Source organism: Clostridium lundense DSM 17049, from assembly GCF_000619945.1.
Taxonomy (GTDB): Bacteria; Bacillota; Clostridia; order Clostridiales; family Clostridiaceae; genus Clostridium_AO; species Clostridium_AO lundense.
Genome location: NZ_JHVC01000001.1, coordinates 634,385 through 749,727, shown reverse-complemented (window position 1 = coordinate 749,727; position 115,343 = coordinate 634,385). Strand labels below are relative to the sequence as shown.

Here is a 115,343-nt window from a genome sequence, read left to right as displayed (position 1 = left end):
AACTATAGAACAACTTTAGATAACCAATCAACAGAAAGGGGCCGATGTCTATGGATAATACAGCAGATAAAAAAGGTTTTATAAGAAAAATAGTAGATGAAGTAAAGTATATTTTTGGAGCGGATAAATAACCGCTCCTTATTTCTATAGAGTTCCTTGAAATTTGTTGGCGAATTTTGCTAAAATAATTTATGTATTATAAGATTATATAAGAGGAAGAAAGAGATTTTTGATGGCAAAAGTAATTAATTTTAATAAACAACAAAAACAACAATCTTCTAAACCTGATTGGACACCGGAAGAAATTAAGACTAAAATACAGCCATATGTTGATTATTTAAATAAGCCAAACAAAGTATTTTATAGTAAAAAGGGAGATAAGTGGACAGAAGAGGAAAATGAGCAATTCAAGAGGTTAGTATTTAAATATACTGTAGAGTGTTATAGTTGTACAGCCATGGCAGAGGAGTTCAAAAAGTATTATCCGTGGCGCTCTAATAACAGCATACTTGCTAAAATATCTGATATAAGACAGAGTTGTTATGAAGAGCTTGAGGATTTTTATTTTAAGGTAGCTTATTGTCTGCCTATTACAAAAGATGCACAAATGCATTATAGTGCAGGTAAAATCGAGTTTGGAAGTTACTTGCAAAATAGGATGTTACAAATGGCTGGACTCATTGAAGGGACAGAATTAGAAGACGAAAACAAGGAAGATATACAGATACGAGAAGATAATTATGAAAAAAAGGCGACCTGGACTTATATTTATAAAAAAGAGAGAAAATATCATAAAAAAATAACAACGCAAGAAGCGGCGGAATTGTTAGAAGCTGAAATCGAAGATATAAATAAAATAATAGCAGATTTAAGTATAAAAGAACTTAATACAAAGCATTTATTACAGATAGCTTTAAAATTAGATAATCAGGTTGGGGAGATAGTTAGGATAATGCAAGATTATGATGAAGATACATTAAAGAGACGGATAAGGGCTGCAAAGGCTTATAGGCAACTATATTGTAGCCAAACTCTCTTCCGTTGAGAATAGTCTACCAATATTCTATTTTTTATAAATAAAAGATTAATAATACACCGCCTTATTATAGGCGGATTTACTTTTTGCACAAAATTGTTCTAAATTTTTACGTATTATGTTAAACTAATAGATAAATATAGATATATATATTTACATATAAAATTATTCGTAGCAATATATTTATTATATTAGATACAAAGGAGGATATTGATATTTATGGGCGATATTAAATATATAAATCCTAATTTTAAACATATTTACAGTGTAGTTTCACTTTTTTCGGGAGCTGGCGGATTAGATATGGGACTGCATAATCAAGGCTTCAAGACTATTTGGGCTAATGACATAGATGTGGATGCTTGTGAAACACACAAGGCTTGGTCTGGGTCAGATGTTGTATGCGGAGATATAGGTAAGATAGGTTTTGATACTGTTCCAAAATCTGACATAATTGTGGGAGGTTTTCCATGCCAAGGATTTTCGCTGGCCGGTCCACGTAAGATTGATGATAAGCGAAATACTTTATATAGGTATTTTGTTAAGTTGCTTGGTATTAATCAACCTTATGCCTTTATTGCGGAAAATGTTAAGGGAATTTTGACTTTAGGAGACGGAGCAATAATAGAGGCAATCATCGAGGATTTTTCGGAGCGTGGTTATGACGTATATCCAAACTTGGTCAATGCCGCAGATTATGGAGTTCCTCAAGACCGTTGGAGAGTGCTTATGGTTGGCTTCAGAAAAGATTTAAAAGTTAAAAGATTTGAATTTCCAAAGCCTTTTAACTATAAAATGACACTCCAGGAAGCGTTGCGTGATTTGCCCAAACCAGGCACACATGATATTTGTAATGCCTCATATTCAAGTCGTTTTATGAGTCGTAATAGAAAGAGAAATTGGCATGAGGTAAGTTATACAATTCCTGCAATGGCAAAGCAAGTTCCCATACATCCTGAAAGCCCAGATATGATAAAATTAGATACAGACTTGTGGAAATTCGGGGATAACGGAGTAACTAGGAGATTAAGTTGGCAGGAGTGTGCTGCTATACAGACATTCCCACAGGGGATGTATTTTGCAGGCAACCTAACATCCAAGTATAAGCAAATTGGGAATGCTGTGCCTGTAAAATTGGCAGAGGTTGTAGCTTCTGCTGTACATGGAGAATTAGATAAGTGTATATATGGTGAAAAAAGAAGTGTATTGGAAGTGTTGTAAATGGCTATTCAAACAAAGACCGGAAAAGGCTTTGAGTATGCTTGTCTTAAAGCCTTTGAAGGATATTTAAAAAGTGAAAATAATGAAGTAGAAATATCTGATAATGGAGCTGTGTCTAATGCTAAATCAGATTATTGCAATCTATCTTTAGATTTACAATCCAAAATGGATAAGGCTGCACAGGCAGCAGTAAGAGTTATTGTTCGATTAGAACCACTACTTCAAAATTCTACAGGCAATAAGTTATACCTTACATTACAAGCTGACAAAAAAGGGATGGAAGGTGACGTAAGGGATGTACTTGCTATCCGTAAAGACAAGGATTGGGAGATAGGAATAAGTTGTAAACATAATCACGCTGCAGTTAAGCATTCCAGACTTTCAAAAACATTAGATTTTGGTGATAAGTGGCTGGGAATACCGTGTTCAGATACATACTTTAAAGAGATCGAACCGATTTTTGATAGACTAACAGAATTAAAGAAAAATAAAATTGAGTGGAAAGCAATTCCTAGTAAAGATGATAATGTATATGTGCCGATTTTAAATGCTTTTGTGAAAGAATTAAAGAGATTAGAAGCAGAATATCCAGAGATTGTTCCGCAAAGATTTTTAAGCTATCTATTAGGTGTTAATGACTTCTATAAAGTTATTAGCAAAGAGAGTAAAAAAGTTACTCAAATTTCCGTTTTTAATATGTATGGCACTCTTAATAGAAGTGCTGGCAAAATAAAACCACAAACTGTAATTCCTAAATTAGTGTTGCCAACAAAGTTTTTTGACATCAGCTATAAGCCAAGATCGAAGAATACTATAATTGCAACCTGTGATAATGGCTGGACTGTTTCAATGCGAATACATAGTGCAGCTACATTAGTAGAATCTAGCCTAAAATTTGATGTTAATTTAACTGGTATTCCACCAGCATTATATACGCATCATGAGCCGTGGTAAAAAGAAGATGGTACAAGCTATCTTCTTTTATTTTTATGATAAAATAAAAATATGGAGGTGTTTGAAGATGTATATAAATAAAAATACAGATAAAGAGCCACTTGTGAAGGTCAAGCCACCAACAACTGCATTAAAAAAGATGATAATAGAAAAATTGCCAGAGATGAATCGAGAATATAAGGATAGATTATATAAACGAATAGTAAGTGTTGCAAAAGGAGAAAAATAATTTATATTAGTTTCTATTAATATGAATTAGTTATTATTAATTCCCATTAGTTTCTATTAATACGAACTAATCTTAAAAACATCTTCTAAAAACGTTTTTGGTTTTTAAAAGCCTACAGTCTTTAGAAGATAATAATAGATATATTATCTATTCGGAGAAAAACGAATTAATATAGATCTATTTTGATGCAATCGTCTTTAATAACGTATTTTAGTCAATAAATCGTGTTTTTGGTTATTTTATAGTCTGTATTATTTTTATCTATTCTTAAATCTAAATATTTTTTTAATCTATCTTTTTATCTTCGTCAACATCACGTTGACCTTCTTAAAAAATAAAAAGAGGTCGAAAGACCTCACTACATTAACGGGATAGCAAATTCCAATACTGCCTGTCCAATCCATCCAAGTAAGGATGGTATTTTTTTACTTACTGTCCTTACTCCGCTCTTTGTTGTGTAAGATAAATTTACTGTATCTATAACTCCTGATCTTACTCTATTTATGTTATATGTGAAGCCATCTCTGCATTGTACCAATTTAGTATCTACTACTCTACCTCTGTTTGTTGTCTTATCCATAGGTTTTATCATATGAACCATCTCCTTTTCTTATCCATAGAATTATCTATTTTTACTGGTTGTCTTACTCATAGGTTTAACAGCACATTTTGCTCCGTTATCAATAGTTTTTATTATATTTTATATCTATATTATACCATTCGAGTAATTTTAAGTCAATTTTTATTCAAAAAATATTGCAAGAAAAACTTGACTTTATATTTCATCTTTTTTTACTATGTATATAAAGAAAGAAACAGAGAGGTGATGCGATATGAAAAAAGAGAATAAAGTATGGACACTTATATCCCCTACTTGCCACGAAATTCTATTCAAAATAGCAGAAGAGAAAAAAATACCTGCCACGAAGATTGTGTTAAATACTGTGTTTAATAAATTACCAGATAAATTAGAGGATGATTACCTATTTGTAACTGAAGGAGCAAGAAAGATAGTTATAACTTTAAATGATAAGGAATATGAGCGTATAACAGAGCTTGTGCAAAAAGAAAATGTAAAACCAAGTAAATTTTTAAGAATGGTTATTTACACATATCTAAAACAAGGTGGATATATAGAGTAAAATTAGACTTTGTCTGTACGATAGTGCTATTATAATCTCAAGAAAAATATTTCAAAAAATTTTGCAGAAATACTTGATTTTGCAGAAAATCTTATCCTAATATGTATACAAGATAAGGAGAGGCGGTTACTCCTACCGCCAATACATAAGGCTTTTTTATAAAGCATGATAAAAAAGTAAAGGGAGTGGTATGTATGTTAAAAGAATTAACACTAGAACAATTTACGGAATTATACAATGATATAATAGACAATACAAAAGATAGAGAATTTACAAGTATAACTAAATTATATTGTTACGAAGAATATGCCAATGATTATGAGCATAAATGCGATGATGATTGCTATAGTGATGCACTCGCATATGAAATAAATAGAGTTATAAAATTAATAAAAATATATGAGTTTATATGTAACGCAGATAGTGATGATGGAGAAACTGATTTATATAACGATAACACATCACTCGGCGGTGGTATAAGTTTCCTAAATACAGATATTATAACTAATTATTACTATATATCTGATATTGAAATTGAGCTTACGATTAAAATAAAAACTTTTTGTATAATAGATAATAGTGTAATACAAACAAAAAGTACAATAGATGTATATATGGTAGACGATCGAGGAAAAGAAATATCTTTAAAAGAATTAAAGAAGAAGATAGACGAAGAATAACGGGGCTTTGAATTAAGCCTCTTATACATAAACCACATCTCATAGCAGTAATGCAGTACATATCTGACCTGACCAGTCAGATTAAAATATAAGATAAAAGGGAGCGTGGTATGTATGAGATTATTTAAAGATCAAATCGAAACTTATAATATGATAATAAACAAATATAATACTATTTTTAACGGAGATAAATTAGATTTTAATTACGTTGTCAATAGTGCAGTAGCAGAGCTACTTCAAAGTGATTTTAATTTTGAAAACCTAAAAAACTATAACTACTATACAAAAGGTGGCAATAGTTGGGCATATAAATATGTAAAACTAAATTACGATTTATGGAAGCAGATAGCAGAAAAATTGGATTTTAAAAACCTTCCTAAAAACATCCAGGAAGATAAAGTAGATAATGTTATTAACACTGCTCTATCTAAAGCAACTGACCTAAAGTGGAGATTAAGAAAAGAAGTCATAGATGCTTGGGATAATACCAATAGTGAAGAAATTGATGAGTATGATAAAGATATAATAAGTTGGAAGAAACAAATACTAGATAAAAGTTGGACAATAGATAGATTATTACTGATATTAGATAAATTTAAAATGATAGATAATTTAGCTTTTGGCGAAGATATGATAAAAATTAATTGTCCTTCTTGCGGACACGAAGATTTTGCAGTCTTTTTAAATAAAAATGGATCTGTCCTAGTTAATTGTGTTGGTGGTAAGTGTAATATAGGTACAGGAGATATATGGCAAATATTTGGTGATGATGGAAGTATTGAAACTATAATAGATGAGGTATGGGATACATTAAAAAATTGTAATGATGCGGATATTAATAAAATAAAGAATGGAGATTATGCAGTAAAAAAGTGTAGTTCTTATGCTAATAAATATCTACCAAGTATTGTTGGCAACTGCGTAGAAAAATACAATTATATGTATAAAAAAGGATTTACTAAAGATGTTTTAATAGAGTGTGATGTATTGTACAGAGATGATACTGTGAATACATGGAATAATAAAACAGGAGCAAAAGAAATTAATGATTTTAGATATAGAATATGTTATGTTATAAAAGATTTGAAAGGGAATATAGTTGGGATTCAGGGAAGAAGTATTTTTGACAATGATGCTGACAGGGAATGCTTTGTAAAAAATGACGAACATTACAAAAAAGTTTATTGGAATAGTTTCAAATATAATAAGGATGACTGTGCAAAAAAACGCAAGGAAGAAAAATTTAAAAAATTATCTCAAAAGGTACTATCAACGTCAGGATTTAACAAAAGTCAACATCTATACCTTGCTTATAAATATGTAGGCATGGAAGGTATAAAGAAAGTCGTAATAACAGAAGGTCCAAAAGATGCTATCAAAGTATATGCACAAAAATTTAGTGATATAGCTGTAGTTAGCAGTTTGGGAAAAGATTTATCTTCTGCACAGGTAGAGATACTAAAAAAAGTATTTGGACTTGATGTAGAAATCGTAATGGCTTATGACGGGGATGAGGCAGGCAAAAAAGGAAACATACATGCTTATAATAGATTAATAAAAAAAGGATTTAAAAAAGTGTCTTTTGTGCAGTATAAGAGTTGGAAAGATTTTGGAGATATAATAGTAAAGACAAAAACAGCAGAAAGTAAGATAATTTCAGGAATGATTAATAATGCTCTATCATTCGATGATTACAATAATAGTAAATATAGTAATAAAGTAAAGATAGTAAATAAAACAGATAAAAAGAATAATAATGATGGAAAAGATTTTTGGACTGCACAAGCAGAAGAATGGAAAAATGAGAGTGATGATACTACTCACAACGGAACACAATTAGCAGAGCCATCAGTGGCAGAAGCAATCACCTTCGATGCAAACGCAGAAAGAACAGCAGATTGGTTTTCAACATTAATTAAACTTGCAGAAAAAGAAGCCGGGAATTTTGTAATAGATATAGATGCAGAAGTAGCAAGTTTGCAGGAAAATGGTAAGGAAGAATTGTTTAAAGAGTTTGTTAGAAGATACGGAGAATTACCTTACAATATTTTACTAATAATTGCAAGAGTAGAACAAAAAATAAAAGCAAGGGAGATGTTGTTAGCGAGATTCAGGAAGCAAGCAGTTAATGTTGCAGATGATACTGATGATGATAATTTTATCCCGCTTTAAATAGTTTAACCTACCTTTTTAGGTAGGTTTTATTTTATATAAGGTATGGACTTTGTGGCTAATCGGCGCTATAATCATCATAAAAATAGGAGGTGTTTACATATTATGTATGATGATTTTGAGAAAGCTATAAATTACAATGAAATAATAAGTAGGATTGTAACTCTAGCAAACAATCTTAATAGTCCGGCAGATTTCGGAAGTAATGTGGCAGAAATTTTAAAAGATAATGAGTTGATAAGTCCGGAAACCTACTACATTGTAACCGGTCAACTATAGCCATCCTGCTTTTTAAAGCAGGATTTTAAATCAAAAATAACACATCCTATGTACTCTTTGTTTGACTACAAAAATTTGCTAACAATTCTATACTATACAGTGAATTTTTAAAGAATATTTGTTAAATAAGAGAAAAATCACTAATCATTGCGTGATAGGTGATTTTTCTCTTTGTTTTGAAGTTCTATATTCAGCCTACTGAAAGCTTGAAAGAGGATTTTGCTGCATCACTGAAAACAGATATTAACATTGTGAAGATATTTGACATTTATAGGGTAAGAATAAACATCTCAACCTTTCCATTCCATTTGAAATTGTGAAAAATTTAGATGATGAATGTACAAAATTAGCGGTTACAAATGCCAAAAACTTGGAAAAAAGCTAAATCAGGATATATCATCATTTTACGTTATGGGTTTAACTTAATACTGATGTTATTATTAAATTATCAAATCCAACAAGGTAATTTTATTTGGCAAATTGAATTTGGAATACAGCCATAATATAATATTATTATATTTATCAAGATATAAAAAAGAGAATAGTTAAGATACCTGCATCTTTGTGCATGAAATGTCGGTTTTGCAATTTCTATTTCATGTATATTAAATATAGAAAGAGGTGAAGGCATGGACTGGTTGGAGAGAATGAATCGTGCATTGGATTACATTGAAAGTCATCTAGATGACGAGATAGATTATACCAAAATTGCAGCAGAAGCGTACTGTTCAGAGTATCATTTTTCAAGAATGTTTTCCTCTATTAGTGGCATTTCCCTTTCAGAATATATTAGGCGTAGACGGATAACACTTGCTGCTTTTGAAATTCAAAAAACTGATATTCGTATTATAGATGTTGCCATTAAATATGGATATGAATCTCCTGACTCATTCGCACGAGCTTTTCGTAAAATACATGAAATAAAGCCATCTGAAGCTCGTAATAAAGGAGTGCAATTAAAAGCCTTTCCACGAATCTCTTTTCAAATATCTATTAAAGGGGATGTAGAAATGGAGTATAGGATTGAGAACCTTGATTTTGAATTAAGAGTAATAGGTAAAAGTAAAAGAGTAAAGACAAGCAGAGCATTTAAAACAATTCCAACACTTTGGAACTGTGCGAAAAAAGATGGATTTATGCAAAAGTTGATTGATATGTCATGGGAAAATCCAAAATGTAAGCTTGAAGGCATTCTAGGAATATGCGGAAAAGAGGCAGCAATTACAGATGAAGAATTTGACTACTTTATGGGAATAAGATACGAAGGTGAGGTTCCTAATGATATGGAAACTCTTATAATTCCACAAAGCACATGGGCAGTTTTCCCTAATGTTGTAGATGCATGGAAACGTTTATATTCAGAATGGATTCCTACTTCAGGTTATGAACTTGCTAATTTACCATGTATTGAATGTTATTATGGTCCAAAACATAAGCCAAGACATGAGTTATGGGTTCCTGTTATCCCTAAATAATTATAAAAAATTCATTGGGTAAAAGGATAAAGCTGACACATCCTATGTAGTCTCTATTGGACAACTAAGATAGTGTAACGACAACCCAATTGATAGTTGATAGGGATGGTTTAAACAGCAATGTTTAGACCATTTTTTCAATATTTAAGTTATCTAAAATAGAAGGAATTTATTGTTTGCCAAGGCACGATGATCAAATATACTGCATTGCATACTCACATCGTTAGGTTTCACAATTACCGAGAAACATAATGTTTAAGGTGGAATAAAATTCAACAAAGGCAACTAAATATTTAGTTTCCTTTGTTGAATGGAGGTCTAATAACTATAACCAGAAATTACGGAGGCCACCCCATCCCCACGGATGTTAACAATTAAATATTTCTCTACTGCGTTTAAATTATCTGAAGAAATTAAATTTGTTAAGGAATGGTAATTTTCTTCTAATATTAGTTTATTATAACTTATAACTTCCATTTGTATTTTTAAATTTACACCAGCTATTGGATTTGTTTTAGTACCATAATTTATTGGATCACTAGCAGTAACATTACAAGTAATATAATATCCGGGATTACAAAATATCGCCATTGGAGAAACAGTTGCATCAGCTAAATAGTGACCAGTAGAGTTAAAGATTCCATGAGAGTTATAAGAGATATAGAAGGATACTCCAGCTATGATGTTGTTATTTGCATTTATAAAATTAAATTCAAAAGGCCCATACTTCTTTGAAGTAAAATCTTCCATATCGAACCAATTTACATTTGGAGGTAAAATTGATACGGAAATTGGATTAAAAGCTATATTTGAATTTATAGGTTTAATATCACATTTGGACTCAGTTGTTTTTATTACAAAAGAATCACAGTTATTATATTTCATGGTTTTTTCCATATTCAATTTATATTCACTTTCCTTAATAATTAAATTTTTAAAAGTAAATAATGTTATAATTAAATATTGAGTCTTTTTTATTAAAATAATAGTTTGTATAATATATATTATGACAACAAAAATTCAACTGTGATTGATTAAAGAGACAATTTAAATCTTTCCTAAAAAGTATTATAATTTTATAACTAAGATTAAAATAGGTAGAGTTTATTCTACCTATTTAGAAAATGTAAAATAGTATTCTTCAGTATCATTATTTATTGTTTTAAATTCATATCCTAAATTTTTATAATATTTTATTATGCTAGGCAATACTTTTGCGGTATTTTCGTTGCAAAAATTACAGTGCATAAGAACTATAAGAATTGGAGAAGCTCTAGTGCAGCTTTTGGCAATAGATAATAATTCATCTGGAGAGAGGTTAGGATAAGTACCATCAGACAAGCTAATATTCCAATCATAAACTTTGAAACTGTTATTATGCAGCTTTTCTAAAAAATCTGAGTCTAGATGTCGCATACTTCCCCCAGGGAATCTTATGATAGTAGAAGTATATCCTGTAACACTTTTTACTTTTTCTCTGGTTGTAATCATTTCATTTATAAAAATTTCTTCAGCAGAGTATAATTTTTTATAATCATGTGAATAGCTATGAAGGCCAATACTATGACCTTCTTTATATATTCTTAATAAGATATTCTCTTTATTTTGAATTTCTTTTCCAACTACAAAGAATGTGGCTTTTACATTATAATTTTTTAAAATATTTAAAATTTCATCTGTTACTATATAGGCTGGACCGTCATCAAAAGTTAAATAAACTAATTTTTTATGATTTAAATAGACATTTATATTAGGTGTGTTTATTACATTAGAATTTGCTATAGAATAGTTTGTATTAAAAAAATTATAGGAAAACATAAAATCACCTTTTAAAATTTTATTATATATTAATATATGTGAGAAAAAAATATTGATGTTAAATATAAAAATAGGCAGAAATAAACTCTTCCTATTTTTTAAATTTATAATAATATTCTTCACATTCATTAGTTAGAGGTTTAAATTCATAGCCTAAATCCTTGTAATATTCTATTATTTTCGGAAGGGCTTTTACTGTATTTTTATTATTAAAATTACAGTGCATAAGAACTATAAGTCTTGAATAACTTTTCCTATACTTTTTGGCATTATCTAACAATCTATATGTAGATAAATTAGGATTTACTCCATCGCATAAGTTGACATTCCAGTCAAATACTTTTAAATTATTTTTATGAAGTTTTTCTAAAAAGGCTGAATTAAGGTGTTTTGCACTACCACCAGGAAATCTTATTATGTTAGATGAATACCCTGTAATATCTTTTACTTTTTCTCTAGTTTTAAGCATTTCATCTATAAATATTTCTTCACTAGAATATAATTTTTTATAGTTGTGAGAATAAGTGTGAAGACCAATACCATGACCTTCTTTATATATTCTTAATAGAATATCTTCTGTTCCTTCTATTTCTTTTCCCACTACGAAGAAGGTAGCTTTTACATTAAACTTTTTTAAAATATCCAATAATTGATTTGTTACTACATGAGTTGGGCCGTCATCAAAAGTTAAATAAACTATTTTTTTATCATCATCAATGTCAACTACACTTTTTATATCAGAATTATAATTTTTACTATAAACATCCTTATTAATGGTAAATTTATAAATTACAGAAAATATTACTATTAAAAAAAGTATTATATAAAAGTTTAATCTTCTTTTACTAATAACATTGTTCTTCAATTGAATTCATCTACTTTCTAATTTATTATATATTTTATCTTATATGGACTAAATGAAAGTTTATATTTTTGTCACCCCAACCTAAATCCCAAGGAACATGATATCTATCTGTGGTATGAGAATTTATCAATGGATATCCATGGGAATCAAAACCTGTTATTACAGCAAAGTGATCTATATCGTGCCCTTTAGCATAACAAATTAAATCACCAAACTCTAATTTTTGAACTATGCCTAAGGGACAACTTTCTGTAGGAAGAGCAAGTTGCTTGAAAGTTCCTTTTTTCACTAAAGAGCCTTTTCCGCTATATATTAAGTAATTTCTAAAAGCATCTGCATTAACCCAAGCACTACTTCCTTCTCCACCGCCATATCTATGATATGTGCAATACCAATTTCCATCTTGTCGGAGTCCTCCAGCTTCTTTATCACCTAATACTTGAGAGGCATAATTAGTACAATCGCCACCAATTCCATTAAAATCCTTATATTTTTTATTATATTTATAATCTGATCCTTCTTCTAAGGAAGCTCCGCAATATTTATCTGCATATTCCACAGCACTGATTCTATTATATCTGCCAGCACTAATATTATTTAGGTCTCTGGGACAATTTGGTAAATCATATATTTCTGATTTAGAAAGATCTATTTGTTTTATATCTCTAGTATAAGCTTTTAAGCCATCTTCAAAACAGTCAGTGTACCAATCTGTGTATATAACCCAATTGTCATCCTTTTTTACTAAATCAACAGTATGTCTTATGCCTACTCCAAAAGAATTTATTATGGGAGTTTTATCTTCTTTGTACATATAATCAAACTTATAAATTTCCTTTAAAAGTAGTCTAACTCCATTTTTTTTAGTATTATAAGCTTTATTTAATATTACAGAGGAATTTATATTAGTAAAAACAATTCCTCTTTGGTAAGCCCATTGTTTTAGATATTTTACTCTTTGTACTTCATGCTCTAATGCCCACTTACCATATTTTTGTGAAGTGTCAAAGTATTGAGGTAAGGAATTTAAATCACCATTTAAAAGCACTTTACATCGGTCGCCATATATTTTTTCAATTTCTTCCTTGAATTCTTCTTTATTTGGAGAAAACAAAGGGAAATTAGAAATGGTACTAGTTGATTTTATATAAAAGCTACAATATAGAGAAATAAAAATAATTAACAATATATAGGTTATATGTTTATGCCGTTTTTTCATAAGTAAATAGGCACCTCCTAAACTTACAATTAAGAAAATTACCTTATCTTCATATATTGTTACCTAAAAATAATATTTTAAAGGTTAAATGTTTTGGTAAATTCTAAAATTTTAGATTAAAAAAGTGAAACCTTTAATATATTTTAATAATGGTATTAATTGCATCATGAGGTGAATTTTTAAAATGAAACAAAATAATGTATTAAAAGAGGTTATAGATATATCATTGCCAGTAATTGCTGAAATGATAGCTTATAATTTTATGAATATATTTGATATCATGATAATAGGAAATTTTGGCGGAAGTAGTATGGTAAGTGCTGTAGCTTTAAGTAATGAAATTATAGATACTTTTTATAATATAGTAATTTCTTCTGCGTTGGGAATTTCCGTAACCTCATTAATAGCTAGAAGTACTGGAAGAAGGGATTTAATAAGCGCAAAAGAATACGCCTTTATAGGAATGAAAATTGGAATAATATTTTCAACTATAATAGGATCTGTTTTATACATATTCAGTAATGAAATATTACATTTTTTTAAAGCTTATGGAAGAGTCCTTGAATATGGCGACATTTATATTAAGATAATAGCCATATCTTTATTGCCTAGCTTATTTGTAAATATTTTAAATTCTATATTAAGAGGAATTGGAAATACAATAACTCCTTTTAAAGTGTCTATAATTATTTCAGTTAGTAAAGTATTTTTTGATTTTATTTTAGTATTTGGGGTGGTTTTCAAGAATTTAGGAATAAAAGGTGCAGCTATAGCTACATTAATTTCTCAATTTATTGGAGCAATATATTTATTTTTATATGTTATAAAAAATTTTGATATATTTGATATAAGAGTTAAATTTAAAATAAAAAGCAGTTATAAAAAAGTTAAAAGAATACTTTTTATAGCAATTCCTTGTTTTTTTGAGGAAGCGTCATATAGTATAAGCAGGTTGATTTGTACTTCAATGATAATGGGATTAGGAGCTGCTTCTGTTGCAGCAAACCAAATAGCAAATAATATAGAAGGATTATCGGTTATGCCAAGTGTCGGCATAGGTATTGCGGCTACTACTTTAGTTGGAATAAAGGTAGGAGAGAGAGATTTAAAGGGAGCAAGAAAATATGCATATCAATGTAGCCTTCTTTCCCTTGGGATGATTTCGTTTTTTTTTATACTATTTATAACAATGCCTAATTTATTAGCGGAAATGTTTATAAAAGGAGGGGAAACACAGGTCATAAATCTTACAGCTGCATGTCTACTTATTGGTTCTATAGAACAGCCATTTATAGCTATTTCCAATGTATTTTGTGGTAGCTTAAAGGGAATGGGAGATGCAAAAGTGCCATTTATAATATCTTTAATTAGTGGTTGGTTTATAAGATTGCCATTAACATTTTATTTTATATATTGCTTAAAAAAACCAGTTACTTATATCTGGTGGATAACTAATCTACAATGGGGTGTTGACGGAATTTTAATGTATATTTTCTTTAGAAAAAAATTTAAAAATTATAGAAGTAATTATTAATGTATGTTATTTTATGATAAAATAAAAGAAGATAAAAAATAATGTGTCTAACACTAAGGAGGACCTAATATGAAAATTGATAGCATAGATGTTGCAAAGGCTTCTGTTCAAATGGCCATATCTTCAAGGGAAGACGAAAAGGGATTGGAAGAAAACTTTAAAAAGAAAGGTATAATAACTGTAGCAGTTGATGTAGGTGGAAATTTAAATAATTCTATAACTAAGATTGTAGAAAGAGCATTGGTGGCATCAAAAAGATGTGGGCTTATAAAAGATTATCATGTGCATGACGGAGCAGTAGCAGGTGCAACAAGGGAGGCTATAATGCAGGTGTCTACTAAGGCAAATGGTTTAAATGTAGGTGGAAAAATAGGTATAGCTAGGTGTGGAGAGCATTTAAGTGTATGTATATTTATGAGTATTGGACTTTTACATTTAAATGATATCGTAATAGGACTAGGACATCGTTCTATACCAGATTTATATTAAAATTTTTAAAAAGTGTATTGACAAAATATGAAAGATGTTATAAAATATTCTTCAATAACATTAAGGTTAGTTGGTAGTAAAGTAGGATTTGAAAATAGTAGTATGGTAGTTTAAATATAGTAGTATGGTAGTTAGGTAGGGAATATGGAAGTTAGCTTTAATTTTGTTTAATTAAAGTTTATTTGGTATTGCAACTCTCCCTATGGAGAGTTTTTATTTTACAATTAAATATTTTAGGAGGATGGTAGTATGGTAGGAAAGAAAAAAGTGGGAGTATTACTTTCACTAGTATTAAGCATTTCATTATTTGGAGGTTGTTCAAAATCTCAAGGAACAACAAGTTCTCTAAAAGACAAAAAGGTAGTAAAGATTGGTATTAGTCAAATTGTAGAGCATCCAGCGTTAGATGCTGCAAGAAAAGGTTTTGTAGATGCATTAAAAGAAAAAGGATATGAGGATGGGAAAAATATAAAGATAGATTACCAAAATTCCCAAGGAGATATGCAAACATCTCAGAATATCGCTCAAAATTTTGTATCTAATAAGGAAGATTTAATATTTGCTATAGGTACGCCTTCAGCACAAAGTGCTTTTAATGCAACTAAAAATATACCAATTGTTATTACTGCAGTAACTGATCCGGTTAAATCAGGTCTAGCTAAATCTATGGAAAAACCCCAAACTAATGTAACAGGAACTTCAGATAAGACACCAATGAAAGAACAATTTAAATTATTAAAGACATTAATACCAAAGGCTAAAAATATAGGTATTATGTATAATACCAGTGAAAGAAATTCTGAAATTCAATTAAAAGATGCAGAGGTTATTTCTAAGGAGTTTAATTTAAATGTGATCTCCACTGGAATTACTAATGTCAATGATATACCCCAATCTTTAAATTCTATAATTGGGAAAATAGATGCTTTATACCTAATTACAGATAACACAGTGGCTTCTTCAATTCCACTACTTACAAATATTTGTTATAGCAAAAATATACCTATATTTGGTGGAGAAAAAGCTCATGTGGTTTCAGGAGCTATAGCTACTATAGGTATAGATTACTATAAATTAGGAGTACAAACTGGAGAAATAGCAGTTAAGATTATAAATGGAAATATTCCCCAGGAAATACCTTTTACTACATTAAAGGATATGGAACTAGTTATAAATGAAGATGCAATTAAAAAGTTAAATATTCAAGTTCCAAAGGATGTTTTAGAAAAGGCTGAAAAGGTAAAAGGAGGGGTAAAATAATGGACATATTGATAAATATATTAGAAGGTGGATTTATATTTTCTATAGCTGCTATAGGAGTTTATATTACTTATAAAATTTTAGATTTTCCAGATCTTTCTGTGGATGGTACCTTTCCTTTAGGAGCTGCTGTAACTGCCCTATGTTTAATGAAAGGAATAAATCCAATACTTGCTTGCTTAATTTCATTTATAGCAGGTGCTATTGGTGGAATGATAACGGGAATATTACATGTAAAGTTAAAAATAACGAATTTACTATCTGGTATTTTAGTTATGATAGGGCTTTATTCTATAAATTTAAGGATAATGGGGAAATCAAATATTCCTCTTTTCGGTAAGAGCACACTTTTTTCAGGTAATATTATGCCATTAGCCATTATTTTTATATTTGCATTAATATCTAAAATATTGCTAGATTTATTTTTAAATACTAAGCTAGGATTTTTATTAAAGGCTGTAGGTGATAATGAGGAATTAGTTACTTCTTTAGCTGTTGATAAGGACAAGATTAAGGTGTTAGGTTTAATGATATCTAATGGACTTGTAGCTATATCAGGATCAATAATGGCTCAATACCAGGGATTTTCAGATGTGGGAATGGGTACTGGAGTAGTAGTAATGGCTCTAGCAGCAGTAATTATGGGAAATTCAATTTTTAAAGAAGGTAATATTTTAAGAGGAACTACATTAACTATAATAGGTGCTATAGTTTATAAAGCTTCTGTAGCATTAGCATTAAAGCTTGGCTTACCGCCTACAGATTTGAAACTTATAACTTCAGTTATAGTAGTGGTAGCTCTTTGGATTAATAATAAAAAGTTTAATTTTAAGTTTAGTAAAAAGTCTTCTTTAGGAGGTGAAGCCATTGTTAGTAATAGAAAATCTATGGAAAGCGTTTAATAAAGATACAATAAATGAGGTAATGGTTTTTAAAGGTCTTAATTTAAAGGTTAATAATGGTGACTTCATTACCGTAATAGGAAGTAATGGAGCAGGAAAATCAACATTATTAAATATAATATCTCAGGGTATAAAAGCAGATGGTGGTAAAATTATATTAGATGGAATAGAGATGAATAAAATTCCTCAGTATAAATGTGCCGAGCATATAGGCAGGGTTTTTCAAAATCCTTCTATGGGTACTGCATCTAATATGACTATTTTAGAAAATATGTCCATGGCTTATAACAAAGGAAAAGGATTTGGACTAACCTCTGGTATTGATAAAAAAAATGTTGAGATATTTAAAGGTATGTTAAAGGAAATAGATTTAGGATTAGAGGATAAGTTAAATAATAAGGTGGGACTTTTATCAGGGGGACAAAGACAGGCGCTTTCACTTATTATGTCCGTAATGAAGAAGCCAAAATTATTACTATTAGATGAACACACTGCTGCATTAGATCCAAAAACTGCAGAAAAGATAATAAAGATAACAGAAGAGATAGTTAATGAAAATAATATTACTACAATAATGATAACTCACAATTTAAATTATGCTATAAATTTAGGAAATAGATTAGTAATGATGCATAGAGGAAATATTACTTTAGATTTAAATGGCGAGGAAAAGAAAGAATTGACTGTAGAAAGATTACTAAAGTATTTTGGTGATCTAAAGATTAAAGAAGAATTAAGTGATAGGGTAATGTTTTCTTAAACTATTTATTAAATTAAAAGTAGGCATACAAAATAATATGTCTACTTTTATATTGCAGAAATGTATACTTAAATAGTTGACATAGTGTTGACGGAGAAATATAATATAAAATATATCCCTTTTATTGGTGTTTCTGATAAAAGAGATTTAGTTAAAAAGTATAACCTAATTGCAAGGAAGTTTCTAAGCAAAAGGGAAGGAAAAAACATAATTATATTACATAGTTTTTATAATTTTTTGTGGTTAATTTTAGTGTAATATATAGACCTTCCAGTTTTTTGCTGGGAGGTTTTTTTGTTATACCAAGTTAAGAGTGAAAGGTAATAGTAAATAATAATGGATAATTTTTCTTCATTAGCATTACGAAAAATTTTTAAAAATAACTTTTTAAAATAATGCTGAAAATTTAATTTTAAATTTAAGTTTTTCTGTAATGTCAATGGAAAAAAAGTTTCCTATACTTTTCACCATTCACTATAACAACGTGCAGAGGAGGAATGAAATTATGAGTATGGAGAAAAGAGTAGGTGTAGTAGGTATTGTAGTAGAGGAGTTTGAAAGTGCAAGTAAAGTAAATGAAATTCTTCATCAATTTGCAAATATAATTGTTGGAAGAATGGGAATACCTTATAAAGAAAAAGAGATAAGTGTGATTTCATTAATTGTAGATGGAACTTCAGATGAGATAAGTGCTATGACAGGAAAACTTGGAAAGGTCTCAGGAGTAAATGTTAAATCTGCTATGACAAAAAAATAATATAGGAGTACATTTATGAATTATAAAGAAACAATAGACAAAGCAATTTTAGGTGGAATTTTATCACAGGATGAAATGGTAATTTTATTGAAACTTACAGAGGATAAAGTAAGTTATTTATTCAACAAAGCAAATGAAATAACTGAAAGATATTGTGGAGATAAAGTTCAGATAAGAGCTATCATTGAGTTTTCTAATTTTTGCAGATGTGCTTGTGCTTATTGTGGTTTAAATTGTCACAATTCCAATATAAAAAGATATAGGATGTCTTTAGATGAAATTATTAATACTGCAAAAGAAGCATATATTGCTGGATATAAAACTGTAGTGCTGCAATCAGGTGAGGATTTATGGTATACAGAGGAAAAGATTTGTTATGTAATTAAAGAAATTAAGAAGATTGGAGATATAGCCATAACTCTTAGTATAGGTGAAAGAGATTTTGAGGAATATAAAGCATTTAAAGAAGCAGGTGCTGATAGATTTCTAATAAAACATGAAACAGCAGACGAAGATTTATATAACAAATTGCATCCACATTCTTCTTTCCAAAACAGAATAAAGTGCTTAAAAAATTTAAAAGAATTAAATTATCAAGTTGGCAGTGGCTTTATGATAGGTATTCCAGGACAGAGCTATGAAACTATAGCAAAGGATATTATGTTATTAAAAGAATTGCAGGTGGATATGGCTGGAATTGGTCCTTTTATTCCTCATCCACAAACTAAATTAAAAGATGATAAAAAGGGAGATACTTTCTTAACTCTAAAGGTATTGGCTTTAGCTAGAATTATTTTAAAAAATACACATCTTCCAGCTACTACTTCTTTAGGGGTTATAAGTTCTAATCATAAAGGTATAGCATTTAGCTGTGGGGCTAACGTGATTATGCAAAAGGTAGAATCACATAAATACAGAAGATTATATGAAATATATCCTAATAAAGCTAAGGTAGAAAAGACAATAAAAGAAGAAAGAAAAGAACTAGAAAATTATATATTAAGTATAAATAAAAAAATATCATTAGGTAAGGGAGATTCATTTAAGAAAAAAATTTAAATAAAGGAGAAATTATTATGAAGGAATATAGAGCAGAGGAATTTATTGTACATTCAGAGATATTAGATTCAATTAATCAAGGAGAAGCTAAGGCTAAAGATTTAAAATATGTAAAGGGAATATTAGATAAGGCTAAAGAATGCAAGGGATTAACACATAGAGAAGCAGCAATATTATTGTCTATAGAGGATAAGAACATATTGGAAGAGATGTTTAAAGCTGCGAGATATATAAAAGAACAAATATATGGAAAAAGAATAGTATTGTTTGCTCCGTTATATGTAAGTAGTTATTGTGTAAATAACTGTGAATATTGTGGGTATAAGCATTCTAATAAAGATTTTGTGAGAAAAAAATTAACTATGGAAGAATTAGAAGAAGAAGTTAAAATATTAGAATCTCTAGGACATAAAAGATTGGTTATAGAAGCAGGAGAGGATGATGTCAACTGCTCATTAGATTATATTTTACAGTGCATAGAAAAGATATATTCTTTAAAATTTGATAATGGAAGTATTAGAAGGATAAACATAAATATAGCTGCTACTTCTGTGGAGAACTATAAAAGATTAAAAGAAGCGCAAATAGGAACATATATATTGTTCCAAGAAACGTATCATAAAGAAACTTATGAAAAATTACATCCACAAGGACCAAAGCATGATTATAATTATCATACTACAGCTATGGATAGAGCAAGAGCAGCAGGGATTGATGACGTAGGTATTGGTGTATTATATGGTCTTTATGATTATAAATATGAAACAGTATCAATGCTTCTTTGTGCAGAACATTTAGAAGAAGCTACAGGAGTAGGACCGCATACTATTTCAGTGCCAAGACTTAGAGCTGCAGAAGGGGTTTCCTTAGAAAAATATCCTCATATTGTGACTGACGATGAGTTTAAAAAAATTGTTGCAGTATTAAGGCTTGCAGTGCCATACACAGGAATGATTTTATCTACTAGAGAGGAATCTGAGTTTAGAGATGAAGTTATTGCTTTAGGTATATCTCAAATAAGTTCAGGATCTTGTACTGGAGTAGGTGGATATGCTAATGAAAATTCTAAAAAAGATAATGGAGAAAAACCTCAATTTCAGGTAGGAGACCATAGATCACCATTACAAATCATTAAAAGCTTATGTAATGATGGATATATACCAAGCTACTGTACTGCATGCTACAGAGAAGGAAGAACAGGAGAAAGATTTATGAGACTTGCGAAGACAGGACAAATCCATAATGTTTGTCAGCCTAATGCATTACTTACATTTAAAGAATTTTTATTAGATTATGGTGATGATGAAGCAAGAGCTTTAGGTGAGAAGGTTATAAAAAAGGCATTATTAGAAATACCTAATGAAAAGGCAAGAGAAGCAGCTGCAGAAAAACTTAAAAGAATTGAACAAGGAGAAAGAGACTTAAGATTTTAAATGTAATAAGGTATACAGGAGGAGGTATTTATGCAGGACACACCAAAGGGAAATAGATTGCATATAGCCATATTTGGTAAAAGAAATGCTGGTAAATCAACTATTATAAATGCTCTTACAAATCAACAAATTGCTATTGTTTCAGATAAGGCAGGAACTACTACTGATCCCGTTTATAAGGCTATGGAACTTTTGCCTATAGGGCCAGTTATGATTATAGATACTGCTGGATTAGATGATTTTGGTGAAGTTGGAGAGCTTAGAATAAATAAAACAAAACAGGTTATGGATAAAACAGATTTAGCTTTATTAGTATTTACAGCAGAAAATGAAGAATTAATTTTAGAAAAACAGTGGTATGAAGATCTACTTAAAAGAAATATTCCAGTAATTGGAGTAATAAATAAAATAGATAAAGCAGATATAGATGAGGAGTATTTTAAAGATAAATTTAATATACCTTTTGTAAAAGTTAGTGCTAAAGACAAAATTAATATAAATAAATTAAAAGATACTATAATTGAAAAAGCTCCTTTAAATTTTGAAAGAAATACTTTAGTGGGAGATATTATAAAACCTAAGGATATAGTTTTATTAGTTGCTCCCCAAGATATACAAGCACCTAAAGGAAGGCTCATTTTACCTCAGGTACAAACTATAAGAGATATTTTAGATAAGGATGCTGTTGTAATTACAGTAAAGGATTCAGAGTTAGAATACTTTATAAATAAATTGAATTTTAAACCAGATTTAGTTATAACAGATTCTCAAGTTTTTAAGAAGGTAAATGAAATAGTTCCTAAAAGTATACCTTTAACTTCATTTTCAATACTAATGGCTAGATTTAAAGGAGATTTAAATACTTTTATAGAAGGATCTAAGGCCATAGATTCATTAAAACCAGGAGATAAGGTACTTATAGCAGAAGCATGTACACATCATGCTCTAAAAGGTGATATAGGAAGAGAAAAAATACCTAAATGGCTTCAAGAAAAGGCTGGAGGAGAACTAAAAATTGAAGTTAATGCTGGTTCGGATTTTCCTGAAGATATACAAGACTACAAGCTTATAATACATTGTGGTGCATGCATGTTTAATAGGAAACAAATGATAAGTAGAGTGATAAAAGCTAAAAATTATGGCGTACCTATAACTAATTATGGTATAGCTATAGCATATATAAATGGAATACTTAAAAGGGTTACTGAAGTATTTCGCGACATAAAATAATATATTTGGAGGTAACTTAAATGAATAATTCACAAAAATTAGTAAGAACAGCTCTATTATTGGCATTAGCCATAGGAGTTCAGGCTATAGGCAGAAGTTTTCCTCAAATAAGTCAGATATTTGTAGGTTCTGTGGTTAATGCAGCATTAATAATTGCCGCATATAGCTGTGGAATGTCTTGGGGAATACTATTAGGAGCTTTAACTCCAATGCTTGCTTGGATAATAGGGCAGCTTCCTGGGCCAATGGCACCTTTTGTTCCTTTTATAATGATAGGTAATGCTATATTTGTTATTTTCTTTAGCATAATGAAGGATAAAATTGAAAGTTTAAAATATATTGGCGTGGTTATTGCTGCTTTTATAAAATATGCATTCCTATCTCTTTCTGCTAGTAAATTAATATATATATTTAATTTAGGTATACCTAAGAAAGTTGCTGCTAAATTAGCTGTTATGATGGGAGTACCTCAGCTAATTACAGCTTTAATAGGAGGTTTTATAGCTATAATATTAGTAAATGCTCTTGTGAGAAGAAGAGTGATATCATAAAATTATTAGAAATATAAAATCAGATACAATTACTCTAAGTAATAAGAAAGAGCCTAAAATGATTTGTGGGAAACAATCATTTTAGGCTCTTTTAATAATGAAATTATGCAAAATAACTGTGTTTAAATAGAATTTAAGCATAGTTATTTTGCATAAATAATTTAATGGAATATTTTTAAATTTAACAATAAATATTTTTTAACTTTCAAAAGTACATTGTATTGAAATAATTTTATTCATATGTTAAAATATTTCTATACTTGTAAATCGATTACAGAAATAGCATATAAATATAAAACAAGGATGAAAATGTAAGAAATATGCTATTAAATTTATTATGGGGGGATAAAAAATATGGTTGAATCTAATGTAGAAACAAGAAAAGAAAAAAGCAAAGGTCTAGGTGGTTTTCTGGATTGGGTTGAAAGGGTTGGTAATAAAATGCCCCATCCAGCTGCAATTTTCGTTATATTAAGTGTAATAATAATAATTATATCTGACCTTTGTGCAAGAACAGGTGTAAATGTTCAATTTACTATGGTAGATAAAGTTAATGGAGGAACAAAATTAACAAATGTTAAAGCAGTAAGCTTACTTACGGCGGATGGTATAAGATATATTTTTACCAGCGCAGTTACAAATTTTACTTCCTTTGCACCATTAGGAACAGTATTGGTTGCTATGCTTGGAGTAGGTATGGCAGAAGAAACTGGATTTATACAAGCTTTGCTTAGAAAAACAGTAATGAGTACACCTAAAAAATTAATAACAGCAATAGTTGTGCTTCTTGGTGTTATGTCTAATATAGCATCAGATGCAGGGTATATAGTTTTAATACCTTTAGGTGCTTTGGTATTTTTAAGTTTTGGTAGACATCCAATTGCAGGTATGGCTGCAGCATTTGCAGGAGTATCTGGTGGATTTAGTGCAAATTTACTTATAGGAACTACAGATCCATTACTTGGAGGTATCACTACTGAAGCTGCTAAACTTATAAATGCAGGTTATAAAGTAGAACCTACGGCGAACTGGTATTTTATGTTTGTTTCAACTTTTTTAATAACAGCTATAGGTACATTTGTAACAGATAGAATAGTAGAGCCAAGGCTCGGAACTTATAAGAAAGCATCATCTGAAGATATAACTAAATTAACTGATAAAGAAAAGAAAGGGTTAAAATATGCCAATATAGGTTTTTTAATTTTTTTAATAGTTATATTAGCGCTAGTTGTGCCATATAATGGAATACTTAGAGATCCTAAGACACATAAAATTATAGGACATACACCATTTATGGATGGAATTGTCCCAATTATAGCATTATTCTTCTTTATACCGGGGGTTTGCTATGGAATTGCATCTGGTAGTATTAAGAATAATAAAGATGTTGCTAGTTCATTAGGTAAATCTATGAGTAAAATGGGAGGATATCTTGTTTTAGTTTTCTTTGCATCTCAGTTTGTTGCATATTTTGGTAAAACTAATTTAGGAACTATATTAGCAGCAAAAGGAGGAACATTCTTAGAATCTACAGGTTTAACTGGTGTACCACTTATAATATTATTTGTTTTACTTTGTGCATTTATTAACTTATTTATGGGTTCAGCTTCAGCAAAATGGGCAATAATGGCACCAGTATTTGTACCTATGTTTATGCATATAGGATTCACGCCAGAATTCACTCAGGCAGCTTTTAGAGTAGGAGATTCATGTACTAATATTATAACTCCTCTTATGTCATATTTTGCATTGATAGTTTCTTTTGCTGAGAAATATGATGAAGATGCAGGTATAGGTACATTAATATCAACAATGTTACCATATTCAATACTATTTTTAATAGGTTGGAGTGCTTTACTAATATTATGGTTCTCTTGTAAATTACCATTAGGACCTGGAGTAGGAATTTTTATGTAATAAAAATATAAAAAGATGGCTAAAATTTAGCCATCTTTTTATATTTTATAAGAAAGCAGATAGTCTATTGTATGTATCTAAATTTTCACATTGAATTAAATTATTATTTATAGCTTTCAAAAGGGCATTAGATAATATTTCAGCCATTGAATAAACATGATAAAGTCTAGTTTGTTGAAGTATATATTCATTTGCAGATTTTATGGAAGAATATCTATTTACTATAGCTTTAATAGCAATATCACCAATAGAAAGATTTTTAGATCTCAATGCAGTTGCAGGAAATATAGAGCCTTTTTCAATAGTAATTTTGCCTATATTGTCTCTATCACCTAAAGAAGCATCTATAGCAATAATAAAATAATCTTCATAATTACATCTAATATATTTTATTGTTTCTTTTAAATTATTATAATGAACTATATTTTCTAGATCTCCAATTACAGTGCAGGGGCAATTATTTCTTCTTAGTAATGTGCCTGTTAAAGGACCAAATGAATCACCAGTACACATATCTGTACCTATACATAATATAAGGATTTTTTTTTCACCATTTATCATATTAAAAATATATTTAGAAATCTCGTTAACACTATCCTCCTTAAAAGCATAAAAGTAACTAGCATCCATAGATAATTCCCCCTATAAAAAATAAATAATCATATATTAATTATACCATTATATTGAATAAAAATATTGTCTTAATATTGGATGTTTTCTATGTTTTAAGACAATTAAATATATTTATTTTAAATTAGTTCATTAATGCTTACGAAATAATAATTTTTATAAGTATGAGGGGCTGTCTCAAAATGAATTTTAGATACATTAATATTAGATTTTAATATAAAATTTAATCAATATATTGTATTATTTTTTGTTTTGAGACAGCCCATCATAAGTTAATTAGTGCCTGTTACAAAAAAGTGCTAGAACTATAAGAGGAAGTATTAAGTTATTTGAGGTACCAAATAAGTTTCCGGAACCATAATTACAACAATTATTACAGCAGCTAGGTGCACATTTACATTTTTCTTTATATTCATATTCATAACAACAGCCTTTATGCTTGTGTCCCATATATATCCCTCCTTTTTATATATGTTAAAAATATTAGAAAGGATATCTGGGTTAATATAATATATTCAGGACTAAGTAATTTGTGAATATATTATATTAAATAAAATAGAGCACATAATAATTATTATGTAAATTTATTTTTAATGTAAACTTAATTTATGTTAATTCATCTATATTTGTTTACATAATAATTATTATGTATTATATAAAAATTGTAAACAAATCAACTTTTATATAACAAAATAAAAATAATTTAACTAAACAATTAATAAAAAAAACGAAACTGGGAATGCTTAGTTTTAGGGGGACTTTACTTATTAGTAAGGCTCCTTTTTTATATATAAAACCTGTTGAACATTGTCGCAATAATTAAAAGATTGTAATTGTATAGCTTATATCAAAAAAATGTGGTAATATAATGTGTGGTGTTCTAAAAAGTAATATTTAAAAAAGAAAACATTGAGATGGAAGTGATATTTTATGAAAGATTTTATTTATTGTTCAACAGCAATATTTCAAATTTCGGTATTTGTAATAACCATGTATTATTTAATATTGTCTTTATTTGGATTATTTAAGAAAGAAGACTTAAGCGCTAGTATGCATAAGCCAGAAAAAAAATTTGCGTTACTTGTAGCAGCGCATAATGAAGAAACAGTTATCAGCAGTATAATTGATAGTTTAAAGTCCTTAGATTATCCAAAAGAGCTATTTGATATATATGTAATAGCTGATAATTGTACTGATAATACTGCTAAAATTTCAAGAGAAGCTAATGTTAATGTATTTGAAAGAAATGTACATGATAAAAGAGGTAAGGGTTATGCTTTAGAATGGATGTTTAACAAAATTTTTGCTATGGACAAAAATTATGATGCTATAGCTATATTTGATGCAGATAACTTAGTATCAAAGAACTTTTTAAAAGAAATGAATGGCAAGCTTTGTGATGGATATAAAGTGGTTCAAGGATATATTGATAGTAAAAATCCAAATGATTCATGGATAACACAATCTTATTCTATATCATTTTGGACTGCAAATAGATTATTCCAATTGGCAAGAACTAATTTAGGATTATCTAATCAAATAGGTGGTACAGGTTTTTGTGTAAATACTGATATTTTAAAACAATTAGGATGGGGAGCTACCTGCCTTACAGAAGATTTAGAGTTTACTTGTAAACTAGTATTAAATGGTCATAAAGTTGGTTGGGCTCATAACGCTATAGTATATGATGAAAAACCATTAACCTTGAAACAATCATGGAATCAAAGAAAAAGATGGATGCAGGGATTTGCAGATGTAGCTTCTAGATTTTTTACAAAATTACTTAAAAAATCTATAAAAGATAGAAATTTTACTGCATTTGATTGTGCATTATATACTGTTCAACCATTCGTTACATTATTATTAGGTGTTTCTGCAATATTAACTTTAGTTCAAAATAGTAGTGCAAAAGGGCTGCATATTTTTGTAATCAACTTTTTATTTAGTCCAATTGTTTGGAAGGTATTTAGTATTCTTCAATTTTTATTTACACCTTTCATTATGGTTATTGAAAAAAAATTATCTAAAGGAATGTTCATTTTATTTTGTATTTACTCCTTAAATATATTCATTTTCACATATATATTTGGAAGTAATCCTAAATCTTATGAAATAGTTTTAGGTAATTTAATCTATATAGGAATGTTTATAGTATCATTACTTATTTTAAATAAAAAACATTCAATTAAAATTTTTATATGGTATTTATTATATGGTATATACACTCTTACATGGATTCCTATTACTATACAAGGAATAATAGATAAGAACAATAAAGAATGGAGCCACACAAAACATACTAGAAGTATTAGTATACAAGAAGTAGAATAATTAAATTTAGTCAATATTTTAAAATTTTGAAGAAAAAATTTAAAATATTGACTTTTTTCGTTCATGGTGTTAACATATAAAACATAAAATTTCATAAAATACTGCGTCCATATAATTCTGATAATAAGGTTCAGAAGTTTCTACGAGAAGCCGAAAATTTCTCACTATGGGTGAGTCTGTTTTGGTATATATTAGATTCTGTTAACGGATTTGCTCACATCCTTAACAGATTTTTTTTATTAAAATTTAATTACTAAGGAGGAAAATATGAATTATAATCATTCAAAAAAAGAACAGAAATCATTTTTAAATTCATTTTTTAAACTTTCCCAAAATAATACTAATGTAAAAAGAGAAGTATTAGCTGGTTTTACTACATTTATTACTATGGCATATGCACTGCTTGTAATTCCTAATGTACTAAAGTTTTCTGGAATGAACTCCCAAAATCTAAAAGGAGATGCTGCAGCTTCACTTTCAGCTTTAAATGATCCGGTAGTAGCATCTGTTTTTGCTGGAATGTGTATAACTTCAGCTATTGGAACAATTCTAATGGGTGTATATGCAAATTTACCTTTTGCAGTTGCTCCAGGAATTGGATTAACTGCATTTTTTACTTATAGTGTTTGTTTAACTTTAGGTTATACATGGCAACAAGCTTTAGCAGCTGTATTTATATCTGGACTATTATTTATACTTATTACTGTAACATCCATAAGGGAGAAAATAGTGGATGCACTTCCACATAATTTAAAAGTTGCTATAACTGGAGGTATTGGATTATTTGTTGCTTTAATAGGTTTTAAAAGTGGTAGTATAATTGTAGCCAACCCTTCCACATTAATAAGTTTTGGAAGCTTTACAAATCCACATACGATATTAACTTTAATAGGCATTATTACTATGGTAATATTTATGGCAAGGAATGTTAGAGGCGCCATGCTTTTATCTATAATAATAACTACTTTAATAGGGATTCCAATGGGAATAACTAATATAAATGGATTAAAATTATTAAGTGTTCCATCAAGTATATCACCTACATTCTTAGCTTTTGACTTTAAAGGGCTTTTAACACATAATGGAACTGGGTTGATTGGAGCATTAACAAGTATATTTATGGTTGTGCTTACTTTTAGCCTTGTAGATCTTTTTGATACAATAGGAACCTTAGTTGGTACAGCTCAAAAGGCTGACATGATATTACCTGATGGAAAAATTAAAAATATGAAAAAAGCACTTTTAACCGATGCTATAGCTACTACAATAAGTTCCCTTTTTGGAACAACAACTACTGCAACGTATATTGAATCTGCTGCTGGTATAGCAGAAGGTGGACGAACTGGTCTTACATCTGTAGTTGTTGGTATATTGTTCGTGTTAGCCTTATTCTTAGGTGACTTAGTTGGAATTGTCCCAGCAGAAGCCACTGCTCCTGCACTTATTATAATCGGTTCTCTTATGATGAGTGCTGTTAAAGAAATTAATTTTGATGATTTAACTGAAGCTATTCCTGCTTTCTTTACCATAGCAATTATGCCTTTTAGTTATAGTATAGCAAATGGTATTGCCGCTGGAATAATATTTTATCCTGTAATGAAATTAACTACAGGTAGACATAAAGAAGTACATCCTATAATATATATTCTTGCAGTTTTATTTATATTAAGGTTTTTATTGTTACCTGAATAAAGTTTAGGGTTTGTCTCGAAATGAATTTTAGACACAATATATTGATATTTCAATCTCAATATATTGTGTTATTTTTTTATTTTGAAACAAACCCTTTTTGATTTGTTGAATTACTAAAATCTTACTAGGATATATAAAGGAATTATACTATAATGTAATATGTACTTAAATTCAATCTAGTGAGGTGTTATTTATATGAATCCTGCCATAGAAAATATTGGACTAGAAAAATGTACAAGTTGTTTTGCATGTTTTAATAGATGTAATTTAAAAGCTATAAAAATGAGTTTAAATAAAAGAGGATTTTATTACCCTATAGTAGATAAAGATAAATGTATAGAATGTAATTTATGTAGCAATGTTTGCCCTGTAATAAGAAATACTAATAAAAATAGAAAAAAAGATGACTTAAAAGTTTACGCAGCATACACTCTAAATGAACATCTAAGAATGTTAAGTTCCTCAGGAGGGTTATCATCTGAGATAGCACAATATATATTAGATAGAAATGGATTAGTTTTTGGTGCAACTTTTAATAAAGATTTTTTAGTTGATCATATAGAAATCAGAGATAAAGAAGATTTACAAAAAATTATAGGTTCTAAATATATACAAAGCAATATTCATTTAACTTATAACAGAATAAAACGTATAATTGATGAGGAAAATAAGAATGTCTTATTTATTGGACTTCCTTGTCAAGTTGCAGCTGTAAAAAAAATAGTAAACAGTGAAAAATTAATTACTATAGATCTTATATGTCACGGAGTTCCATCTATTAATGTATTCAAAAAATATTTAATGGAAAAATCAAAAGGTAAAAAAATAGTTAGTTATAATTTTAGAGATAAAAAATTAGGCTGGACCAAAGGAAGAGTAAAATTAGTTACAGAAGATGGTTTAGAATATACCAGTATAAAAACTGAAGACCCATTTTTTAATGGATTTATATGTGATTTATATTTAAATACAAGTTGTTATGATTGTAAATTTTCATCAGTCCCAAGAACTGGAGATATAACTATAGGAGACTTTTGGAAAGCACCAGAAGAGATTGTGGATGAAAAAGGAATTTCTTTAGTAATATCAAATAATGAAATAGGAGATACAATACTAGAAAATCTAAAAGTGAATAATAAAATATACTTAAAAGAAAGTTCTTTAGACAATGCTATAAAAGGAAATCCTAGAATAGTTAATGGTAATCTAAGAATTAGAAAGCATAGAGAAGATTTTTTTAGTGATTTAGATATAAATGATTTTAATTACTTATTCAAAAAATATATAAAACCATTAAAAAGAAATGTTTATGATGAAGACTAGAAGGAGTGCTTATATTAATGGAGGAAAGATTACAAAAATATATGGCAAGGTGCGGAGTTGCTTCAAGAAGAAAATGTGAAGAAATTATATTAGAAGGTAATGTAAAAGTTAATAATAAAGTTGTAAATGAATTAGGTTTTAAGATTAATGCTGAAATAGATAAAGTACAGGTATACGGCAAATATATAAGTCCAGAAGAAAATAAAGTCTATATTGCTCTTAATAAACCCGAAGGATATGTTTGTACAGTAAAGGATGAAAAGGGTAGAAAAACAATATTAGATTTAGTCAAAGTTAATGAAAGAATCTATCCTATTGGAAGATTAGACTACGATACTTCTGGATTAATATTATTAACTAATGATGGGAATATATATAATAAGATAATTCATCCTAGAGAAGAAAAAAATAAAAAATATATTGCAACAATAAAAGGAATTCCATCAAAAGATGAAATTGAAAAATTTGAAAATGGTATAGATATTGGAGATTATATAACTGCACCATCAAAAATTAACATACTTTCAAAAAACAATGGAAATGCAAAAGTTTCTATCATAATACACGAAGGTAAGAATAGACAGATAAGAAGAATGTGTGAAAAAATTAATCATCCGGTTATAAATTTAAAAAGAGTATCTATTGGTAATGTTAAATTAGGTGATCTAAAACTTGGTGAATGGAGACACCTAAAAGATAATGAAGTAGAATATTTAAAATCTCTTTAATTTTTAGAAATAAATTAAAAATTAACTATAGAATATTACAGATAAAACCAAAAAATATATTAGAGGACATATACTTTTTTCAAATGAATGAATGATGAAAATTATTTCATTCATTTTTTATAATTTATGTATGTTTAATTTTATTTAAATATGGAATTAAAATAAATACAACTTTATTAGGAGGATGTAACATATGAAAAATGATTTAGAGTTAATTGGTGTTAAGGAATTTGAATATTACGAAGATATGTATCTAGTTGTAGACTTTTTAAATAAAAATTTAAGTAAAAAGAATTTAGCATTTGGCTTATCCGAAAAAGATGGTAAACAATTGTTAACTATTTATAAAGAATTATAGTAAAAATTGAAAGAAATATTGATAATATGTTCAATAGATGTTAAAATGAAATAAATGTTGCATGTTTAAGGGGATATGGAGAAAGGATTGGATTTAAATGGAAGATGCAAAACAAGATTTAATGCGTACTATACAAACAAGATTTCCTAGACTTAGTAAAGGTCAAAAGTTAATTGCTGAGTATATATTAAAACATTATGATAAAGCTGCATTTATGACAGCTGCAAAATTAGGTATTAGTGTTGGGGTTAGTGAATCTACTGTAGTTAGATTTGCTAATGAATTAGGTTTTAGTGGTTATCCTAAATTACAAAAGGCATTGCAAGAATTAATAAAGAACAAGCTAACTACAGTTCAAAGAATAGAGTTATCAAATGACTTTATAAGCCAGGAAAGTGCATTAAAAAGTGTATTGAAATCTGATATGGAAAATATCAGAGCAACTCTAGAAAAAATTAACCATAATACCTTCGATAATGTTGTAAATAATATATTTGCAGCAAAAAGAATTTATATAGTGGGTCTTAGAAGTTCAACAGCTATAGCTGAGTTTTTAGGTTTTTATTTAAATCTAATACTTGATAATGTAAAGGTTATAGGTTATGGTGTAAGTGATATATTTGAACAAATGCTAAATATATCTGAAGAAGATTTAGTAATAGGAATTGGATTTCCAAGGTATGCAGCAAGAACTATTGAAGCTTTAGATTATGCTCAAAGCAGAGGAGCAAATGTAGTAGCAATTACTGATAGTTTACTTTCACCACTAGCAGCTAGAGCAGATAATACATTAATAGCTCAAAGTAATATGGCATCTTTTGTAGATTCATTAGTTGCACCGCTTAGTGTAATAAATGCATTAATAATTGCTGTAGGACTTAGAGAAAAAGAAAAAATTTCTTCCACATTTTCAAAACTTGAAAGAATATGGGAAGATTATGAGGTTTATTCCTATAAAGAAAACAGAGCAGACTAGAAATAAACGGACCTTACTTAGGGTTCGTTTTCTTGTTTAGGAGGTATAAAAACGTGGCTAAAGTAATAGTAATAGGCGGAGGACCAGCAGGTATGATGGCAGCAATAACCGCTGCTGAAAAACATAAAGTAACTTTAATAGAAAAAAATGATAAGTTAGGCAAGAAACTATTTATTACAGGTAAAGGAAGATGCAATGTTACAAATGGAAAAGATATAGGAGAATTCTTTGATTACATACCTGGTAATTCACAATTTTTATATAGTTCTTTATATACTTTTACCAATGAGAATGTAATGAATTTTTTCGAAAAACTAGGAGTAAAACTTAAAGTTGAAAGAGGGGATAGGGTTTTCCCTGAATCTGATAAATCATCAGATATAATTAGAGCTTTAGAAAAAGAACTTATTAAAAAGAATGTAGAAATTTTATTGAATAGTGAAGTAGAAGAAATTATAGAAAATAATAAAGAGATATCTTCTGTTAAATTAAAGAACGATAAGATAATAAAAGGTGATTATTTCATCATGACTACAGGAGGAATATCCTATCCCCAAACTGGTTCTACTGGTGATGGGTATAAATTTGCAAAAAAACTAGGCCATTGTATTATAGATTTAAAACCTTCTCTAGTACCATTAGAAATTGAAGATTCTTGGGTAAAAGACTTACAAGGGTTGTCATTAAAAAATGTAGAGTTGAGTATAAAGAATTCCAAAGGCAAAACTATCTATAGTGAATTTGGAGAAATGTTGTTTACTCATTTTGGTATTTCCGGTCCTATAGTATTGAGTGCTAGCAGATTTGTTAAAGAGAAGGAATCATTCCATGCTATAATTAATTTAAAACCAGCATTAAATGAGGAAGAATTAGATAAGAGAATACAAAAAGATTTTGCGAAATATATTAATAAAGATTTTAAAAATTCTTTAGAGGATTTATTACCTAAAAAACTAATTGATATAATAATTAAATTGTCAAATATTCCTGAAAACAAAAAAGTAAATTCTATTACTAAGGAAGAAAGAAAAAATTTAGTTAATTTACTTCACAATTTAACTTTAAAAGTAAAAGGATTAAGACCTATTGCGGAAGCTATAGTAACTTCAGGTGGAGTATGTGTAAAAGAAGTAGATCCATCCACTATGAAGTCAAAAATAATCAATAACTTATATTTTGCAGGAGAAGTTTTAGATGTAGATGCATATACTGGTGGATATAATATTCAAATAGCTTTTTCTACAGGTTATTTAGCAGGTACAATGGTAGGTGAAAAGTAATGTATGCAATAAGGGGAGCTACTACAATTAGTAAAAATAGCTCACAAGAAATAAACATATGTTCTATAGAGTTATTTGAAGAAATTATAAAAAAGAATTGTTTAAAGCTTTCAGATATAGTTTCAATTATTTTTTCTTGTACAGAAGACATTACAAAAGACTATCCAGGAAAATTTATAAGAGAATACTATAAGTTAAATAATGTAGCAATTATGCATTTTAATGAAATGAAAGTAGATAATTCATTAAGTTATTGCATTAGAATCCTTATATTATGTAATGGAGAAAAAGATAAGATTAATTATGTTTATTTAAGGAATTCAAAATCATTACGTAAAGATTTGCTTAATGAATCAAATGATTCTTAGCTTTAGTAGCATCTGCTATCGTCTACCTATAAAGGTTGGGAATTGCGAATGGTAGCTATCGGATAAAAAGTATATAAAATAGAGGAATTTAATATTTTTTATAGAATATAAAAAATATATGTTAAAGAGAAAGGAAGTTTAATATTGAGAATAGCTGTTGCAGTTGATGGGCCTGCCGGTGCAGGAAAAAGTACCATCGCAAAAATTTTAGCAAAACGATTTAATTTAATGTACATAGATACTGGTGCAATGTATAGGGGAGTAACACTACTATCTAGAAGAAATAATATATCTCCGGACAATATAGAGTCTTTATGTAATTTAGTAAAATCTTTAGAAATGCATTTTTTAGAGAATAGACTAATTATTAATGGAGAAGATGTCAGTGAAGAAATAAGAAAACCTGAAATAAGTAATAATGTATCATTATACGCTGCAGTACCAGAAGTAAGGGAACTTCTAGTTCACCTACAAAAGGAAATGTCTAAAAAATATGATGTAGTTATGGATGGAAGAGATATAGGAACAGTCGTTCTTTTTGATGCTCCTTTTAAATTTTACTTAACTGCTTCACCAGAGATAAGAGCAAAAAGAAGATATGATGAATTAATAGAAAAGAATGTAGATGTAGAATATAATAGCATATTACAAGATATAATAAAAAGAGACTTTATAGATACCACTAGAAAAGTAAATCCATTAAAAAAAGCGGAAGATGCCATTGAAATAGATACTTCAAATTTAACTATAACTCAAGTAGTAGATAAAATGTCAGAGTATATTAAAAAAGTAACTGACTAATAGATGAAGGTGATTTTATGAGTATAGTTTTAGCTAAAAATTCCGGTTTTTGTTATGGTGTAAAAAGAGCTGTAGATATGGCTATAAAAGCTAAAGAAGATTTCAATAAAAAAATATATACTTTAGGACCTATAATACATAATAATGATGTGGTGACTTTATTAAAGGGAAAAAATATATTTCCCATTGAGATTGATGAGATAGATAATTTAGCAGAAGATGATGTAGTTATTATAAGATCTCATGGTATTTCACTAGATATTTTAAATAAGTTAAAAAATAAGAAGGTTAATATTATTGATGCTACTTGTACTTATGTTTCAAGCATACAAAAAAAAGTGCAAAAATATTATTCCGAAGGTTATGCTATTTTAATAGTAGGTGACAGAAGCCATCCCGAAGTAGTTGGAATTAATGGATGGTGTAATAATTCGGCTATAATATCTAGAGATGGCAGTGATTTAAAAGACCTACCAAAAAAAATTTGTGTAGTATCTCAAACTACTGAAAAAGAAGATCACTGGGAAAATGTATTAGGTAAAGTAATAAAAGATTGCAAAGAAATTTTGGCTTTTAATACTATTTGTAGTGCTACAGCAGTTAGACAAAAGGCCGCAGAAGAATTATCTAAACAAACAGAGGTTATGATAATAATTGGTGGTAAAAATAGTTCAAATACAACAAAACTTTTTGAAATATGCAAAAGAAACTGTGCAAATACAATTCATGTAGAAAATGCAGGTGAAATACCTGATTATATTACAAATAAAAAAGATTGTATAATTGGTGTTACAGCAGGAGCTTCAACACCTGATTGGATTATAAGGGAGGCTGTTAGTAAAATGAGTGAAGATAAAAACTTCGAACCAAATGAGCAATTAGAGTACATGAAAAAAAATGATACTCAAATATCTATAGGGCAAATAGTAGAAGGTGAAGTTACATCTGTAAATACTAGTAACAAAGAGGCCTTTGTGAATATAGGGTATAAATCTGATGCATTACTTCCTCTAAGTGAAATAACTAAAGAGGATAATGCAGAAATGGAAAATTTAATAAAAAAAGGTGAAAAAGTAAAAGGTAAAATAATTAGTTTAGGTTCTGAAATGAGACCACCAATTATTTCAATTGTAGAATTGAGTAGGGAAGATGCTTTAAAAGAAGTTAGAGAAGCTTTCCAAAATGGTACTATATTAAATGTAAAAATTAAAGAAACAGTAACTGGTGGATTAGTATCTCTATATAAAGGTATTGTAAGATTATTTATACCAGCTTCGCATATTGAACTAAAACATGTAGAAGATTTAACAGAATACATTGGAAAAAACTTTGAAGTAAATGTAATAGAACTTGATGAATCTAAAAATAGAACAAGAATAGTAGCTTCAAGAAGAGAAATATTAAAAGAAGAGAAAAAAATACAAGAGGAAGAAACTTGGAGTAATCTAGAAAAAGACACCGTAGTAGAAGGAGAAGTTAAGAGATTAACTGATTTTGGAGCTTTTGTTCAAATAGGTGAAGTTGATGGATTACTACATGTATCTGAAATGTCATGGGGTAGAGTTTCAAAGTCTTCTGATGTATTGAAAATAGGAGATAAAATCAAAGTTTATATTCTTGATATAGATAAAGAAAATAAAAAACTATCATTAAGTCTTAAAAAATTGCAAGAAAATCCATGGAACAATGTAGATATAAAGTATCCATTAGGTAGTATCGTTTTAGGAAAAGTAGTTAGGTTCTCATCTTTTGGTGCCTTTGTAGAATTAGAACCTGGCGTAGATGGATTAGTTCATATTTCTCAAATAAGCCATAAGAGAATTGAAAAAGCCGAAGATGCTTTAAAAATAGGAGAGAATATTAAAGCTAAAATTGTTAATGTAGATAAAGAAAATAAAAAAATAGGTTTAAGTATAAAAGAAGTAAATGATATTTAAATTTATGTATATTTTAATAAAAATGCGTGTATTATAAGATAAGATACACGCATTTTTATATTTAAACTAGACTAATACCATATTATATAAAGGGAATATAATTTATCCAATTAGCACTTATATATCATAGCATTTTAGAGTATTCTAAAGAAAAACAGATGTATTACCATCATAGTATAAAATATTTGAAAATTACAGTCAAATATATTGACTTTTTTAATATATTTGATAAAATTTATTTGTTAATTCATTTAATGAAGGAGGTAATATTATAGAATGAAAACTTTAGGACGTCACATATTAGCGGAAATATATGGTTGTGATAAGGAAATGTTAGATGATAAAGAATATATAGAAAGAACTATGGTAAATTCTGCTTTAAAATCTGGTGCAGAAGTAAGAGAAGTTGCTTTTCACAAGTTTAATCCTCAAGGAGTAAGTGGAGTTGTTATAATTTCTGAATCTCATCTTACAATTCACACATGGCCTGAACTTGGATATGCTGCAGTAGATGTATTTACTTGCGGCGATACTGTGAATCCTTGGGATGCTTGCAATTACTTAACTGAAAAATTTAAAGCAAAAAATATGACAGCTACAGAAGTAAAAAGAGGAATTTTTGAACAGCCTGTATCTGTCAAGGTTTCTAATATATAAAAAGGCCATCAAAATAAGATGACCTTTTTTATTTTAATGTAATATTTTCTCCTATAAATAATATAATTTATTAGATACTAATAGGAGGGAATTTATGGGTGATAGAAAATTAATTCAATATATAGATGAACTTACGGATAAAGAAAAAAATATGATAAAAAAAGTATTGCTGAATTATGATTTTAAAATACATGATATAAATAAAGTTAGAAGTGCCTATAAGATAAATACTAATCAAGGTCCCATATGCCTAAAAAAAATAAATCACAGTAAAACAAAAGCTATTAATGGAAATACTTTAGTTGAAGAATTAGAGAAAAATGGTTTTTATTATACCGCTAAGTTCTTTAAAACTAAGGAGAACTACCTTTTTGTTAAACATAAGAAAATGTTTTTTTATGTAACTGAATGGATCGATGGAGAAGAATGCGATTTAAATGATATAAACGAAGCATGTATTTGTGTTAAGCTACTTGCTAAATTCCATATTGCTACTAATAAAATAAGTACAAAAAAATTAAAGATAAAGAACAATCTTAAAAACTGGCCTAGAATATTTACTAATAATTTATCTGATTTAGAAAGATATAAAAAAATAATAGAAAAGAGAAGATTTAGAAATGATTTTGATATTCAGTATGAAAGCTATATAGATGATTTTTATAATAGGGGGGTAGCCGCACTGCAAATGTTAAATGCATCAGATTACTATGCTCTTTCAAAAGAAGCTAGTGAAAAAAGAACCATATGTCATGATAGCTTTTATTATCAAAATATAATAAAGAAAGATGATGAATATTATATTATTGATTTAGACAGTATAATTATTGATTTGCAAATAAATGATTTAGGAAAACTTATAAGACGCCTTATGTTTAAAAAAGAATATCAATGGGATTTTAATAAAGCTAAAGTCTTAATAGAAGCGTATAATGAAGTAAACAGGCTTAAAAAAAGCGAATTAGAAGCAATGCTTTCTATGATAGCCTTTCCGCATAAGTTTTGGAAGCTAGGAAAAAAAAGATATATTAAACATAAGAGTTGGAGTGAAGCTAAATATATTAATAAGTTAAATAAGTTGGTTAAATATGATGATTTACAACAAAAATTCTTAGAAAATTATATAGATTATGTAAATGAGTATACAGATTGATTATTAGTTGACTAGAAAATTTAAAAGTTTTATACTTAATAAATAAATAATTATACTTTTGAGGAATATTATGTGTAAATGTATAAGATTAAATAAAAATAATATTGAACAGTTTCAAATTTTAAACAATAATCGATTAGGATTTAATAAACTAAATGATGACTTTTTTTCATGTTATAATAGTAGTAACATAATTCAAAGGTTGTTTTTAAAAAGAACTATTACTTTACTTATAAGTGGTAACAAATGCGTTGGCTATATATGGGCAACCCTGAAAGATAAGGACTCCTATATAATTAATTCTTTAAATGTATATAAGTGCTCAGATGAAGAAAAATATATTTCATTACTTCTAGGTAGTTTAAAAGTAGGATATATTGCATCTTATACCTGCGAAAGTAATGGTCGTAATATATATGCATTAGAGAAGGCAGGTTTTAAAAAAATTCATGGAACTGTTAAAATGGAATTATGTATGGAGGAGAATTTTAATCCTGAAATAAATAATGAAGTTAAATTTAAAATTTTAGAAAAAGGCAAAGAAGAAAATATTAGATGTGTTATTCAAAATGAAGTATTTAAAAACGATACAAGAATTCCTATTTCCATAAGAGATATATACTTTGATCAATGCCAAAACTATTATTTCGATGATGGTGCTATTTTTATAATGAAAGATAAAGCATATATAGGTTACGGCCAAATTATATTAGATAATGGTATACCTATAATCGTTAATGTTGGTATACTAAAAGAATATAGAGGAAAAGGGTATGGTAAAGCATTAATTAATTATTTATTAAAATTAACAAGTAAATATAAATTCAATAAAGTTTTAATAAATGTAGATTGGAATAATAAAATAGCTTTAGAATTGTATAAAAAATGTGGTTTTAAAATAATTACTGAACAATATGATATGGAAACAATAATATAGGATAGACTTTTATTAGTTTTAAGTCTATCCTATTATTATTTTCCTAAAATATTTTATTATATTCTTCTAACCCTTTATTTAATATTATTAATGCTTCCTTTAAATCATCACTATTTATACAATAAGATAATCTAACTTCGTCTTTTCCTAAGCCATTAGTAGCATAAAAGCCTGCAGCTGGTGTTATCATAACAGTTTTATTATGGTAAGTGAAGTCTGTTAAAAGCCATTTAGCAAAATGTTCTGATTCTTTCACTGGCAGTTTTACAATTATATAAAATGCTCCTGAAGGTTTTTCACAACTTATACCTGGAATGCTCATTAAACCTTCAAAAAGTATATTTCTTCTTTTTTCATATTCCTTATTTACTTTGGTAAAATATTCTTTAGGTACATTTATTAGATTTGTTGCACCTACTTGATCTAGAGTAGATACACTTAATCTTGATTGACAAAGTTTTAAGAACTGATGAGACACTTCCTTATTTTTGGAAGCTATCATTCCAATTCTAGCTCCACAAGCACTATATCTTTTAGATATACTATCAATAAGTATAACTCTATCTAAAATATCTTTCATAGACATAAAAGAGGTATATTCCAACCCATCATATATAAACTCTCTATAAACCTCATCTGCAAGAATATAAAGATTATGTTCCTTTGCAATATCTGCAAGTAATCGTACTTCTTCTTTTGAATAAACTACTCCAGTAGGATTTCCGGGATTTGAAATAAGTATGGCCTTAGTATTTTTACCTATAATGCTTACTATATCTTCTTTGCTTTTCAGATGAAATCCATCTTCTCTATAAGTTCTAAAGGATTTTATATTAACCCCTGCTAGTGTGGCTATATTATTATAATTAGTATAATAAGGTTCAGGTACTATTATTTCATCACCATAATCACATATAGTCATTAGAGAAAATAAAATTCCTTCACTAGCTCCATTAGTAATATAAATATCTTCTTTATCAAAATCTATATCTATTCCTTTATAATATTTAACAATAGTTTCTATTAAATCCATGATTCCTTGAGAATTTTCATATTTTAGTGTTTTTCCTTTATAATTGTTTACTGCTTTAAAAAATTCTTCTGGTGTTTCCACATCAGGTTGACCTATATTTAAATGATATACTTTAATTCCTTTCTCTTTAGCCTCGTTTGCAAAAGGAATTAATTTACGAATTTCAGAAAACTTCATATCCATAATTCTATTAGATATATTCATTAGACAGCCCCTCCTATTTACCCAATATTAATATTTATTAAAATATATTATACTATAATTTATTTATATGTAATTCATACAACTATATTAATCATTGAATTAATTTTAATATCTACATAATTATATTAAAAGAACCACTAATAGATGTATTTGTATATATAGTGGTCAAACAATATATTAAATAGTGTATAATTTAATTTTTTATATTATTTTTTGAATATTTTATATAAGTAAGTTATCATATATACAATGTTTTTATTTTAAATATGACAAAATTCAATAAAAAATAGATAAAGAAGCTAAAATATAGTATAATGTAGGATGTTAAATTATTAAAAAATGTATATGAGGTGAAAACAAATGAATAATGAAAAAGGTTTATTTTATATAGAAACTTGGGGTTGTCAAATGAATGAAGAAGATTCTGAAAAGCTATCTGGTATGCTAAAGAAATTAGGATATTCTAGAACAGAAGAAAGAGAAGAATCTGATATTATTATTTTTAATACATGCTGTATTAGAGAAAATGCAGAATTAAAGGTATATGGAAATTTAGGTGCTTTAAAAAAACTTAAAGAAAAAAAACCGGACCTTATAATAGCGGTATGTGGCTGCATGATGCAACAGGAAGGTATGGCAGAGGCTATAGTTAAGAAATATCCTTTTGTAGATATACTTTTTGGAACTCATAATGCACATAAATTCCCTGAATACTTAAATAGGGTAAAACAAGAAGGTAAATCCTTAGTAGAAATATGGAATAAAGAAGAAGAAATAGTAGAAGGTCTTCCTATTGATAGAAAGAGCAGTGTAAAAGCATTTGTTACTATTATGTATGGCTGCAATAATTTTTGTACTTATTGTATAGTTCCATATGTTAGAGGAAGAGAAAGAAGTAGAAATCCAGAGGATATAGAAAATGAAATTATAGAACTAGTTCAAAATGGATATAAGGAAATTACATTACTTGGTCAAAACGTAAATTCCTATGGTAAAGACTTAGTTCCTGCTATGGGTTTTGGTGATCTTTTAAGAAGAATAAATAAAGTAAAAGGATTAGAAAGAATAAGGTTTATGACTTCTCATCCTAAAGATTTAACTGATGATGTAATTCTTGCTATAAAAGAATGTAATAAATTATGTGAACAAATTCATTTACCCGTACAATCTGGTTCTAGTAAAATTTTAAAGAAAATGAATAGACATTATGATAGAGAACAATATTTAAATCTTGTAAGAAAAATAAAAGAACAAATACCAAATGTTGCATTAACTACAGACATAATTGTTGGTTTTCCTGGAGAAGAAGAAGAGGACTTTGTAGATACTTTAACTTTAGTAGAAGAGGTAGGTTATGATTCCGCATTCACATTTATCTATTCCAATAGAAAAAACACTCCAGCAGATAAGATGGAAAATCAAATTAATGATAATGTAAAACATGATAGATTTAATAGATTAATAGAAGTAGTAAATAGAATTTCCGCTGAGAAAAATAAAGAGTATGATGGCAAAGATGTAGAAGTATTAGTGGAAGGTGAAAGTAAAAACGACGAAGAAAAATTAACAGGAAGAACAAGAACAGGTAAGCTTGTAAACTTTACTGGTAATAAAGATAATATAGGAAAGTTAGTAATGGTTAAAATAACAAAAGCTCAAGGTTTCTCTTTAATAGGAGAAGAAATATAAACAGAGTTCTTGGTTTCAGCAGGAGTAAAAACTCCTGCTGAAGCTTAGAAATCGTTATCCAGGGACGTACCCGCTCTTTACTCCCAATTTAAAGAAGATGGGAGTATTAGAGCGGGTAGTCATCGGATAAAAAAAGGCTCTTTATAAAGAGCTTTTTTTATAGAATTATTCAATTTATATTGAAACTAAAAATTATTTGATATATAAAGGAGAGTGAACAAATTGGGTCTTACTCCAATGATGCAACAATATTTAGAAGTTAAAGAAAAATGTAAAGACTGTATACTTTTCTTCAGACTTGGGGATTTCTATGAAATGTTTTTTGAAGATGCAGAAGTTGCTTCAAAAGAACTAGAGTTAGTATTAACAGGAAGAGATTGTGGTCTGGAAAATAGAGCTCCTATGTGTGGAATACCTTATCATTCCGCTAATTCATATATAATAAGACTTATAAACAAAGGATATAAAATTGCTATATGTGAGCAGCTAGAAGATCCTGCCTTAGCAAAAGGTATTGTAAAAAGAGATATTATAAAAATAATAACTCCTGGAACTTATACAGATACAGCATTCCTTGAAGATAACAAAAATAACTACATAATGAGTTTTTATATAGATGGGAGTAATAGTTTAGGTATATGTTTTTGTGATATATCCACAGGCGAATTTTTTGCTACTGATTGTAACTATAATGAAAGTATACTTCTAGATGAAATTTCTAAATATAATCCTAGTGAAATATTAGTAGAAGAAAAAACAGATAAAACTATATTAGATGCAATAAGCAGCAGATTTAACGTAGTATTTACAAGTGTTGATAGTAGGGATTTCTCCTTAGAAGATACTTTAGAAAAACAGTTTTTTAATTTTAAAAAAGGGGATTATACCAATTCTTTAATAAGAAGCGGTAACTCTTTAATAAATTATATACTTAAAACACAAAAGACATCTTTATCTCATATAGATAAATTTCAATACTATAATATAGTAGATTTTTTATCCGTAGATATAAATACAAGACGTAATTTAGAACTTACAGAAACCTTAAGAGATAAAACTAAAAAAGGCTCCTTACTTTGGGTTTTAGATAAAACCAGCACTTCCATGGGTGGAAGGCAGCTAAGAAAATGGATTGAACAACCACTAATTAATAAAAACATGGTAAAAAACAGACTAGATGCAGTGGAAGAATTACTAAATAGTTTATCTCTACATGAAGACTTAAAAGAAAGTCTAAAAAATATATACGATATTGAAAGAATTGTAGGTAAAATCTCTTCCAAAAGTGTTAATGCTAAAGAATTACTTTCTTTAAAAAATTCTATAGAAAAGTTGCCAAATATAAAAAACATAATGAAAGATTTTAAAAGCAATTTATTAAATAATATGTATGAATCTCTAGATGAACTCAAAGACATTTATGAACTTTTAGATATATCTATATTTGATACTCCTTCTTTATCTGTAAAAGAAGGTAATATAATAAAAGAAGGATATAATGAAGCTATAGATGAATTAAGAAAAGCAAAAGCTCATGGTAAAGAGTGGATAGCTAATTTAGAAAATAAGGAAAGAGAATTTACAGGAATTAAATCCTTAAAAGTAGGGTATAATAAAGTTTTTGGGTACTATATAGAAATAACAAAATCTAATTTATCCTCTGTGCCGGAAGGAAGATATATAAGAAAGCAAACTTTGGCTAATGCGGAAAGATATATAACGCCTGAATTAAAGGAAATGGAAGACAAAATACTTGGGGCAGAAGAAAAACTTATAAACCTAGAATATGAAGTATTTGTAGCAATAAGAGATGCCATTGAAACTCATATAGATAGAATGAAAAACTCAGCAGAGATAATTGCTAATTTAGATTGTTTAAGTTCCTTAGCTACTGTAGCAATGGAAAATAATTATTGTAAGCCGGAAATTGTGGATGGAGATGAAATAACAATAAATGAAGGAAGACATCCAGTTGTAGAAAAGATGATCCCTACAGGAAATTTTGTGGCCAATGATACATTTTTAAATACAGAAGATGAGGAACTATTACTTATAACAGGACCAAATATGGCAGGTAAATCTACATATATGAGACAAGTGGCTTTAATTACTATTATGGCTCAAATAGGTAGTTTTGTTCCTGCAAAAATAGCTAAAATATCTATATGTGATAAAATATTTACAAGAATTGGTGCTTCTGATGATTTAGCTGCAGGGAAAAGTACTTTCATGGTAGAAATGTGGGAAGTTTCAAATATATTAAAAAATGCTACTAATAAAAGTTTAATATTATTAGATGAAGTAGGTAGAGGAACTAGTACCTTTGATGGTTTAAGTATTGCTTGGGCGGTTATAGAATATATATGCAACAATGAAAGCTTAAGATGTAAAACTTTGTTTGCTACACATTATCATGAGTTAACTGGATTGGAAGATACAATAAAAGGAGTAAAAAATTATTCCGTACAGGTAAAGGAAATAGATAAGGACATAGTATTTTTAAGAAAGATTATAAGAGGGGGAGCAGATCAGTCTTATGGTATTGAAGTAGCAAAGCTAGCTGGTCTACCTGAAATTGTTATTAAAAGAGCTAAAGAAATATTATCCTCCATTGAAAAGGATAAGAGTAACAATATAGATGTTAACGATATAGTTAAGGATAACATATCAGAAGTAGCTATAGATAAATCCATTACTAAACCTAATGATGAATCTAAGGATGATATAAAAAGTAATAATTCTATAATTAAAGAAGATAGTTTACAATTAGATTTTACAGATATTGAAAAAAATAATTTAATAAAAGAAATAGCTGATATTGACATAATGAATATTACTCCTTTTGAAGGTTTTAATAAACTCTATGAAATTATAAAAAAAGCCAGATCCATTTAAAAGGTGGGGAATTTTTTGAGTAGAATTAATTTATTAGATAAAGATACTTTTAACAAAATAGCTGCAGGAGAAGTGGTAGAAAGACCCTTCTCTGTAGTTAAAGAATTAGTTGAAAACAGCATAGATGCTGGAAGTAAAAATATAATAGTGGAAATTGAAGAAGGAGGACAAAAGCTAATAAAGGTTACTGATGATGGTTCAGGAATATTTCCTGATGATATAGAAAAAGCCTTTTTAGCCCATGCTACTAGTAAAATAGAAAAAATAGAAGACGTTTTTGTATTAAATACTATGGGTTTTAGAGGGGAAGCTTTAGCTAGTATATCTTCTGTATCAAAAACTCTCTTAAGAAGTAGAGTAGAGGAATTTAGCTTTGGTAAAGAAATATATATAGAAGGCGGTACTATAGAGTATATAAGAGAAACAGGAGTGAATATAGGTACTATAATAGAAGTTAGGGATCTTTTTTACAATGTACCTGCAAGACTGAAATTTTTAAAGTCAACCTCTAGAGAAGCTTCCTTAATATCTGATATAATTCATAGATTGGCTTTGGCTAATCCAGAGATTTCCTTTAAATTAATAAATAATAATAAAACTGTATTAAATACTTATGGCACCGGTAATATAGAGGATGTAATAAGAACCATATACGGAAAAAACACTATAGATAATATAATTAGTTTTGAAGAGTATAATGACATTTTATCTATATATGGTTATATAGGTAATGCGGAAATAAGTAGAGGAAGCAGAAATAATCAAAGTATATTTGTAAATAGAAGATATATAAAAAATAGACTTATTACTACAGCGGTAGAAAATGCTTTTAAATCTTTTTTAACAGTTAATAAATTTCCTTTCTTTATAACATTTATAGATATTTTTCCTGAGTATGTAGATGTTAATGTTCATCCTACAAAAACTGAGATTAAATTTAAAGATGATAGAATGATTTTTAGCTCGGTTTTTAATGGAGTACATAAAGCTTTAAGAAATAGTCTTGTGGATTCTTTTAGTATAGATATAGAAAATAGTACAGATGATATCTCCTCCAAAGAGGTAATGAAGGAAGATTTAAAATTTGAAACTGTACAAAAAATCCAACTTCCAATAGATTTAAAAGAAGATAAACCTAGTAGCTTTGCAGATTTATATAATGGAAAAGACAAACCTGACACTAATAATTATGATGTAAATCCAATTTGTAATAGCAGTTTTATTAATGAAAAGAAGGATTGTTCTAAAGATTACTCTATGGAAGAAAAAAATGAAGTGTTAAATAAAGTAGAAAATGTTAATAAAAAGGATATTATAAGTGTTATGAAAACTGATGTACCAATAGAGCCAAAACCTATTCCTCTAAAAGAAGAAGTACCTATAGCTAAGTTTAGCAAGCTTAGGATAATAGGGCAGTTTAATAGCACTTATATTTTGGCACAAGCGGCTGAAGACTTATATATTATAGATCAACATGCTGCTCATGAAAAAATACTTTTTGAGAAATACAGATTTAATATACAAAATGGTGGAGTTAAGTCTCAAGTATTATTAACTCCTGTAGTAATAGAGTTATTACCTGAGGATTTTATATATTATGTAGAAAATGAAGAAATATTTAAAAGAGTAGGTTTTAATATAGAAGTTTTTGGAGATAATACTATAAGTATACGAGAGGTACCATTTATTATTGGAAAACCTGAATTAAACGATTTATTTATGGCAATAATTGATAATATAAAAAACTTAGGGAATGGAGATACAGCAGAAATAAAATATAATAAAATAGCTAAACTTGCATGTAAATCTGCTATAAAAGCAAATGATAAATTATCTTTTGATGAAATGGAAAGTCTTTTAGAAAATTTAAGATATATAGATGATCCTTTTACATGTCCTCATGGGAGACCTACTATAATTAAAATAACTTTAAATGAATTAGAAAAAAGATTTAAGAGAATACAGTAAAAGGAGAGATACCATACTATGAAGGAACTATTTATATTAGCAGGACCTACTGCAGTAGGTAAAACTGATATTTCAATATCCCTTGCACAAAAATTAGATGGAGAAATTATATCAGCTGATTCAATGCAAATATATAAATATATGGATATAGGTTCTGCTAAAGTATCAGATATAGAAATGAAAGGAATTAAACATCATTTAATAGATGTAGTAGAACCTTGGGATAACTTTAGTGCTGCTGAGTTTAAAGACCATGCAGAAAAAGCCATAGAAGAAATATATCTAAAAAACAAGCTTCCTATGTTAGTAGGGGGAACTGGGTTATACATTAATTCATTGATATATAATTATAATTTCACCGAAGCAGATAAAGATAAAGATTATAGAATTTATTTAGAAAATCTAGCTACTGAAAAAGGTAAAGAATATGTTCACAACCTATTAAAAGAAATAGACATAGAATCCTATAATAAGATACATTACAATAATTTAAAGAGAGTAATAAGAGCCTTAGAAGTATATAAATTAACAGGTAAAACTATGAGTGAGTATTCTTCCGAGCAAGACATATATAATATACCATACAACATATATTACTTTGTTTTAAATATGGATAGGGCTAAATTATACGAAAGAATAGATAAAAGAGTAGATATAATGATTCAAAACGGTCTTATAGAGGAAGTAAAAAAATTACAGAGTATGGGTTGTGATGAAAATATGCAGTCCATGAAGGGGATAGGTTATAAAGAAATACTTTATTACCTTGGAGGGAAAATCTCTTTAGATGAGGCTATATACCTAATAAAAAAGGGTAGCAGAAACTATGCTAAAAGACAGCTTACTTGGTTTAGAAAAGATAATAGAATTATATGGATAGATAAAGATGAATTTTCTTCTGAGGAAGATATAGTAAAGACTATTATAAGAAAAACCGAAGATATTAAAAAAGGCTATTTAACTGTGGAAAATTAAAGGATTTTCTTATAATTTATAGAATAATAATATAAAGTATACAATGGAGGGTGAGTTATATGAGTAAAGCGGTTAACAATTTACAAGATATATTTTTAAATGGGGCCAGAAAAAATAGAACTGATGTTACAATATATCTAACAAATGGCTTTCAGATAAAGGGTAATGTAAAAGGGTTTGATAGTTTTACTGTGGTATTAGATTGTAATGGAAAACAAATGCTTATATATAAGCATGCCATATCTACAATAACACCATGCAAGGCAATATTATTTACCTCTACACCTGAGAATGATGAAGAATAGGCAAATTATTTTGCCTATTCTTTTTTTATATGGTAATATATTTAAATGTAGTTATAATTATAATACTTAAAATTAAATATTGGAGGGTTCTTAAAAATGATGGAACAAACTAAAGAACAATTAAAAAATATTTATAAAATTAAAGATAATGTTATAGACTTATATGAAAAAGCTTTAAAAGATGTAGAAAAAGAATTCGTAAAATATGATGAGATAAGAGAGTTTAATCAGCTAAAGGTACTAAATGCATTACAGGAAGAAAGAATAAGTGACTCTCATTTTACTAATTCTACAGGTTATGGATATGGAGATATAGGTAGAGATGCTTTAGATAGAGTATATGCAAAAGTATTTAATGCAGAGGCAGCTTTAGTTAGACCTCATTTTGTAAATGGTACACATGCTATTGGAGCAGCTTTATTTGGTAATTTAAGACCTAATGATACTATGCTTTCTATTGTTGGAGCTCCTTATGATACTTTACATAGCATAATAGGAATAACAGGAGATACGAACATAGGTTCTTTAAGAGAGTATGGAGTTAATTATAAGCAAATAGATTTAAAAGACGGAAAGGTGGATCTTGAAGCAGTTAGAAATGCTTTAATAGAAGATAAAAGCATTAGGTTAGTACATATACAAAGATCTACTGGTTATGGATGGAGAAATTCACTATTAGTTTCTGAAATAAAAGATATAATTTCCTTTGTTAAAAGCATAAGAGAAGATGTAATTTGTTTTGTAGACAATTGCTACGGAGAATTTATTGATACCATAGAGCCAACAGACGTAGGAGCGGACTTAATAGCAGGTTCATTAATTAAAAATATTGGTGGAGGGATTGCTCCAACAGGTGGATATATAGTAGGAAAAAACGAATATGTTACTCAAGCTGCTTATAGACTTACTATTCCAGGCATAGGAGGGGAATGTGGTTCTACTTTTGGAGTAATGAGATTATTATTTCAGGGATTATTTCTTGCTCCACATATAGCTATGGAAGCAGCTAAAGGTGCTATTTTCTGTTCAAGAGTAATGGAGCTTGCAGGTTTTGAAGTTTTACCTAAATACAATGAAAAAAGAAGTGACATAATTCAATCTATAAAATTCAATGATAAAGAAAAACTTATAAATTTCTGTAAGGGTATTCAAGCTGGCTCACCAATCGATTCTTTCCTTCAGTGTGAACCATGGGATATGCCAGGTTATGAAGATCAAGTTATAATGGCAGCAGGTGCTTTTGTTCAGGGTTCATCTATAGAATTATCTGCTGATGCTCCTATAAGGGAACCTTATATTGCTTATTTACAGGGAGGACTTACCTTTGATCATGCAAAGATAGGAATTCTTATTGCTTTAAATAAAATCCTTAATTCATAAGATAAAAAGGTACATCCTCATAATTGAGAATGTACCTTTTTGCAATGTGAGATAGAACGATTTAACCTATCTTTTTTAATATTTTCTATAAAGTGCAACTAATTTACCAATGATCTTACAATCCTTAACTATTATAGGCTCCATAGCTTTATTTTCCGGCTGTAATCTTATATAGTCATTCTCTCTATAAAATCTTTTTATAGTAGCTTCGTTTTCCAGTAAAGCCACTACTATATCACCATTTTCTGCGGAACTAGTCTGTTCAATTATAGCTAAATCTTCATCCATTATGCCAGCATCAATCATGCTTTCTCCATGTATCTTTAATATAAAAAGCTCATTATTACTTTTTACAAAATCTACAGGCAAGGCGAAGGTATCTTCTATATTTTCTACTGCTAAAACAGGACTTCCAGCAGTAACAGTGCCTATTACAGGAATATTAATCATTTCTTTTTTATATACAGTACTATCTACAAGTTCTATAGCTCTTGGTTTAGTAGGATCTCTTTTTATAAATCCTTTCTTCTCTAGTCTTTGTAAATGACCATGTACCGTAGATGTTGATTTTAATCCAACTGCAGCACAAATCTCACGTACTGAAGGGGGATAACCTTTCGTTCTTATTTGTTCCTTAATGTATTCATATATTTCCATTTGCTTATCCTGTTTAGACATATAAACACCTCGCAAAATAATCTTAATATGATTATAGCATATTAAACAGAGAATATCAAACTTATGTTCCCATCGAATAAAAATTTATCATTTACCGCATTTTAGTTGAATATATTTTTTTGTTTTGATATAATACCTTAATGTAGTAAAATAACTAATTATATAAACTTATAAAAGTAAAGAGGGGATAAAATAATGCCAAAATATAAACATTGTATAATGGATATTAATAAAAGCTGTGATGATTGTGGAGAATGCGATATATGTGATTTAAATAAAAATAAAAAGTGCGATAACTGTGGTAAATGTCTCCAAGATAGCTTTGATATGAGGGGAATAAAAATAGACTCAATCATAGATGATGAAGATGAAAATAATTCTTCATTAACAGAGAATATAGAAAAAAATGAGAATGAAAATAATTCTCAATGCGAATTTGTTGGAGATGATTATACCGGACCCGATTTCAATGAAGAAGATATGGAATTGATAGATGATATAGAAGGCTTAAAAGAGATATTAGAAAACGAAGACAAATCCAAAGATATTTTATACGAAGAATTTCCTGGACTTATAAGAATAAGAAAGAAATAATATTATTATTTAGTATTACAAAAAGAGCATGCATAAAAATTAAATATGCATGCTCTTTAATTTTTTGAAGGTGCCAGTAAAGAGCATAATTATCCCTACTTATTTGTTTCAAACAACTCCAAATCATCTTCATATTCTTCGCTAAGAGGATTAGATCTAACAGCTTCTCTTAGTTTCTCATTATCTACATGAGTATATATTTGAGTTGTAGATACATTTTCATGGCCTAATATTTGCTGTAAACTTCTTATATCTACATCTCCATACTTATACATAAGTGTAGCAGCAGTGTGTCTTAGTTTATGTGGCGTGTATTTATCTGTATCTAAATTAGCTTTATCAACATATTTTTTAACTAACATTTCAACAGTTCTTTTATTTATTCTAGTGTTGTTTCTGCTTATAAATAGGGCATCTTTATCTTTGATTTTATCAGCATTAGCATTCCTTACTTGTAAATAATTATGTATAGCCTTTATGCAAGCTTTATTTAAATATATAGTTCTTTCTTTATTACCTTTACCAATTACAGTTAAAGTGTCTCCTTTTATTTTTGAAATATTAATACCACATAATTCAGATAATCTTAGTCCACAGTTTAAAAATAAAGTCACTATACAATAATCTCTTTCTTTATTTTTGCCTTGAATAGAGTCGAGAAGTTTTTTACTTTCATCTAAAGTTAGATAAACAGGGTTTCTTTTATTAATTTTAGGAGCTTCCAACTCCAAAGTAGGATTATCATCTATAATCTTTGCCTTACCTTGTAGAAATCTAAAGAATGATCTTAATGTAGCAACTTTTCTAGCTCTAGCATAATTGCCATTATCCCTATAATTTTCAACAAAAGCTAAAAATGCATATAAGTCTGATAAAGTCAAACTTCTAATGAAGTCATTATCTATATCCTTTATTTCTATAGATTCAAATTCTGTATCATCAGAAACCATACCTCTATATAATTTTAAAAATCTAAAAAACAAAACTAAATCAAATTTGTATGCATCTATAGTATTATTAGATTTTCCTTTGATGGTTCCTAGATAATTAATGAAATCATTAATTTGATTAGGTAATGATGGATCATATACATGTTTTAATTTATATTTCATAGCTTCCTCCTTAAAATTCACTTCCAACTTCGCGAAATAAACATTTCGCGAATAAAATATTCTACAAAAGGGGGCTAAAATCCTTCTTTTTGATATAAATTTTATATTCAATCCTACATATAATGTTAGAAAATATTTTTATTTATACTTATAAAAGTACTTTGGAGAAATTTTAAAATTTATTTTGTTGCTAAAAATCGAATATTATGCTATATATAATATCGTGTAGAATAGTACAAAATAAAATCGTTATTCACCCTACTCTCCTTTAGACTTATTTCAATTGATAATGCATATCATTTATTTAATTGGTTTTCCATTTTCTGTATCTATATTTTAAAATATTATATTGGTACAGATAAGAAATAATAATCTATTTTTATACCATTTTATGTAAATAACAATTGTTGGTAATTCCGTTGATAATTATGAATTTATCATTTTACCACAAATTGGGAATAACTTTGTGGGTAAGTTGGAATTAAGTAAATTAATTTATTTTTCTTATTGTAAATTGAAATTTGAGATGAATAGAAATTTTAGGTCAAATAATTCATATAAAGAGAAAAATAATAAATTTCTAAAAAGCATTAGAACATACGTTCCTAAAAACTTCAAAATTAAAAAACAGCCATATTGGCTGTTTTTTAATACCATCCTCTAAGCTTCATAGCAGAAGCTAATTTTTTAATAGAATAAATATATGCAGCTTTCCTCATAGAAACATTAAAATCTTCTTTTACATTCCATACATTTTTAAAAGAGTTAACTAATAATATATCCTCTTCTTTTTTTACTTTGTTTTCTTCCCAATAGTATCCACTTAGATTTTGTACCCATTCGAAATATGAAACTACAACACCACCTATATTTGTTAATATATCTGGCGTTACTAAAATACCCTTTTTATTTAATATATCGTCCGCTTCTGGAGTTATAGGGCCATTAGCTCCTTCACATATCAATTTAGCATTTATTAAATTAACATTCTCTAAAGTTATAGAGTTTTCTAATGCAGCTGGAATTAAAACATCTACATCCAATGACCAAAATTCTTCACTAGACAATTCTTTAGAATTAGGGAATCCAATCAACGTATCATTGTCTTTGAAATATCTTATTAAATCTTCAACTTTAAATCCTTCTTTGTTATATATAGCATAGAATCCTTTTCCTTTATCCCATTCCGCTACACTCACAACTTTAGAACCCAGTGCTTCCATATTTTTCGCAGCAAAGCTTCCTACATTACCTAAACCTTGTATAGCAACCTTGGCATTTTCTATTTTCATATTTAACTTTTTCAAAGCTTCCCTAACAGTAATAGCAATACCTAACCCTGTAGCTTCTACCCTGCCTTTAGATCCTCCCAAGTCTATTGGTTTTCCTGTGAAAGTTCCTAACGCATTTTTTCCAACTAACTTATTATATTCGTCTAACATCCAACTCATTATTTCTCCATTAGTATTTACGTCAGGGGCAGGAATATCTACTTTTTCTCCTATAGACTTATAAATTCCTTGTACATATCCCCTACTTAATCTTTCTAGTTCTCCTTTAGATAAAGTTTTCGGGTCTACAATTATTCCCCCTTTGCCTCCTCCATAAGGCAAATCTGCTACAGCACATTTAAAAGTCATCCAAATTGATAAAGCTTTTACCTCATCTAAATTTACATTTTGATGAAACCTAATTCCACCTTTAGTAGGACCTAGCACATTATTATGTTGAGATCTATATCCTTTGAACACTTTTATATTTCCATTATCCATTTTTACAGGTATATTAACCTCAATTACCTTTGCTGGTTCTTTTAACAATTCATATACACTATCATCTGCATTAATTATTGAACAAACTTCTTTTATTACCTTTTGGGCATTTTCAAAAGGATTTAGATTTTCTCTTTTCATGACAACCTCCATTTATTAATAAGACTTTAATTAAAATTTGTTACATTTAATATATATTCGATACATTATTACATATTCCTTTAAAATTTTATATAATATGTTACTAATATGTAGAATAATATAATATATTCCATATTAATATATGATTATATCAGTATATGTGTGATTTATATTTTACAAAATAAAAAAGTTCTAGGAATTTATATTATAAAAACCTAGAACTTTTTCTGATCTTAAATTACACGTTTATAGTTACATTTAATCCTACCATTTCTTTATTTTTTTCTAATATAGGATTAACCACTTCTTCTACAAAGTCTTTTACCTGACCTGGTGCTCTTCCAATAAACTTTTTAGGATCTATTAATGATAATATTTCTTCTTTACTCATATTAAAACTACTATCATCTATTATTCTTTGAATCAAATCATTATCCAAACCTTCTGCTTTCACTCTTCTAGCCGCTTCCATAGAATGTTCCCTAATTCTTTCATGTAATTCCTGTCTATCTCCACCTTTTTTAACTGCTTCCATTAGAATATTTTCTGTAGCCATAAAAGGTAACTCCCTTAAAACATGAGACTGTATTACTTTATCATATACCACCATATTGCTACTTATATTTAAATATAAATTAAGCACTCCATCCAAAGCTAAGAAAGCTTCTGATACAGCTATTCTTTTATTAGCAGAATCATCAAGTGTTCTTTCAAACCATTGAGTAGATGCTGTTATAGCAGGATTTAATGAATTTACTATTATGTATCTTGCTAAAGCACCTATTCTTTCACTTCTCATAGGATTTCTTTTATAAGCCATAGCCGATGAACCAACTTGATTTTTTTCAAAAGGCTCTTCTACTTCTTTCATACTTTGCAATAATCTTAAATCATTACTAAATTTATATGCACTTTGAGCTATTTCTGATAGAGTATTTAATATAATAGAATCTACTTTTCTTGAATAAGTTTGACCAGTTACCATAAATTCTTTTTTAAATCCCATTTTTTCAGTAACCATTTTATCTAAAGTTTTAACCTTTTTTTCATCCCCATCAAAAAGTTCCATAAAACTTGCTTGGGTTCCTGTAGTTCCTTTTACTCCTCTAAATCTTAAATTTTCCATAAGAAAATCCATCTTTTCTAAATCCATGGTTAAATCCTGTATCCATAAAGTAGCTCTTTTACCCACAGTAGTTAATTGAGCTGGTTGAAGATGAGTAAATCCTAGTGTTGGTAAATCTTTATATTTTAATGCAAACTTAGATAATTCACAAATTATATTTATTATTTTCTTTTTTATAACCACTAAAGCTTCTTTCATTATTATAAGATCTGTATTATCTCCAACATAACAGCTAGTTGCTCCTAAATGAATAATTCCTTTTGCTTTTGGACATTGAGTACCATATGCGAATACATGGCTCATTACATCATGTCTTATTTCCTTTTCCTTTTCTTCCGCTACTTCGTAATTAATATTTTCTACATTACTTTTTAATTCATCAATTTGTTCTTCTGTAATATTTAAACCTAATTCTTTCTCACATTCAGCTAAAGCCACCCATAATTTTCTCCAAGTTTTAAATTTCATATCTTCAGAAAATAAATAGCTCATTTCCTTTGAAGCATATCTTGTATTTAAAGGTGTACTATAACAATCTCTCATATAAAAAACCTCCATACGTATAAAATGTTTAGATTCGTTTTTTTCATTCATATTATATCATATATTTTATCAAATTTATACACTTATGTTCGTAATAAAAAGTGTTCTATATTCTGTTCTTAATTAATATAATTAATTAGAATAGAAATTAAAGTTATGAGGGAGGCAATTATGTATAAATTTAATTTATTTGACAAAATTTCTTTAATACTTGTTATTATCGGCGCTGTAAACTGGGGACTATTAGGTTTATTTAATTTTAATCTAGTAAGTGGAATTTTTGGAGAGCCTGCTAATTTTGTATCTAGATTAATATATATATTAGTAGGAGTCTCGGGAACATATTTAATTCTTTTATTATTAAAAATCAAAAAGAATTCTAAAGCATAAATAAAAGGCTCGAAGGGGAGCCTTTTATTTATTTAACTATTCCATTGATTGTATTAATTTTGCTACTTCTTCTACTGCTAAAGCTTCATCGTCTCCTGAAGCTATTACAGTTACCTTTGAATTTCTAGTAACGGCTAAAGATAAAACTCCGATTAAGCTTTTAATATTAGCCTTTTTGCCATTGAATTCCATACTTATCTCTGACTTAAATGAAGAAGCCTTTTTTACCAATAATGTGGCTGGTCTCGCATGTAAGCCAGTAGAACTATTTACCATAACTTCCTTAGATACCATACCTAATATCACCCCTACTATCTTATGCTTTCCTATCATGTCTATTATATCACTTTTAGAGTATATTTTAAACATAAAGTTTCCAGTTACTCCAATATCACTCTAATATTATCTTAGCTTATTTATAAACTCCTCTATTCTATCTAAACCATTCTTAATATTTTCCATAGAAGTGGCATAAGATATTCTTATAAAGTTCTCTAAACCAAAACCTACTCCTGGCACAGCAGCTACCTTACCTTTTTCTAATAATTTATCGCAGAAATCTAATGATCCATTAATTTTCTCCCCATCTATAGTTTTGCCAATTATTTTAGATATATTAATAAATACATAGAACGCTCCCTTTGGTTCAATACAGCTTATATAATTTATTTTATTTATTCTTTCTACTGCATAATCTCTTCTACTCTTAAATTCCTTAATCATATCATGAATAGAACTTTGATCTCCAACTAAAGCTTCTAGTGAAGCATACTGAGCTATAGAATTAGGATTAGAGGTAGCATGACTTTGTATATTGGACATAAGTTTTATTATTTTTTCATCCGCTGCAGCATACCCTATTCTCCATCCAGTCATAGCATAAGTTTTAGATACTCCATTTATTACTATTGTTCTCTTGTATGCATCCTCACTCAAACTAGCTATACTTACATGTTCGTCTTCTTCATACATAAGCTTTTCATATATTTCATCAGAAATTATAACAAGATCATGTCTCTTTGCAAAATCTGCAAGTTCTAATAGTTCCTCTCTTGTACATACACTTCCTGTAGGGTTATTAGGGCTATTTATAATTATAGCCTTAGTTTTATCATTCACTATTTTCTCTAATTTACCAACATCATATTTGTAACTATTTTTTTCATCTGTTTTTGCAAACACAGGCACTCCATCTGATAATTTAACTAGTTCAGGATAACTTACCCAATAAGGTGTAGGAATTATCACCTCATCTCCTGGATTTAATATAGCCATAAAAGCATTAGCAAGACATTGCTTTGCTCCTGTGGATATTATTATCTGGGATGGTTTATAATTTAAATTATTTTCTTTCTTAAATTTTTCTACTATAGCTTCCTTCAATTCTATAATACCTGATGCCGGGGTGTACTTTGTTAATCCTTCTTTCATTGCTTCTATAGCTGCACTCTGAATATTTTCAGGTGTATTAAAATCTGGTTCCCCAGCACCAAATCCTATAATATCTATTCCATTTTTCTTCATTTCTTTTGCTTTAGCTGTAATTGCTAAAGTTATTGACGCCTCTATTTGTTCTGCTTTTTTAGAAAATATCATATAGGCACACCTCCAAAATAAGTTTGTCATTTTAATTTTCTTGCATATAAATAAAAAGTATACTCTTATAATACATAAATTTTATCTAAAATGCAATTCAAAAAAAAATTATTTCATTTTTTCTTTCTATTAAAAAGAAATGAATGAAATAATTTTTTTCAAAACAGCCAATCCCTTTTATTTACAATAAAGTGCATATTCTTTGTGATATTGAAATTTTTTCAATATATTATTAATGAATAATCATCAACTAGCTCCTTGCAACTAAGATAACACCTACAATTATAAATAACACCCCAACAATTCTTAGAGGGGTAATATTTTCTTTAAATAAAAAATAGGAAAATATCATTATAAGAACATATCCTAAACTTACCATAGGGTATGCATAACTTAATTCAACCTTGCTTAGTACTTTAATCCATAATAAAAAGCTTACACCATAGGATATTATTCCACTCATTACAGGCAAGTTTTTTATTATACTAACTATACTTGGAACCAAATGATTTGGGGAAAAATTTAAATCTAAATTTACCGCTCCAAATTTTACTAGTATTTGTCCTAATGCTCCTAGAAAAACTGATACTAATATTTGAACTATCATTAAAGCAACTCCTTAACCTTTCTTATTAAAATATTTAATAAGTAATTAAAACAATAAATTAAAGGAAATATTACTGGAAATGAATATCTTGCCTGTCCTTCTGTAATGAAGTAAACACAAGTAAACATATAAAATATTACACAGCAATATAACATGAATTTATTTATATTTTCTGTACTTCTTTTTATTAAATTAATCAATATGTAGACACTATACAATAAGATAAACAAAATACCTGGATAAAATACTATTTGTTTTGCTTTATTTGCTATAGAATAAATAATATTTTTTTGACTGTCATTTAATCCACTCTCATAAGTAGTATAATAAGAGTCTCCAGCAGTTCCATAAGTATTAACAAGTCTTAAAAATCCTAATTCCATAAAATGTTTAGGATTCTCTCTTATCCATTGTTTAGCCGCCTTAGATAACATTTTATTTCTTTTAGTCATATTAGCATTTATATACTCTTCTGTCTTTACTATTGAATTTTCTACATCTTCAGCTGGCATCCATCTACCTACATTATTTTGCGAATTATTGTTTATGTATAAAACTATACCTCCATTATTAGATACAAAGGTAAGTTCTCCTGTAAGTTTAGTATTTCTATAACACCAAGGTGCTATAACTATAGCAGCTACTATAAATGCTATTAAACTATTTACTAAAGATTTTATAATTTTCTTTGAAGTTATACTATCAACTAAGAAAAATCCGAAACATATACACATAAAGAATGGTTTTACTATTGTATTCATTCCTATTAATACTCCTAGGATTATATACTTGTACTTAATATCACTTAAATACACATTAGTTACTAATAGCACCATAGTTGAAAATATAATTTCTGTAGCAACTAAATTATTATAGTATATACTTATAGGAAATACTACAAACATTGTAAATATAACCTTTTTACTTATTTCACTAATTTCTAGTTTATCTAGTATGGAATAAACCAAATAATAACTTATTACTGTAAGAACTATATTAAATATTTTTGCTACTAAAGTACTAGCTCCAAATATTTTAAATAAAAATCCTAGAGCAATTGGATATCCTACAGATGTATAGGTATCGCCCCATGGCTTTCCGTTAGCTATATCTACAGCTAAATTATAATAGTATTCAAAATCTGAAAATAACTTAGGGCTAACAATACTACACCAGACTATACTTAGTATTAACCCTATCACTCCTATTATAAGGTAGTATTTATTACTTTTCTTCTCTACATTGTAATTTATTTTTGTCAGCACTACTACACCCCCGGTTATAATTTAAAATAAATAATAATTAAAACACTAACTATCCAAAGAATTATATTAATTAAAAATGGAATATCCTTAGTAAATATATCCTCTGGTTTACCACCAATATTATTTTTAAACATTAAATACTGATATCTGAATATACCATATAGTACAAAAGGAATTGTAAGCATCATACTCCTACTTTGCACTGAACTAAAAGTATAGAGACAATAAGCCATAAGTATAGATGGCGTAACTATAGTCAACATACTATTAATAAGTTCAATAGAATATTCTTCTAATATTTTTCTATGACTTCCACTTTTGTTTTCTAGTGTAATTAATTCACTTTTTCTTTTATTTAAGGCTAAAAATAAAGAAAGCAGCGTTGTACATAGTATTAACCAAGGCGATATAGGAATATTTGTAGAAATACTTCCTGCTTCTACCCTTAATACAAATCCAAAAGTTATAATCATTACATCGATAATAACTACATTTTTTAATTTAAATGAATAAAATACATTTAAAATTAAGTATGTGAAAAGAATAGAAAACAATTTTATATTTTTTATAGATAATAATACTACAATAATGAATATTAAAATATCTAAAATAATAGTTGCTCCTTTAGATATTTTTCCACTAGGTAAAGGTCTATTCCTTTTTTCAGGATGAAGTTTATCTTTCTCTATGTCAACTAAATCATTTAATATGTAAATAGTTGAAGAAGTAAGACAAAATAATATAAATGTTTTTATATTAGTAAGTAATAAAGGCATTTCTATAAATTTGCCTGAAAAAACTAAGGCCGCAAAAACAAAACTGTTTTTTATCCATTGTTTAGGCCTCATAATTTGAATTAACGCTTTTAGGTTCAACATTATTCCTCCTCTTGTTGCAATGCAAAATATTTATCACAAATTATAATTTACCATATAATCATCATAAATAAAAGGACTTGAATAAATCCAAGCCCTTTTTCTTAAAATTTTAATTAATTACATTCAATATTTACCTTGGTTGTACAATTAATTTAATGGCAGTTCTTTCTTCGCCATCAATTTCTATGTCCGTAAAAGCTGGTATGCATACTAAATCAATACCACTTGGTGCTACAAACCCTCTAGCAATCGCTACAGATTTAATTGCTTGATTTAACGCACCTGCACCTATTGCTTGTATTTCAGCGCCTCCTTTTTCTCTTAAAACTCCTGCTAGTGCTCCTGCAACCTTATTTGGACTTGATTTTGCTGAAACTTTTAATACTTCCATAATAAACCTCCTATAATTTAACTAAATTTGTTATACATACTAATTATATTATTCTACACATAATGAAAAAATCCTTTTAATTTTGTAAAGTTTATTACATTTACAAGATTAAAAGGATTTATTTTCTAAACTATTTTACTTTGCATAGTCTATAGCTCGAGTCTCTCTTATAACATTTACTTTGATTTGACCAGGATATTCCAATTCGCCTTCTATTTTCTTTACAATATTCCTTGCCATTTCAACTGACCCAGCATCATCTATTTCTTCTGGTTTAACTATTATTCTGATTTCCCTACCCGCTTGAATGGCATATGACTTTTCTACGCCTTCATATGAATTTGCTATTTCTTCTAATTTTTCCAATCTCTTTATATAAGCTTCTAAAGTTTCTCTTCTAGCTCCTGGTCTTGCAGCTGAAATAGCATCAGCAGCCTGAACCAATATTCCTTCTAGAGATTGTGATTCTACATCACCATGATGTGCACCTATTGCATTTACTATTACAGAAGATTCATGATATTTTTTAGCTACCTCTGCACCAATTATTGCATGAGGTCCTTCAACTTCATGATCTACTGCTTTACCTATATCATGGAGTAATCCAGCTCTCTTAGCTAATGTAGGATCAATACCTAGTTCTGAAGCCATCAAACCCGCTAAATATGAAACTTCTATAGAATGTTTCAAAACATTTTGACCATAGCTAGTTCTATACTTCAATCTACCTAATAATCTTACCAATTCAGAATGTAGTCCATGAACACCAGTTTCAAAGGTTGCCTGTTCTCCCTCTTCTCTAATGTCATTTTCAACCTCTTTCTTAGCTTTTTCTACCATTTCTTCAATTCTAGCTGGATGAATACGTCCATCCACTATAAGCTTCTCCAATGCAATTCTTGCAACTTCTCTTCTTATTGGGTCAAATCCTGAAAGAATAACTGCTTCCGGTGTATCATCAATTATTAAATCCACTCCGGTTAAAGTTTCGAGAGTTCTAATATTTCTTCCCTCTCTACCTATTATACGACCTTTCATTTCGTCGTTTGGAAGGTTTACTACATATACAGTTGTTTCTGCTACGTGATCAGCAGCACATCTTTGAATGGCATATGTAATAACTTCTCTTGCCTTTTTATCAGCTTCTTCTTTAGCCTTTGCCTCAACTTCTTTAATCATCATAGCAGTTTCATGTTTAATCTCTTTGCTAACTTCCTCTAACAATACTTCTTTAGCCTGCTCAGATGTTAATCCTGACAATCTTTCTAGCTCTTCTCTTTGTTTGTTATACAATTCTTGAATACTTTGTTCTAATTCAGCAACTTCCTGTTGTTTTTTGTTTAAAGTTTCATCTCTTTTTTCTAACATATCGCTTTTTTTATCAAGCAATTCTTCTCTTTGAATTATTCTTCTCTCTAAACGTTGAATTTCATTTCTTCTATCTCTTGATTCTTTTTCGAAGTCATTTCTTAATCTATGAACCTCTTCTTTAGCCTCAAGTATAGCTTCTTTTTTCTTTGATTCAGCATTTTTTTCTGCCTCATCAATTATTTTTTTTGCTTCTTCTTCTGCATTAGAAATTTTAGCTGCGGATACATTTTTTCTTATATAAAAATCAATATAAATTGCGATAGCAGCTACTACTGCAGTTATTAGTATATAATATATTGGTATTGGTTTCACATGAACACCTCCTTTGCTTTTTTTGTCCCTATATCTATTCGTAATAAATATAAAAGCATAGAAAGGTGTCATATTATTCAAATGGATCTTTGCGCTAAACCAGATTTTGTATTTATTTTATATTAATTTTATCATTATGTCAAGTTATATATATTCTTTATATAACGGAATATATTATTATTTATTTTCTTCAGTTTTATTTTCTGACTTAGCTTTTTGACCTTTTTTATCTTCCTCTGGTTTGTTTACAATAGGTAGTTCATATTTTTGTCTTATAGAGTTTTCTATTTCGGATAATAAATCAGGATTTTCCTTTAAAAATTGCTTCGCATTTTCTCTTCCTTGTCCTAGTCTTATATCTTTGTAAGAGAACCATGCTCCACTTTTTTGTACAAACTCTTCTTTAACTCCTAAGTCTAAAACATCACCTGTTCTTGATATTCCTTCATTATACATAATATCAAATTCAGCATTTTTAAATGGAGGAGCAACCTTATTCTTAGTTATTTTAGCTCTTGTTCTATTTCCTAAAATATCTTCTCCCTGCTTTATTGAATCAATTCTTCTTACATCTATTCTAACACTAGAGTAAAATTTTAATGCTCTTCCTCCTGGAGTAGTTTCTGGATTACCAAACATAACTCCAACCTTTTCTCTTAACTGATTTATAAATATAGCTACACATTTAGATTTATTTATAGATCCGGCTAACTTTCTTAAAGCTTGAGACATAAGTCTAGCCTGTAATCCTACATGAGCATCTCCCATTTCGCCTTCTATTTCTGCTCTTGGTACCAATGCAGCTACAGAGTCCACTACTATTACATCAATAGCATTTGATCTCACTAATGCTTCTGCAATTTCTAAAGCCTGTTCTCCTGTATCTGGTTGTGATACTATAAGATTATCAATATCTGCTCCTAATCTTTTAGCATAAGCTGGATCTAAAGCATGCTCAGCATCAATAAATGCAGCCGCTCCTCCCATTTTTTGAGCTTCAGCTACTATATGCAGTGCTACTGTTGTTTTACCTGATGATTCTGGTCCATAAACTTCAATAATTCTTCCACGTGGAACTCCACCTATCCCTAACGCAATATCCATTCCTAAGCAACCTGTTGGTATAGCATCTATATTTAATACACTATGTTCCCCTAATTTCATTATTGAACCTTTACCAAATTGTTTTTCAATCTGCCCCATAGCAGCTTCTATCGCTTTAAACTTTTCATTATTCATATTATCCCCCTAAAGGGTTCACCATCCTTTCATCTTTTCGAACGTCTGTTCTATTTAATTATACAATAAACTTTTCCTTAGGTCAACGTATAAAAAAAGTGCTACACATTTTTTTAAAGAGTACATATTACAAAGCATAGAGTACAGATATGGAGAAGATTTCTTTTATCTGAACTCTATGCTCTTTGCTCTATACTCAAAAAAAATTGCTTCACAATCTTTTTATTAAGTACTTTACTTATTTATGATTATACACATAATTACTACTTTTAAACATTAAATTATCTATCTGTATTAATAGCTTCCTTATTTTTAATAAAATAATCTAATCCAGATATAATTGTAATTATAATAGCAGCAGCCATAGCTACTTTAGTTAATATAACTATATAGTCGTATGGAATTATCATTAATGTAGAAGAAGCATTTAGGCTACCTTTGTTAATGCTTATCAAAGCAAGTACAATTGCTACAATTTGTGTAACCGTTTTTGCCTTTCCCCATGCACTAGCAGCAATAACTATTCCTTCCGCTGCTGCAACAGCACGAAGACCTGTTACTGCAAACTCTCTAGCTATAATTATCATAGCAACCCAAGTGGGGATAACTTGTAATTCAACTAATGATATTAATGCTGCCGTTACAAGTAATTTATCCGCTAAAGGATCCATGAATTTTCCAAACTTAGTTATTTGATTTCTACTTCTAGCTATGTAACCATCTAACTTATCTGTTAATGCAGCTAAAATAAAAATAGCTGTGGCAATTTCTTTGCCATATGGAATACCTTTAACGGCGATAAAGACCAAAAAAATAGGAACTAAAAAGATTCTTATTAATGTAAGCTTATTTGCTAGATTCATAATATACAACTCCTATTAAATCATATTCTGAGCTACTCTCAATTTTAACTGGAACAATATCTCCTATATTTAATATTTTATCACATTTAAAATAAATTGCACCATCAATTTCAGGAGCCATTTCAAAATTTCTACCAATATAATACTCTTCATTAAGATTATCTACTATAACATTATATACTTTTCCTATTTTGCTTTTATTCAGTTCATTTGATATATCTTGTTGTAGTATCATTAATTTCTTTTGTCTTTCTTCTTTAACATTTTCCTCTATTTGGTTTTCCATAATTGCAGCTGGAGTATTTTCTTCTTGAGAATACTTAAATACGCCTAACTTTTCAAACCTTATTTCCTTAATAAATTCTTTTAACTCATTAAAACTAGCTTCACTCTCACCTGGAAATCCTACAATCAAAGAAGTTCTTAAAGATATATTAGGTATTCTTTTTCTTAGATTATTTATAGTATTTAAAATTTGTTCTTTTCTTCCTCTTCTTCCCATAGGTTTTAATACATCATTACTTATATGTTGTATTGGCATATCTAAATATTTACACACCTTAGCATTAGTAGCCATAACATCTATAAACTCTTGTTCTATTTCTTCAGGGTAACAGTATAAAACTCTAATCCATTCTATTTCCTCTATTTCTGATATTTTATTTATCAGTTCAGGTAACATCTTTTTATTGTATAAATCTATACCATATCTTGTAGTATCCTGTGCTACTAATATAATTTCTTTAACACCTTTTTTAGCTAAGGCTTTAGCTTCAGCTAATATATTTTCCATCTTTCTACTTCTATATTTACCTCTTATACGTGGTATTATACAATAAGTACAGAAATTATCACAGCCTTCTCCTATTCTTAAATAAGCATAATGACTAAGAGTAGTTAACACTCTTTCCCCTTCATTTATTATACTATCGCTATAATTAAAGCAATAAGTTTTTTCTTTCTTTTGGACAGCAGCATTTATTGCTTCCCCTAACTTATCATAATCATTAACACCAATCATAATATCAACTTCTGGTAATAGTTCCTGAAGATCTTTACCATACCTTTGGCTTAAACACCCTGTTACAACAAGTGCTTTACAATTTCCTCTTTTATATTTTGCCATTTCTAATATAGTATTTATTGATTCTTGTTTAGCATCTTCTATAAAACCGCAAGTATTAACAATTATTACATCTGCTTCCCTAGGATCATTAATTATTTCATTGTCTTTGCTAATTTTATTTATCATAATTTCAGCATCTATCCTATTTTTATCACAACCTAAACTTACTACTCCAAACTTTAACTTTTTCATGTATTGTCCTCCTTAGTCTATATCATCTTTATTTATAAGTACTTGCCTTGGTTTACTACCGTCTTTTCCTGAGATAATTCCTCTTTCTTCTAATTGTTCAATAATTCTAGCCGCTCTATTATATCCTATTCTAAGTCTTCTTTGCAAAAGTGATGTAGAAGCTTGTTCTGTTTGTACTACTATTTTAATAGCTTCTTCTAACAATTCATCTTTATTATCATCATTAACTTGAGTAGCAGTATTTATCTCCTCTATTATACTATCTTCATATTCTACTTTACACTGTTGATTTTTTATATAATCTACTACTTTTTCAACTTCTTCTTCTGATATGAAAGCCCCTTGGATTCTCATAGGCTTTGATTCTCCCGTAGGATAAAAAAGCATATCACCCTTTCCTAATAATTTTTCAGCTCCTGACATATCCAAAATAGTTCTTGAATCGATCTGACTAGATACTGCAAAAGATATTCTTGATGGAATATTAGCTTTTATAACTCCTGTAATAACATCTACAGAAGGTCTTTGCGTTGCAATAACCAAGTGCATTCCTGCCGCTCTTGCCATTTGAGCTAAACGTCCAATATAATCCTCAATATCATTTGGACAAACCATCATTAAATCTGCTAACTCATCTATGATTATAACCACTAATGGCAACTTACTTTCTATTCTTCCCTTTTCAAATAATTCATTATAACTTTCTATATTTCTCACATTATTTTCAGCAAATAGTTTATATCTTCTAGTCATTTCATTTACTGCCCAATTTAACGCTCCAGCAGCCTTTTTAGGTTCTGTCACTACAGGTATTAAAAGGTGTGGAATACCATTGTATATGTTAAGCTCTACTACCTTAGGATCTACCATTAATAGTTTAACGTCTTGAGGAGAATATTTGTATAACAAACTTATTATGAGAGTATTAATACAAACACTTTTACCTGACCCCGTAGCTCCAGCTATAAGAAGGTGTGGCATTTTTGTTAAATCCCAAACTGCACAGTTACCTCCAATATCCTTACCAAGCGCAAAAGCTAGATTTTTATTAAAATTAGAGAATTCTGCAGACTCTAATACTTCTCTTAAAAATACAGGGCTTAATTCCTTATTAGGTACCTCTATGCCAACAGCAGATTTACCAGGTATGGGTGCTTCTATTCTAACTCCAGATGCAGCTAAATTTAGTGCTATATCATCTGCTAAATTAACAATCTTACTTACCTTTACACCAGCACTAGGCTGAAGTTCAAATCTAGTTACAGAAGGGCCTTTGGTAACTTGTATAACTTTAGCTTCTACACCAAAGCTAGACAGAGTCTCTTCCAATTTACCTGCATTATTTAAAAGTCCTTTTTTATCTTCTTTATTTAGTTTGCTACTAATATTTTGATTTAATAAATTCATATTAGGAAATTTATATTCTATATTAAAATTAGAATTTCCTTTACTTATTTCCTTTTCTAGTTCTTCATTTATATCCTCATCAACTTTATTATCATGGCTTTTTACATTTTCACTACTAAACTTAACATCTATAACAGGATGTTCTTCTTCTTCTTTTTCTATAGTTCCATTTTTAATAAAATCAATTATTTTAATCTTATTATTCTTTTTAGTATTGCTTTCATCTTCACTTTCAACATCATAAGCAACTATCTCTTTTTCATCTACTTTTTCCTCACAAATTATCTCTTTATTATCTTTACTAATTTTTCTTTCTAATTTTAATTTTTCTATTATAGTATATAGAGATATTTGACTTATTAATATAAATGAAATTATGTATATAGATATAAAAATAACAAAGGACCCCAATTTACCAAAAAGCTTATATAAAGGTATATCTATAAGATAACATATTATACCACCATGTAACATACTTTGTGAATTATATATAGCTGTAATTCCTTCAAAAACTGTTTGATTTCCATCACTTATAGATATATCTCCCATTTCAATACATAAAAGTGTATTAAGTAAAAAAAGAACTATTCCGTAAAATTTCTTATTAAAATTTATCTTTCCTTTTTTTAATATAACACAAATTCCAATAAAAATAATTAAAAATGGAAAAACAAAAGACCCTAATCCAAATACAGCAATAAGTAATTTTTTTATCATCCTTCCAATTAACCCGGAATTTGATGAAGAAAATACACTTATCAACATCAGTATTCCTAAAGTAATGGAAATTATTCCCTTTATATCATTATCAGCATTGTATTTTGCTTTCTTTCGTCCCATATACTATCACCTCCTTTGTAATATTTCTACATAATATTTTAATTATCCTTCTATGACTTGTCCATACCAAAATCAACCATAGGTTAAACCTATGGCTGTTCTTTTTTCAAATTTTTATCACTTATTAAGTTGTTTAATTTATTTAGAGCTTCTTTTATGCCACCTACATCGTCTATGAGACCACATTTAACCGCTTGCTCTCCTATTAATATAGTACCCATATCATTTAGAAGATTATCAGTTTTAATCATCATTTCTTGCAAAGCTTCTCTTTTAATTTTAGAGGTTCTAACAATAAATTCAAGTATTCTCTCTTGCATTTTGTTAAAATATTCAAAGGTTTGTGGTACTCCTATTATAAGACCATTCATTCTTATAGGATGAACTATCATAGTTGCAGATGGTGATATAAAAGAATAATCTGCCGAAGTAGCTAAAGGTACTCCTATAGAGTGACCACCTCCTATAACTAACGACACCGTTGGTTTACTTAAACTTTTAATCATTTCTGCAATGGCAAGACCTGCTTCTACGTCTCCTCCTACGGTATTTAGTATTACTAACACTCCCTCAACATTACTGTCCATTTCTATGTTTACTAATTGAGGTATCACATGTTCATATTTTGTGCTTTTTGTTTGTGGTGGACCTGCCATGTGACCTTCTATTTGACCTATTATAGGTAACACATATATTTTTTCATTTGTTTTAGGAATATTACTAACACCTAATTCCTTTATATTGTTTAACTCATTTTTAACTTCTTTTTTTTCAACTTCATCACTCATATTCTTCCCTCCTAGCATATTTTATTTTGTGCATAAGAGAGAAGAATATTCATGTATTATTTATGCTCACCTAGCTTAAAGACTTTATGCAATACATTTATAGCTTTCTCTGTAAAGTCCCCTTCTACAAGACACCATATAGTTGTATGTGAATCTGCTGTTTGAAGGACTTTAATATTTTCTGAATTAAGAGAATAAAGTATTTTTGCCATTACTCCAGGTATTCCTCTCATTCTGCTTCCAATAATAGCTATCTTACTACAATTATCAATATGAGAGTAATGTAAATTCAAACCATTCATTATACTGTCAAATTTATCATAGTCTTTACCATCTATTGTAAAGATACTTTCTTCAGGAAATACATTTATTAAATCTATACTTATAGAATTGTCTGCCAAAGTTCCTAATAATGTAGTATAGTTAGTATTATTCTTATTTTCATTTTGTGATACCTTAATTTGAATTCTATTGCTCATATGAGTAATACCAGTAATAATATTATCTAAATTTATATCTCCAATATTATTAATCATTGTTCCTTTACAATTGCTTAATGTATTTTTTATAACTAATGGAATATTTTCTTTCATAGCTATTTCTATTGCTCTAGGATGTACCACTTTTGCACCTTGATCTGCAAATTGGAATACCTCATTATAGCTAATTTCTTCTATTAAAGATGCATCTGAAACAATTCTAGGGTCTGCAGTCATTATACCATCAACATCTGTATATATTTCTACCTGTTCAGCTTTTAGCGAAACTCCTAGTAAAGCACCAGTTACATCGCTTCCACCTCTTCCTAAAGTTGTAGTAAAACCTTTGTCACTTAAGCCTTGAAATCCTGCTATTACAGGAATTTTACCCTGTTTTATAACTTCTAATACTTTGCTTCCATCTAAATTTACTACTGAAGCATTATTGTAACTATCATCAGTAAATATCCCTGCCTGTCCACCAGTCATAGGAACTGCATCAATTCCTTTTTCTAAAAGCTCATCTGTCATTACTACAGTACTTATAATTTCTCCACAACTCATAAGTAAGTCTATAGAAAGTGGATTTTTATCCTTTAATTTCTTACTTACTAAAGACAGAAGTGTATCTGTAGCATAAGGTTCTCCTTTTCGTCCCATAGCTGATACTACTACTACTGGTGAATATCCTTCTTTTTGAGCTTTTATAATTTTATCTATAACCATTATTCTTCTTTCATGAGTTGAAACAGATGTTCCTCCAAACTTTTGAACTAAAATCTTCATATTATCCCTCCACAATTATATATGGGTCTTTTTTAATATTTTTTCATTTACATCTATGATTATAGTTTTTGTTCCGATTTTTTTTATATATTCCCAAGGTACTTCAATAAATTCATTTTTTGCAAAAAAACTAAATTTAACTTTAGGATCTGCTAAAATTAGCAACTTAAAGTTTCCTTCCTCGTCAATTATAACATCATTATTTGATAGACAGTTATATTTATCTCCATCATTAATATTAATAATTTCATATCTTTCCATTTCGCTATATAGCTTTATACTATCTTCCATTGTAAAACCTCCTTAACATATTTCATAAAATCTTATGAAATATGCCAAGGATTTATTACTACTAATTATATTATATTAAGGTTGATGGATTATTGTTAAAGGGAATAGTATCTTTTTCTATTAATATTTTCATTAATTCTAAGTCACATTCTTCTCCTACATAAGCAGAATTTATAATACCTTTTTTAAAAGTATTATCCATAACTTTTTTAATTTTATCATTATCAATATTATCTATCTTTTTAATTATATCTTCTGGTTTATTTATCTTATTTAAAAACAATACAGATTTACCATTATTAAACATTCTACTACTAGTACTTTCTAGTCCTAGAATATAACTTCCCTTTAATTGTTCTTTTCCTTTTAGTAGTCTTTCCCTTGAAATATCCATATTTGAAAATCGTTCAATTTCTTCTTTTATTAATTTAACAACTTCTATAGCATATTTAGAATTTAGTCCCGTGTAAATAGTAACTACTCCTGCATTATTGAAAGAGCTTAAATAAGAATATATGGAATAGCATCTTCCTTTTTCTTCACGTATTTTTTGAAATAATATAGAAGAAGCTCCTCCTCCTAATATATTATTTAATAATAATAAAGTATAAGCATCCTCACTACCTGCCTTTACTCCATTTAATCCTAGACTTATATGAAGCTGTTCTATTTTTTTCTTTTTAAATAAATGATTGTTTAATATAGCAGGATGTGAATAGTTAGTTATTTCTTTATTTCTTACTTTCCATTCTCCAAAATACTTCTCTATTAAATTTATTATTTCTTTTTCATTAAACTTTCCTGCTATAGATAAAACACAATTTTCTGGTATGTAATGAGAAGATACATAATCTACAATTTGCTGTCTTGTAAAAGACTTCACAGTGTCAATGGTACCTAAAATAGGAAGTGCTATAGACTCTTTTCCCCATATAGCTTCATTATGTAAATCCATGAGTACATCTTCAGGAGAATCCTCATTCATATATATTTCTTCTATTACTACACCTTTTTCTTTTTCTATATCTTCTTCAGAAAACTTACTATTAAACAACATATCTGATATTACATCTAGTGCTAAATCTAAATGAGTATCTAAAATTTTCACATAATAGCAGGTAGCTTCCTTACCAGTAAAAGCATTTAATTGACCACCTACATCTTCTACTGCTTCTGCTATTTGCTTGGAACTTCTATTAAGAGTACCTTTAAAAAGCATGTGCTCTATAAAATGTGATATACCATTATTTTGCTTGTTTTCATTTCTAGATCCATTTTTTACCCATAACCCTGCACTTATAGAATTAACATAGTCTATTTCTTCTAAAACTACCCTTAAACCATTACTGAGTTTTATTAAATTATACATTATGTTCCTCCCATAAATTAAAATATCTATTTAAAAAATAAAAAGGCACAAAGCCCTTCTATTTTTGTTATTTTATTTCATCCTTATTATCGGATTCCTTTTTGATGGCATCTCTTCTAGAAAGATTAACTCTTCCTTGTTCGTCAATATCTGTTACTTTTACAAGAATTTCATCCCCAACAGATACAATATCTTCAACTTTATTTACTCTTGTAAAGTCAAGTTTTGATATATGAACTAATCCTTCTTTACCAGGTAAAACTTCTACGAAGGCTCCAAAATTAGTTATTCTTGTAACCTTTCCTAAATATATTTCTCCAACCTTAACATCCTTTGTTAAATCATCTATAATCTTAAGAGCTCTATCTGCTCCCACGCTATCATTTGACATAATGTAGATCTTTCCATCTTCTTTTATATCAATTTTTACGCCTGTTTCTGCTATAATCTTATTAATTGTTTTTCCGCCAGCACCTATAACATCTCTTATCTTTTCAGGATCTATAGACATTGTGTAAACTCTTGGTGCATATGGTGAAAGTTCTTTTTTAGCTTCAGGGATACACTGATGTATTTTTTCTAATATAAATAAACGAGCTTTTTTTGCTTCCTCTAAAGTAATTTTTATACATTCATTTGATAATCCATGAATTTTAGTATCAACTTGAATAGCAGTTATTCCCTTAACAGTTCCAGCTACTTTAAAATCCATGTCTCCAAAGAAATCTTCGATACCTTGAATGTCTGTAAGAACTTCTTCTTCAGTTAAATCCTCGCTAGTAACAAGTCCCATAGCTATTCCTGCAGCAGGTCTTCTAATTGGAACTCCAGCATCAAGTAATGCTAATGTACTTCCACATACACTTGCCTGTGAAGTTGATCCATTAGAACTTAAAACTTCAGATACAAGTCTCACAGTATATGGAAACTCTTCTTCTGAAGGAATTAATGGCTCTAAAGCTTTTTCTGCTAAAGCACCATGACCAATTTCTCTTCTTCCTGGTCCCCTAAGTGGTCTTACTTCACCAGTACTGTATGATGGGAAATTATAATGATGCATATATCTCTTAAATTCCTCATCACCAAGACCATCAAGTATTTGTACATCACCAAGTGGTCCTATAGTAGCTACAGTCATTACCTGAGTTAATCCTCTTGTGAATAATCCAGTACCATGAGTTCTTGGAAGTAATCCTACTTCACAGCTGATAGGTCTTATTTGGTTAAAGGCTCTACCATCTGGTCTTCTCTTTTCTTTAAGAATCATATGTCTTACTACTTCTTTTTGTATTCTATATACTACATCACCTATATCTGCTTTATTATCAGGATATTTTTCACCAAATTCCCCATCAATTTTTTCTTTTACTGTATCCATAGCTGCATTTCTTTCATCTTTATCTGTAATATACATAGCTTCTTTTATCATATCGAAAGCAAAGTCTCTTACTTCAAATTCTATATTTTCATCAACTTTATATAGTACAGGTTCAACCTTTTCTTTTCCAAATTTAGCCATAGCCTCTTCTTGGAATTCAACTATTTTCTGACACTGATCAAAAGCAAACATTATAGCTTTATACATTGTATCTTCTTCTACTTCTTCTCCACCTGCTTCAATCATCATAACTCTTTCTTTTGTAGCACAAACAGTAAGAGTTAATTCTGTTTTTTCTCTTTGGGCTTGAGTAGGGTTTAATATAAACTCTCCATCAATTAATCCTACAGAAACAGTAGCAACTGGTGTAGTGAAAGGAATACTAGATAAACATAAAGCTAAAGATGCTGCATTCATAGCTAAAATATCTGGTGCATTATCCTGTTCTACAGATACAACGGTACAAACTATTTGTACATCGTTTCTATATCCCTTAGGGAATAATGGTCTTAATGGTCTATCTATAGCTCTAGCATGAAGTATTGCCTTTTCTGAAGGCCTACCCTCTCTTTTTATAAATCCTCCTGGTATTTTACCTACAGCATATAACCTTTCTTCATATTCAACACTTAATGGAAAAAAGTCTATGCCCTCCCTTGGTTCTTTTGATGCATTGGCATTTACTAATACTACTGTATCTCCATAGCTTACAAGTATAGCGCAATCTGAAAGAGCACCTACTTTCCCAGATTCTACTTTAAGCGTTCTTCCAGCTACAGTAGTTTCAAGTATATGACTCATAATTTACCTCCCTTCAAATTATACATTATTATTATCCTATCTTATTAATTTTTTTATACAGTTATAAAAAATTAATTCAAAATAATAGAGCGGTCGAAGCCGCTCTAATACATTTTGTTTACTTTCTTAAACCTAATTCCTTAATGATTGCACGATATCTTTCAATATCTTTCTTTTCTAAGTAATTTAAAAGACCTCTTCTTTTACCAACCATCATTAAAAGACCTCTTCTTGAATGGAAATCCTTCTTATGAGCTTTTAAGTGATCATTTAAGTGATTGATTCTTTCTGTTAAAAGTGCGATCTGAACTTCTGGAGAACCAGTATCTCCTTCATGTCTTGCATGTTTTGCTAAAATTTCATTTTTTAATGCCTTATCCATTTACTAAACACCTCCGATTGTTATATCCCCTTAGTCCAAGAATACCGACGGCAACACAGTAATCTTAGGTTAAGGTTCACGAAACTAATTATAACAAAGAACTTTCATATTGTAAATCTCTTTTTATAATTAATTCTAAATTTTGCTTATCTACGTAATCTTTATCTTTTTTAATTCTATGGGATAACTCTTCAATAGAGTTGAATTTCTTCTCATCTCTTATTCTATTTATAAAATATAATCTTATTTTCTCATCATATATATCTTTATTAAAATTTAATATATGTGTTTCTATACTTAGTTTTTCATTTTCTACTGTTGGATTATACCCTACATTAGTTACTCCCTTAAAATATTTTCCATTATATTGTACTACAGTAAAATATACTCCACCTCTTGGTATTACAAATTCTTTATTATAGTCCAAGTTTATTGTTGGAAAACCCATAACTCTACCAATTTGTCTCCCTTTTATAACGGCTCCAAAAAGGGAAAATGGTCTCGAGAGCATGGCATTTGCCTTATCCATATCACCAGCATCAGCAATTACATGCCTAATATGTGAGCTTGAAACAATTTCTTTTTTATATTTTACTGGTTTTATTATAAATAGTTCAAAACCATATTTTTTACTTAATTCTTTTAACAGTTCCACATCCCCTAAATTTTTATAACCGAATCTATAGTTAAATCCAACTACAATGCCTTTGACATTATAGTTTTCTGTAATATTTAATATAAATTCTTCAGGAGAAAGGTTCATAAACTTCTTGTTAAAGTTAACAAGCCTTAAAACGTCTAATCCTTTATGGCTTAAAACTTTTAATTTAGTTTCTTTATCCATTAAAAGCTTTGGCATAATTTCTTTATTAATAATAGATAAGGGATGATTGTTAAAAGTAAATACCATACTCTTGCCATTATTTTTTTTAGCAAGTTCTATGGCTTTATCTATCAATTTCATATGTCCCAAATGCAAGCCATCAAAACTTCCAAGTGAAACATAAGTATTATAATGTGATTTTTCCCTTATTTCTTCTTCTATTATATCCATTATTATTACTCCTATACAAGTAATTTAACAATTTTAAACCCTTCTGCATTTTTTTTACCTAATCCAATAAATTTATTTTCTATGTATACCCTAAGAATGGTATTTTCCTTTATTCCCTGTGTAGCATATTTATTAGTAAGGGTAGCTCCATTTAGTAAAAGTATTTCATATCTTTTATCCATATTAACAGCATCATATTTAAATAGGGCTTTATCCATAGGTATTATGTAATTTTGTACATTTTCCTCATCTAAATCCTCAATATTAATAGAATTCTCAGCAGTAAATGCACCTGTTTTAGTTCTCTCTAAAGACCACATAGTTCCTCCTACCCCTAGCATTTTTCCAATATCATAGCAAAGACTTCTTATATAAGTTCCTTTTGAACATTCAACTTTAAAAGTTACAAAAGGAATGTCTATACTCAAAATATCTATAGAATATATGTTAATTCTTCTCTTTTCTCTTTCCACTTCTATTCCTTGCCTAGCTAATTCATAAAGTCTTTTCCCATTGACTTTAAGTGCTGAGTACATAGGAGGAACTTGATCTATTTCACCTTCAAATGACTTAATACATTCCTTAATTGAAGACTCATCTATATTAACTAAATTTTCCTCAATAATTTTACCTTCCCTATCATAGGTATCAGTTACTATTCCGAGTTTTAATTTAGCTACATAAATTTTATTTTCATTCATTATATAATCTACTATTTTAGTTGAATTGCCTATGCATATAGGTAATACACCAGTAGCTAGAGGATCTAATGTACCCGTATGTCCAACCCTTTTAATTTTGCATATCTTTTTAACTCTTCTTACCACATCAAAGGAAGTCATACAAGAGGGCTTATAAATATTTAATACTCCATTCATCTATATTAACTCTTCTTTTACTAAATTTAATATAAGCTCTCTAGCTTCTTCTAATGATTTATTCTTTATTGATATACCCGCTGCTCTTATATGGCCTCCTCCTCCAAGGCATTCTGCTACTTTTCTAACATCTACCTTGGATTTAGATCTTAAACTAACCTTTATTTCTCCATCCTTCTCTTTTAATAGCACTGTTACTTCTACAGTATCAATACTGTTTCCAAAAGATACTACATCAGAAGTATCCGTATTAGGATCTATGTTTAATTCATGAAACATTTCTTTTGTTACTTCCATAACGCATATATTTGAGTTAATCAATTTCATTTTATCAAACACTAATCCATATAACTTAAATCTATTAAATTCTTTATTATCAAATACTTTTCTATGAATGCTACTAAAGTCAATACCTGTATTTATTAAATCTCCAGCAATACCATGTGTAATAGAAGTTGTATTTGAATATCTGAAAGAACCTGTGTCTGTAAGTATAGACGTGTAAAGACAAGATGCTATATCTTCATCCACAGTTACTCCTAAAGATCTAAGCATTTGGTATACTATTTCTCCCATACATGATGCATTAGAATCTACAAAATTCAAATCGCCATATAATTCATTTGAAATATGATGATCTACATTTATTAGGGTATAATTCTTATTACTTAAATCTATATTGGCATTTACTCTTTCAAAATTACTACAATCTAAAACAATAACACAATCTGTTCCTTCTTTAACTTGTGACAAGTCCTTACTTATTTCTTCGCTACAAGGTAAAAATTTAAAAGTTTCAGGTATATTTTCTTTAGATATTATATATACGTTCTTATTAAGCTTTCTAATTCCTTGTAAAAGCCCTAATGAGCTACCTATAGAATCTCCATCAGGAGAAATATGAAAAGTTATACCTACTGTATTACTTTCTTTTATAATATCTAAGATATTATTCATTATCATGGTTTTCTCTCTCCTTTATTTCAGCAAGTAGAGCGTCTATATGCATACCATGTTCTATAGTTTCATCTAACTCTATAATTATTTCTGGTGTATATCTTAAATTTATCCTATGGCCAATTTCCCTTCTAATAAACCCACTAGAGTTCTTTAGAACAGTTAAAGTATTATTTTTTGTTTCCTCGTTTCCAAAAATACTTACATAAACTTTAGCGTATCTCAAGTCCTTTGTAACATCAACCTTAGTAACACTTACCATGGCACTCATTCTTGGATCCTTAATATCCTGTTGTATTATACTTGAAACTTCCTTTTTTACTTCTTCGTTTATTCTTCCACCTCTATATTTAGCCATAAAAATTCACTCCTAATCATAGCTTAACTTTTTTTATTTCTTCCATAGTATATGCTTCTATTATGTCTCCTTCTTTAAGGTCATTAAACTTTTCAATCATAATTCCACATTCATATCCTGCTGCTGCTTCTTTAACATCGTCTTTGAATCTCTTTAAAGATGCTAATTCTGATTCATTTACTACTATTCCATCTCTTATAATTCTTACGCTAGAATTTCTTGTTATTTTTCCATCTAAAACATAACAACCAGCTACTGTTCCAACATTGGAAATCTTATAGGTTCTTCTAACTTCTACTCTTCCTTGTATTACCTCTTTATAATCTGGTTCAAGCATACCTATCATAGCAGCTTTAATGTCTTCTATAGCAGTATATATAACCCTGTAAGTTTTAATATCTACCTTTTCTTTATCTGCTGCTGCAATAGCATTTGAATCTGGTCTTACATTAAATCCTATTATAATTGCATTAGATGCATTAGCCAAAATAACATCTGTTTCAGTAATAGCACCAACACCACCATGGATAACTCTTACCTTTATTTCTTCTGTTGAAAGCTTCTCAAAAGACTGTTTTACTGCTTCTACAGAACCTTGAACATCTGCTTTTACAATAATATTTAATTCTTTTATCTTACCTTCTTTAATTTGGCTATATAAGTCTTCTAAGGATACCTTGTGAGTTGATTGTAAATATTCACTTCTTTCCTTTTCTTTTCTTTTTTCAGCCATTTCTCTTGCAGTTTTTTCATCTTTAACTACATTAAATCTATCTCCAGCTGAAGGTACTTCTGATAGTCCTAATATTTCCACTGGAATTGATGGACCTGCTGATTTAATCTTCTTTCCTTTATCATCAAACATAGCTCTTATTCTACCATAAGTTGAACCAACTATTATAGAATCTCCAACATTTAAAGTTCCATTTTGAACAAGTAATGATGCAACAGATCCTCTTCCTTTATCAAGTTTCGCTTCAATTACAGTTCCTTTTCCTTTTCTATGGGAATTTGCTTTAAGCTCTTCCATTTCAGCTGTTAAAAGTACCATTTCAAGTAGTGAGTCTATACCTTCCCTTGTATGAGCTGATACTGGAACTGTTATAGTATCTCCACCCCAATCTTCAGCTATAAGTCCTTTTTCAGATAACTGCTGCTTTACTCTATCTGGATTTGCACCAGGTCTATCCATCTTATTTATTGCGACAATCATAGGAACATTAGCAGCCTTACAATGATTTATAGCTTCTTCTGTCTGAGGCATAATACCATCATCTGCAGCTACTACTAATATAACTATATCTGTAATTTGAGCTCCTCTTGCTCTCATTGATGTAAAAGCTTCATGTCCTGGTGTATCTAAAAATGTTATTTTTTCTCCATTTATATTTACAGTATAGGCACCAATATGCTGAGTTATACCACCTGCTTCTGAAGCTGCTACTTTTGATTTTTTTATAGCATCTAATAAAGAAGTTTTACCATGGTCAACGTGACCCATAACAGTTACTACTGGAGGTCTTTTTTCCATGCCTTCTTCATTTTCCTCATCTTCATCTTCTTCTACTGCTTCTAATTCTAAATTCTTCTCTTTTTGTACAACAAGAGCTTCAAACTTTTCTCCTAACTTTTCTGCAGTTTGAAAATCAATTTCTTGATTTATTCCTGCCATAACACCCATGAATATAAGTTCTCTTATTACTTCTGTATAAGGTTTTTCTAGTTTATCAGAAAATTCCTTAACAGTTATAGTATCATCCATTTCTATTAAAATATCTGTGCTTGGTTTTTCTTCTGTTTTTATATTATTATTATCTATTTCTTCATCCTCATTCTTTCCTTTAGATTTTTTATTCTTAGGTTTTACTTTTATTACTTCTTCTTGTAATTCTCCATATTTTTCTTCTATATTGTCATCTAAATCATTTGTAGAATTATTTTTAGCATTTTCACCATATAGTTCTTTTATTAATTGCGCATCTTCTTCTTCGATTACACTCATATGATTTTTTACTTCTATATCAAATTCATCTTTTAATAAACTTATTAAATCTTTACTAGACATACCTAGTTCTTTTGCTAATTCATATACTCTAATTTTTGACAAAACATTCACCCCCGAAACTATTTTCCTCTTTCTCTTTCCATAGTTGTGATAACTTGGTAGCCATCGAAGTATCAATTATTCCAATTATATTTATTTTATCTCTTCCAAGTATCCAAGATAAATCTTCTCCGCTACATCCAATAATAATAGGAATATCTCTTGTACTAGCCATTCTTTCAAACTTTTCTCTAGTATTTTCTGAAGCCTCTTTTGATACAATTATTAAAGCACATTTATTATTTCTTAAAGCTTCTTCACATTTATTGTATCCTTCTATACATTTGCCAGCTTTTTTGGCTATTCCTAGAAAGGAAATAAATTTATCCTTCATTCATTATCTCTTCCTTTAATTTATTGTAAATCTCTTCACTTATGGTGGTTTCCAAGTTTCTTTCTAACCTCTTACTTTTGAAAGATTTTTGAAGACATTCTGCATTTTTACAAATGTAAGCACCTCTTCCAGGTTTTTTACCAGTTAAATCTATAGAAACCTCTTCTTCTTTATTTTTTACTACCCTTATAAGTTCCTTTTTAGGTTTCATTTCCCCGCAGCCAGTGCACATTCTTTGAGGTATCTTTTTAACTTTCATAAATTCACCACCCTTCGATTAATACCCAGTTATTCAGAAACTTGAGAAGAACTTTTTATATCAATCTTCCAACCTGTTAGCTTAGCAGCAAGTCTTACATTTTGCCCTTCTTTACCTATAGCTAAAGAAAGTTGATTATCTTCTACTACTACCCTAGCAGATTTATTATTCTCATCAATATCAACATCTAAAACCTTAGCTGGACTTAATGCGTTTGCTATATACTCTTCTGGAAGTTTGCTCCATTTTATTATATCAATTTTTTCATTTTTAAGCTCATTTACTATGTTTTGAACTCTTATACCCTTAGGTCCTACACATGCTCCCATAGGATCTACATTTTCGTCATTAGAATACACAGCTATTTTAGTTCTAGAACCAGCTTCTCTTGCTATACTCTTTATTTCTACAACTCCACTATATATTTCTGGAACTTCTAGTTCAAATAATCTCTTCACTAAACCTGGATGAGTTCTTGACACTACAACCTGTGCACCCTTTGTAGTATTTTTCACTTCAACTATATATAATTTTAATCTTTCATTAAAATTATATGCTTCACCTGGCATTTGCTCATTAGGACCAAGTACAGCTTCTATTTTTCCAAGATCTACGAATACGTTAGATTTATCCTTTCTTATAACAGTACCTGTTAATATATCACATTCTTTTTCAATAAACTCATTGTATACAATTCTTCTTTCTTCTTCTTTTATCCTTTGAATAACTACTTGTTTTGCAGCCTGAGCAGCTACTCTTCCAAACTTTTTAGGAGTTACTTCAATATCTACTACTTCATCTAGTTCATATCTTGGATCTATATCTTTTGCTTCTTCAAGTGATATCTCATTTAGTTCATCTAGCACTTCTTCTACTACTGTCTTTCTTGAAAAAACATTTATTTCTCCAGTTTCTCTATTCATATTAACTATAACATTTTGTGTTGTAGCACCTTGTTTTGCATAATTCTTTTTATATGCTGCCACTAAGGCATCTTCTATAGTATTAAATATTAAATCTTCACTAATTCCCTTTTCTTTAACAATTTCCCTTAGTGCTTCCACAAATTCCTCATTCATTTTTGACTAAACCTCCCTCTAAAACTCTACCTTCAATTTAACTTTATTTATTTTTTCCCTTGGAATATCTATTTGTTTTCCATCGTTTTCTATATTTATAGAATCATTATTAAATCCTATTAATACACCTTCATATTTTTTACTTCCATTAAATAATGAAGATAATTTTATCTCAACTTCACTATTTATATATCTTTCAAAATGCTTATCGTTATGTAATTCTCTATCTATTCCTGGAGATGATACTTCTAAATAATAACTTTCTTCAATAGGATCAACTTCGTCTAGCATATCACTTATAGTTCTGCTTACCTTTTCGCAGTCATCAAGTCCTATTCCCTTTTCATCGTCTATATATATTCTTAAATAATTTTCTCCGCCTTCTTTTACAAATTCCAAATGATATAATTCATAGTTTAATTTGGTAACTATAGGTTCTATCAATGTAATAAGTTGTTTGATTAAATTCTCTTTCATCATGATAATCCCTCCTTATATATTATTTTGCAGTAAATTATAAATTAAATACAGAAATTAATTTAAAAACGCAACAAAAGTTGCGTTTTATACAAATAGAAAGAGCGGGCTTTTACCCACTCTTCTCCGTCAAAATTTTATCAGTACTCTTACTTGTCTTAATTGTAACATAATGAATACGTTATTTCAAGGAAAAGTTAACATTATATTTATAGTATACCCATTTATTATAAATTAAACAAGAATAAATGATTACTTTCTTATAATCATTTAACCATGATTATATAAAGCCTCTATACAATTTTATTAGCCTTAGCTCTCATTGCTAAATCTTCCTTACAGTAAACTCTCTTTGTTCCATTACTTCTACAATATTTTGGTTAGGTATACAAACATATTCTTCACATTACATTTTTTCTATTTCTTTAAATAGCTCCTCTACAAGCTCATTTTCCTTAACTTTTTTAATTATTTTCCCTTTTTTAAATAAAAGACCTTCTCCTTTTCCTCCAGCAATTCCTATGTCAGCTTCTCTTGCTTCTCCGGGTCCATTTACTATACACCCCATAACTGCTACCTTAATATTTTTATCCATTCCTTCCAATCTTTTTTCTACTTCCTCTGCAATATTTATAAGATTAATTTCCGTTCTTCCACAGGTTGGACAAGATATAAACTCTAATCCTTTATGTAAAAGTCCTAAGGATTTTAATATTTCTTTACCAGTCTTAATTTCATCAATTGGGTCACCAGTAAGAGATACCCTTATTGTATCACCTATTCCTTCAGCCAAAAGAGTTCCTATGCCTATGCTTGACTTTATAGTTCCTCTCCACAAGGTTCCAGCTTCTGTAACTCCAAGATGCAGTGGATAATCTACTTTCTTTGAAATAGATCTATAACTCTCTATCATTTGAATAACATTAGAAGACTTTATAGATATTACTATATCATTAAAATTAACTTCTTCTAATATTCTTACATGCTGTAGAGCACTTTCTACTAAAGCTTCTGAACACACACCACCATATTTTGATAACAATTCTTTATCCAAAGAACCTGAGTTAACCCCTATTCTTATAGGGATATTCTTACTCTTAGCACTTTTGGCTACTTCTCTTACTCTATCCATACTTCCTATATTTCCTGGATTAATTCTAAGAGCAGATACTCCATTTTCTATAGACGTTAAAGCTAATCTATGGTCAAAATGAATATCAGCTACCAAAGGTATATTGATTCTTTTTACTATATCTTTTATAGCATGTGCTGCATCTTCATCAGGTACAGCACATCTTATTATTTCACAACCTTCATTCTGTAAAGCTAATATTTGCTCTACAGTTTTAAATACATCTCTCGTATCTGTATTTGTCATAGACTGAATTGATATAGGAGCATCTCCTCCTACATATATGTTTCCCACTTTTACTTTTCTTGTCTTTGCTCTTTTCACTTAATCATCTCCTAAAACTTAATAGGATACAGTATATCTTTTATAGTAACCAATACCATTAAAGTCATAAGTATAGCAAAACCAATATAATTAATAACTCCAACTTTGTTACTATCAATTTTTCTTCTGGTTATGAGCTCTATTAAGAATAAAATAATCCAACCTCCATCTAATGCTGGAAACGGAATTATATTAAATATTGCTAACTGAACACTTAAATAAGCTGCAAAAGATAATAAACTAAAGAATCCTGCCTTAGCTGCTACCCCTGAAACTTTTATAATAGTTACTGGTCCTCCGAAATCATTTAAAGAAGCCTTTCCTTTAAAAATAGTTCCTAAAAACCCAAAGGTTTGATTTATTAAGGAATTTGTTTCAGCAAAACCATAAGTAATTGATTGCCCTATACTTGGATTTGTCACAGGTGTTGGCGCGACTCCTACCACATATCTATTTTCTTTTTCATTCTTTACAGGCATAACCTTTACAGATTTTATTTCATTATTTCTCTCATAAGTAATATTTAATGGATTTCCTTTATTAGTATATACTACAGTTATAAAATCTTCCCATGTAAGTATCTTTGTGTCATTTACTTTAAGTATTTTATCCCCCTCTTTAATACCTGCAACATACGCTGGTTTATTAACTTCTACCTGGCTTATTATAGGTGTATAATATCCTTTGCTGGCCGAAATAATCCCAAACAATACTATCGCTAATATTAAATTCATAAAAGGTCCTGCAGCAACTACACTTAATTTTTGCAGGGCAGATTTATTTGAAAATGCTCTTTCGTCTGTAGTATCCTCTCCATCTTCTCCTAACATCCTTACATATCCACCTATAGGTAATGCTTTAACATTATACTGAGTTTCACCTTTTTTAAATCCAAATAGTTTAGGTCCCATACCTATAGAGAATTCTTCTACTTTAACTCCATTTAATTTTGCTAATGTGAAATGTCCTAGTTCGTGTACAATTACTAATAAACTAAAAGCAAAAATTGCACCAATTATATTTATTATATTCACTTATATTCCTCCTTAAATATTTATAGAAAATACTTGTTTCTTAAATACTGTCTTACTTTTTCATCTATTTCTATTATTTCTTCTATAGTAGTGACTTTATGGTTTTCGTTAAATTTAGACATAGTTTCTTCTAAAATATCTCCTATGTCTAAAAATTTTATTCTTTTATTTAAAAACAATTCTACAGCTATTTCATTTGCTGCATTTAGAATTGCAGGCATTAACCCTTCTGCTTTGCCAGCCTCATAAGCTAATCTTAGTGGCTTAAAAGTTTCCATATCAGGCTTTTCAAAGGTTAAATTTTTAATCTTATAAAAATCTAACTTTTCTACTACAGCTTCTTTTCTTTCTGGAAAATTAAAAGCATATTGTATTGGTAATTTCATATCTGTTGTTCCAAGTTGAGCTATAATACTTCCATCCTTATATTCTACCATGGAATGCACTATACTTTCCGGATGAACAATTACTTGAATGTCATCATAATCAACATTAAATAAAAAATGCGCTTCAATAACTTCTAACCCTTTATTCATAAGAGTCGCTGAATCTATTGATATTTTTTTGCCCATGTTCCATCTGGGATGTTTTAATGCTTCGTCCACAGTAACATTTCTTAATTCAGTGGTACTTTTCCCTCTAAAAGGACCACCAGATGCAGTTAATAATATTTTATTTACATCTTTATTAGAATTTCCTCTTAAGCATTGAAATATAGCTCCATGTTCAGAGTCTACTGGAAGTATTTTTACATTATTTTTTAAAGCCTCTTCTATTATTATTTCTCCCGCCACTACCAAAGTTTCTTTATTAGCTAAAGCTATATCCTTTCCTGCTTGTATAGCTTTTAATGTTGGTCTAAGTCCTATCATCCCAACTACAGATGTTAATACTATATCTACTTCATCTAATGAAGCTATAGTATTTAATCCCTCTATTCCAAATAATATTTCTGTATTCTTATTATTTTCATTACAATAAATTTTTAGTTTTTCATAAGAAACATTATCCATTAAAGCAGCATACTTTGGATTAAATTCATTTATTATTTCTGCCACCCTTTCCCAACTCTTATTGGCAGATACAGCGGTTAAAGAAAAATTATCTTTTTCCTTCCTAATAACCTCCAAAGCTTGAGTTCCTATTGAGCCTGTAGCCCCTAATATACATATGTTTTTCAATACAATCTCTCCTTTGCAGTCATAACTTTTTAGAAAATCATATTTCTAATATACCTTTACAAATTATTATATATAAAGGTGCTGTTATCATTCCTATTATACCAAAAGCTTTTAGCCCAATATATAATGATAATAAAGTAAATATGGGATGTATTTTTAGTTTACTACTCATAAATTTCGTCTCCATAATTTGTCTGTTAATAAATAACAATATATAAAGACAAGTAAGTCCAAAAGCAATTATATAATTACCTATAGAAATATTATATAATACCAAAGGCATAAACATAATTATAGTCCCTACATAAGGTAATAAATCCAGTATACCACAAACTATACCTAGTATAATGTAGTTTTCTATATTCAAAGCCATAAGTCCAAATATAGTTTCCAAAGTAGTTATTAAAATTAAAAGTATTTCTACTTTTATTATGTTTTTGATATCTTTAATTTTTTCTTTAATAAACTCTGCTTGTTTTGGTGATATAAAATTTTTAGTCCAATTAAATATAACATATTTATCTACCAAAATAAAGTAAGCAGCTATATTAGCTACAAAATAATTCATGATGCTATCTGTGGTGTAAACTGCCCCTCTCCTTAAGAAATTACTATTAAGAACATTAAAATAATATTTTTCAATTTCCTTATTAATTCCTGTAAAATTCAAATTTAAATTCTTACTTAATTTCTCTAACCCATTTACAACCTTTACTATACTTTGAACAATTATATCTTTAATTCCATACAACCAATTACCAATATATATTATAAAAATTAATATTATCATATTTACAAAAATTACACTTATTATACCTTTAATTTTTCTATTATTGATGTTAAGTTTAGATAAAATTTTATATACTGGACTACAAAGGAAAAGTAAAATTACAATTACAAAGAATGGTTTAAAATATTTTTTTATGAATAAGGTGAATAAAACAACTATAACTAATGCAATAATACAATATATTAATTTTTTATTTTCATTTTTACTATAAAACAAAGTATTATTCTCCACATAAATGCTATACCATATTATATTCTATAATATTTACATATATTAATATAAAAAACACCTAGAGTTTTAATTCTAAGTGTTTTTATTTATATAATTTTATTAAATTCCTACTATAAAACTTAAATAATAAAATACCACTACTGATGAAAAAAGTATACTATCAAATCTGTCCAATATTCCACCATGACCTGGAATTAAGTTACTATAATCCTTTACCCCTACAAATCTTTTTATTGAGGATGCTACTAAGTCTCCAAATTGGACCAGTATTCCGCATAATGCACCTATTAAAAAAAAGTGTATTAAAGGTATATTTACACCTTTATTTACAACAAATATTCCTAAAATTCCACAGGAAAGCATACTTCCTAAAAATCCCCCTATAGACCCTTCAATAGTTTTTTTGGGACTTACCTTAGGACATAACTTATGTTTGCCAAAAAATTTTCCTGAATAATAGGCTGAAGTATCACATATCCAAGAAGATAAAAATATAAGCCAAATAAGATAGTTTCCATAAGGTTTATTATTCACTAATACAATAAAACTAAAAAATATTGGAACATATAAAAATCCTAATAAGGTAGTAGCTACATCAATGAAATTATATTCTATCTTTATAACAGGGATACTTAAGCATATCAAAGTTGCTAAAATGATTATGTAAAATAATAAATCCGTATTTATTCTTGTTCCTAAAGTTAAATAATATATTATACATAATATATATCCTACTATGCTAAAAGAATGAATATCCTTTTCCCGTAGAACCTTATAAAATTCATACAACCCGCATAATGATAATATAAAAACTAAATATTTTAAAAATATTCCTCCTATAAATAAAAAAACTATAAGAGGTGATAATATAAGAGCTCCTAAATATCTATTGTTCACTTTATCAACTCCTAAAAATTTCTTCTACTTTACGCCGCCAAATCTTCTATCTCTATTTTGATAATCATATATTGCTTTATGAAGGTAATCTTTATTAAAGTCTGGCCATTTTATATCAGAATACCAAAATTCAGCATAAGCACACTGCCATATTAAAAAATTACTAAGTCTTTTCTCTCCACTTGGTCTTATTATCAAATCTGGATCAGGCATATGTGATGTATATAGATAATTAGAGATCATATTCTCATCTATATCATCTTCATTTACTTTTCCATCTTTAATGTCATTATACAATAACTTTACAGCTCTAATAATTTCATCTCTACCACCATAATTTAAAGCTAGGTTTAAAGTTAAACCAGTATTATTTTTCGTTTTTTCATAAGCATCTTTCAATTCCTGCTGACATATTTCTGGTAACTTTGATGTATCTCCAATAGAATTTACAATTACATTATTTGAATGTAGTTCTTCTATCTCTTTTCTTAAATACTGAACTAAGAGTTTCATAAGAGCATTTACTTCGTCTTTAGGTCTTTTCCAATTTTCTGTGGAAAAAGCATATAAAGTTAAGTATTTAACTCCTATTTTATCACATTCCTTTACTATATCTCTTATAGTTTCAACTCCAGCCTTATGTCCCATACTTCTAGGAAGATTTCTTTCTTTAGCCCATCTTCCATTACCATCCATTATTATTCCAATATGTTTTGGTATATTGTTCATATCTAATGATATAGAGGTTTTTTCGTTTTTTGACTTATCATTAAAAAAATTCCACATATAGTATTCTCCATTTCACTCTCTATTCTACTAATAAAACCTGCGTAAACGCAGGTTTATAAATTTATTATACAGTCATGATTTCTTTTTCTTTTACCTCTATTATTTTGTCGATTTCCTTAACAAAATTATCAGTTTTCTTTTGAATGTCATCTTCTGCCTTCTTAATTTCATCTTCTGATATATCTGATTCTTTTTTAAGAGCTTTTATTTTATCATTACAATCTCTTCTTATGGATCTTATAGCTATTTTTGCTTCTTCTCCAGTTTTCTTTACATTTTTAACTAAATTTTTTCTTGTTTCCTCAGTAAGCTCAGGTATTAATAATCTAATAACTGTTCCATCATTATTAGGATTTAATCCTAAGTCTGATTTTAATATAGCTTTTTCTATAGCTTTTATAGCAGATTTATCCCATGGCTGTATCTGTAATACTCTTGGTTCTGGTACAGAAATGCTGCCTACCTGACTTAATGGAGTCATAGTTCCGTAATATTCAACTTCTATCTTGTCTAACATAGCAGGATTTGCTCTTCCAGCCTTCATTGAACCTAATTCCTTCTTTAATACGCTTACAGTTTTCTGCATTTTTCCTTCAGCTGTAGTTATTATTTCTTTTATCATTAAAAATACCTCCTTATCCTTTACACACTACAGTTCCTATTTTTTCTCCAGCTACTGCTTTCTTTATATTTTCAGGAGAATCTAGCCCAAAAACTAGTATAGGAATATTGTTGTCCATACATAATGATGTAGCAGTAGAATCCATAACTTGAAGTCCCTTATCTAATACATCAATGTAATTAAGAGTATCAAACTTCTTAGCATCCGCATATTTGTGTGGATCTTTATCATATACTCCATCAACCTTTTTAGCAAGCAATATTACATCTGCTTCTATTTCTGCTGCTCTAAGTGCTGCTGTAGTATCTGTTGAAAAATATGGATTTCCTGTTCCTGCTGCAAAAATTACTACTCTTCCTTTTTCTAGGTGTCTCATAGCACGTCTTCTTATAAATGGTTCAGCTACTTCTTTCATTTCTATAGCTGTTTGGACTCTTGTATTAACACCTAATTGTTCTAATGAATCTTGTAATGCTAATGCATTTATACAAGTAGCAAGCATTCCCATGTAGTCTGCAGTGGTTCTATCCATAGCTTCTCCATTTCTCCCTCTCCAGATATTTCCACCACCAACTACTGCTCCAATTTCAACTCCCATATCTACTAATTCTTTTATTTCTTTAGATATAGTTTGAACTATTTCAAAATCTATTCCATATCCATTTTTACCTGCTAAAGCTTCGCCTGAAAGTTTTAACATTATTCTCTTATATTTAATATCACTCATCTATATTATACCTCCAAACTGTTAAAAATTACATAGTAATTTTAAAATTCACTGGATTTTCCTTTCAAAAAAAGAGAACACGCAGTGTTCTCTTTTTAATTATTTTCCTTGCTGCATTTGTTTCATAACTTCTTCAGCAAAATCTTCTTCTTTCTTTTCTATTCCTTCTCCTCTTTCGTATCTTACGTATCCAGTAACTTTAATTTCTGCTCCAACTTCTTTGGATTTTTCTTGAAGATACTTTGTTATTGTTAAATCAGGATTTTTTACCCAAACCTGTTCAACTAAACAGTTTTCTTTATAATATTTATGAATTCTTCCTTCAACCATTTTGTCAACGATCTTTTCTGGTTTTCCTTCATTTAAAGCTTGAACTCTGTAGATTTCTCTTTCTTTATCTAAAGTTTCAGTATCAACTTCATCTCTGTTTAAGAATAAAGGATTTGCTGCTGCAACTTGCATTGCTACATCTTTAGCAACTTCTGATAATACTTCGCTTTCTTTTTCGCATTCAACTTTTACTAAAACACCAATTCTTCCGCCACCGTGAATATAGCTTTCAACTACTCCACTTTTAACTGAGAAATTACTGAATCTTCTTACAGACATATTTTCGCCAAGTTTAGCGATTAATGCTGTAACAGCATCTTTAACTGATATATTTTCATCTGCTATGTATTTTTCTTCTATAAATCCTTCTACAGTAGTTTCTGTAGTAGTAACTGCCATCTTAGCAACATTTACAGCTAATGCTTTAAAGTCATCGTTAGCTGCAACGAAATCAGTTTCACAGTTTACTTCTACTATAGATCCTGTTCTCTTATCATCGGATATATATGTTTCAACTAACCCTTCTGCTGCTACTCTTCCAGCTTTTTTAGCTGCTGCTGCTAATCCTTTTTCTCTTAAAAGCTCTATAGCTTTTTCTATATCTCCGTTAGTTTCTGATAACGCCTTTTTGCAGTCCATCATGCCTGCTCCAGTTCTCTCTCTTAAATCCTTTACCATCTGTGCACTTATCATAATGCATATCCTCCCGTTCTTTGTGATTTTTTAAAAGGTAAATGAAGTAAAACTTCATCTACCTTATAAATTAACTATTCAGCTAACTGTTCTCCCTGTCTTGCTTCTATAACAGCATCAGCTATTTTTGCAGTTATTAATTTTACTGCTCTTATAGCATCATCATTTCCTGGGATTACATAATCAACTTCATCTGGATCACAATTAGTATCTACTATAGCTACTACAGGTATACCTAATATTTTAGCTTCTGAAATAGCATTCTTTTCTTTTCTTGGATCTACTACAAATAAAGCTCCTATATTTGTAGAATTCATGCTCTTTATTCCACCTAAGTTCTTTTCTAATTTTTCTTCTTCTAACTTAAGTTTTGTAACTTCTTTCTTTGGAAGAACTTCAAATGTTCCATCTTGTTCCATTTGTTCTAATTCTTCTAAAGTCTTGATTCTTCCTTTTATAGTTTGGAAGTTTGTTAACATACCACCTAACCATCTGTTGTTAACAAAATGCATGTTACATCTTATTGCTTCTTCTTGGATAGCTTCTTGAGCTTGTTTTTTAGTTCCTACAAAAAGAACGTCTTTTCCTTCTCCTGCAACTTCTTTTATGAAGTTATAAGCTTCTTCTACTTTTTTTACAGTTTTCTGTAAATCGATAATGTAGATTCCATTTCTTTCTGTAAAAATGTATGGAGCCATTTTAGGGTTCCATCTTCTTGTTTGATGTCCAAAGTGAACACCTGCTTCTAATAATTGTTTCATTGAAATAACTGACATAATTTTATACCTCCTTGGTTTTTCCCTCCATTACCTTCATATTTATAAATTACCTAGATGGCACCATTTATAAATTAGGCAATGTGTGTATTTACTTACCTAAAGTAGTATATCACATGAAGTTGTGATGTTCAATAATAATTTTAAAATTTTATATAACTATAACTAAAAAACCTTTTTTAGTCATCATTTATATATTTTTCTATAATTATATAAATAAAAAAGTGATGAACACTTTTTAAGTAAATAACACAAAATTAAGAGTAAAGACAATTTTTCTTAATAGCAAAACATTTAGCTAAATTTAAATTTTTAGTAATAAAATGCTGAAAATTTATTCATTATTATTCACTATTCAATAAAAAACAGGATACTTTCGCATCCTGTTTTTTACTACTTTATCTTCTTTAATTCATCTAATAGCTTATCATTTAATATTCTGATATGAGTTCCTTTCATACCTAGAGATCTTGATTCAATAACTCCTGCACTTTCAAATTTTCTTAAAGCATTAACTATAACTGATCTTGTTATTCCAACTTTATCAGCTATCTTTGAAGCAACCAAAAGTCCTTCACTTCCATCTAATTCATTAAATATATGCTCAACAGCTTCTAGCTCTGAATAAGAAAGAGTTCCTATGGCAAGCTGCACAACAGCTTTCTTTCTTGCTTCCTCTTCAATTTCATCATGTTTTGCTCTAAGAATTTCAAGTCCAATAATAGTAGCACTATACTCAGCTAGTACAAGATCATCATCTGTAAACTTATCATCAAATCTAGCAATTAATAGAGTACCTAATCTTTCTCTATTACCATTGATAGGTACAATTGTAGTAAGCTTGTTTTCTATTGCACATTTTCCATCTTCTTCAAAAACACATCTACCATTATTCGTTAAATTCGCCAAAGTTTCATGTATGTTTAATAATTTATTGTTGTAAAAGTCTGGGAATCTCATTTCTGGAACTACTTTTTCTTTTACTACTTCACATTCAAATCCTGTTGAAAGGTCGTATCCAAGTATTTTTCCCTTTTTACTTATGATATAAACATTACATGATAAAACCTCACTTAATAGTTTACATATATCTTCAAATACAACTGGCTCTGTTCCTGATTTTTGAAGTATCTTATTTAATCTTCTTGTCTTATTTAAAAGTGATGACATTTTATAACTTCCTCCTCTATTTTATATACCATTCATTATTTTAGCCGCAGTTATATACTGGAATCTTTAATGTATTTTTTTAAATAATATTATATGATAAATTATAATATTCCATACAATTCTTGTTAAATTATTATGATTTTTTTTAATATTTAGAATTGTTGCCGCTACATTAACTATGATAACATACCAAATAATAAAATTCAACCATCTTATGCTAAATTTTTATATTTTGTTATCCAATTTCGACAATTTGAAACAATTCTTCTATAAAAATTACCATTTTGTATTTAAAATATCATCAAACTATTGTTCTTCTGTATTTTGCTGATATACTTTATTTTTACAATTTTCATTTGTACATTCAAAATAATTGCCTTTTGCCTTACTATACTTTTTCACCATATTTCCGCCACAAGCTTCACACTTATCTTTAACTGGCTCAAACCAGCTAACAAAATTACAATCTGGGTAATTACTGCAGCCATAAAACTTTCGTCCTTTTCTACTTCTTTTAACTAATATATTTCCTCCACACTTTGGACATTTAGCATCTATTTCTTCTACAATAGGTTTTGTATTTTTGCATTCTGGGTATCCTGGGCATGCCAAGAAGTCTCCAAACCTACCATGTTTAATCACCATGTTTCTTCCACACTTCTCACATATCACATCTGTTACTTTATCTTCTATAGTTACTTTAGCAACTTCTTTTTCAGCTTTATCTATAAGAACTTTAAGAGGACTGAAGAATTCATCAACTATATTAGTCCATTCTTCTTTTCCCTCTTCTACACTATCTAGCTTATTTTCCATCTCTGCAGTAAATTCCATATCAACAATAGGTTTAAAATACTCTGACATAATATCATTTACTATAAAACCTAATTCAGTAGTTTTTAGCGTCTTTTTTTCTCTCTCTATATATTTTCTTTCTAATAATGTAGAAATTATTGGTGAATAGGTACTTGGTCTTCCTATACCATTTTCCTCTAATGTTTTTACTAATGAAGCCTCTGAAAATCTTGCTGGAGGTTGTGTAAAATGTTGCTTTCCTTCTATAGATTTTTTTGCTAAAGTTTCATCTATTTCTAATTGAGGTAACTTAATACCTTCCTTTTCTTCATCAGTAGAATATTCATACAACTTCATAAATCCATCAAAATCTATAGAAGATCCTGAGGCCTTAAAACCATATTCCCCATTTACTATTTCTACAGATGTAACATTTAATATACAAGATGACATTTGACTAGCCATAAATCTTTTCCATATTAAAGAATATAGTTTATATTGTTCATCTGTTAAACTGTTTTTTGCTGAGTCTGGAGTTATATCTACATTTGTTGGTCTAATAGCTTCATGAGCATCTTGTGCATTCTTTTTACCCTTAAATTCCCTTGGGACTTTAGGAATATAATTTTCACCATACTTTTCTGTTAAAAACTTACCTGCTGCTTCCTGAGCGTCCTTTGAAATTCTAACAGAATCTGTTCTCATATAAGTTATTAATCCAATAGTACCGTGACCTTTTACATCCACACCTTCATATAATTGCTGAGCTATGGACATAGTTCTTTTTGTTGAAAAATTTAATTTCTTATAAGCATCCTGTTGTAATGTACTAGTAGTAAAAGGTGGTAAAGGATTCTTAGTCTTTTGTGACTTCTTTACGTTTTTTACTTTGAATTGTCCTTTTTCTATTTCTCCTATTATAAAGTCACTTTCTTCTTTATTATTTATTTCAACTTTTTTATTTCCTTTGGAAGATAACTTAACAAGAAAACTAGTCTTATTCTTATCCTTACGAAGATTGCATTCAATAGTCCAATATTCCTTTGGAATAAATTTTTCAATTTCTCTTTCCCTATCACATATCATCTTTAACGCCACAGACTGAACTCTTCCTGCACTTAGCCCCCATTTTACCTTTTTCCAAAGTATAGGACTTATCTCATATCCCACTAGTCTATCTAATACTCTTCTAGCTTGTTGAGCGTTAACTAAATCTATATTTATTTCTCTAGGTTCCTTTATAGCATTTTTTATAGCATTTTTCGTTATTTCGTGAAATTCTATTCTACATTTTTTTGTTTCGTCCATTTTTAATGCATTTAAAAGATGCCAAGATATAGCTTCACCTTCTCTATCAGGGTCAGTTGCCAAATAAATTTCATCGCACTTTTTTGCTTCCTTCTTTATTTTTTCTAGTAATTCTCCCTTTCCTCTTATAGTAATATATTTTGGCTTATAATTATTATCTATATCAACGCCTAATTGGCTTTTAGGAAGATCTCTTACATGACCCATAGATGCTTCTACTAAATAATTTTTACCTAAATATTTTCCTATAGTTTTTGCTTTTGCTGGTGATTCCACAATAACAAGTTTTTGTCCCATCTTATCCTCTGATAAAAAATACCAGAGTTTCACCCCCTATATGATAGTTTAGTTTTTACTATTAATTTTATTTTTTATATAATTGTATTATTATAATTTATAATATATTAAACACTATTTGCAATTCTAACATAATAATTACCAGAAAGGCAAGTTATTTGATTTTTAAGTTGCAATTCAAATAATACCTCATATAATCGCTTAATGTCAATATTAGTTATTTTTATTATGTCATCTATATGTATAGGACTATCCTTTATTATTTTAAAAATTTTTTCTTCTGTTTTATTATTGAAAGAAGATTTTCTTTCATTTTCATCAACATATGAAATATTTAAAATTTGAAAAATATCCTCTACAGAAGTTAATGGATATGCCCCATCTTTAATCAATCTATTTGTTCCTATACTTTTATCTGAAAATATAGATCCTGGTACTGCCATTACATCTTTTCCCTGTTCTAATGCATAGGATGCAGTTATTAAAGAACCACTTTTTTTAGACGCCTCCACTATAATAACTAAATTACTAATTCCACTAATTATTCTGTTTCTTAAGGGGAAATTATATGCATAAGGTGGAGTGCCTGGTATAAACTCTGATATTATACATCCATTCTTTAAAATTTCGTAGTATAATTCCCTGTTGCACTTTGGATATATTACATCAACGCCACAACCTAACACCGCACAAGTAAACCCATTATTTTTCAAAGTAGCTGCGTGTGCAAAAGTATCAATGCCTTTAGCCATACCACTTATTATATTTACATTATTTTTCCCCAATTTATCAGCAATTATTTTAGTAACATTTTCTCCATAATAACTATAATTCCTTGAACCTACTATGGCTACAGACTTATTTCTATTAAGTTTTTCTAAATTTCCTTTATAATATAATACCGTAGGAGCATCTTCATAATTTTTAAGTTTTTCAGGGTATATGCAATCATTATAATTTACTATATCTATTTTTTCCTTCTCCATTATTCTCTTTATATTATTTATTTTTTCTTTATTCCAAAAGCTTTTTAGTAAATTTTTTAATTTATCTTCGCCTATTCCTTCATTAATATATGTGTTTTTTGTTATAGAATAATTCCAAATGGCTTCAGTACTTTTAAACCGCTTTAATAAGCTTAATTTTAATTTATAAGAAAGTCTTACCATAGAAAACCATATATCATAATTATTCATAGCAATTCTCCTTAAACTATATTATTTAAAAACCTTCTATATTGAATAGCCTCAATTAAGTCTGATTCTTCTATTTTCTCTCTTCCATCTAAATCTGCAATTGTCCTTGAAACCTTTAATATTTTTGTATAAACTCTTGTACTAAAATTAAATTTTTTATACACATTCTCCATAAACTTTTCAGCTTTACTTGTTAAATTGCAATATTTCATTGCTAGGCTACTTCCCATCTCCCCATTGGTTAATATGTTATAATTTTGAAATCTATCTTTTTGAATATTTCTTGCTAAATCTATTCTTTTCTTTATATGTTTAGAACTTTCTCCTTTTTTTCTACATTTTATATTACTATACTCTAATTTTCTTAAGGAAGTATAAATGTCTATTCTATCTAACAATGGGCCAGATAACTTATTTATATATCTTTTCTTTTCTATTTCCGAGCATTCGCAAGGAATTTTGGAGCAGGGGCATGGATTTAGTGACCCTACTAACATAAAATTGCAAGGATACTCAACACTTCCTGAAGCCTTACTTATCTTTATTTTTCTATCTTCCAATGGCCCTCTTAAGGATTCTAGTACCCTTTTATTAAATTCTAATATTTCATCTAAAAATAGCACTCCATTATGAGCTAAAGATATTTCTCCTGGCATTAAATTTATTCCTCCCCCCACTAAAGCTATTTTTGATACAGTATGGTGCGGATCTATAAATGGACGATTAGTAATTAACCCATCTGTATCTTTTAATGCACCTGAAACACTGTAAATTTTTGTGCATTCTAATGACTCTTCATATGTGATATCAGGTAATATAGTGGGTATTCGTTTAGCAATCATTGTCTTCCCTGTACCTGGTGGTCCAAATAACATTATATTATGATTTCCTGCTGCTGCTATCTCCACTGCTCTTTTGGCACTTTCTTGACCAATAACTTCAGAAAAATCTACTGCATATTTATTTACATTTTTTACTTTATATTTTCTCTTATATGGAATCAGATCTTTATATTGCAAATAATAAGATACTTCTTTTAAATTTTCTAAAGGATATATATTTGCCTGTTCTATTATTGAACATTCATCTTTATTTTCCATTGGCACTATAAAGTTATTTTTCCCCTTTTTTATTCCCTCCATAACTATAGAAAGAGCCCCTTTAATCTTTCTTAATTCTCCAAGCAATGAGAGTTCACCCATAATCACATATTCATCTATATCTAAAATTTGAATTTGCTTTGTAGCTAATAGAATCCCAATAGCTATGGGTAAATCAAATAATGAGCCCTCCTTTTTTAAATCTGCTGGAGCTAAATTAACCACTATTCTTCCCACTGGAAATTCAAAATCAGAATTTATAATTGCTGCTCTTACTCTTTCTTTTGACTCTTTTACAGCAATATTTCCCATACCAACTATATTAAAGCATGGTAATCCTCTACTGATATCAACTTCTACACTTACCATTACGCCTTCTATACCTGTAAAAGTTGCAGTATTAATTCTTATAGCCATAAAATCACCTCTTTTAGATTCTTGACTAAAAAACTATTTTTATAAGAACAAATACAAAATTGACCGTTTTTTACTAATATTATTTATTTTTATATAAAAAAGCTTGTATATTTATACAAGCTTCTAAATTTTCAGTCTACTTTTTTTATAAAAATAACTTATCTAGTAGTATTTATAGTATAATATGGATATAATCAAAATATGTTTTCTATTTAGAATGAGAGGAGAGTATTTATGTATTCCTACAAAAAAGAAATAGGAAATCTTGGTGAAAATTTAGCTGAAAGTTATTTAATTCAAAATGGATACATTATATTAGACAAAAACTTCAGATGTAAGCAAGGTGAAATAGACCTCATAGGAAAGGATGGGGATTATATAAGTTTTATAGAAGTAAAGTCTAGGTATGGAAACTTATATGGTACCCCTGGAGAGGCAGTTAACTTTATAAAACAGTATAAAATATATAAAACTGCTCAAATGTATATATTAAAAAAGAAACTTTATAAATTCAACTTTAGGTTTGATGTTATAGAAATAATACTAAACCATCAAAATAATGATTTCTCTATTAGATTAATAAAGGATGCCTTTCAAATATAATCTTTAAAGTATATTTGAAAGTATATTTTTAAGAAAGCTAGTTCTATGTAAAGGTGATGGCCCATATTTTTTTAAACCTTCTATATGTTCAGCGGTTCCATATCCTGCATTTTTTTCAAAGCCATAGTAAGTGTATAATTTTGAATATTCTTCCATTTTTTTATCCCTATATACCTTTGCTATAATAGAAGCACAGGCAATGGATGCACTCTTGCTATCACCTTTTATTATAAATTCATTTTTTAATCCTATACCCTTTACAGCATATCCATCTGATAAAACCATATCAGGACGTATAGGAAGGTTAATAGCAGCTCTTTTTAAAACTTCATTATTACACCAAGCTATTCCCTTATTATCTATTTGATTATTATCTATTTCTACTATATTATAGTATAGTGCTTTACTTTTAATTATTTCTGATAATTCTTCTCTTGATTTAGCTGTAAGCTTTTTTGAATCCTTTATTCCTAGTATTAAATCTTTATCATTATTGTAATCTAAATTTAATACAACAGAAGCAGCTACTATAGGACCAGCTAGAGGACCTCTTCCTACCTCATCTACTCCTGCTAAATAATTATATTTTCCAAAAGAGCTATCAAAATCATACATTTTCATAACTCTATTTATTTCTTCATCATTTTTTTGTATAAACTTTAAGATTCTATCTGATAATCCCTGTACATTTTTTCTATTATCTTCTTTTAAGTTATTTACTAAATTCATTATAATATTCTTTTTTTCTACAGAATATTCCTTTTCTATACCAAGAATAACATTTTTTATATCTAAAAATTTCATATCAGATATTGGTAAATCATCCACTATTTCTTCTAAGTTCATCAATTAATACACCTTCTCTATTAAGGATTGCTATGGTCTTTCAAGGGATATATTTCCTAATTTTCCTCCTCTAAATTCATCCATAAGCATAATTGCTACTCTGTTATAATCTATTTCTCCTCTTGCTATAACAGCTCCTCTTTTTCTTCCTATATTCTCCATATTAAGGAGAGGATTCTCATCTAACTCTGTGAGCTTATATCTTTCCTTTAGTTGCTCAGGATAATCATTTTGAAGCCTTTCTATTAACCTTAAGGCTAAAGTTTCTATATCCATAATTTCATCTTTTATAGCTCCTGTAAAAGCCAAATTCAATCCTACAACTTCGTCCTCAAACTTAGGCCATAATACACCTGGAGTATCCATTAACTCAATACCTATCTTAGTCTTTATCCACTGCTTACTCTTTGTAACTCCTGGTCTATCTCCTGTTTTGGCTATATTATTTTTTGCCATCTTATTTATAAAAGAGGACTTTCCTACATTAGGAATCCCCACTACCATTACTCTATCTGTAAATTTTACTAATCCTTTATTTTTATATCTTTCATGTTTTTCTTTTAAAAGCTCATCTAAAACTGGCTTTATATTTTTTATTCCCTCACCACTTACACAGTTAACAGATAGTACTTTTATATTTTCTTTTGTTAGTTCCTTAATCCAATCATTTGTAACCTTCTTTTCACTAAGATCACTTTTATTTAATAAAATAATTCTTGGTTTTCCACCACATATTTCCTCTATATCTGGATTTGCACTAGATTTTACAATCCTAGCATCTCTTATTTCAATTACCGCATCTACTAATTTTAAATTTTCCTTTATTTCACGTCTTGTTTTAGCCATGTGACCTGGAAACCAATTTATTGCCATAACTTATCTATCCTTTCTAACACTTATCTAAATTATCATTGTAAATTAACTCTTTGGGAAGTAAATTTTCCAAAACTACTAAATGGATATATTCTAAGCGCAGCTCTTCCTACTACCATATTATATTTAACAAAGCCCACTCTTTCATCTCTACTATCCAAACTATTATTTCTATTGTCTCCCATAACAAATATAGTATTCTCTGGTACTATTACTTCTGGATAGTCCTGCATTCTTTGTTCAAATATATAATCCTCTTCTAAGGCTTTTCCATTCACATACACCTTATTATTTTCAACTCTAACTTTTTCTCCACCTACAGCAATTACTCTTTTTATAAATTTTTCTTTAGGATCTGCTGGATATTTTATTACTACAACATCTCCTGGCTTTGGTTTTCTAAAATAATATGAAACTTTCTCTACTATAAGCCTATCTTTGTTATGTAATGTGGGATACATGGACAAACCGTCAACTTGAACTGTTTCAAAAACAAATGTTATGATCAAAAACGCTGCTACTATTGCAAATAAAATTGATTTACCTAATTCTACTAACTCTTTTACCACAGTAATCACCATCCCTATATATGTAAAAAAAGGGACTAAAAAGCCCCATTTTTTTATCTCAATATTTCTTTAACTTTTGCAGCTTTACCTACTCTATCTCTTAAATAGAATAACTTAGCTCTTCTTACCTTACCTCTTCTTACTACTTCGATTTTTTCTAATGTTGGCGCATTAACTGGGAATGTTCTTTCAACACCTACTCCATAAGCAACTCTTCTTACTGTAAATGTTTCTCTTAAACCACCATTTTGTCTCTTTAAAACTGTTCCTTCGAACATCTGAACTCTTTCTCTAGTTCCTTCTTTGATTTTTACATACACCTTAACAGTGTCTCCAACATTGAATTCAGGTAAATCTGTTCTGATCTGTTCTGCTTCTATAGCTTTAATTACTTCTAACATTTGTGCATTCCCTCCTCATCGTTATTTGACGTTCATGCACTATGTATAGTTACAGAGGAACGCCCGTACTAGCACGAAGTTAATTCTATCATATGTATCTATATTTTTCAATATCCATCTACAATTTTTTATTAATTTCTTTCAATAATTTTTTATCTTCTTCTGTTAAATTTAATTTTTCAAATAAATCTGGTCTTCTCTCCATAGTAATCTTTAGAGACTCTCTTCTTCTCCATTTTCTTATGTTTTCATGGTGTCCAGATATTATTATGTCTGGTACCTTCTCTCCTCTAAAATCTTCTGGTCTTGTGTATTGAGGATATTCTAGAACCCCTTCATAAAAAGATTCTTCCATAAAACTTTCACTTTTTCCTAAAACACCTGGTACTAGCCTGCATATGCTATCTATAATTGGTATACACGCCATTTCTCCCCCAGTTAACACAAAATCCCCTAAAGATATTTCTAAGTCAATGTGTTTATAAACTCTTTCATCTATGCCCTCATAATGTCCACATAAAAAAATCAATTCTTTCTCTTTAGACAATTCCTTGGCCATTTGCTGATTGAAAGTTTTACCTCTTGGTCCCAAAAAAATAACTTTACCTTTATTAGTCTTTTTTACATGATCTATAGAATCTACAATAGGTTGTGCTGCCATCACCATGCCAGCCCCTCCACCATAAGGGTAATCATCTACTTTTCTATGTTTATCCAATGTAAAATCTCTAATATTAATTGTATTTATATTTAGTATTTCCTTTTCTATAGCTCTACCTATTATACTGTGGTTAAATATGTCAAACATTTCAGGAAAAAGGGTAAGAATTTCTATTCTGACATCCATTCTTTTACCGGCTTTATTATAATTTTTCTTTCTTCTATATCTACATTAACCACAATTGTCTTTAAAACTGGAACTAGCAATTCCTTTTTTCCCTTTATCCAATACACATCATTGCTTTTTGTTTGTATAACATCGAAAATAGTTCCTAGATCTTCACCCAATTCGTCATATACAACACATCCTATTAAATCTGCTATAAAATATCTTCCTTCTGGAAGATTTACTGCATCTTCTCTAGATACCTCTAAATATTTATTTTTATATTTCATAGCATCTTCTATAGAATCTATACCATCTATTTTAAGAATTACTTTGTCATTTTGGAATTTACACCAACTAATAATTCTTTCTTCACCATTAATATATATCTTCTTTAACTGCCTAAATCTTCTTACATCATCAGTTAACGGGTGTACTTTTAGCTCACCTTTTAATCCATGGGTATTTATAATCTGTCCAACACTCAAAAATTCCTTCATATAAATTCTCCTTTTTAAAAAAGAGTTAGGCAGCGCCTAACTCTTTTCTTATATTATTTCCACAACAACTCTCTTATTTTCTTTGATTGCCGCTGCTTTTACAACAGTTCTAATAGCTTTTGCTATTCTTCCCTGTTTTCCAATTACTTTTCCCATGTCTTCTGGCGCAACCTTTAATTCAAGTATAATGGATTGCTCTCCAGTAATCTCATTAACTTGAACCATGTTAGGGTTATCCACTAGAGACTTAGCAATAATCTCTACTAATTCTTTCATGTCCTACACCCCCCAAATTATTTAGAAAGCTTTTCGTTTAATCCAGTCTTTTCAAAAAGCTTTTTAACTATATCTGTAGGTTGTGCACCATTTTTTACCCAAGCAACTGCTTTTTCTTCATCTATTTTGATTGTAGTTGGTTCAGTTGTTGGATTGTAGTAACCTATTTCATCAATAAATCTTCCATCTCTTGGAGATCTTGAGTCTGCTACTATTACTCTGTAGAAAGGAGCTTTCTTAGCACCCATTCTTCTTAGTCTTATCTTTACTGCCATTATTTTCACCTCCTTTAAGTATAATGTAGTTTATATTAAAATGGTAATTTACCAAATAAACCTTTTTTCTTCGAGAAGCCTTTTTGCATTCCCTTCATTTGTTTCATCATTTTTTTCATATTTTCAAAATCCTTTAAGATTTTATTCACCTGTTGTATAGTTGTACCTGAACCATTTGCAATTCTCTTTTTTCTTGAAGGAGAACCACTTACTAATGACGCATTTCTTCTTTCCTTTACTGTCATAGAGTTGATTATTGCTTCAATTCTTTTCAATTCTTTTTCACCTTGACTTAAATCAACACCTTGAAGCTCCTTTGAATTAACTCCTGGAAGCATCTCCATAATTTTATTTAAAGGTCCTAACTTTTTCATTTGCTGCATAGCAGCTAAGAAATCTTCAAAGTTGAATTCTTGGTTCATCATACGACTTCCAAGTTTTTGTGCTTCTTCTTCATCAATAGCCTGCTGAGCCTTTTCAATAAGCGTAAGTACATCACCCATACCAAGAATTCTAGAAGCCATTCTGTCTGGATGAAAGACTTCAAAATCATTCATCTTTTCTCCAACACCAGCAAATTTTATTGGCTTTCCTGTCATAGCTTTTATAGATAATGCCGCTCCACCTCTAGTATCACCATCTAATTTTGTTAATACAACTCCAGTAATATCCAGCTGTGAATTAAAACTCTCTGCTACATTAACTGCATCCTGTCCAGTCATTGAATCTACTACTAAAAGTATTTCATTTGGCTGAACATTCTCTTTTATGTTCTTCAACTCATCCATAAGTTCTTCATCTATATGAAGTCTTCCGGCGGTATCGATTATTACTACATTATTATTATTATCTTTGGCATGCTTTATAGCAGCCTTTGAAATATCCACAGGACTTACCTTATCACCTAATGTAAATACTGGAACATCAATTCCACTTCCAACTACTTGTAATTGCTTTATTGCCGCTGGTCTGTAAATATCACAAGCCACAAGCAAAGGTCTTTTATTCTTTTTTCTAAGCTGTAGAGCCAATTTACCAGCCATGGTAGTTTTACCTGCTCCCTGAAGACCCACTAACATAATAACTGTCATACCGTTTTGAGCAAAATTAATTTCACTTTCTTTACTGCCCATTAACTGTATAAGTTCTTCATTAACTATCTTAATTACCTGTTGTGCTGGAGTAAGACTTTCTAAGACCTCTTTACCAGTGCACTTTTCACTGACATTTTTAATAAAATCCTTAACTATCTTAAAGTTTACATCAGCTTCTAAAAGTGCAAGTTTAACTTCTCTCATAGCCTCTTTAATATCTTTTTCTGAAAGCTTACCTTTTCCTTTAAGTTTTTTAAGGGTCTCTTGCAGCTTAGAGGTTAATCCTTCAAAAGCCATAATTATCCTCCTAAAAATTATTCATTAATTCATCTTTTAACTCATAAACTATATTTAAACAATTTGTATCTTTACAATTTTCCTCTAAAAGCTTTATCTTATTTAAGGAACACTGTTTAGCCTTTTGTATCTTATCATCTTTATTCATTAGTTGTAACTTTTCTTCATACTCTAATAATTGTTTATTGCATCGCTTTATCAAATCATAAATCGCTTGCCTACTAGTATTAGTATGCTCTGATATTTCTGCTAAAGAAAAGTCTTCATTATAATATAAGTTCATGATCTTTCTTTGTTTTTCTGTTAAAAGTATTCCATAAAAATCTAATAATATTGAAATCTCAATTCTTTTATCCATGGGAACTGCAGAATAACTATCTGCTACTCACTCCCTTTTCTTTTCTACTGACGAATTATATAATAACAAAGATATAAAAGGCTGTCAAGTATTTTTACTTAACAGCTAAAATTTTTTTTATAAATTTTAAATGATGTATATCAAACAGTATAAAAAACAAGTCTACTCAGCTTTAAAATAAAGCTTCTACAAATTCTTCCGGATTAAATTCCTGAAGATCTTCTATACCTTCCCCTACACCTATAAGTTTAACAGGAATATTCAAACTATGTTTTATAGATATTACTATTCCACCCTTTGCTGTACCATCTAATTTAGTTAATATTATTCCATCTACTTTGCACACTTCCATAAATTGTTTTGCTTGAATTACTGCATTTTGCCCTGTTGTAGCATCTAATACTAAATAAGTGTGCTTTGATGCTTCACCATATTCTCTTTCTATAATTCTATTTATCTTTCCTAATTCATCCATTAAATTTTTTTTATTATGTAATCTTCCTGCGGTATCACAAATAAGCACTTCTGTTCCTCTAGCCTTTGCAGCTTGGATAGCATCAAAAACTACTGCTGCTGGATCAGAACCTTCCTGATGTTTTACTATATCTACACCAGATCTTTTACTCCATACCTCTAATTGGTCAATAGCTGCTGCTCTAAATGTGTCCGCTGCAGCCATTAAAACCTTATATCCATCATTCTTTAATTTAGCAGATATCTTACCTATAGATGTAGTTTTCCCCACACCATTTACTCCAACTACTAACATTATTTCTGGTGTTTTTTCAGGAGCTATAGTCCCCTTTTCTTCTCCCAACATTTCTATCAACACTTCTTTTAAGCATGGTTTTACCTGCGCTACATCTTTTATTTTATTTTCTTTTATCTTTTCTTTTAATTTTTCAATTATGTCCAAAGATGTTTCTACACCTATATCTGCAGTTATTAATATTTCCTCTAATTCTTCATAAAGATCCTCATCAATGCTTACATATAAATTTAGCATTTCACTTATCTTATCAGTGAAATTATCCTTTGTTTTTGTTAATCCTTGTTTTAGCTTGTCAAAAAAACCTCCAAACATAAATATCACTCCTTAATCTGTTAAATCTACTGAAATTATTTTTGATACACCTTTTTCTTCCATGGTTACACCATATAATACATCACTTGCTTCCATAGTTCCTTTTCTATGGGTTATTACAATAAATTGTACATTGCCTGAAAACTGTCTTAAAAACTCTGCATATCTCCCTACATTTGCATCATCTAACGCAGCTTCAATTTCATCTAATATACAAAATGGAGTAGGCTTCATTTTTAATATAGCAAAAAGCAGCGCTATAGCTGACAAAACTTTTTCTCCACCAGACATTAGATTTATATTTTGAAGCTTTTTGCCTGGAGGTTGAACAGTAATATCAATATTTCCGCTAAGTTCATCCTCAGAAGCTAATATTAAATCTGCAGTACCTCCTTTAAATAATTCTTTAAAGGTTTCATCAAACAATTTTCTTAATTTATTAAAGTTTTCATTAAATACCACTCTCATTTTTTCAGTCATTTCTTCTATTAACTTTAACAACTCTTCTTTAGCTATTATTAAGTCTTCCTTCTGACTATTCATAAAACTATATTTTTCTTTTACTTCCTTATATTCTTCAATAGACCCTACATTTACAACTCCCAATGAAGATATCTTTGATTTTAGATTAGAAATATTACTTTTATATGCTCCAATATTATCTATGTCTTCTTTAAATGCTAATCCTTCTGCATAAGTAAAATTATACTCTTCATTTAACTTAGAATAAAGTCCTTCCTTTTCAGCCTCAAACTTAGCTAAGCTCACTTCTAATCTATGAAGCTCATTATCTTTCTTATTTTTCAAAAGATAATTATCATCTAATCTTTCTTTATTTTCTTTTATAGTTTCTTTTATTTTTATTGTTTGTATCTCTCCTTCTTTAAAGTTTTCTTCCAATACTTTAATTAAGCCCTCTATTTCACTACATTTTTCTCTGTCTATTAAAATATTCTTTTCACAAGTAGCCTTTTCTTTTTCTGATCTATTTATATTATTATTCATATCCTCGTATTTTTTATTTAATTCCTCTATTTCTTTATCGATTCTAATTAAATCCTTTAATTTATTAGAAACCACTTCATCTACTTGTGCTTTTTTAATCTTTTGTGTGGTAAGTTTATCTTTCAATTCTTCAATTTCTTTTTGTCTATTTTCTAGCAAGCTTTCAAAAGTTCCTATATTTTTAAAGTTTTCTTCTTCACTTAACTGTAATTTTTTTAACTGATTGCTTTTCTTTTCCTTATCTTCTAAACTAGTTTTTAAATCTACCTTTATATTATCTATTTCCTTATTCCATATATTTAACCTGCTTCTAAGTTTTAAATTTTCATCCTCTATAGCTGAAAACTTCTCCTGTAATTTTGTAATTTCAATATTTTCATGATATATTTGATCTTTTAAATTTAGACATTCTTCATCTAATTTTTTTACGTTCTCTTTATCAAAAGTTATAGACTTTGAAATGCTGTCTATCTCATATATTATATTGTCTATATTTGCCTTTGTTTCTTCTATTTCTCTTTTTCTTCCAATAACACTAGTATTTTTACTATGAAATATACTTCCTCCTGTTAATGAACCTCCAGCATTCACTACTTCACCAGATAAAGTAACTATCCTATAACTATAATCTGTGCTTTTAGCTATTAAAAGAGCACTATCCATATCTCTACAAATAATAGTTCTTCCTAAAACATAATCTATTGCATTTGAAAACTTATTATCATAAGAAATTAATTCACTACCTATACCAATATATCCATCTATATTTTTAATTTGATTATTAAGAGATATTTTTCTTCCTTTTATAATATTTAAAGGTAAAAATGTAGCTCTTCCCAAGTTATTACTTTTTAAATAATTAATGAGAAATTTTGCTATATTTTCATTTAACGTAATAACATCAGAAATAGCCCCTCCCAGTGCTATCTCAATAGCAGTTTCAAATTCCTTCTTTACTTCTATAACTTCACCTAATACAAAGGTATTTCCATAAGCCTTCTCAATTTTATTTTTATGTATATGTTGCATTAATGTTTTTACAGATTTATTATAACCTTCATACTGTTTATCTAAATTCAAAAGAAGTTGATAATTAGCTTCTAGTTTGTTATGTAGTCTATTTAAATCTTTAAATTTATTTTCTTTTGTAATTAACAATGAATTTATACTACTTATTTCTTTTTTATTTCTCTTTATATTGTTCTCATATTCGATTACCTTTGAATTAAGTTTCTTTATTTCTCCATCTATAATTGAAGAAGTATTAGAATTTATTTTTATTGAATTAACACAACTTTCACAAGATGACTTTATACCTTCTAATTTTTTGCTTAATCCATCTATATTATTTGCAATTAACGATATTTCATTTTTTATGTTTGAGATATTGCTTAAATAATCAATTTGATCTTCCTTAAGCTTTTTGATTTTATTAAGCTCTTCCTCAATTGATGAATTTAATCTAATAATATGCTTCTCATAATCAGTTATGGATGAATTTAATTCTCTTTGTTGAGCTTGATGTTCATTTAATTTTTCTTCTTCACCATCTTTAGTGTTTTTTAGAATATGAATTTTATTTTTCAATTCTTCTATAGCACTTACAGTATTTTTAATGAAATTTTGAAAATTACTTATTCTTTCTTGAAGAATACTTATTTCTCCTGTTATACGATTATACTCTTCTTTTTTATCATAATAGTTCTTTTTATTAGAAGAAATTTCTCTTTCTATTTCTTCTAATTTTTCATTCCAATTATTAAGTTTTTCCTTATGTTCTAAGTTTTCTTTTTCTATAAAAGCTATTTCCTTTTTTAAGCTTTCTGTATTATTTTGTATATCTTTTATGCTTTTATCTATATTCTCTACAGAGTGAACAATTATATTAATTTCTTTATTCTTTAATTCGTTACTTAAATTTAAGAATTCTTTTGCTTTTTCACTTTCTATTCTTAAAGGTTCTAATCTTTCCTCATATGTGCTTAAAATATCATTTAGTCTAGTTAAATTTCCCTCTGTATCATCTAACTTCTTTCCTGCCTCATCTTTTCTTTTTTTAAATTTAACAATACCTGCTGCCTCTTCTAAAAGGCTTCTTCTCTCTTCTGGTTTACCACTAAGTATAGCTTCAATTTTACCCTGTCCTATAATTGAATAACCTTCTTTACCTATACCAGTGTCCATAAACAATTCTTGAATATCCTTAAGCCTACATTGAGTGTTATTTATATAGTATTCACTATCACCGGAACGATAAATTCTTCTAGAGATAGTAACATCTGAATATTCTATTGGTAACTCCATATTAGTATTGTCTAAGGTTAATGCAACTTGAGCTAAACTTACAGGTTTCCTAAATTGAGTTCCTGCAAATATAACATCTTCCATTTTTCCTCCCCTTAGACTTTTTACACTCTGTTCTCCTAGTACCCATCTTATAGCATCTGATATATTACTTTTTCCACTACCATTAGGTCCCACAATAGCTGTAATACCACTTTTAAAATTCAATTCTGTTTTATTGGCAAAGGACTTAAATCCTCTTATTTCAATAGATTTTAAGTACATATATTACAACTCCCTATCTGCTAAATATCATAGGTAATAAACTAATTATAAATGCTACGAGGATAACATACACCATTATTTTTCTCATTTTTTCTCTTTTAGCTTTTTTCAATTTAATCCCCTCCATAAAAAGATTGTATAGCAACTTTTTAGAGCAAAGAGCATAGAGTACAGATAATGATAATTTTTCTTCATTCACATTACGAAAAATTTTAAATTATTAAATAGAATTTCTAAACTACACACTTATGCGTAACTCATTCTAAATTTAACCTTTTCTGTAGTGTTAACGAAAGAAAAGGTTTCTTATCTATCCTCTGTACTCTGTTATCCATACTCTTAAAAAGAGTCCTGCATTATTTTAGTGTTAACAATATAATAGTTTATATTATTTGGCTAAAAATATCAATTGTAAAAATAAAAGCCATGCATTAGCATGGCTTTTATTTTGTATCATTATTATATATTACCTAGGTTCTACAATAAATTTAATTGCTGTTCTCTCTTCTCCTTCTATACTTACCTCTGAGAATGCTGGAACTACAATTAAATCAATACCATTAGGAGCTACAAAACCTCTTGTAATTGCAATTGCTTTTACAGCTTGGTTCACTGCTCCTGCGCCTACAGCCTGAATTTCTGCAGTACTTTTTTCCTTAATAGCTGCTGCTAATGCCCCTGCCACTGATTTTGGTTCTGATTGAGCTGATACTTTTAATATTTCCATAACTATCTCCTCCCCATAACTCCATAAAATTTAAGTCTTCCTATTGTATTTTTTATAATAAATGTTACCAGTTTATTATAATTATTCTATATAAGGCTTAAATATCCTTTTTTATATTTTTTCAATATGTATTCATATAACGACATTTTATTGCAATTTTTATCCCACTTTAATATTATTTCTCCTAAGCTAACTGCATTATTTTGGATAACTTTCACTTTATCTGTCTTTAATTTTCTTACAATGTCATAAAAAAATTCTTTTTTATTCGCATAAAGTTTGGAAATATATCTACTATTTATCTCTATTTGGAAATATTCAGCATCTTTTTTGCTCAAAAATTCATATATCATATCATTTAAAATACTACTCTCTACCAATTCCCTAAATGCAGGATGGAATGGTCCTGCTATTATCTCTCTTCCTACATTTATTTCTTCTGTTGGCTGCAGTCCAACTCTTATTACATTGATGCCATTTGATATAAGCATACCATATACTATTTTACAAATATCTACTGCTTCTTTTAATGAATAAGGTTTATATGTTTTTGTGTTATACATAATTTCCATAGGAGTGTTTTTTACTACTAAGGCAGGGTATATTCTACATATGTCAGGCTTCATAGAAATGACCTTTTCTGTAGTCTCAATATCCTTTGAAAAATTATCTCCGGGAAGTCCCAGCATTATTTGATGTCCTAAAGTAAATCCATATTCTTTTATAAGTTTAGAAGCTTTATAAACATCATCTTCACTATGACCCCTACCAGATTTCATTAAAACTTCCTCATCCATAGATTGTATACCTAATTCTATTATATCAACACCATAATTTTTAAGGTTATCTAAAATATCAGAATCAATATAATCAGGTCTTGTAGATAATCTAATAAAATTTATATATCCCTGATCTTTATATTCTTTAGCAACCTTTAATAATTTTCTTTGTTTATTTTTATCTATAGCCGTAAAAGTGCCCCCAAAGAAAGATACCTCTACTATAGAATTATTAGCATCAATGGTCTTTAAATAGTCTTCAATTATATTTCTTGTGTAATTTTCATCTACTATCTCTTCATTTCCTGTAATAGTACCTTGATTACAAAACACACAATTATGTGGACATCCTTCATGAGGTACAAATATAGGTATAATATAATGTGACTTACTCATTCTGTTCCTCCATATTTTTAATAGCTTCCTTTGCTGCATTTTGTTCAGCTTCTTTTTTGCTATAACCTTCTCCTTTACCTAATACATCATGTTTTATTTTTACCTGAGTAAAAAATTTTCTTCTATGAGGTGGTCCTTCAAATTTAATAAGATCATATATAATATCAACATCTCCATGTTCCTGTAGTTTCTCTTGCAGCTTTGTTTTATAATCAAGTATTATTTCATTTTTCATAGCTCTATTAATTATACTTTTAAAATTACCTATAATAAAAGTTTTAACTACTTCTATGCCTCTATCTAAATAAATTGCTGCTATTATAGCTTCTACACAATCCGCTAGTATAGATGGTCTATATCTGCCTCCTGTAAGTTCTTCACCTTTACTCATAATCATATATTCTCCCAATTTCCATTTCTGCGCAACTTCAAACAATGAATTTTCACACACTATTAACGATCTCTTTTTAGAAAGCTCTCCCTCAGATTTTTCTTTATAATTCATAAATAAATATTCTGTAATCACAAGTTGTAATACCGAGTCTCCTAAAAACTCCAGCCTTTCATTATATTTAACATGTTCCTTTTGATTTGCATAAGAACTATGTGTAAGTGCTATATTTAGTAATGATTCATCTTTAAATATAATTCCTAATTTATATTGTAATTCTTTAAAATACTTTTTTTTCTCCAATTTTAATAACTCCTTACTAAGAAGTTTATTATTCAATTTGTTATACTTATTTTAAATAACAAATTCAACAATAAACCTTATTTATTTATTATAAAGTTAAAGCCCCGTAAAAAACGGGACTTTGCCTTTATTCTTCAGTATGAGCTTTTATGTAATCAACTACATCTCCTACTGTTGATATTTTTTCAGCATCTTCATCTGGTATTTCTAAATCAAACTCAGTTTCTAATGCCATAATAAGCTCAACAATGTCAAGTGAGTCTGCTCCTAAATCATCCATAAATGATGATTCCATAGTTATTTCTTCTGCATCAATTCCTAATTGTTCTGAAATTATATTTTTAACTTTTTTTAATATCATAATTTCACCTCCCCGAAATCTTATACTTAGATAATATTACATAATATCCATACCGTCAATATTATTGAACATCATTTATTTTTATTAATTCTTCCTTTATATCCTCAATAATATTATTGTTATGGAAATTAATACATTGTCTTACGGCGTTTTTAAAAGCTAACCTATCAGATGAACCATGAGCTTTTACACATATACCTTCTACTCCAAGAAAAGCTGCTCCACCATATTCTTTATAATCAAATTTCTTTTTTATATTTTTAAATACTGGTTTTAAAAGCAGTCCTCCTATTTTTCCAGAAAATGAACTGGTTATTTCTGATTTTATTATTTGAAATAGGTTTGAGGCAGTACCCTCATACATCTTAAGTACTGTATTTCCTACAAAACCATCACATACTAAAACACTTACATCTCCTGTTGGAATTTCTCTTGGTTCTACATTTCCAATAAAGTTCATTCCTGATTCTTTTAATAACAGATATGCGGATTTAGTTAATTCATTTCCCTTTTCTTCTTCTACTCCTATATTAACTAATCCAATAGAAGGATTATTAACATTAAGTATTTTTTCAAAGTATATTTTACCCATTAAAGCAAATTGTAATAAATTTTTAGGCTTGCATTCTGCATTTGCTCCTACATCTATCACCATAAAAGGAGCATTCTTTCCAGGCATTATAGGGGCTAAAGCTGGTCTATCTATCCCCTTAATCCTTCCGACTATAAATAATGAACCTGCCATAAAAGCACCTGTACTTCCCGCAGATATTATTCCATGTGCTTTTTTTTCTTTTACTAGATTCAATGCTTTAACTAAGCTGGAATCTTTTTTCTTTCTTATAGCCATAACAGGAGATTCATTAAGAGATATTGTTTCCTTTGCATCTATTACTGATATTTTAGCTTTATCATAATTATATTTGCCCAATTCTTTATTTATTATTTCTTCTGGGCCAGTAATAATAAAATTCAAATCATTATTTTCTTTTAAAGCATCTATACAACCAGCTACTACTTCTACTGGAGCTAAATCTCCTCCCATACCATCCACTGCAATTATCATTATTCCTTCACTTCCTTTCAAATGTAGAAGTTAAGCTCTATTATAATGTAAAAGTATATACCATACTTTTACTAAATACAATAGATTTGGAATTAATATTTGTAAAAAAATAAAGAAAGTCAAAAGACTTTCTTTATTTTTCAGTTGTAACAACTTCTTTACCCTTATAGTAACCACAGCTCTTACAAACTCTATGTGCAAGTTTCATCTCGTGACACTGAGGACATTCAACTATTCCTGGTACACTTAGTTTAAAAGTTTGAGCTCTTCTAGAATCTCTTCTTGCTTTTGAAAATCTTCTTGCTGGATTTCCCATAGTCTACACCTCCTTAATTAGATGAAAAGAAATCTTTAAGCCCTGCCAATCTAGGATCTATATCCTGTTTTTCACAATTACAAGCAGACTTATTAAGGTTTGTGCCGCAAACTTGGCACAAGCCTTTACAATCTTCACTGCAAAGTTTTCTAATTGGCAACGCCAATATGATATTATTTTCTATAATTTCTGTGATGTCAATAGCATCACTATCTATAAAGATGCAATCATCATCTTTATTAACATCTTCGTTAGAGAACTCTTCATGAATTTCTATTTTCACATCTCTAACAAATTTTTCTAAACACCTTGAACATGTTAGTTCAAGTTTTGTAGTAGCAGTACCATCAAGGTTTAATATATCACCTACTAAACTAAACTTACATTCCAATTTAACAGGTTCTACAAACCTAATGGACTCCTCACCATTAAAAAATTCACTTTCTAAAATAGTAAGGTTTACATCTTTTTTTGTAATTTTTTTCTTTAGTAAATCAGATACATCAATTTTCATATTATTCACCTCAATGTATTAGCCACAATTTATTATATAAAGATGATGATTAAAAGTCAAGGTTTATTTATTTTTTGTTAATTTATGAAAAATTTATTTAAGCTTCTACAATTATTTTTGTATCTCTAGCAATCATAAGTTCTTCATCAGTTGGTATTACAAATACTTTAACTTTTGAATCTTCAGTACTTATAACTTTAGCAAAACCTCTTCCTTCATTGTTCTTCTTTTCATCTATTTTTATACCTAAGAATTCTAAGCCATTACAAATTTCACTTCTACTTAAT

Annotated in this window: 115 protein-coding genes and 1 riboswitch (1 of these 116 cut by a window edge); of the genes, 42 read left to right on the top strand and 73 right to left on the bottom strand. The window is 28.9% G+C overall.

Going from position 1 to position 115,343, the window contains the following annotated elements; genetic code table 11:
• Positions 1-232 precede the first annotated feature (232 nt).
• The 4 genes from T514_RS0103610 (at position 233) to T514_RS26455 (ending at position 3,440) form a co-directional block, all read left to right on the top strand.
• Complete coding sequence (locus T514_RS0103610; RefSeq protein WP_027623539.1) at positions 233-1,045, top strand: hypothetical protein; 813 nt, start codon at positions 233-235, stop codon at positions 1,043-1,045.
• A 210-nt stretch (positions 1,046-1,255) separates the two neighbouring features.
• Positions 1,256-2,257 (top strand): DNA cytosine methyltransferase, encoded by a 1,002-nt coding sequence (locus T514_RS0103605; protein ID WP_051541727.1) that lies wholly within the window; start codon positions 1,256-1,258, stop codon positions 2,255-2,257.
• Positions 2,258-3,211, top strand: coding sequence for a HaeIII family restriction endonuclease (locus T514_RS0103600; protein ID WP_027623537.1), 954 nt, complete (start codon positions 2,258-2,260; stop codon positions 3,209-3,211).
• Positions 3,212-3,278: 67 nt separating this feature from the next.
• The gene (locus T514_RS26455) at positions 3,279-3,440 is read left to right on the top strand and encodes a hypothetical protein (protein ID WP_156939784.1); all 162 of its coding nucleotides are present in this window, start codon (positions 3,279-3,281) and stop codon (positions 3,438-3,440) included.
• A 358-nt stretch (positions 3,441-3,798) separates the two neighbouring features.
• Here T514_RS26455 and T514_RS0103590 read toward each other — a convergent pair whose 3' ends face one another.
• The gene (locus T514_RS0103590; RefSeq protein WP_027623536.1) at positions 3,799-4,032 is read right to left on the bottom strand and encodes a hypothetical protein; all 234 of its coding nucleotides are present in this window, start codon (positions 4,030-4,032) and stop codon (positions 3,799-3,801) included.
• A gap of 241 nt (positions 4,033-4,273) precedes the next feature.
• On the opposite strand from T514_RS0103590, the gene T514_RS0103585 reads away from it, so the two are divergent.
• From T514_RS0103585 to T514_RS0103565, 5 genes are all read left to right on the top strand, one after another.
• The gene (locus T514_RS0103585) at positions 4,274-4,582 is read left to right on the top strand and encodes a hypothetical protein (RefSeq protein WP_027623535.1); all 309 of its coding nucleotides are present in this window, start codon (positions 4,274-4,276) and stop codon (positions 4,580-4,582) included.
• Positions 4,583-4,776: 194 nt separating this feature from the next.
• Positions 4,777-5,262, top strand: a complete 486-nt coding sequence (locus tag T514_RS0103580; RefSeq protein WP_027623534.1) for a hypothetical protein — start codon at positions 4,777-4,779, stop codon at positions 5,260-5,262.
• A gap of 114 nt (positions 5,263-5,376) precedes the next feature.
• Positions 5,377-7,434: a toprim domain-containing protein gene (locus T514_RS0103575; protein ID WP_027623533.1), complete on the top strand. Its 2,058-nt coding sequence runs from the start codon at positions 5,377-5,379 to the stop codon at positions 7,432-7,434.
• Positions 7,435-7,539: 105 nt separating this feature from the next.
• Positions 7,540-7,713 carry a hypothetical protein gene (locus tag T514_RS26450; protein ID WP_156939783.1) on the top strand — a complete coding sequence of 58 codons (174 nt, stop codon included), beginning with the start codon at positions 7,540-7,542 and terminating at the stop codon, positions 7,711-7,713.
• A 629-nt stretch (positions 7,714-8,342) separates the two neighbouring features.
• Positions 8,343-9,188, top strand: a complete 846-nt coding sequence (locus T514_RS0103565; RefSeq protein ID WP_027623532.1) for an AraC family transcriptional regulator — start codon at positions 8,343-8,345, stop codon at positions 9,186-9,188.
• Positions 9,189-9,506: 318 nt separating this feature from the next.
• On the opposite strand, the gene T514_RS0103560 is transcribed toward T514_RS0103565, so the two are convergent.
• The 4 genes from T514_RS0103560 to T514_RS0103545 all read right to left on the bottom strand — a co-directional run bounded on the left by T514_RS0103560 (position 9,507) and on the right by T514_RS0103545 (position 13,090).
• Positions 9,507-10,085: a hypothetical protein gene (locus tag T514_RS0103560; protein WP_156939782.1), complete on the bottom strand. Its 579-nt coding sequence runs from the start codon at positions 10,083-10,085 to the stop codon at positions 9,507-9,509.
• A 216-nt stretch (positions 10,086-10,301) separates the two neighbouring features.
• The gene (locus T514_RS0103555) at positions 10,302-11,006 is read right to left on the bottom strand and encodes a polysaccharide deacetylase family protein (RefSeq protein WP_084284282.1); all 705 of its coding nucleotides are present in this window, start codon (positions 11,004-11,006) and stop codon (positions 10,302-10,304) included.
• Positions 11,007-11,097: 91 nt separating this feature from the next.
• Positions 11,098-11,871, bottom strand: coding sequence for a polysaccharide deacetylase family protein (locus T514_RS0103550; RefSeq protein WP_034867923.1), 774 nt, complete (start codon positions 11,869-11,871; stop codon positions 11,098-11,100).
• 34 nt (positions 11,872-11,905) lie between these two features.
• A complete protein-coding gene (locus tag T514_RS0103545) occupies positions 11,906-13,090 on the bottom strand; it encodes an amidase domain-containing protein (protein ID WP_027623528.1) in 1,185 nt (394 codons plus the stop codon).
• A 184-nt stretch (positions 13,091-13,274) separates the two neighbouring features.
• Between T514_RS0103545 and T514_RS0103540 the strand changes: the two genes are divergently transcribed.
• The 11 genes from T514_RS0103540 to T514_RS0103490 all read left to right on the top strand — a co-directional run bounded on the left by T514_RS0103540 (position 13,275) and on the right by T514_RS0103490 (position 24,982).
• Positions 13,275-14,624 carry an MATE family efflux transporter gene (locus tag T514_RS0103540; protein WP_027623527.1) on the top strand — a complete coding sequence of 450 codons (1,350 nt, stop codon included), beginning with the start codon at positions 13,275-13,277 and terminating at the stop codon, positions 14,622-14,624.
• Positions 14,625-14,693: 69 nt separating this feature from the next.
• Positions 14,694-15,113: a HutP family protein gene (locus T514_RS0103535; protein WP_027623526.1), complete on the top strand. Its 420-nt coding sequence runs from the start codon at positions 14,694-14,696 to the stop codon at positions 15,111-15,113.
• A gap of 249 nt (positions 15,114-15,362) precedes the next feature.
• Complete coding sequence (locus T514_RS0103530; RefSeq protein ID WP_027623525.1) at positions 15,363-16,373, top strand: ABC transporter substrate-binding protein; 1,011 nt, start codon at positions 15,363-15,365, stop codon at positions 16,371-16,373.
• Positions 16,373-17,275: an ABC transporter permease gene (locus T514_RS0103525; RefSeq protein WP_027623524.1), complete on the top strand. Its 903-nt coding sequence runs from the start codon at positions 16,373-16,375 to the stop codon at positions 17,273-17,275. The genes T514_RS0103530 and T514_RS0103525 overlap by 1 nt, the downstream gene beginning before the upstream one ends.
• Positions 17,241-18,035, top strand: coding sequence for an ABC transporter ATP-binding protein (locus tag T514_RS0103520; RefSeq protein WP_027623523.1), 795 nt, complete (start codon positions 17,241-17,243; stop codon positions 18,033-18,035). The genes T514_RS0103525 and T514_RS0103520 overlap by 35 nt, the downstream gene beginning before the upstream one ends.
• 511 nt (positions 18,036-18,546) lie before the next feature.
• Complete coding sequence (locus tag T514_RS0103515; RefSeq protein WP_027623522.1) at positions 18,547-18,792, top strand: TM1266 family iron-only hydrogenase system putative regulator; 246 nt, start codon at positions 18,547-18,549, stop codon at positions 18,790-18,792.
• Between the two features lie 15 nt (positions 18,793-18,807).
• Positions 18,808-19,851 (top strand): [FeFe] hydrogenase H-cluster radical SAM maturase HydE, encoded by a 1,044-nt coding sequence (gene hydE, locus T514_RS0103510; protein WP_027623521.1) that lies wholly within the window; start codon positions 18,808-18,810, stop codon positions 19,849-19,851.
• Positions 19,852-19,868: 17 nt separating this feature from the next.
• Complete coding sequence (gene hydG / locus T514_RS0103505) at positions 19,869-21,284, top strand: [FeFe] hydrogenase H-cluster radical SAM maturase HydG (protein WP_156939781.1); 1,416 nt, start codon at positions 19,869-19,871, stop codon at positions 21,282-21,284.
• A gap of 30 nt (positions 21,285-21,314) precedes the next feature.
• Positions 21,315-22,514: a [FeFe] hydrogenase H-cluster maturation GTPase HydF gene (gene hydF, locus T514_RS0103500; protein WP_027623519.1), complete on the top strand. Its 1,200-nt coding sequence runs from the start codon at positions 21,315-21,317 to the stop codon at positions 22,512-22,514.
• 20 nt (positions 22,515-22,534) lie between these two features.
• A complete protein-coding gene (locus tag T514_RS0103495; protein ID WP_027623518.1) occupies positions 22,535-23,065 on the top strand; it encodes an ECF transporter S component in 531 nt (176 codons plus the stop codon).
• Positions 23,066-23,419: 354 nt separating this feature from the next.
• Complete coding sequence (locus tag T514_RS0103490) at positions 23,420-24,982, top strand: AbgT family transporter (RefSeq protein WP_027623517.1); 1,563 nt, start codon at positions 23,420-23,422, stop codon at positions 24,980-24,982.
• Between the two features lie 45 nt (positions 24,983-25,027).
• On the opposite strand, the gene yyaC is transcribed toward T514_RS0103490, so the two are convergent.
• Both yyaC and T514_RS26445 read right to left on the bottom strand, forming a co-directional pair.
• A complete protein-coding gene (gene yyaC, locus T514_RS0103485) occupies positions 25,028-25,612 on the bottom strand; it encodes a spore protease YyaC (RefSeq protein WP_027623516.1) in 585 nt (194 codons plus the stop codon).
• Between the two features lie 276 nt (positions 25,613-25,888).
• Positions 25,889-26,062, bottom strand: coding sequence for a hypothetical protein (locus tag T514_RS26445; protein ID WP_156939780.1), 174 nt, complete (start codon positions 26,060-26,062; stop codon positions 25,889-25,891).
• A 480-nt stretch (positions 26,063-26,542) separates the two neighbouring features.
• On the opposite strand from T514_RS26445, the gene T514_RS0103475 reads away from it, so the two are divergent.
• The 13 genes from T514_RS0103475 (at position 26,543) to T514_RS0103415 (ending at position 40,153) form a co-directional block, all read left to right on the top strand.
• Positions 26,543-27,943 (top strand): glycosyltransferase family 2 protein, encoded by a 1,401-nt coding sequence (locus tag T514_RS0103475; protein ID WP_027623515.1) that lies wholly within the window; start codon positions 26,543-26,545, stop codon positions 27,941-27,943.
• An 87-nt stretch (positions 27,944-28,030) separates the two neighbouring features.
• A riboswitch (purine riboswitch) is annotated at positions 28,031-28,130 on the top strand.
• An 80-nt stretch (positions 28,131-28,210) separates the two neighbouring features.
• Positions 28,211-29,635 carry an NCS2 family permease gene (locus tag T514_RS0103470; protein WP_027623514.1) on the top strand — a complete coding sequence of 475 codons (1,425 nt, stop codon included), beginning with the start codon at positions 28,211-28,213 and terminating at the stop codon, positions 29,633-29,635.
• Between the two features lie 195 nt (positions 29,636-29,830).
• Positions 29,831-30,958, top strand: a complete 1,128-nt coding sequence (locus tag T514_RS0103465) for a Coenzyme F420 hydrogenase/dehydrogenase, beta subunit C-terminal domain (RefSeq protein WP_034867918.1) — start codon at positions 29,831-29,833, stop codon at positions 30,956-30,958.
• A gap of 17 nt (positions 30,959-30,975) precedes the next feature.
• Positions 30,976-31,686, top strand: coding sequence for a pseudouridine synthase (locus tag T514_RS0103460; RefSeq protein WP_027623512.1), 711 nt, complete (start codon positions 30,976-30,978; stop codon positions 31,684-31,686).
• A gap of 193 nt (positions 31,687-31,879) precedes the next feature.
• On the top strand, positions 31,880-32,044 hold the full coding sequence (locus T514_RS26020) for a DUF4264 family protein (RefSeq protein WP_084284255.1): 165 nt from the start codon (positions 31,880-31,882) through the stop codon (positions 32,042-32,044).
• A gap of 97 nt (positions 32,045-32,141) precedes the next feature.
• Complete coding sequence (locus tag T514_RS0103450; RefSeq protein WP_027623511.1) at positions 32,142-33,020, top strand: MurR/RpiR family transcriptional regulator; 879 nt, start codon at positions 32,142-32,144, stop codon at positions 33,018-33,020.
• 53 nt (positions 33,021-33,073) lie between these two features.
• Positions 33,074-34,300 carry a BaiN/RdsA family NAD(P)/FAD-dependent oxidoreductase gene (locus T514_RS0103445; RefSeq protein ID WP_027623510.1) on the top strand — a complete coding sequence of 409 codons (1,227 nt, stop codon included), beginning with the start codon at positions 33,074-33,076 and terminating at the stop codon, positions 34,298-34,300.
• Positions 34,300-34,668 carry a chorismate mutase gene (gene aroH / locus T514_RS0103440; RefSeq protein ID WP_027623509.1) on the top strand — a complete coding sequence of 123 codons (369 nt, stop codon included), beginning with the start codon at positions 34,300-34,302 and terminating at the stop codon, positions 34,666-34,668. The genes T514_RS0103445 and aroH overlap by 1 nt, the downstream gene beginning before the upstream one ends.
• Positions 34,669-34,812: 144 nt before the next feature.
• Positions 34,813-35,469 carry a (d)CMP kinase gene (gene cmk / locus T514_RS0103435; protein WP_027623508.1) on the top strand — a complete coding sequence of 219 codons (657 nt, stop codon included), beginning with the start codon at positions 34,813-34,815 and terminating at the stop codon, positions 35,467-35,469.
• Between the two features lie 17 nt (positions 35,470-35,486).
• Complete coding sequence (locus T514_RS0103430; protein WP_027623507.1) at positions 35,487-37,406, top strand: bifunctional 4-hydroxy-3-methylbut-2-enyl diphosphate reductase/30S ribosomal protein S1; 1,920 nt, start codon at positions 35,487-35,489, stop codon at positions 37,404-37,406.
• Positions 37,407-37,682: 276 nt separating this feature from the next.
• The gene (speD, locus tag T514_RS0103425) at positions 37,683-38,063 is read left to right on the top strand and encodes an adenosylmethionine decarboxylase (RefSeq protein ID WP_027623506.1); all 381 of its coding nucleotides are present in this window, start codon (positions 37,683-37,685) and stop codon (positions 38,061-38,063) included.
• 94 nt (positions 38,064-38,157) lie between these two features.
• A complete protein-coding gene (locus tag T514_RS0103420; RefSeq protein ID WP_027623505.1) occupies positions 38,158-39,216 on the top strand; it encodes a CotS family spore coat protein in 1,059 nt (352 codons plus the stop codon).
• Between the two features lie 70 nt (positions 39,217-39,286).
• Positions 39,287-40,153: a GNAT family N-acetyltransferase gene (locus T514_RS0103415; protein ID WP_027623504.1), complete on the top strand. Its 867-nt coding sequence runs from the start codon at positions 39,287-39,289 to the stop codon at positions 40,151-40,153.
• A gap of 43 nt (positions 40,154-40,196) precedes the next feature.
• Here the strand turns inward: T514_RS0103415 and T514_RS0103410 are convergent, their stop codons facing one another.
• A complete protein-coding gene (locus T514_RS0103410; RefSeq protein WP_027623503.1) occupies positions 40,197-41,390 on the bottom strand; it encodes a pyridoxal phosphate-dependent aminotransferase in 1,194 nt (397 codons plus the stop codon).
• A 360-nt stretch (positions 41,391-41,750) separates the two neighbouring features.
• Between T514_RS0103410 and miaB the strand changes: the two genes are divergently transcribed.
• The 6 genes from miaB to T514_RS0103380 all read left to right on the top strand — a co-directional run bounded on the left by miaB (position 41,751) and on the right by T514_RS0103380 (position 50,602).
• Positions 41,751-43,079, top strand: a complete 1,329-nt coding sequence (gene miaB / locus T514_RS0103405; RefSeq protein WP_027623502.1) for a tRNA (N6-isopentenyl adenosine(37)-C2)-methylthiotransferase MiaB — start codon at positions 41,751-41,753, stop codon at positions 43,077-43,079.
• Between the two features lie 222 nt (positions 43,080-43,301).
• Complete coding sequence (gene mutS, locus T514_RS0103400) at positions 43,302-45,974, top strand: DNA mismatch repair protein MutS (protein WP_027623501.1); 2,673 nt, start codon at positions 43,302-43,304, stop codon at positions 45,972-45,974.
• Positions 45,975-45,989: 15 nt separating this feature from the next.
• Complete coding sequence (gene mutL / locus T514_RS0103395) at positions 45,990-47,942, top strand: DNA mismatch repair endonuclease MutL (protein WP_027623500.1); 1,953 nt, start codon at positions 45,990-45,992, stop codon at positions 47,940-47,942.
• A gap of 18 nt (positions 47,943-47,960) precedes the next feature.
• The gene (gene miaA, locus T514_RS0103390) at positions 47,961-48,917 is read left to right on the top strand and encodes a tRNA (adenosine(37)-N6)-dimethylallyltransferase MiaA (protein ID WP_027623499.1); all 957 of its coding nucleotides are present in this window, start codon (positions 47,961-47,963) and stop codon (positions 48,915-48,917) included.
• Between the two features lie 59 nt (positions 48,918-48,976).
• Positions 48,977-49,222 (top strand): RNA chaperone Hfq, encoded by a 246-nt coding sequence (gene hfq, locus T514_RS0103385; protein WP_027623498.1) that lies wholly within the window; start codon positions 48,977-48,979, stop codon positions 49,220-49,222.
• A 96-nt stretch (positions 49,223-49,318) separates the two neighbouring features.
• Positions 49,319-50,602, top strand: a complete 1,284-nt coding sequence (locus tag T514_RS0103380) for a methionine gamma-lyase family protein (protein ID WP_027623497.1) — start codon at positions 49,319-49,321, stop codon at positions 50,600-50,602.
• A 75-nt stretch (positions 50,603-50,677) separates the two neighbouring features.
• On the opposite strand, the gene lexA is transcribed toward T514_RS0103380, so the two are convergent.
• Positions 50,678-51,280, bottom strand: a complete 603-nt coding sequence (gene lexA, locus T514_RS0103375; protein ID WP_027623496.1) for a transcriptional repressor LexA — start codon at positions 51,278-51,280, stop codon at positions 50,678-50,680.
• Positions 51,281-51,475: 195 nt separating this feature from the next.
• Between lexA and T514_RS0103370 the strand changes: the two genes are divergently transcribed.
• Complete coding sequence (locus T514_RS0103370; RefSeq protein WP_027623495.1) at positions 51,476-51,874, top strand: hypothetical protein; 399 nt, start codon at positions 51,476-51,478, stop codon at positions 51,872-51,874.
• Between the two features lie 95 nt (positions 51,875-51,969).
• Here the strand turns inward: T514_RS0103370 and T514_RS0103365 are convergent, their stop codons facing one another.
• The 3 genes from T514_RS0103365 to purB all read right to left on the bottom strand — a co-directional run bounded on the left by T514_RS0103365 (position 51,970) and on the right by purB (position 56,568).
• A complete protein-coding gene (locus T514_RS0103365; protein ID WP_027623494.1) occupies positions 51,970-52,986 on the bottom strand; it encodes a tyrosine recombinase XerC in 1,017 nt (338 codons plus the stop codon).
• A gap of 647 nt (positions 52,987-53,633) precedes the next feature.
• A complete protein-coding gene (locus tag T514_RS0103360) occupies positions 53,634-54,899 on the bottom strand; it encodes a Glu/Leu/Phe/Val family dehydrogenase (protein WP_027623493.1) in 1,266 nt (421 codons plus the stop codon).
• 238 nt (positions 54,900-55,137) lie between these two features.
• On the bottom strand, positions 55,138-56,568 hold the full coding sequence (purB, locus tag T514_RS0103355; protein ID WP_027623492.1) for an adenylosuccinate lyase: 1,431 nt from the start codon (positions 56,566-56,568) through the stop codon (positions 55,138-55,140).
• Between the two features lie 171 nt (positions 56,569-56,739).
• Here purB and T514_RS0103350 point away from each other — a divergent pair, with 171 nt between their 5' ends.
• Positions 56,740-56,958, top strand: coding sequence for a DUF378 domain-containing protein (locus T514_RS0103350; protein WP_027623491.1), 219 nt, complete (start codon positions 56,740-56,742; stop codon positions 56,956-56,958).
• 36 nt (positions 56,959-56,994) lie between these two features.
• On the opposite strand, the gene T514_RS0103345 is transcribed toward T514_RS0103350, so the two are convergent.
• From T514_RS0103345 to T514_RS0103150, 40 genes are all read right to left on the bottom strand, one after another.
• The gene (locus T514_RS0103345) at positions 56,995-57,252 is read right to left on the bottom strand and encodes an HPr family phosphocarrier protein (RefSeq protein ID WP_027623490.1); all 258 of its coding nucleotides are present in this window, start codon (positions 57,250-57,252) and stop codon (positions 56,995-56,997) included.
• A 108-nt stretch (positions 57,253-57,360) separates the two neighbouring features.
• Positions 57,361-58,554 (bottom strand): pyridoxal phosphate-dependent aminotransferase, encoded by a 1,194-nt coding sequence (locus T514_RS0103340; RefSeq protein WP_027623489.1) that lies wholly within the window; start codon positions 58,552-58,554, stop codon positions 57,361-57,363.
• A gap of 250 nt (positions 58,555-58,804) precedes the next feature.
• Positions 58,805-59,161, bottom strand: a complete 357-nt coding sequence (locus T514_RS0103335; RefSeq protein WP_027623488.1) for an SMR family transporter — start codon at positions 59,159-59,161, stop codon at positions 58,805-58,807.
• On the bottom strand, positions 59,161-60,426 hold the full coding sequence (locus tag T514_RS0103330) for a glycosyltransferase family 39 protein (protein WP_027623487.1): 1,266 nt from the start codon (positions 60,424-60,426) through the stop codon (positions 59,161-59,163). Before T514_RS0103330 ends, T514_RS0103335 begins: the two co-directional genes overlap by 1 nt.
• Before the next feature lie 14 nt (positions 60,427-60,440).
• Positions 60,441-61,301: a decaprenyl-phosphate phosphoribosyltransferase gene (locus tag T514_RS0103325; RefSeq protein ID WP_027623486.1), complete on the bottom strand. Its 861-nt coding sequence runs from the start codon at positions 61,299-61,301 to the stop codon at positions 60,441-60,443.
• Between the two features lie 133 nt (positions 61,302-61,434).
• Complete coding sequence (locus T514_RS0103320) at positions 61,435-61,695, bottom strand: stage V sporulation protein S (RefSeq protein ID WP_027623485.1); 261 nt, start codon at positions 61,693-61,695, stop codon at positions 61,435-61,437.
• Between the two features lie 135 nt (positions 61,696-61,830).
• Positions 61,831-63,363, bottom strand: a complete 1,533-nt coding sequence (rny, locus tag T514_RS0103315) for a ribonuclease Y (protein ID WP_423219343.1) — start codon at positions 63,361-63,363, stop codon at positions 61,831-61,833.
• 192 nt (positions 63,364-63,555) lie between these two features.
• Positions 63,556-64,617 carry a recombinase RecA gene (gene recA, locus T514_RS0103310; RefSeq protein WP_027623483.1) on the bottom strand — a complete coding sequence of 354 codons (1,062 nt, stop codon included), beginning with the start codon at positions 64,615-64,617 and terminating at the stop codon, positions 63,556-63,558.
• A gap of 281 nt (positions 64,618-64,898) precedes the next feature.
• Complete coding sequence (gene pgsA / locus T514_RS0103305; RefSeq protein ID WP_027623482.1) at positions 64,899-65,480, bottom strand: CDP-diacylglycerol--glycerol-3-phosphate 3-phosphatidyltransferase; 582 nt, start codon at positions 65,478-65,480, stop codon at positions 64,899-64,901.
• Positions 65,464-66,798 (bottom strand): 30S ribosomal protein S12 methylthiotransferase RimO, encoded by a 1,335-nt coding sequence (gene rimO / locus T514_RS0103300; RefSeq protein WP_027623481.1) that lies wholly within the window; start codon positions 66,796-66,798, stop codon positions 65,464-65,466. The genes pgsA and rimO overlap by 17 nt, the downstream gene beginning before the upstream one ends.
• A 12-nt stretch (positions 66,799-66,810) precedes the next feature.
• The gene (locus T514_RS0103295) at positions 66,811-69,045 is read right to left on the bottom strand and encodes an FtsK/SpoIIIE family DNA translocase (RefSeq protein WP_027623480.1); all 2,235 of its coding nucleotides are present in this window, start codon (positions 69,043-69,045) and stop codon (positions 66,811-66,813) included.
• Positions 69,046-69,134: 89 nt separating this feature from the next.
• Entirely contained in the window at positions 69,135-69,833 is a 699-nt protein-coding gene (locus T514_RS0103290; protein ID WP_027623479.1) for a ClpP family protease, read from the bottom strand.
• Between the two features lie 56 nt (positions 69,834-69,889).
• A complete protein-coding gene (dapG, locus tag T514_RS0103285) occupies positions 69,890-71,098 on the bottom strand; it encodes an aspartate kinase (protein WP_027623478.1) in 1,209 nt (402 codons plus the stop codon).
• Positions 71,099-71,113: 15 nt separating this feature from the next.
• On the bottom strand, positions 71,114-71,389 hold the full coding sequence (locus T514_RS0103280; protein WP_027623477.1) for a YlmC/YmxH family sporulation protein: 276 nt from the start codon (positions 71,387-71,389) through the stop codon (positions 71,114-71,116).
• 70 nt (positions 71,390-71,459) lie between these two features.
• A complete protein-coding gene (locus T514_RS0103275) occupies positions 71,460-72,758 on the bottom strand; it encodes a M16 family metallopeptidase (protein WP_027623476.1) in 1,299 nt (432 codons plus the stop codon).
• 67 nt (positions 72,759-72,825) lie between these two features.
• Complete coding sequence (locus tag T514_RS0103270) at positions 72,826-74,937, bottom strand: polyribonucleotide nucleotidyltransferase (RefSeq protein WP_027623475.1); 2,112 nt, start codon at positions 74,935-74,937, stop codon at positions 72,826-72,828.
• A gap of 118 nt (positions 74,938-75,055) precedes the next feature.
• Entirely contained in the window at positions 75,056-75,319 is a 264-nt protein-coding gene (gene rpsO / locus T514_RS0103265; RefSeq protein WP_027623474.1) for a 30S ribosomal protein S15, read from the bottom strand.
• 88 nt (positions 75,320-75,407) lie between these two features.
• Positions 75,408-76,373, bottom strand: coding sequence for a bifunctional riboflavin kinase/FAD synthetase (locus T514_RS0103260; RefSeq protein ID WP_027623473.1), 966 nt, complete (start codon positions 76,371-76,373; stop codon positions 75,408-75,410).
• An 11-nt stretch (positions 76,374-76,384) separates the two neighbouring features.
• Positions 76,385-77,251 (bottom strand): tRNA pseudouridine(55) synthase TruB, encoded by an 867-nt coding sequence (gene truB / locus T514_RS0103255; protein ID WP_027623472.1) that lies wholly within the window; start codon positions 77,249-77,251, stop codon positions 76,385-76,387.
• Positions 77,252-78,214 carry a DHH family phosphoesterase gene (locus T514_RS0103250; protein WP_027623471.1) on the bottom strand — a complete coding sequence of 321 codons (963 nt, stop codon included), beginning with the start codon at positions 78,212-78,214 and terminating at the stop codon, positions 77,252-77,254. It lies immediately after the preceding gene.
• Positions 78,201-78,566, bottom strand: a complete 366-nt coding sequence (gene rbfA, locus T514_RS0103245) for a 30S ribosome-binding factor RbfA (RefSeq protein WP_027623470.1) — start codon at positions 78,564-78,566, stop codon at positions 78,201-78,203. Before rbfA ends, T514_RS0103250 begins: the two co-directional genes overlap by 14 nt.
• Before the next feature lie 16 nt (positions 78,567-78,582).
• Positions 78,583-80,673 (bottom strand): translation initiation factor IF-2, encoded by a 2,091-nt coding sequence (gene infB / locus T514_RS0103240; protein ID WP_027623469.1) that lies wholly within the window; start codon positions 80,671-80,673, stop codon positions 78,583-78,585.
• On the bottom strand, positions 80,660-81,004 hold the full coding sequence (locus tag T514_RS0103235) for a ribosomal L7Ae/L30e/S12e/Gadd45 family protein (RefSeq protein WP_027623468.1): 345 nt from the start codon (positions 81,002-81,004) through the stop codon (positions 80,660-80,662). Before T514_RS0103235 ends, infB begins: the two co-directional genes overlap by 14 nt.
• The gene (gene rnpM / locus T514_RS0103230) at positions 80,994-81,263 is read right to left on the bottom strand and encodes an RNase P modulator RnpM (protein ID WP_027623467.1); all 270 of its coding nucleotides are present in this window, start codon (positions 81,261-81,263) and stop codon (positions 80,994-80,996) included. Before rnpM ends, T514_RS0103235 begins: the two co-directional genes overlap by 11 nt.
• Positions 81,264-81,292: 29 nt before the next feature.
• Entirely contained in the window at positions 81,293-82,342 is a 1,050-nt protein-coding gene (gene nusA / locus T514_RS0103225; RefSeq protein WP_027623466.1) for a transcription termination factor NusA, read from the bottom strand.
• An 18-nt stretch (positions 82,343-82,360) separates the two neighbouring features.
• Positions 82,361-82,822, bottom strand: a complete 462-nt coding sequence (gene rimP, locus T514_RS0103220) for a ribosome maturation factor RimP (RefSeq protein WP_027623465.1) — start codon at positions 82,820-82,822, stop codon at positions 82,361-82,363.
• Positions 82,823-83,225: 403 nt separating this feature from the next.
• Positions 83,226-84,275: a flavodoxin-dependent (E)-4-hydroxy-3-methylbut-2-enyl-diphosphate synthase gene (ispG, locus tag T514_RS0103215; protein WP_027623464.1), complete on the bottom strand. Its 1,050-nt coding sequence runs from the start codon at positions 84,273-84,275 to the stop codon at positions 83,226-83,228.
• 11 nt (positions 84,276-84,286) lie between these two features.
• Complete coding sequence (gene rseP / locus T514_RS0103210; RefSeq protein ID WP_027623463.1) at positions 84,287-85,300, bottom strand: RIP metalloprotease RseP; 1,014 nt, start codon at positions 85,298-85,300, stop codon at positions 84,287-84,289.
• Positions 85,301-85,329: 29 nt separating this feature from the next.
• Positions 85,330-86,490 carry a 1-deoxy-D-xylulose-5-phosphate reductoisomerase gene (dxr, locus tag T514_RS0103205; protein ID WP_027623462.1) on the bottom strand — a complete coding sequence of 387 codons (1,161 nt, stop codon included), beginning with the start codon at positions 86,488-86,490 and terminating at the stop codon, positions 85,330-85,332.
• 37 nt (positions 86,491-86,527) lie between these two features.
• Positions 86,528-87,496, bottom strand: coding sequence for an AI-2E family transporter (locus T514_RS0103200; RefSeq protein ID WP_027623461.1), 969 nt, complete (start codon positions 87,494-87,496; stop codon positions 86,528-86,530).
• A gap of 114 nt (positions 87,497-87,610) precedes the next feature.
• Complete coding sequence (locus tag T514_RS0103195; protein ID WP_027623460.1) at positions 87,611-88,408, bottom strand: phosphatidate cytidylyltransferase; 798 nt, start codon at positions 88,406-88,408, stop codon at positions 87,611-87,613.
• A gap of 24 nt (positions 88,409-88,432) precedes the next feature.
• A complete protein-coding gene (locus T514_RS0103190) occupies positions 88,433-89,194 on the bottom strand; it encodes an isoprenyl transferase (RefSeq protein WP_027623459.1) in 762 nt (253 codons plus the stop codon).
• A gap of 67 nt (positions 89,195-89,261) precedes the next feature.
• Positions 89,262-89,819 (bottom strand): ribosome recycling factor, encoded by a 558-nt coding sequence (frr, locus tag T514_RS0103185; RefSeq protein WP_027623458.1) that lies wholly within the window; start codon positions 89,817-89,819, stop codon positions 89,262-89,264.
• A gap of 13 nt (positions 89,820-89,832) precedes the next feature.
• Complete coding sequence (gene pyrH, locus T514_RS0103180) at positions 89,833-90,546, bottom strand: UMP kinase (RefSeq protein WP_027623457.1); 714 nt, start codon at positions 90,544-90,546, stop codon at positions 89,833-89,835.
• Between the two features lie 99 nt (positions 90,547-90,645).
• The gene (gene tsf, locus T514_RS0103175; RefSeq protein ID WP_027623456.1) at positions 90,646-91,569 is read right to left on the bottom strand and encodes a translation elongation factor Ts; all 924 of its coding nucleotides are present in this window, start codon (positions 91,567-91,569) and stop codon (positions 90,646-90,648) included.
• 74 nt (positions 91,570-91,643) lie between these two features.
• On the bottom strand, positions 91,644-92,345 hold the full coding sequence (gene rpsB / locus T514_RS0103170; protein WP_027623455.1) for a 30S ribosomal protein S2: 702 nt from the start codon (positions 92,343-92,345) through the stop codon (positions 91,644-91,646).
• 393 nt (positions 92,346-92,738) lie between these two features.
• Positions 92,739-93,515: a GTP-sensing pleiotropic transcriptional regulator CodY gene (gene codY / locus T514_RS0103165; protein WP_027623454.1), complete on the bottom strand. Its 777-nt coding sequence runs from the start codon at positions 93,513-93,515 to the stop codon at positions 92,739-92,741.
• A gap of 306 nt (positions 93,516-93,821) precedes the next feature.
• Complete coding sequence (gene topA, locus T514_RS0103160) at positions 93,822-95,915, bottom strand: type I DNA topoisomerase (RefSeq protein WP_027623453.1); 2,094 nt, start codon at positions 95,913-95,915, stop codon at positions 93,822-93,824.
• A 107-nt stretch (positions 95,916-96,022) separates the two neighbouring features.
• Positions 96,023-97,111: a DNA-processing protein DprA gene (gene dprA, locus T514_RS0103155; RefSeq protein ID WP_027623452.1), complete on the bottom strand. Its 1,089-nt coding sequence runs from the start codon at positions 97,109-97,111 to the stop codon at positions 96,023-96,025.
• 11 nt (positions 97,112-97,122) lie between these two features.
• On the bottom strand, positions 97,123-98,628 hold the full coding sequence (locus T514_RS0103150; RefSeq protein WP_027623451.1) for a YifB family Mg chelatase-like AAA ATPase: 1,506 nt from the start codon (positions 98,626-98,628) through the stop codon (positions 97,123-97,125).
• A 234-nt stretch (positions 98,629-98,862) separates the two neighbouring features.
• Here T514_RS0103150 and T514_RS0103145 point away from each other — a divergent pair, with 234 nt between their 5' ends.
• Complete coding sequence (locus T514_RS0103145) at positions 98,863-99,231, top strand: YraN family protein (RefSeq protein WP_027623450.1); 369 nt, start codon at positions 98,863-98,865, stop codon at positions 99,229-99,231.
• 3 nt (positions 99,232-99,234) lie between these two features.
• Here T514_RS0103145 and T514_RS0103140 read toward each other — a convergent pair whose 3' ends face one another.
• From T514_RS0103140 to T514_RS0103040, 21 genes are all read right to left on the bottom strand, one after another.
• Positions 99,235-100,035 carry a ribonuclease HII gene (locus T514_RS0103140; RefSeq protein WP_034868075.1) on the bottom strand — a complete coding sequence of 267 codons (801 nt, stop codon included), beginning with the start codon at positions 100,033-100,035 and terminating at the stop codon, positions 99,235-99,237.
• 72 nt (positions 100,036-100,107) lie between these two features.
• Positions 100,108-100,950, bottom strand: coding sequence for a ribosome biogenesis GTPase YlqF (gene ylqF, locus T514_RS0103135; protein WP_027623448.1), 843 nt, complete (start codon positions 100,948-100,950; stop codon positions 100,108-100,110).
• A gap of 35 nt (positions 100,951-100,985) precedes the next feature.
• Positions 100,986-101,519 (bottom strand): signal peptidase I, encoded by a 534-nt coding sequence (lepB, locus tag T514_RS0103130; RefSeq protein WP_027623447.1) that lies wholly within the window; start codon positions 101,517-101,519, stop codon positions 100,986-100,988.
• 53 nt (positions 101,520-101,572) lie between these two features.
• Entirely contained in the window at positions 101,573-101,920 is a 348-nt protein-coding gene (gene rplS / locus T514_RS0103125) for a 50S ribosomal protein L19 (protein WP_027623446.1), read from the bottom strand.
• Positions 101,921-102,038: 118 nt separating this feature from the next.
• Positions 102,039-102,767: a tRNA (guanosine(37)-N1)-methyltransferase TrmD gene (gene trmD / locus T514_RS0103120; protein ID WP_027623445.1), complete on the bottom strand. Its 729-nt coding sequence runs from the start codon at positions 102,765-102,767 to the stop codon at positions 102,039-102,041.
• Positions 102,752-103,246, bottom strand: coding sequence for a ribosome maturation factor RimM (rimM, locus tag T514_RS0103115; RefSeq protein WP_027623444.1), 495 nt, complete (start codon positions 103,244-103,246; stop codon positions 102,752-102,754). The genes trmD and rimM overlap by 16 nt, the downstream gene beginning before the upstream one ends.
• Positions 103,247-103,294: 48 nt before the next feature.
• A complete protein-coding gene (locus T514_RS0103110) occupies positions 103,295-103,522 on the bottom strand; it encodes a KH domain-containing protein (protein ID WP_027623443.1) in 228 nt (75 codons plus the stop codon).
• A gap of 17 nt (positions 103,523-103,539) precedes the next feature.
• Positions 103,540-103,797: a 30S ribosomal protein S16 gene (rpsP, locus tag T514_RS0103105; RefSeq protein ID WP_027623442.1), complete on the bottom strand. Its 258-nt coding sequence runs from the start codon at positions 103,795-103,797 to the stop codon at positions 103,540-103,542.
• Between the two features lie 35 nt (positions 103,798-103,832).
• Positions 103,833-105,188 (bottom strand): signal recognition particle protein, encoded by a 1,356-nt coding sequence (gene ffh, locus T514_RS0103100; protein ID WP_027623441.1) that lies wholly within the window; start codon positions 105,186-105,188, stop codon positions 103,833-103,835.
• A gap of 10 nt (positions 105,189-105,198) precedes the next feature.
• Positions 105,199-105,546 carry a putative DNA-binding protein gene (locus T514_RS0103095; protein ID WP_027623440.1) on the bottom strand — a complete coding sequence of 116 codons (348 nt, stop codon included), beginning with the start codon at positions 105,544-105,546 and terminating at the stop codon, positions 105,199-105,201.
• Between the two features lie 172 nt (positions 105,547-105,718).
• Entirely contained in the window at positions 105,719-106,630 is a 912-nt protein-coding gene (gene ftsY, locus T514_RS0103090; RefSeq protein WP_027623439.1) for a signal recognition particle-docking protein FtsY, read from the bottom strand.
• Positions 106,631-106,642: 12 nt separating this feature from the next.
• The gene (gene smc, locus T514_RS0103085; protein ID WP_027623438.1) at positions 106,643-110,203 is read right to left on the bottom strand and encodes a chromosome segregation protein SMC; all 3,561 of its coding nucleotides are present in this window, start codon (positions 110,201-110,203) and stop codon (positions 106,643-106,645) included.
• Positions 110,204-110,216: 13 nt separating this feature from the next.
• Positions 110,217-110,315, bottom strand: a complete 99-nt coding sequence (locus T514_RS26440; protein ID WP_156939779.1) for a DUF4044 domain-containing protein — start codon at positions 110,313-110,315, stop codon at positions 110,217-110,219.
• A 354-nt stretch (positions 110,316-110,669) separates the two neighbouring features.
• Positions 110,670-110,930: a stage V sporulation protein S gene (locus T514_RS0103075; protein ID WP_027623437.1), complete on the bottom strand. Its 261-nt coding sequence runs from the start codon at positions 110,928-110,930 to the stop codon at positions 110,670-110,672.
• Between the two features lie 86 nt (positions 110,931-111,016).
• Positions 111,017-112,105, bottom strand: a complete 1,089-nt coding sequence (locus T514_RS0103070) for an elongator complex protein 3 (RefSeq protein ID WP_027623436.1) — start codon at positions 112,103-112,105, stop codon at positions 111,017-111,019.
• On the bottom strand, positions 112,098-112,799 hold the full coding sequence (gene rnc, locus T514_RS0103065; RefSeq protein WP_027623435.1) for a ribonuclease III: 702 nt from the start codon (positions 112,797-112,799) through the stop codon (positions 112,098-112,100). The genes T514_RS0103070 and rnc overlap by 8 nt, the downstream gene beginning before the upstream one ends.
• A 127-nt stretch (positions 112,800-112,926) precedes the next feature.
• A complete protein-coding gene (acpP, locus tag T514_RS0103060; protein WP_027623434.1) occupies positions 112,927-113,160 on the bottom strand; it encodes an acyl carrier protein in 234 nt (77 codons plus the stop codon).
• A 61-nt stretch (positions 113,161-113,221) separates the two neighbouring features.
• Positions 113,222-114,226, bottom strand: a complete 1,005-nt coding sequence (plsX, locus tag T514_RS0103055) for a phosphate acyltransferase PlsX (RefSeq protein WP_027623433.1) — start codon at positions 114,224-114,226, stop codon at positions 113,222-113,224.
• Positions 114,227-114,359: 133 nt separating this feature from the next.
• Positions 114,360-114,542, bottom strand: coding sequence for a 50S ribosomal protein L32 (gene rpmF / locus T514_RS0103050; protein ID WP_027623432.1), 183 nt, complete (start codon positions 114,540-114,542; stop codon positions 114,360-114,362).
• A 13-nt stretch (positions 114,543-114,555) separates the two neighbouring features.
• Positions 114,556-115,056, bottom strand: coding sequence for a YceD family protein (locus T514_RS0103045; RefSeq protein ID WP_027623431.1), 501 nt, complete (start codon positions 115,054-115,056; stop codon positions 114,556-114,558).
• A 97-nt stretch (positions 115,057-115,153) separates the two neighbouring features.
• Positions 115,154-115,343: the end of an acetate kinase gene (locus T514_RS0103040; protein WP_027623430.1), read on the bottom strand. The gene runs 1,007 nt beyond the window's last position; the window shows 190 of its 1,197 coding nt (coding positions 1,008-1,197); its start codon lies off the right edge, out of view; its stop codon occupies positions 115,154-115,156.

Bases quoted from the DNA above. Each gene is read 5' to 3' on its own strand.
- T514_RS0103610 (WP_027623539.1), top strand. From the start codon at position 233: ATGGCAAAAGTAATTAATTTTAATAAACAACAAAAACAACAATCTTCT.
- T514_RS0103605 (WP_051541727.1), top strand. From the start codon at position 1,256: ATGGGCGATATTAAATATATAAATCCTAATTTTAAACATATTTACAGT.
- T514_RS0103600 (WP_027623537.1), top strand. From the start codon at position 2,258: ATGGCTATTCAAACAAAGACCGGAAAAGGCTTTGAGTATGCTTGTCTT.
- T514_RS26455 (WP_156939784.1), top strand. From the start codon at position 3,279: ATGTATATAAATAAAAATACAGATAAAGAGCCACTTGTGAAGGTCAAG.
- T514_RS0103590 (WP_027623536.1), bottom strand. From the start codon at position 4,032: ATGATAAAACCTATGGATAAGACAACAAACAGAGGTAGAGTAGTAGAT.
- T514_RS0103585 (WP_027623535.1), top strand. From the start codon at position 4,274: ATGAAAAAAGAGAATAAAGTATGGACACTTATATCCCCTACTTGCCAC.
- T514_RS0103580 (WP_027623534.1), top strand. From the start codon at position 4,777: ATGTTAAAAGAATTAACACTAGAACAATTTACGGAATTATACAATGAT.
- T514_RS0103575 (WP_027623533.1), top strand. From the start codon at position 5,377: ATGAGATTATTTAAAGATCAAATCGAAACTTATAATATGATAATAAAC.
- T514_RS26450 (WP_156939783.1), top strand. From the start codon at position 7,540: ATGTATGATGATTTTGAGAAAGCTATAAATTACAATGAAATAATAAGT.
- T514_RS0103565 (WP_027623532.1), top strand. From the start codon at position 8,343: ATGGACTGGTTGGAGAGAATGAATCGTGCATTGGATTACATTGAAAGT.
- T514_RS0103560 (WP_156939782.1), bottom strand. From the start codon at position 10,085: ATGGAAAAAACCATGAAATATAATAACTGTGATTCTTTTGTAATAAAA.
- T514_RS0103555 (WP_084284282.1), bottom strand. From the start codon at position 11,006: ATGTTTTCCTATAATTTTTTTAATACAAACTATTCTATAGCAAATTCT.
- T514_RS0103545 (WP_027623528.1), bottom strand. From the start codon at position 13,090: ATGAAAAAACGGCATAAACATATAACCTATATATTGTTAATTATTTTT.
- T514_RS0103540 (WP_027623527.1), top strand. From the start codon at position 13,275: ATGAAACAAAATAATGTATTAAAAGAGGTTATAGATATATCATTGCCA.
- T514_RS0103535 (WP_027623526.1), top strand. From the start codon at position 14,694: ATGAAAATTGATAGCATAGATGTTGCAAAGGCTTCTGTTCAAATGGCC.
- T514_RS0103530 (WP_027623525.1), top strand. From the start codon at position 15,363: ATGGTAGGAAAGAAAAAAGTGGGAGTATTACTTTCACTAGTATTAAGC.
- T514_RS0103525 (WP_027623524.1), top strand. From the start codon at position 16,373: ATGGACATATTGATAAATATATTAGAAGGTGGATTTATATTTTCTATA.
- T514_RS0103515 (WP_027623522.1), top strand. From the start codon at position 18,547: ATGGAGAAAAGAGTAGGTGTAGTAGGTATTGTAGTAGAGGAGTTTGAA.
- hydE (WP_027623521.1), top strand. From the start codon at position 18,808: ATGAATTATAAAGAAACAATAGACAAAGCAATTTTAGGTGGAATTTTA.
- hydG (WP_156939781.1), top strand. From the start codon at position 19,869: ATGAAGGAATATAGAGCAGAGGAATTTATTGTACATTCAGAGATATTA.
- hydF (WP_027623519.1), top strand. From the start codon at position 21,315: ATGCAGGACACACCAAAGGGAAATAGATTGCATATAGCCATATTTGGT.
- T514_RS0103495 (WP_027623518.1), top strand. From the start codon at position 22,535: ATGAATAATTCACAAAAATTAGTAAGAACAGCTCTATTATTGGCATTA.
- T514_RS0103490 (WP_027623517.1), top strand. From the start codon at position 23,420: ATGGTTGAATCTAATGTAGAAACAAGAAAAGAAAAAAGCAAAGGTCTA.
- yyaC (WP_027623516.1), bottom strand. From the start codon at position 25,612: ATGGATGCTAGTTACTTTTATGCTTTTAAGGAGGATAGTGTTAACGAG.
- T514_RS26445 (WP_156939780.1), bottom strand. From the start codon at position 26,062: ATGGGACACAAGCATAAAGGCTGTTGTTATGAATATGAATATAAAGAA.
- T514_RS0103475 (WP_027623515.1), top strand. From the start codon at position 26,543: ATGAAAGATTTTATTTATTGTTCAACAGCAATATTTCAAATTTCGGTA.
- T514_RS0103470 (WP_027623514.1), top strand. From the start codon at position 28,211: ATGAATTATAATCATTCAAAAAAAGAACAGAAATCATTTTTAAATTCA.
- T514_RS0103465 (WP_034867918.1), top strand. From the start codon at position 29,831: ATGAATCCTGCCATAGAAAATATTGGACTAGAAAAATGTACAAGTTGT.
- T514_RS0103460 (WP_027623512.1), top strand. From the start codon at position 30,976: ATGGAGGAAAGATTACAAAAATATATGGCAAGGTGCGGAGTTGCTTCA.
- T514_RS26020 (WP_084284255.1), top strand. From the start codon at position 31,880: ATGAAAAATGATTTAGAGTTAATTGGTGTTAAGGAATTTGAATATTAC.
- T514_RS0103450 (WP_027623511.1), top strand. From the start codon at position 32,142: ATGGAAGATGCAAAACAAGATTTAATGCGTACTATACAAACAAGATTT.
- aroH (WP_027623509.1), top strand. From the start codon at position 34,300: ATGTATGCAATAAGGGGAGCTACTACAATTAGTAAAAATAGCTCACAA.
- T514_RS0103430 (WP_027623507.1), top strand. From the start codon at position 35,487: ATGAGTATAGTTTTAGCTAAAAATTCCGGTTTTTGTTATGGTGTAAAA.
- speD (WP_027623506.1), top strand. From the start codon at position 37,683: ATGAAAACTTTAGGACGTCACATATTAGCGGAAATATATGGTTGTGAT.
- T514_RS0103420 (WP_027623505.1), top strand. From the start codon at position 38,158: ATGGGTGATAGAAAATTAATTCAATATATAGATGAACTTACGGATAAA.
- T514_RS0103415 (WP_027623504.1), top strand. From the start codon at position 39,287: ATGTGTAAATGTATAAGATTAAATAAAAATAATATTGAACAGTTTCAA.
- T514_RS0103410 (WP_027623503.1), bottom strand. From the start codon at position 41,390: ATGAATATATCTAATAGAATTATGGATATGAAGTTTTCTGAAATTCGT.
- miaB (WP_027623502.1), top strand. From the start codon at position 41,751: ATGAATAATGAAAAAGGTTTATTTTATATAGAAACTTGGGGTTGTCAA.
- miaA (WP_027623499.1), top strand. From the start codon at position 47,961: ATGAAGGAACTATTTATATTAGCAGGACCTACTGCAGTAGGTAAAACT.
- hfq (WP_027623498.1), top strand. From the start codon at position 48,977: ATGAGTAAAGCGGTTAACAATTTACAAGATATATTTTTAAATGGGGCC.
- T514_RS0103380 (WP_027623497.1), top strand. From the start codon at position 49,319: ATGATGGAACAAACTAAAGAACAATTAAAAAATATTTATAAAATTAAA.
- lexA (WP_027623496.1), bottom strand. From the start codon at position 51,280: ATGTCTAAACAGGATAAGCAAATGGAAATATATGAATACATTAAGGAA.
- T514_RS0103370 (WP_027623495.1), top strand. From the start codon at position 51,476: ATGCCAAAATATAAACATTGTATAATGGATATTAATAAAAGCTGTGAT.
- T514_RS0103365 (WP_027623494.1), bottom strand. From the start codon at position 52,986: ATGAAATATAAATTAAAACATGTATATGATCCATCATTACCTAATCAA.
- T514_RS0103360 (WP_027623493.1), bottom strand. From the start codon at position 54,899: ATGAAAAGAGAAAATCTAAATCCTTTTGAAAATGCCCAAAAGGTAATA.
- purB (WP_027623492.1), bottom strand. From the start codon at position 56,568: ATGAGAGATTGTTATAGTACACCTTTAAATACAAGATATGCTTCAAAG.
- T514_RS0103350 (WP_027623491.1), top strand. From the start codon at position 56,740: ATGTATAAATTTAATTTATTTGACAAAATTTCTTTAATACTTGTTATT.
- T514_RS0103345 (WP_027623490.1), bottom strand. From the start codon at position 57,252: ATGGTATCTAAGGAAGTTATGGTAAATAGTTCTACTGGCTTACATGCG.
- T514_RS0103340 (WP_027623489.1), bottom strand. From the start codon at position 58,554: ATGATATTTTCTAAAAAAGCAGAACAAATAGAGGCGTCAATAACTTTA.
- T514_RS0103335 (WP_027623488.1), bottom strand. From the start codon at position 59,161: ATGATAGTTCAAATATTAGTATCAGTTTTTCTAGGAGCATTAGGACAA.
- T514_RS0103320 (WP_027623485.1), bottom strand. From the start codon at position 61,695: ATGGAAGTATTAAAAGTTTCAGCAAAATCAAGTCCAAATAAGGTTGCA.
- recA (WP_027623483.1), bottom strand. From the start codon at position 64,617: ATGAATAATGAAAAGTTTAAAGCGATAGAAGCTGCTATGGGGCAGATT.
- pgsA (WP_027623482.1), bottom strand. From the start codon at position 65,480: ATGAATCTAGCAAATAAGCTTACATTAATAAGAATCTTTTTAGTTCCT.
- rimO (WP_027623481.1), bottom strand. From the start codon at position 66,798: ATGAAAAAGTTAAAGTTTGGAGTAGTAAGTTTAGGTTGTGATAAAAAT.
- T514_RS0103295 (WP_027623480.1), bottom strand. From the start codon at position 69,045: ATGGGACGAAAGAAAGCAAAATACAATGCTGATAATGATATAAAGGGA.
- T514_RS0103290 (WP_027623479.1), bottom strand. From the start codon at position 69,833: ATGAGTGATGAAGTTGAAAAAAAAGAAGTTAAAAATGAGTTAAACAAT.
- dapG (WP_027623478.1), bottom strand. From the start codon at position 71,098: ATGAAGATTTTAGTTCAAAAGTTTGGAGGAACATCTGTTTCAACTCAT.
- T514_RS0103280 (WP_027623477.1), bottom strand. From the start codon at position 71,389: ATGGAAGATAGTATAAAGCTATATAGCGAAATGGAAAGATATGAAATT.
- T514_RS0103275 (WP_027623476.1), bottom strand. From the start codon at position 72,758: ATGTATAATTTAATAAAACTCAGTAATGGTTTAAGGGTAGTTTTAGAA.
- T514_RS0103270 (WP_027623475.1), bottom strand. From the start codon at position 74,937: ATGAGTCATATACTTGAAACTACTGTAGCTGGAAGAACGCTTAAAGTA.
- rpsO (WP_027623474.1), bottom strand. From the start codon at position 75,319: ATGGATAAGGCATTAAAAAATGAAATTTTAGCAAAACATGCAAGACAT.
- T514_RS0103260 (WP_027623473.1), bottom strand. From the start codon at position 76,373: ATGGATATAATAGAAGAAGAAATAAGGGAAAAATCACATTATAATACT.
- truB (WP_027623472.1), bottom strand. From the start codon at position 77,251: ATGAATGGAGTATTAAATATTTATAAGCCCTCTTGTATGACTTCCTTT.
- T514_RS0103250 (WP_027623471.1), bottom strand. From the start codon at position 78,214: ATGATAATGAATAATATCTTAGATATTATAAAAGAAAGTAATACAGTA.
- rbfA (WP_027623470.1), bottom strand. From the start codon at position 78,566: ATGGCTAAATATAGAGGTGGAAGAATAAACGAAGAAGTAAAAAAGGAA.
- T514_RS0103235 (WP_027623468.1), bottom strand. From the start codon at position 81,004: ATGAAGGATAAATTTATTTCCTTTCTAGGAATAGCCAAAAAAGCTGGC.
- rnpM (WP_027623467.1), bottom strand. From the start codon at position 81,263: ATGAAAGTTAAAAAGATACCTCAAAGAATGTGCACTGGCTGCGGGGAA.
- nusA (WP_027623466.1), bottom strand. From the start codon at position 82,342: ATGAATGAGGAATTTGTGGAAGCACTAAGGGAAATTGTTAAAGAAAAG.
- rimP (WP_027623465.1), bottom strand. From the start codon at position 82,822: ATGATGAAAGAGAATTTAATCAAACAACTTATTACATTGATAGAACCT.
- T514_RS0103190 (WP_027623459.1), bottom strand. From the start codon at position 89,194: ATGTGGAATTTTTTTAATGATAAGTCAAAAAACGAAAAAACCTCTATA.
- frr (WP_027623458.1), bottom strand. From the start codon at position 89,819: ATGATAAAAGAAATAATAACTACAGCTGAAGGAAAAATGCAGAAAACT.
- pyrH (WP_027623457.1), bottom strand. From the start codon at position 90,546: ATGAGTGATATTAAATATAAGAGAATAATGTTAAAACTTTCAGGCGAA.
- tsf (WP_027623456.1), bottom strand. From the start codon at position 91,569: ATGATAAGTGCACAGATGGTAAAGGATTTAAGAGAGAGAACTGGAGCA.
- rpsB (WP_027623455.1), bottom strand. From the start codon at position 92,345: ATGTCAGTTATTTCAATGAAACAATTATTAGAAGCAGGTGTTCACTTT.
- codY (WP_027623454.1), bottom strand. From the start codon at position 93,515: ATGTCATCACTTTTAAATAAGACAAGAAGATTAAATAAGATACTTCAA.
- topA (WP_027623453.1), bottom strand. From the start codon at position 95,915: ATGGGACAAAAACTTGTTATTGTGGAATCACCAGCAAAAGCAAAAACT.
- dprA (WP_027623452.1), bottom strand. From the start codon at position 97,111: ATGAATAATTATGATATATGGTTTTCTATGGTAAGACTTTCTTATAAA.
- T514_RS0103150 (WP_027623451.1), bottom strand. From the start codon at position 98,628: ATGGCTATAAGAATTAATACTGCAACTTTTACAGGTATAGAAGGCGTA.
- T514_RS0103145 (WP_027623450.1), top strand. From the start codon at position 98,863: ATGTATTCCTACAAAAAAGAAATAGGAAATCTTGGTGAAAATTTAGCT.
- T514_RS0103140 (WP_034868075.1), bottom strand. From the start codon at position 100,035: ATGAAATTTTTAGATATAAAAAATGTTATTCTTGGTATAGAAAAGGAA.
- ylqF (WP_027623448.1), bottom strand. From the start codon at position 100,950: ATGGCAATAAATTGGTTTCCAGGTCACATGGCTAAAACAAGACGTGAA.
- rplS (WP_027623446.1), bottom strand. From the start codon at position 101,920: ATGTTAGAAGTAATTAAAGCTATAGAAGCAGAACAGATCAGAACAGAT.
- trmD (WP_027623445.1), bottom strand. From the start codon at position 102,767: ATGGATGTCAGAATAGAAATTCTTACCCTTTTTCCTGAAATGTTTGAC.
- rimM (WP_027623444.1), bottom strand. From the start codon at position 103,246: ATGAAGGAATTTTTGAGTGTTGGACAGATTATAAATACCCATGGATTA.
- T514_RS0103110 (WP_027623443.1), bottom strand. From the start codon at position 103,522: ATGAAAGAATTAGTAGAGATTATTGCTAAGTCTCTAGTGGATAACCCT.
- rpsP (WP_027623442.1), bottom strand. From the start codon at position 103,797: ATGGCAGTAAAGATAAGACTAAGAAGAATGGGTGCTAAGAAAGCTCCT.
- ffh (WP_027623441.1), bottom strand. From the start codon at position 105,188: ATGGCTTTTGAAGGATTAACCTCTAAGCTGCAAGAGACCCTTAAAAAA.
- T514_RS0103095 (WP_027623440.1), bottom strand. From the start codon at position 105,546: ATGGATAAAAGAATTGAGATTTCAATATTATTAGATTTTTATGGAATA.
- ftsY (WP_027623439.1), bottom strand. From the start codon at position 106,630: ATGTTTGGAGGTTTTTTTGACAAGCTAAAACAAGGATTAACAAAAACA.
- smc (WP_027623438.1), bottom strand. From the start codon at position 110,203: ATGTACTTAAAATCTATTGAAATAAGAGGATTTAAGTCCTTTGCCAAT.
- T514_RS0103075 (WP_027623437.1), bottom strand. From the start codon at position 110,930: ATGGAAATATTAAAAGTATCAGCTCAATCAGAACCAAAATCAGTGGCA.
- T514_RS0103070 (WP_027623436.1), bottom strand. From the start codon at position 112,105: ATGAGTAAGTCACATTATATTATACCTATATTTGTACCTCATGAAGGA.
- acpP (WP_027623434.1), bottom strand. From the start codon at position 113,160: ATGATATTAAAAAAAGTTAAAAATATAATTTCAGAACAATTAGGAATT.
- plsX (WP_027623433.1), bottom strand. From the start codon at position 114,226: ATGATAATTGCAGTGGATGGTATGGGAGGAGATTTAGCTCCAGTAGAA.
- rpmF (WP_027623432.1), bottom strand. From the start codon at position 114,542: ATGGGAAATCCAGCAAGAAGATTTTCAAAAGCAAGAAGAGATTCTAGA.
- T514_RS0103045 (WP_027623431.1), bottom strand. From the start codon at position 115,056: ATGAAAATTGATGTATCTGATTTACTAAAGAAAAAAATTACAAAAAAA.